At 54.9% G+C, this 113,378-nt stretch carries 113 protein-coding genes, 1 tRNA gene and 4 pseudogenes (2 of these 118 only partly in view); 53 read left to right on the top strand and 65 right to left on the bottom strand.

What is annotated here, in order from left to right; genetic code table 11:
* The 3 genes in view from ACZ1GS_RS04135 to ACZ1GS_RS04125 are tightly spaced (each overlapping or abutting the next) and all read left to right on the top strand, a layout consistent with a single transcriptional unit that may run on beyond the window.
* Nucleotides 1-318, top strand: partial view of a cupin domain-containing protein gene (locus ACZ1GS_RS04135; protein ID WP_472697222.1) — the 3' portion only. It extends 186 nt beyond the left edge of the window; the window shows 318 of its 504 coding nt (coding positions 187-504); the start codon falls outside the window, past its left edge; its stop codon occupies nt 316-318.
* Nucleotides 318-1,301: an ornithine cyclodeaminase family protein gene (locus ACZ1GS_RS04130; protein ID WP_472697221.1), complete on the top strand. Its 984-nt coding sequence runs from the start codon at nt 318-320 to the stop codon at nt 1,299-1,301. The genes ACZ1GS_RS04135 and ACZ1GS_RS04130 overlap by 1 nt, the downstream gene beginning before the upstream one ends.
* Nucleotides 1,285-2,547, top strand: a complete 1,263-nt coding sequence (locus tag ACZ1GS_RS04125) for a serine hydrolase domain-containing protein (RefSeq protein ID WP_472697220.1) — start codon at nt 1,285-1,287, stop codon at nt 2,545-2,547. The genes ACZ1GS_RS04130 and ACZ1GS_RS04125 overlap by 17 nt, the downstream gene beginning before the upstream one ends.
* Here the strand turns inward: ACZ1GS_RS04125 and ACZ1GS_RS04120 are convergent.
* Nucleotides 2,544-2,735 carry a hypothetical protein gene (locus ACZ1GS_RS04120; RefSeq protein ID WP_472698181.1) on the bottom strand — a complete coding sequence of 64 codons (192 nt, stop codon included), beginning with the start codon at nt 2,733-2,735 and terminating at the stop codon, nt 2,544-2,546. The two genes, ACZ1GS_RS04125 and ACZ1GS_RS04120, sit on opposite strands and share 4 nt — an antisense overlap.
* Here ACZ1GS_RS04120 and ACZ1GS_RS04115 point away from each other — a divergent pair.
* The 6 genes from ACZ1GS_RS04115 to ACZ1GS_RS04090 are packed head-to-tail and all read left to right on the top strand — an operon-like array spanning nt 2,656 to nt 7,414.
* Nucleotides 2,656-2,967 carry an MFS transporter gene (locus tag ACZ1GS_RS04115; protein WP_472698062.1) on the top strand — a complete coding sequence of 104 codons (312 nt, stop codon included), beginning with the start codon at nt 2,656-2,658 and terminating at the stop codon, nt 2,965-2,967. The genes ACZ1GS_RS04120 and ACZ1GS_RS04115 overlap by 80 nt on opposite strands.
* Nucleotides 2,858-3,952 carry an MFS transporter gene (locus ACZ1GS_RS04110; protein ID WP_472698061.1) on the top strand — a complete coding sequence of 365 codons (1,095 nt, stop codon included), beginning with the start codon at nt 2,858-2,860 and terminating at the stop codon, nt 3,950-3,952. Before ACZ1GS_RS04115 ends, ACZ1GS_RS04110 begins: the two co-directional genes overlap by 110 nt.
* A 2-nt stretch (nt 3,953-3,954) precedes the next feature.
* On the top strand, nt 3,955-4,992 hold the full coding sequence (locus ACZ1GS_RS04105; protein ID WP_472697219.1) for a class I SAM-dependent methyltransferase: 1,038 nt from the start codon (nt 3,955-3,957) through the stop codon (nt 4,990-4,992).
* Nucleotides 4,989-5,279 (top strand): hypothetical protein, encoded by a 291-nt coding sequence (locus tag ACZ1GS_RS04100; RefSeq protein ID WP_472697218.1) that lies wholly within the window; start codon nt 4,989-4,991, stop codon nt 5,277-5,279. Before ACZ1GS_RS04105 ends, ACZ1GS_RS04100 begins: the two co-directional genes overlap by 4 nt.
* A complete protein-coding gene (locus ACZ1GS_RS04095; RefSeq protein ID WP_472697217.1) occupies nt 5,276-6,220 on the top strand; it encodes an alpha/beta hydrolase family protein in 945 nt (314 codons plus the stop codon). The genes ACZ1GS_RS04100 and ACZ1GS_RS04095 overlap by 4 nt, the downstream gene beginning before the upstream one ends.
* 3 nt (nt 6,221-6,223) lie before the next feature.
* Nucleotides 6,224-7,414 carry a serine hydrolase domain-containing protein gene (locus ACZ1GS_RS04090; protein WP_472697216.1) on the top strand — a complete coding sequence of 397 codons (1,191 nt, stop codon included), beginning with the start codon at nt 6,224-6,226 and terminating at the stop codon, nt 7,412-7,414.
* Between the two features lie 6 nt (nt 7,415-7,420).
* Here the strand turns inward: ACZ1GS_RS04090 and ACZ1GS_RS04085 are convergent, their stop codons facing one another.
* From ACZ1GS_RS04085 to ACZ1GS_RS04070, 4 genes are read right to left on the bottom strand one after another with little or no spacing between them, the layout of a single operon-like run.
* Entirely contained in the window at nt 7,421-8,107 is a 687-nt protein-coding gene (locus tag ACZ1GS_RS04085) for a glutathione S-transferase family protein (RefSeq protein ID WP_472697215.1), read from the bottom strand.
* Entirely contained in the window at nt 8,104-8,838 is a 735-nt protein-coding gene (locus ACZ1GS_RS04080) for a glutathione S-transferase family protein (RefSeq protein WP_472697214.1), read from the bottom strand. The genes ACZ1GS_RS04085 and ACZ1GS_RS04080 overlap by 4 nt, the downstream gene beginning before the upstream one ends.
* Complete coding sequence (locus ACZ1GS_RS04075; RefSeq protein ID WP_472697213.1) at nt 8,835-9,674, bottom strand: isocitrate lyase/PEP mutase family protein; 840 nt, start codon at nt 9,672-9,674, stop codon at nt 8,835-8,837. The genes ACZ1GS_RS04080 and ACZ1GS_RS04075 overlap by 4 nt, the downstream gene beginning before the upstream one ends.
* A 15-nt stretch (nt 9,675-9,689) precedes the next feature.
* The gene (locus tag ACZ1GS_RS04070; protein WP_472697212.1) at nt 9,690-10,652 is read right to left on the bottom strand and encodes a phytanoyl-CoA dioxygenase family protein; all 963 of its coding nucleotides are present in this window, start codon (nt 10,650-10,652) and stop codon (nt 9,690-9,692) included.
* 193 nt (nt 10,653-10,845) lie between these two features.
* On the opposite strand from ACZ1GS_RS04070, the gene ACZ1GS_RS04065 reads away from it, so the two are divergent.
* The 4 genes from ACZ1GS_RS04065 (at nt 10,846) to ACZ1GS_RS04050 (ending at nt 16,256) form a co-directional block, all read left to right on the top strand.
* Nucleotides 10,846-12,150 carry an FAD-dependent oxidoreductase gene (locus ACZ1GS_RS04065; protein ID WP_472697211.1) on the top strand — a complete coding sequence of 435 codons (1,305 nt, stop codon included), beginning with the start codon at nt 10,846-10,848 and terminating at the stop codon, nt 12,148-12,150.
* A gap of 44 nt (nt 12,151-12,194) precedes the next feature.
* Nucleotides 12,195-12,818, top strand: a complete 624-nt coding sequence (locus ACZ1GS_RS04060; protein ID WP_472697210.1) for a maleate cis-trans isomerase family protein — start codon at nt 12,195-12,197, stop codon at nt 12,816-12,818.
* Between the two features lie 56 nt (nt 12,819-12,874).
* Nucleotides 12,875-13,717 carry a polysaccharide deacetylase family protein gene (locus ACZ1GS_RS04055; protein WP_472697209.1) on the top strand — a complete coding sequence of 281 codons (843 nt, stop codon included), beginning with the start codon at nt 12,875-12,877 and terminating at the stop codon, nt 13,715-13,717.
* A gap of 187 nt (nt 13,718-13,904) precedes the next feature.
* Nucleotides 13,905-16,256 (top strand): TonB-dependent receptor, encoded by a 2,352-nt coding sequence (locus tag ACZ1GS_RS04050; protein ID WP_472697208.1) that lies wholly within the window; start codon nt 13,905-13,907, stop codon nt 16,254-16,256.
* 131 nt (nt 16,257-16,387) lie between these two features.
* On the opposite strand, the gene ACZ1GS_RS04045 is transcribed toward ACZ1GS_RS04050, so the two are convergent.
* Nucleotides 16,388-17,902, bottom strand: coding sequence for an aldehyde dehydrogenase family protein (locus ACZ1GS_RS04045; protein WP_472697207.1), 1,515 nt, complete (start codon nt 17,900-17,902; stop codon nt 16,388-16,390).
* Between the two features lie 249 nt (nt 17,903-18,151).
* On the opposite strand from ACZ1GS_RS04045, the gene ACZ1GS_RS04040 reads away from it, so the two are divergent.
* The 3 genes and pseudogenes from ACZ1GS_RS04040 to ACZ1GS_RS04030 all read left to right on the top strand — a co-directional run bounded on the left by ACZ1GS_RS04040 (nt 18,152) and on the right by ACZ1GS_RS04030 (nt 20,858).
* A complete protein-coding gene (locus ACZ1GS_RS04040) occupies nt 18,152-19,393 on the top strand; it encodes a putative DNA modification/repair radical SAM protein (protein WP_472697206.1) in 1,242 nt (413 codons plus the stop codon).
* Nucleotides 19,390-20,075 (top strand): annotated as a pseudogene (locus tag ACZ1GS_RS04035) (TIGR03915 family putative DNA repair protein); the annotation flags it as partial. The gene ACZ1GS_RS04040 and the pseudogene ACZ1GS_RS04035, both read left to right, overlap by 4 nt.
* A 15-nt stretch (nt 20,076-20,090) precedes the next feature.
* Complete coding sequence (locus ACZ1GS_RS04030; protein ID WP_472698060.1) at nt 20,091-20,858, top strand: UdgX family uracil-DNA binding protein; 768 nt, start codon at nt 20,091-20,093, stop codon at nt 20,856-20,858.
* A 147-nt stretch (nt 20,859-21,005) separates the two neighbouring features.
* On the opposite strand, the gene ACZ1GS_RS04025 is transcribed toward ACZ1GS_RS04030, so the two are convergent.
* The 6 genes from ACZ1GS_RS04025 to ACZ1GS_RS04000 all read right to left on the bottom strand — a co-directional run bounded on the left by ACZ1GS_RS04025 (nt 21,006) and on the right by ACZ1GS_RS04000 (nt 26,106).
* Nucleotides 21,006-22,112: an alkene reductase gene (locus ACZ1GS_RS04025; protein ID WP_472697205.1), complete on the bottom strand. Its 1,107-nt coding sequence runs from the start codon at nt 22,110-22,112 to the stop codon at nt 21,006-21,008.
* A 103-nt stretch (nt 22,113-22,215) separates the two neighbouring features.
* Entirely contained in the window at nt 22,216-23,301 is a 1,086-nt protein-coding gene (locus ACZ1GS_RS04020) for a zinc-dependent alcohol dehydrogenase (protein ID WP_472697204.1), read from the bottom strand.
* A 437-nt stretch (nt 23,302-23,738) separates the two neighbouring features.
* Nucleotides 23,739-24,224, bottom strand: a complete 486-nt coding sequence (locus ACZ1GS_RS04015; RefSeq protein WP_472697203.1) for a GNAT family N-acetyltransferase — start codon at nt 24,222-24,224, stop codon at nt 23,739-23,741.
* Between the two features lie 183 nt (nt 24,225-24,407).
* The gene (locus ACZ1GS_RS04010) at nt 24,408-24,974 is read right to left on the bottom strand and encodes a carboxymuconolactone decarboxylase family protein (RefSeq protein ID WP_472697202.1); all 567 of its coding nucleotides are present in this window, start codon (nt 24,972-24,974) and stop codon (nt 24,408-24,410) included.
* 35 nt (nt 24,975-25,009) lie between these two features.
* Nucleotides 25,010-25,516, bottom strand: coding sequence for a nuclear transport factor 2 family protein (locus ACZ1GS_RS04005; protein WP_472697201.1), 507 nt, complete (start codon nt 25,514-25,516; stop codon nt 25,010-25,012).
* Between the two features lie 56 nt (nt 25,517-25,572).
* Entirely contained in the window at nt 25,573-26,106 is a 534-nt protein-coding gene (locus ACZ1GS_RS04000; RefSeq protein WP_472697200.1) for a TetR/AcrR family transcriptional regulator, read from the bottom strand.
* Nucleotides 26,107-26,300: 194 nt separating this feature from the next.
* Between ACZ1GS_RS04000 and ACZ1GS_RS03995 the strand changes: the two genes are divergently transcribed.
* The 3 genes from ACZ1GS_RS03995 to ACZ1GS_RS03985 all read left to right on the top strand — a co-directional run bounded on the left by ACZ1GS_RS03995 (nt 26,301) and on the right by ACZ1GS_RS03985 (nt 28,480).
* Entirely contained in the window at nt 26,301-27,224 is a 924-nt protein-coding gene (locus ACZ1GS_RS03995; protein WP_472697199.1) for an AraC family transcriptional regulator, read from the top strand.
* Nucleotides 27,225-27,425: 201 nt separating this feature from the next.
* Complete coding sequence (locus tag ACZ1GS_RS03990) at nt 27,426-28,010, top strand: YHS domain-containing (seleno)protein (RefSeq protein WP_472697198.1); 585 nt, start codon at nt 27,426-27,428, stop codon at nt 28,008-28,010.
* A 59-nt stretch (nt 28,011-28,069) separates the two neighbouring features.
* A complete protein-coding gene (locus ACZ1GS_RS03985) occupies nt 28,070-28,480 on the top strand; it encodes an MAPEG family protein (RefSeq protein WP_472697197.1) in 411 nt (136 codons plus the stop codon).
* A gap of 118 nt (nt 28,481-28,598) precedes the next feature.
* On the opposite strand, the gene ACZ1GS_RS03980 is transcribed toward ACZ1GS_RS03985, so the two are convergent.
* The 8 genes from ACZ1GS_RS03980 to ACZ1GS_RS03945 all read right to left on the bottom strand — a co-directional run bounded on the left by ACZ1GS_RS03980 (nt 28,599) and on the right by ACZ1GS_RS03945 (nt 38,768).
* On the bottom strand, nt 28,599-30,110 hold the full coding sequence (locus tag ACZ1GS_RS03980) for an alpha/beta fold hydrolase (protein ID WP_472697196.1): 1,512 nt from the start codon (nt 30,108-30,110) through the stop codon (nt 28,599-28,601).
* Between the two features lie 40 nt (nt 30,111-30,150).
* Nucleotides 30,151-31,623 carry an amidohydrolase family protein gene (locus ACZ1GS_RS03975; RefSeq protein ID WP_472697195.1) on the bottom strand — a complete coding sequence of 491 codons (1,473 nt, stop codon included), beginning with the start codon at nt 31,621-31,623 and terminating at the stop codon, nt 30,151-30,153.
* A gap of 124 nt (nt 31,624-31,747) precedes the next feature.
* Nucleotides 31,748-33,097 (bottom strand): MFS transporter, encoded by a 1,350-nt coding sequence (locus ACZ1GS_RS03970; RefSeq protein ID WP_472697194.1) that lies wholly within the window; start codon nt 33,095-33,097, stop codon nt 31,748-31,750.
* An 8-nt stretch (nt 33,098-33,105) separates the two neighbouring features.
* Nucleotides 33,106-34,107, bottom strand: coding sequence for a VOC family protein (locus ACZ1GS_RS03965; protein ID WP_472697193.1), 1,002 nt, complete (start codon nt 34,105-34,107; stop codon nt 33,106-33,108).
* Between the two features lie 35 nt (nt 34,108-34,142).
* Nucleotides 34,143-34,436, bottom strand: a complete 294-nt coding sequence (locus tag ACZ1GS_RS03960) for a DUF1330 domain-containing protein (protein ID WP_472697192.1) — start codon at nt 34,434-34,436, stop codon at nt 34,143-34,145.
* A 40-nt stretch (nt 34,437-34,476) separates the two neighbouring features.
* Entirely contained in the window at nt 34,477-35,211 is a 735-nt protein-coding gene (locus tag ACZ1GS_RS03955; RefSeq protein ID WP_472697191.1) for an alpha/beta fold hydrolase, read from the bottom strand.
* Nucleotides 35,212-35,504: 293 nt separating this feature from the next.
* Nucleotides 35,505-37,844, bottom strand: a complete 2,340-nt coding sequence (locus ACZ1GS_RS03950; protein WP_472697190.1) for a TonB-dependent receptor — start codon at nt 37,842-37,844, stop codon at nt 35,505-35,507.
* Between the two features lie 159 nt (nt 37,845-38,003).
* Complete coding sequence (locus ACZ1GS_RS03945) at nt 38,004-38,768, bottom strand: IclR family transcriptional regulator (RefSeq protein ID WP_472697189.1); 765 nt, start codon at nt 38,766-38,768, stop codon at nt 38,004-38,006.
* A gap of 218 nt (nt 38,769-38,986) precedes the next feature.
* Between ACZ1GS_RS03945 and ACZ1GS_RS03940 the strand changes: the two genes are divergently transcribed.
* Genes ACZ1GS_RS03940 through ACZ1GS_RS03910 form a run of 7 tightly spaced genes read left to right on the top strand, consistent with a single transcriptional unit; the run spans nt 38,987 to nt 44,854 of the window.
* On the top strand, nt 38,987-40,525 hold the full coding sequence (locus tag ACZ1GS_RS03940; RefSeq protein WP_472697188.1) for a flavin monoamine oxidase family protein: 1,539 nt from the start codon (nt 38,987-38,989) through the stop codon (nt 40,523-40,525).
* Between the two features lie 25 nt (nt 40,526-40,550).
* Nucleotides 40,551-41,567, top strand: a complete 1,017-nt coding sequence (locus ACZ1GS_RS03935; RefSeq protein WP_472697187.1) for a chromophore lyase CpcT/CpeT — start codon at nt 40,551-40,553, stop codon at nt 41,565-41,567.
* Nucleotides 41,568-41,606: 39 nt separating this feature from the next.
* Nucleotides 41,607-42,068, top strand: a complete 462-nt coding sequence (locus ACZ1GS_RS03930; protein WP_472697186.1) for a c-type cytochrome — start codon at nt 41,607-41,609, stop codon at nt 42,066-42,068.
* Complete coding sequence (locus tag ACZ1GS_RS03925; RefSeq protein ID WP_472697185.1) at nt 42,065-42,997, top strand: formylglycine-generating enzyme family protein; 933 nt, start codon at nt 42,065-42,067, stop codon at nt 42,995-42,997. Before ACZ1GS_RS03930 ends, ACZ1GS_RS03925 begins: the two co-directional genes overlap by 4 nt.
* Before the next feature lies 1 nt (nt 42,998).
* On the top strand, nt 42,999-43,514 hold the full coding sequence (locus ACZ1GS_RS03920; protein ID WP_472697184.1) for a hypothetical protein: 516 nt from the start codon (nt 42,999-43,001) through the stop codon (nt 43,512-43,514).
* Between the two features lie 25 nt (nt 43,515-43,539).
* Nucleotides 43,540-44,226, top strand: a complete 687-nt coding sequence (locus tag ACZ1GS_RS03915) for a hypothetical protein (protein WP_472697183.1) — start codon at nt 43,540-43,542, stop codon at nt 44,224-44,226.
* A 34-nt stretch (nt 44,227-44,260) separates the two neighbouring features.
* Entirely contained in the window at nt 44,261-44,854 is a 594-nt protein-coding gene (locus ACZ1GS_RS03910; protein ID WP_472697182.1) for a VOC family protein, read from the top strand.
* A 3-nt stretch (nt 44,855-44,857) separates the two neighbouring features.
* Here ACZ1GS_RS03910 and ACZ1GS_RS03905 read toward each other — a convergent pair whose 3' ends face one another.
* The 5 genes from ACZ1GS_RS03905 to ACZ1GS_RS03885 all read right to left on the bottom strand — a co-directional run bounded on the left by ACZ1GS_RS03905 (nt 44,858) and on the right by ACZ1GS_RS03885 (nt 50,232).
* The gene (locus ACZ1GS_RS03905) at nt 44,858-46,054 is read right to left on the bottom strand and encodes a hypothetical protein (protein WP_472697181.1); all 1,197 of its coding nucleotides are present in this window, start codon (nt 46,052-46,054) and stop codon (nt 44,858-44,860) included.
* Between the two features lie 113 nt (nt 46,055-46,167).
* Nucleotides 46,168-46,890, bottom strand: coding sequence for a chromophore lyase CpcT/CpeT (locus ACZ1GS_RS03900; RefSeq protein WP_472697180.1), 723 nt, complete (start codon nt 46,888-46,890; stop codon nt 46,168-46,170).
* A 20-nt stretch (nt 46,891-46,910) separates the two neighbouring features.
* Nucleotides 46,911-48,404, bottom strand: coding sequence for a flavin monoamine oxidase family protein (locus ACZ1GS_RS03895; protein WP_472697179.1), 1,494 nt, complete (start codon nt 48,402-48,404; stop codon nt 46,911-46,913).
* A 166-nt stretch (nt 48,405-48,570) separates the two neighbouring features.
* Nucleotides 48,571-49,347 carry an alpha/beta fold hydrolase gene (locus tag ACZ1GS_RS03890; protein WP_472697178.1) on the bottom strand — a complete coding sequence of 259 codons (777 nt, stop codon included), beginning with the start codon at nt 49,345-49,347 and terminating at the stop codon, nt 48,571-48,573.
* A 141-nt stretch (nt 49,348-49,488) separates the two neighbouring features.
* Nucleotides 49,489-50,232, bottom strand: coding sequence for a thioesterase family protein (locus ACZ1GS_RS03885; RefSeq protein WP_472697177.1), 744 nt, complete (start codon nt 50,230-50,232; stop codon nt 49,489-49,491).
* Between the two features lie 29 nt (nt 50,233-50,261).
* Between ACZ1GS_RS03885 and ACZ1GS_RS03880 the strand changes: the two genes are divergently transcribed.
* Complete coding sequence (locus ACZ1GS_RS03880) at nt 50,262-51,230, top strand: LysR substrate-binding domain-containing protein (protein WP_472697176.1); 969 nt, start codon at nt 50,262-50,264, stop codon at nt 51,228-51,230.
* A gap of 363 nt (nt 51,231-51,593) precedes the next feature.
* Here the strand turns inward: ACZ1GS_RS03880 and ACZ1GS_RS03875 are convergent, their stop codons facing one another.
* The 11 genes and pseudogenes from ACZ1GS_RS03875 to ACZ1GS_RS03825 all read right to left on the bottom strand — a co-directional run.
* Nucleotides 51,594-52,670: a hypothetical protein gene (locus ACZ1GS_RS03875; RefSeq protein ID WP_472697175.1), complete on the bottom strand. Its 1,077-nt coding sequence runs from the start codon at nt 52,668-52,670 to the stop codon at nt 51,594-51,596.
* The gene (locus tag ACZ1GS_RS03870) at nt 52,654-53,421 is read right to left on the bottom strand and encodes a hypothetical protein (RefSeq protein WP_472697174.1); all 768 of its coding nucleotides are present in this window, start codon (nt 53,419-53,421) and stop codon (nt 52,654-52,656) included. Before ACZ1GS_RS03870 ends, ACZ1GS_RS03875 begins: the two co-directional genes overlap by 17 nt.
* A 58-nt stretch (nt 53,422-53,479) precedes the next feature.
* Nucleotides 53,480-54,316, bottom strand: coding sequence for a hypothetical protein (locus tag ACZ1GS_RS03865; RefSeq protein WP_472697173.1), 837 nt, complete (start codon nt 54,314-54,316; stop codon nt 53,480-53,482).
* Between the two features lie 91 nt (nt 54,317-54,407).
* The gene (locus ACZ1GS_RS03860) at nt 54,408-56,801 is read right to left on the bottom strand and encodes an MAC/perforin domain-containing protein (RefSeq protein WP_472697172.1); all 2,394 of its coding nucleotides are present in this window, start codon (nt 56,799-56,801) and stop codon (nt 54,408-54,410) included.
* Nucleotides 56,802-56,843: 42 nt separating this feature from the next.
* On the bottom strand, nt 56,844-57,293 hold the full coding sequence (locus ACZ1GS_RS03855) for a hypothetical protein (RefSeq protein ID WP_472697171.1): 450 nt from the start codon (nt 57,291-57,293) through the stop codon (nt 56,844-56,846).
* 79 nt (nt 57,294-57,372) lie between these two features.
* Nucleotides 57,373-58,077, bottom strand: a complete 705-nt coding sequence (locus ACZ1GS_RS03850) for a LamG domain-containing protein (protein WP_472697170.1) — start codon at nt 58,075-58,077, stop codon at nt 57,373-57,375.
* 81 nt (nt 58,078-58,158) lie between these two features.
* A complete protein-coding gene (locus tag ACZ1GS_RS03845; protein ID WP_472697169.1) occupies nt 58,159-60,159 on the bottom strand; it encodes a sensor histidine kinase in 2,001 nt (666 codons plus the stop codon).
* Between the two features lie 101 nt (nt 60,160-60,260).
* On the bottom strand, nt 60,261-60,875 hold the full coding sequence (locus ACZ1GS_RS03840) for a response regulator (protein ID WP_472697168.1): 615 nt from the start codon (nt 60,873-60,875) through the stop codon (nt 60,261-60,263).
* A gap of 217 nt (nt 60,876-61,092) precedes the next feature.
* Nucleotides 61,093-61,478, bottom strand: a pseudogene (locus tag ACZ1GS_RS03835) (beta/alpha barrel domain-containing protein).
* A gap of 53 nt (nt 61,479-61,531) precedes the next feature.
* A complete protein-coding gene (glk, locus tag ACZ1GS_RS03830; RefSeq protein ID WP_472697167.1) occupies nt 61,532-62,515 on the bottom strand; it encodes a glucokinase in 984 nt (327 codons plus the stop codon).
* Nucleotides 62,503-62,814: pseudogene (locus tag ACZ1GS_RS03825) on the bottom strand (phosphogluconate dehydratase); the annotation flags it as partial. The gene glk and the pseudogene ACZ1GS_RS03825, both read right to left, overlap by 13 nt.
* A 281-nt stretch (nt 62,815-63,095) precedes the next feature.
* Between ACZ1GS_RS03825 and ACZ1GS_RS03820 the strand changes: the two are divergent.
* Nucleotides 63,096-63,302 (top strand): helix-turn-helix domain-containing protein, encoded by a 207-nt coding sequence (locus tag ACZ1GS_RS03820; protein WP_472697166.1) that lies wholly within the window; start codon nt 63,096-63,098, stop codon nt 63,300-63,302.
* Between the two features lie 33 nt (nt 63,303-63,335).
* On the opposite strand, the gene ACZ1GS_RS03815 is transcribed toward ACZ1GS_RS03820, so the two are convergent.
* From ACZ1GS_RS03815 to ACZ1GS_RS03805, 3 genes are all read right to left on the bottom strand, one after another.
* Nucleotides 63,336-63,707 (bottom strand): hypothetical protein, encoded by a 372-nt coding sequence (locus tag ACZ1GS_RS03815; RefSeq protein WP_472697165.1) that lies wholly within the window; start codon nt 63,705-63,707, stop codon nt 63,336-63,338.
* A 98-nt stretch (nt 63,708-63,805) separates the two neighbouring features.
* Entirely contained in the window at nt 63,806-64,234 is a 429-nt protein-coding gene (locus ACZ1GS_RS03810; protein ID WP_472697164.1) for a hypothetical protein, read from the bottom strand.
* A gap of 114 nt (nt 64,235-64,348) precedes the next feature.
* The gene (locus ACZ1GS_RS03805) at nt 64,349-64,975 is read right to left on the bottom strand and encodes a tyrosine-type recombinase/integrase (protein ID WP_472697163.1); all 627 of its coding nucleotides are present in this window, start codon (nt 64,973-64,975) and stop codon (nt 64,349-64,351) included.
* 153 nt (nt 64,976-65,128) lie between these two features.
* Here ACZ1GS_RS03805 and ACZ1GS_RS03800 point away from each other — a divergent pair, with 153 nt between their 5' ends.
* Complete coding sequence (locus tag ACZ1GS_RS03800) at nt 65,129-65,569, top strand: hypothetical protein (protein WP_472695288.1); 441 nt, start codon at nt 65,129-65,131, stop codon at nt 65,567-65,569.
* Between the two features lie 206 nt (nt 65,570-65,775).
* A complete protein-coding gene (locus tag ACZ1GS_RS03795; RefSeq protein WP_472697162.1) occupies nt 65,776-66,597 on the top strand; it encodes a PEPxxWA-CTERM sorting domain-containing protein in 822 nt (273 codons plus the stop codon).
* 207 nt (nt 66,598-66,804) lie between these two features.
* On the opposite strand, the gene ACZ1GS_RS03790 is transcribed toward ACZ1GS_RS03795, so the two are convergent.
* Nucleotides 66,805-68,736 (bottom strand): sensor histidine kinase, encoded by a 1,932-nt coding sequence (locus ACZ1GS_RS03790; RefSeq protein ID WP_472697161.1) that lies wholly within the window; start codon nt 68,734-68,736, stop codon nt 66,805-66,807.
* Between the two features lie 52 nt (nt 68,737-68,788).
* Between ACZ1GS_RS03790 and ACZ1GS_RS03785 the strand changes: the two genes are divergently transcribed.
* The 3 genes from ACZ1GS_RS03785 (at nt 68,789) to ACZ1GS_RS03775 (ending at nt 72,106) form a co-directional block, all read left to right on the top strand.
* Entirely contained in the window at nt 68,789-69,433 is a 645-nt protein-coding gene (locus ACZ1GS_RS03785) for a LuxR C-terminal-related transcriptional regulator (RefSeq protein ID WP_472697160.1), read from the top strand.
* A gap of 294 nt (nt 69,434-69,727) precedes the next feature.
* On the top strand, nt 69,728-70,402 hold the full coding sequence (locus tag ACZ1GS_RS03780; protein ID WP_472697159.1) for a hypothetical protein: 675 nt from the start codon (nt 69,728-69,730) through the stop codon (nt 70,400-70,402).
* A 69-nt stretch (nt 70,403-70,471) separates the two neighbouring features.
* Nucleotides 70,472-72,106 (top strand): hypothetical protein, encoded by a 1,635-nt coding sequence (locus ACZ1GS_RS03775; RefSeq protein WP_472697158.1) that lies wholly within the window; start codon nt 70,472-70,474, stop codon nt 72,104-72,106.
* A gap of 110 nt (nt 72,107-72,216) precedes the next feature.
* Here ACZ1GS_RS03775 and ACZ1GS_RS03770 read toward each other — a convergent pair whose 3' ends face one another.
* Nucleotides 72,217-72,570 (bottom strand): hypothetical protein, encoded by a 354-nt coding sequence (locus ACZ1GS_RS03770; protein WP_472697156.1) that lies wholly within the window; start codon nt 72,568-72,570, stop codon nt 72,217-72,219.
* 149 nt (nt 72,571-72,719) lie between these two features.
* On the opposite strand from ACZ1GS_RS03770, the gene ACZ1GS_RS03765 reads away from it, so the two are divergent.
* From ACZ1GS_RS03765 to ACZ1GS_RS03750, 4 genes are read left to right on the top strand one after another with little or no spacing between them, the layout of a single operon-like run.
* A complete protein-coding gene (locus tag ACZ1GS_RS03765) occupies nt 72,720-72,881 on the top strand; it encodes a DUF3489 domain-containing protein (protein ID WP_472698059.1) in 162 nt (53 codons plus the stop codon).
* Nucleotides 72,878-73,336: a DUF2924 domain-containing protein gene (locus ACZ1GS_RS03760; protein WP_472697155.1), complete on the top strand. Its 459-nt coding sequence runs from the start codon at nt 72,878-72,880 to the stop codon at nt 73,334-73,336. Before ACZ1GS_RS03765 ends, ACZ1GS_RS03760 begins: the two co-directional genes overlap by 4 nt.
* Entirely contained in the window at nt 73,329-73,898 is a 570-nt protein-coding gene (locus ACZ1GS_RS03755; protein ID WP_472697154.1) for a recombinase family protein, read from the top strand. The genes ACZ1GS_RS03760 and ACZ1GS_RS03755 overlap by 8 nt, the downstream gene beginning before the upstream one ends.
* 39 nt (nt 73,899-73,937) lie before the next feature.
* On the top strand, nt 73,938-74,951 hold the full coding sequence (locus tag ACZ1GS_RS03750) for a recombinase family protein (protein WP_472697153.1): 1,014 nt from the start codon (nt 73,938-73,940) through the stop codon (nt 74,949-74,951).
* A 202-nt stretch (nt 74,952-75,153) separates the two neighbouring features.
* Here the strand turns inward: ACZ1GS_RS03750 and ACZ1GS_RS03745 are convergent.
* The 6 genes from ACZ1GS_RS03745 to ACZ1GS_RS03720 all read right to left on the bottom strand — a co-directional run bounded on the left by ACZ1GS_RS03745 (nt 75,154) and on the right by ACZ1GS_RS03720 (nt 78,234).
* Nucleotides 75,154-75,229, bottom strand: a tRNA-Phe gene (locus tag ACZ1GS_RS03745).
* Nucleotides 75,230-75,329: 100 nt separating this feature from the next.
* Nucleotides 75,330-75,533 (bottom strand): DNA gyrase inhibitor YacG, encoded by a 204-nt coding sequence (locus ACZ1GS_RS03740; protein WP_472697152.1) that lies wholly within the window; start codon nt 75,531-75,533, stop codon nt 75,330-75,332.
* Nucleotides 75,534-75,542: 9 nt separating this feature from the next.
* The gene (locus tag ACZ1GS_RS03735; RefSeq protein WP_472697151.1) at nt 75,543-76,967 is read right to left on the bottom strand and encodes a sodium-dependent transporter; all 1,425 of its coding nucleotides are present in this window, start codon (nt 76,965-76,967) and stop codon (nt 75,543-75,545) included.
* Nucleotides 76,968-77,022: 55 nt separating this feature from the next.
* Complete coding sequence (locus ACZ1GS_RS03730) at nt 77,023-77,403, bottom strand: histidine triad nucleotide-binding protein (RefSeq protein ID WP_472697150.1); 381 nt, start codon at nt 77,401-77,403, stop codon at nt 77,023-77,025.
* Between the two features lie 3 nt (nt 77,404-77,406).
* Nucleotides 77,407-77,724 (bottom strand): phosphoribosyl-ATP diphosphatase, encoded by a 318-nt coding sequence (locus ACZ1GS_RS03725; RefSeq protein ID WP_472697149.1) that lies wholly within the window; start codon nt 77,722-77,724, stop codon nt 77,407-77,409.
* Between the two features lie 165 nt (nt 77,725-77,889).
* Nucleotides 77,890-78,234: a hypothetical protein gene (locus tag ACZ1GS_RS03720; protein ID WP_472697148.1), complete on the bottom strand. Its 345-nt coding sequence runs from the start codon at nt 78,232-78,234 to the stop codon at nt 77,890-77,892.
* A gap of 183 nt (nt 78,235-78,417) precedes the next feature.
* Here ACZ1GS_RS03720 and ACZ1GS_RS03715 point away from each other — a divergent pair, with 183 nt between their 5' ends.
* Nucleotides 78,418-78,879 (top strand): hypothetical protein, encoded by a 462-nt coding sequence (locus tag ACZ1GS_RS03715; protein ID WP_472697147.1) that lies wholly within the window; start codon nt 78,418-78,420, stop codon nt 78,877-78,879.
* Between the two features lie 332 nt (nt 78,880-79,211).
* On the opposite strand, the gene hisF is transcribed toward ACZ1GS_RS03715, so the two are convergent.
* From hisF to hisB, 4 genes are read right to left on the bottom strand one after another with little or no spacing between them, the layout of a single operon-like run.
* A complete protein-coding gene (gene hisF, locus ACZ1GS_RS03710) occupies nt 79,212-79,994 on the bottom strand; it encodes an imidazole glycerol phosphate synthase subunit HisF (RefSeq protein ID WP_472697146.1) in 783 nt (260 codons plus the stop codon).
* A gap of 43 nt (nt 79,995-80,037) precedes the next feature.
* Entirely contained in the window at nt 80,038-80,763 is a 726-nt protein-coding gene (hisA, locus tag ACZ1GS_RS03705) for a 1-(5-phosphoribosyl)-5-[(5-phosphoribosylamino)methylideneamino]imidazole-4-carboxamide isomerase (RefSeq protein ID WP_472697145.1), read from the bottom strand.
* Nucleotides 80,760-81,410 (bottom strand): imidazole glycerol phosphate synthase subunit HisH, encoded by a 651-nt coding sequence (gene hisH / locus ACZ1GS_RS03700; protein ID WP_472697144.1) that lies wholly within the window; start codon nt 81,408-81,410, stop codon nt 80,760-80,762. The genes hisA and hisH overlap by 4 nt, the downstream gene beginning before the upstream one ends.
* Nucleotides 81,373-81,966, bottom strand: coding sequence for an imidazoleglycerol-phosphate dehydratase HisB (gene hisB / locus ACZ1GS_RS03695; protein WP_472697143.1), 594 nt, complete (start codon nt 81,964-81,966; stop codon nt 81,373-81,375). Before hisB ends, hisH begins: the two co-directional genes overlap by 38 nt.
* 113 nt (nt 81,967-82,079) lie before the next feature.
* Between hisB and ACZ1GS_RS03690 the strand changes: the two genes are divergently transcribed.
* From ACZ1GS_RS03690 to ACZ1GS_RS03670, 5 genes are all read left to right on the top strand, one after another.
* Nucleotides 82,080-82,565, top strand: coding sequence for an SspB family protein (locus tag ACZ1GS_RS03690; protein WP_472697142.1), 486 nt, complete (start codon nt 82,080-82,082; stop codon nt 82,563-82,565).
* A gap of 64 nt (nt 82,566-82,629) precedes the next feature.
* Nucleotides 82,630-84,012 carry a class II fumarate hydratase gene (fumC, locus tag ACZ1GS_RS03685; RefSeq protein ID WP_472697141.1) on the top strand — a complete coding sequence of 461 codons (1,383 nt, stop codon included), beginning with the start codon at nt 82,630-82,632 and terminating at the stop codon, nt 84,010-84,012.
* Between the two features lie 52 nt (nt 84,013-84,064).
* Entirely contained in the window at nt 84,065-84,946 is an 882-nt protein-coding gene (locus ACZ1GS_RS03680; RefSeq protein WP_472697140.1) for a mechanosensitive ion channel family protein, read from the top strand.
* A 6-nt stretch (nt 84,947-84,952) separates the two neighbouring features.
* Complete coding sequence (locus tag ACZ1GS_RS03675) at nt 84,953-85,297, top strand: hypothetical protein (RefSeq protein ID WP_472697139.1); 345 nt, start codon at nt 84,953-84,955, stop codon at nt 85,295-85,297.
* A gap of 87 nt (nt 85,298-85,384) precedes the next feature.
* Nucleotides 85,385-86,701, top strand: coding sequence for an MFS transporter (locus ACZ1GS_RS03670; protein WP_472697138.1), 1,317 nt, complete (start codon nt 85,385-85,387; stop codon nt 86,699-86,701).
* Here ACZ1GS_RS03670 and ACZ1GS_RS03665 read toward each other — a convergent pair.
* Nucleotides 86,698-87,834: an AI-2E family transporter gene (locus ACZ1GS_RS03665; protein WP_472697137.1), complete on the bottom strand. Its 1,137-nt coding sequence runs from the start codon at nt 87,832-87,834 to the stop codon at nt 86,698-86,700. The genes ACZ1GS_RS03670 and ACZ1GS_RS03665 overlap by 4 nt on opposite strands.
* A gap of 128 nt (nt 87,835-87,962) precedes the next feature.
* Between ACZ1GS_RS03665 and gmk the strand changes: the two genes are divergently transcribed.
* A complete protein-coding gene (gmk, locus tag ACZ1GS_RS03660) occupies nt 87,963-88,640 on the top strand; it encodes a guanylate kinase (RefSeq protein WP_472697136.1) in 678 nt (225 codons plus the stop codon).
* A gap of 8 nt (nt 88,641-88,648) precedes the next feature.
* On the opposite strand, the gene ACZ1GS_RS03655 is transcribed toward gmk, so the two are convergent.
* Nucleotides 88,649-89,221 carry a hypothetical protein gene (locus tag ACZ1GS_RS03655; protein WP_472697135.1) on the bottom strand — a complete coding sequence of 191 codons (573 nt, stop codon included), beginning with the start codon at nt 89,219-89,221 and terminating at the stop codon, nt 88,649-88,651.
* A 405-nt stretch (nt 89,222-89,626) separates the two neighbouring features.
* On the opposite strand from ACZ1GS_RS03655, the gene uvrA reads away from it, so the two are divergent.
* Nucleotides 89,627-92,521, top strand: coding sequence for an excinuclease ABC subunit UvrA (gene uvrA / locus ACZ1GS_RS03650; protein ID WP_472697134.1), 2,895 nt, complete (start codon nt 89,627-89,629; stop codon nt 92,519-92,521).
* A gap of 654 nt (nt 92,522-93,175) precedes the next feature.
* Nucleotides 93,176-93,649: a D-Ala-D-Ala carboxypeptidase family metallohydrolase gene (locus tag ACZ1GS_RS03645; RefSeq protein WP_472697133.1), complete on the top strand. Its 474-nt coding sequence runs from the start codon at nt 93,176-93,178 to the stop codon at nt 93,647-93,649.
* A 9-nt stretch (nt 93,650-93,658) separates the two neighbouring features.
* Here the strand turns inward: ACZ1GS_RS03645 and ACZ1GS_RS03640 are convergent, their stop codons facing one another.
* Both ACZ1GS_RS03640 and ACZ1GS_RS03635 read right to left on the bottom strand, forming a co-directional pair.
* Nucleotides 93,659-94,036, bottom strand: coding sequence for a DUF4345 domain-containing protein (locus ACZ1GS_RS03640; RefSeq protein WP_472697132.1), 378 nt, complete (start codon nt 94,034-94,036; stop codon nt 93,659-93,661).
* Nucleotides 94,037-94,147: 111 nt separating this feature from the next.
* On the bottom strand, nt 94,148-96,217 hold the full coding sequence (locus tag ACZ1GS_RS03635; protein WP_472697131.1) for a S9 family peptidase: 2,070 nt from the start codon (nt 96,215-96,217) through the stop codon (nt 94,148-94,150).
* A 593-nt stretch (nt 96,218-96,810) separates the two neighbouring features.
* Here ACZ1GS_RS03635 and ACZ1GS_RS03630 point away from each other — a divergent pair.
* A complete protein-coding gene (locus ACZ1GS_RS03630) occupies nt 96,811-97,404 on the top strand; it encodes a DUF1353 domain-containing protein (RefSeq protein WP_472697130.1) in 594 nt (197 codons plus the stop codon).
* A 26-nt stretch (nt 97,405-97,430) separates the two neighbouring features.
* Here ACZ1GS_RS03630 and ACZ1GS_RS03625 read toward each other — a convergent pair whose 3' ends face one another.
* The 7 genes and pseudogenes from ACZ1GS_RS03625 to ACZ1GS_RS03595 form a co-directional block, all read right to left on the bottom strand.
* Nucleotides 97,431-98,327: an SDR family oxidoreductase gene (locus ACZ1GS_RS03625; RefSeq protein WP_472697129.1), complete on the bottom strand. Its 897-nt coding sequence runs from the start codon at nt 98,325-98,327 to the stop codon at nt 97,431-97,433.
* A 329-nt stretch (nt 98,328-98,656) separates the two neighbouring features.
* The gene (locus ACZ1GS_RS03620; RefSeq protein ID WP_472697128.1) at nt 98,657-98,965 is read right to left on the bottom strand and encodes a hypothetical protein; all 309 of its coding nucleotides are present in this window, start codon (nt 98,963-98,965) and stop codon (nt 98,657-98,659) included.
* Between the two features lie 419 nt (nt 98,966-99,384).
* Nucleotides 99,385-100,083, bottom strand: a complete 699-nt coding sequence (locus ACZ1GS_RS03615) for a DUF4197 domain-containing protein (protein WP_472697127.1) — start codon at nt 100,081-100,083, stop codon at nt 99,385-99,387.
* Nucleotides 100,084-100,194: 111 nt separating this feature from the next.
* A complete protein-coding gene (locus ACZ1GS_RS03610) occupies nt 100,195-100,719 on the bottom strand; it encodes a hypothetical protein (protein ID WP_472697126.1) in 525 nt (174 codons plus the stop codon).
* A gap of 71 nt (nt 100,720-100,790) precedes the next feature.
* Nucleotides 100,791-101,582 carry an SDR family oxidoreductase gene (locus ACZ1GS_RS03605; RefSeq protein ID WP_472697125.1) on the bottom strand — a complete coding sequence of 264 codons (792 nt, stop codon included), beginning with the start codon at nt 101,580-101,582 and terminating at the stop codon, nt 100,791-100,793.
* Between the two features lie 11 nt (nt 101,583-101,593).
* The gene (locus ACZ1GS_RS03600; RefSeq protein WP_472697124.1) at nt 101,594-102,730 is read right to left on the bottom strand and encodes an acyl-CoA dehydrogenase family protein; all 1,137 of its coding nucleotides are present in this window, start codon (nt 102,728-102,730) and stop codon (nt 101,594-101,596) included.
* 60 nt (nt 102,731-102,790) lie between these two features.
* A pseudogene (locus tag ACZ1GS_RS03595) lies at nt 102,791-103,985 on the bottom strand (acyl-CoA dehydrogenase family protein).
* Nucleotides 103,986-104,193: 208 nt separating this feature from the next.
* On the opposite strand from ACZ1GS_RS03595, the gene ACZ1GS_RS03590 reads away from it, so the two are divergent.
* From ACZ1GS_RS03590 to ACZ1GS_RS03565, 6 genes are all read left to right on the top strand, one after another.
* The gene (locus tag ACZ1GS_RS03590; protein ID WP_472697123.1) at nt 104,194-105,027 is read left to right on the top strand and encodes an SDR family NAD(P)-dependent oxidoreductase; all 834 of its coding nucleotides are present in this window, start codon (nt 104,194-104,196) and stop codon (nt 105,025-105,027) included.
* Nucleotides 105,027-106,457 carry an MFS transporter gene (locus ACZ1GS_RS03585; RefSeq protein ID WP_472697122.1) on the top strand — a complete coding sequence of 477 codons (1,431 nt, stop codon included), beginning with the start codon at nt 105,027-105,029 and terminating at the stop codon, nt 106,455-106,457. Before ACZ1GS_RS03590 ends, ACZ1GS_RS03585 begins: the two co-directional genes overlap by 1 nt.
* Nucleotides 106,458-106,556: 99 nt before the next feature.
* The gene (locus ACZ1GS_RS03580) at nt 106,557-107,858 is read left to right on the top strand and encodes an acyl-CoA dehydrogenase family protein (RefSeq protein WP_472697121.1); all 1,302 of its coding nucleotides are present in this window, start codon (nt 106,557-106,559) and stop codon (nt 107,856-107,858) included.
* A gap of 15 nt (nt 107,859-107,873) precedes the next feature.
* Nucleotides 107,874-108,962: a Zn-dependent alcohol dehydrogenase gene (locus tag ACZ1GS_RS03575; protein WP_472697120.1), complete on the top strand. Its 1,089-nt coding sequence runs from the start codon at nt 107,874-107,876 to the stop codon at nt 108,960-108,962.
* A 28-nt stretch (nt 108,963-108,990) separates the two neighbouring features.
* Complete coding sequence (locus ACZ1GS_RS03570; protein WP_472697119.1) at nt 108,991-110,091, top strand: phosphotransferase family protein; 1,101 nt, start codon at nt 108,991-108,993, stop codon at nt 110,089-110,091.
* On the top strand, nt 110,072-110,866 hold the full coding sequence (locus tag ACZ1GS_RS03565) for an SDR family NAD(P)-dependent oxidoreductase (RefSeq protein WP_472697118.1): 795 nt from the start codon (nt 110,072-110,074) through the stop codon (nt 110,864-110,866). The genes ACZ1GS_RS03570 and ACZ1GS_RS03565 overlap by 20 nt, the downstream gene beginning before the upstream one ends.
* Before the next feature lie 6 nt (nt 110,867-110,872).
* Here ACZ1GS_RS03565 and ACZ1GS_RS03560 read toward each other — a convergent pair whose 3' ends face one another.
* From ACZ1GS_RS03560 to ACZ1GS_RS03550, 3 genes are all read right to left on the bottom strand, one after another.
* A complete protein-coding gene (locus ACZ1GS_RS03560) occupies nt 110,873-111,544 on the bottom strand; it encodes a hypothetical protein (protein ID WP_472697117.1) in 672 nt (223 codons plus the stop codon).
* 125 nt (nt 111,545-111,669) lie between these two features.
* Nucleotides 111,670-112,188: a hypothetical protein gene (locus ACZ1GS_RS03555; protein ID WP_472697116.1), complete on the bottom strand. Its 519-nt coding sequence runs from the start codon at nt 112,186-112,188 to the stop codon at nt 111,670-111,672.
* Nucleotides 112,189-112,401: 213 nt separating this feature from the next.
* Nucleotides 112,402-113,378 carry the 3' end of a prolyl oligopeptidase family serine peptidase gene (locus ACZ1GS_RS03550; RefSeq protein WP_472697115.1) on the bottom strand. Its footprint extends 1,186 nt past the window's final position, so the window shows 977 of its 2,163 coding nt (coding positions 1,187-2,163); its start codon lies beyond the right edge, outside the window; it ends in the stop codon at nt 112,402-112,404.

The following is a 113,378-nucleotide window of genomic DNA, read 5'->3' as shown; positions in this document are numbered from 1 at the left end:
GGCCACAAGCAAAATCACGAGCTGGTCTTTGTCTACGAGGGCACAGGCGAAGTCGATATCGACGGCGTGGTCACATCGTTTGTGCCTGGCACGACAATTTTGTTCGCGCGAAACTGCACCCACTGGATCAAGAATACCGGTGATTGTGATCTCAAAATGTTCTGGGTCTTCTTCCCTCCCGGTCTCGAAGACTGGTTCTATGCGATCGGCAGGGACCGGCAGCCCGGCGATCCCATGCCGGAACCGTTTGACCGCCCTGACAATGTGCAGGACGTGATGGACAAAATGCGGTTTCTGCCGCCCCGGGACGCTGGTTGATGCGGATCATCTCCCAATCCATGGTCGAGCGGCTGTTGCCGGTCCATGATTGTGTGGCGGTCATGCGAGACGCCATGGTCGCGACATCGCGGCGCGACGTGACCCTGCCAATCCGGCAATTCATGCCGGTGCCCAATGCGCCTGGGAAACTCGCGATCATGCCGGGCACCCTGGGTGATCCGGCTTGCTTTGGGATCAAGCTGGTGTGCAAATATGACCGCCCGCAGGACGACCCGCTTGGCACGCATGTCGGCATGGTGATGCTGTTTGACAGCGCCAAGGGCATCCCGCTCGCGATGATCGAAGGCAGTTCCTTGACCGCCATTCGTACGTCCGCCGCCAGCGCACTAGCCACCGATCTGCTGGCCCGCAAAGATGCCCGGCGACTGGCGATTATCGGAACGGGAGAACAAGCGATGCGCCATGTCCACGCCATGCTGGCCGTACGCACGATCGATCATGTCACAGTCTGGGGGCGAGACGGCGCGCGCACCGATCGGTTCGTCAAAAAAATCGCCGTCGACACGGGTGTTACAGCGATCGCCGCGCCAACCACCGCAGACGCCCTCGCCCATGCCGATGTGATCTGCACGACGACGGCCGCGAAGGAACCGGTTGTTTTTGGCAAGGATCTGCAACCCGGCCAGCACCTGAATCTGGTTGGCTCGGCAATCCCCACCGCTGCGGAAGTGGATGATGCGACAGTTGCACGATCGAAATATTATGTCGACTATCGCGAAGCAGCGCTGGCCGCTGCGGGTGAATTGCTTGGAGCCATCGACCGGAAAATAGTGTCCGAAGACCATATCGCCGGAGAAATTGGCGCCGTAGCCGACGGCAACACACCCGGCCGCGACGATGCCGAGCAAATCACGCTCTACAAGTCACTGGGTGTCGCGTCGCAGGATCTGGCGGCCGCCCATGCGGTGTGGCAAATGGCTGAACAGGAAAACAAGGGGATGACAATTGACCTTATGGACTAAACCGGCCCTTTTTCTTTTGCCGCTTGCTTTGACGATTGCCGGTTGTGTCAGCGCCCAGCCCCCCGCGATGGATAAGGCCGGTGAAGAGGCGCTCTACATGCAACGCTACCAAGCGCAGCAAAATGCGGCGATCGCCGGCGGCGGACTGCCGGCCTATGATCCTCTGGAAACCGTGCGCGGCGCACCTGGCGATGTGCCGCTGCCGACCGCTGCACCGCGGATCACCGCGAACGCTCTGAATCAGGCCGAAAAATTTGCCGGAGAGCGCAACAGTTCCTCCTTTCTGGTGTGGCATGACGGTGCGTTGGTAAAAGAGCGATATTTCGGCGGCGCGGACGGTGACACGCTGATCAATGCCAAGTCATTGGCCAAACCGCTCACCGCGATCATCATCGGCCGTGCGATCGAGCAAGGCCATATCCGATCGCTCGACCAGCCGGCGGCTGATTTCATCACCGAATGGAAAGACGATCCCGGCAAATCGCAGATTCTCGTGCGCCATTTGCTCGACATGCGTTCGGGTTTATTGCCGCAGGCGCGCGGCACGGGGCCTGAAGATGTGCTCAACCGCGCCTATCTGCATCCCCGTCATGATGAGGTCATTATCAATGACTATCCGTTGGTCAACGCGCCCGGGTCCCGGTACGAATATGCCAATGCCAACTCAGAATTGGTCGCCCCGCTGATCGAGCGCGCCACTGGCCAGCGCTATCATGATTATGTCAGTGACGCGCTGCTCATCCCGATCGGAGCGCAAGGCGGAACCGTATGGGTGAACCGCCCCGCCGGCACCGCGCACGCCGGATGCTGTATTCAACTGCCCGGTCAGACTTGGGCGCGACTGGGCATCCTGCTGCTCAACGATGGCATCTGGGACGGTGAGCGATTGCTGCCCGAAGGCTATGTCCGTCAGATGCGGACAGCGACCGCAGAAAACCCGCATGCCGGACTCGGAGTCTGGATTGCTGGCCCCTATGTCAAGGGACGCGGCCCGCTCAATCCCTCTATTGACGCTGGCAAGACCCTGCACAGCGCGCCCTATGCCGACCAGGATCTGTTCCTGTTCGACGGCAATGGCAGTCAGGTCGTATATATCGTCCCCTCCCAAAAACTGGTCATCGTGCGAACAGGCGATCGCCCACCCACAGACAAGCCCTGGGACAACAGCTACATCCCCAATCTCATCATAAACGCAATTCAGCGGGACGCCGATGATCCGCAACCTGTACCGCAACAAGGGAACTAAGAGCGCATGGCTACAATAGCACCAGCTTCGGCAGCTCCGACGCCGACCACGCTGCCCGTTTCGTTGAAACTGGGCTGGGGGTCTGGCGCCTTCGGTGTCGCCTTGCTGATGAACGGGGTCTCCGGTCTGATCCTGTTGTTCACCGCCAGTATCCTGCAAATCGAACCATGGCTGGCGGGTCTCGTCATCTTCCTCGCCAAACTGGTCGATGTCGTGACGGATCCGGTGGTTGGGGTTTGGAGCGACCGCTTCAGAATCGCCAAAAGGCCGGCGCAGACCTTTTCTGTTGTGGGGCGCCATTGCCGGCGCGATCAGCTTTGCGCTGATTTTTACCGCACCGTCCTTCGAGAACCAGTATCTCACGGCCTTCTATATTTTCATTGTCCTGAGTTTTTACGCCCTCGCCTACACAATCTATAACATTCCCTACATGTCGATGCCTGCAGAGATGACCGACAGCTACCATGAGCGATCCTCGATCCACGCCTATCGTATGGTGTTCATCTCGCTCGGCTCTTTCATCGCCACAGCGGGCGTGAAAGTCGTGCTCGAACATCTCGGTAAAACCGAGCCGTCAAGCTATGCGATTGTCGGCGTCGGTTGTGCCATATTGATCCTGATCAGCACCCTTGTCGCCTATTTCACGACCGCGTCTGCGCGCTTTACAAACGGGGCCGAAAAGAGCAGCAAAAGCAACACAGCCCAGGTGATTCACGAGTTTAATGCGGTGCGCAGCAATCGCCATTTCCTGCGCTTGATCGGTGTCAAATTTGCGCAACTGCTTGGCGTTCAGACCTCTGGTGCAGCCTTTGCCTATTTTTTCGTTCAGAGCCTTGAGCGCGATTTCAACATCTTGGCGATTTTTGGCACGACTGTTACAATCTCGACGATTATCTTCGCACCGCTGCTCGTCAAATTTTCAAAACGCTTCGGCAAGAAGAACACCTATTATGTCGCGGCGAGCGTCAATATCTTCTATGCCCTGAGCTGGTCTCTGGCGAGCGAAGGCGAGCCGCTCTGGTCCATCGTCCTGCGGGGGGCATTTGTCGGGATCGCGTTTACAGGTAATGTTGTGATGGCAATGTCGATGCTGACCGACATTATCAATGCAGACGCAAAACGCACCGGCGTGCGGCGCGAGGGTGCGTTCACGGCGCTATACAGCTTTGTCGAAAAGCTTACTGGAGCAGTCGGGCCGTTGATCGTCGGTTTTGCGCTTTCGATCGCTGGCTTTAACAACAAATTGCCGTTTGATGTTCCGCAAGGTGGCAATGTCGACATGGCGCTGTTGATGTCGGTCAGCTGGCTGCCGGCAATTTTTGGCCTGATCGCAATTTTTATATTGTCGGGTTACAAGCTCACCGAAGAAGAAACCAAAGCCGCACAAGACGTCGAAGGAAACTAGTGATGGAACTGCAAAATCCGAAACTCAAGCAACGCGGCCGAGCGTCCGTCGATTTTCTGGCCCAGATGGGCATAGCCGCCGGCCCGGTCTTGCAAAAGGTCGGCGCGGAAATCGAACAGAAGATCGATATTGCGGCTTTGCCAGACGATCTCGATGACCGGGACGACGCGATCAACGCGGCGCTGTCCACGTCATCGGCTTACGCCACGCAACGGCTGATGGGTGACTGGCATGGCCGCAGCCACGGCGCGATTGCCATTGAGGCTTTTGAGGAAATTCAGCCCGATCTGCAGCCCGTGCTTGATGCCTGTACCGAAGGCCCAGCCACGCTCACGCTCGATCCGGCATTTGATCTACCGGACTATTGGGACGGTGTGCATTTCCACCGCACCAGCGGAGGATGGGATGGCCATGACCATATGGGTTATGTGCATGGCGAGATTATTCACAAAAAAATGGTCGCCCGCTTTTTCCCCGGTGGCATATTTGCCCAGCGCCAGACGGTGGCGGAAATGGCACCCCGCGAGAGCTACAAACGCATTTTGGACATGGGATGTTCAAGCGGTCATTTCACCACAGCACTAGCCAACACTTATCCGGACGCCGAGATTACTGGAATTGACTTGTCTGCCCGCATGCTCGAGCACGCCCATCGCACGGCCAATGCCAATGACTGGAGCTGGAAACTCTACCAGCGGGCCGCCGAAGACACCGGTTTTGATGATGAGAGCTTTGATCTGGTTGCCTCTTATATTCTGATCCACGAAATCCCGGCGGATGTCATCAAAAGGGTCTTCTCGGAGGCCTATCGGCTACTCGAACCCGGCGGGGATATGATCATGTCCGATGCTACCCGTTATGCGGATCTCGACAAGCTCGGCGTTTGGAAAGCGGATCGCGGCGCGAAATATGGCGGAGAGCCGTTCTGGCGGGAAGCAGCGCGCCTTGATCTTGCCGACATTGCCCGCAAGGCTGGATTTGTCGATGTTTCGGCAGAAGGCATTTATCCGCATGTCGTACAGGGAAGAAAGCCGCGATGAGTGGGCCCAATCGTGATGACCCGCGGAGTTATAACGTCCCGGAAGGCCCGCTGTTACAGCCGGAACAAACCGACAATCTCGGCCGGGCGTTGATCAGCCTGATGCGGGAAGTCTGCGTGCTGACCGACCGCCAGATGGTGCTGGAAAAGATTCTGGCGGACAAGGGGATTGATGTCACCGACGCGGTTGACAATTATCAGCCAGACGAGGCCATGCAAAAGCGCCTGGACCAGCAAACCGGAGCCATTATCCAGACGATTATTGGCGACCTGACCGGCAAGGCGTGATCGACCACCGAGGCCTCATACGCGTTGCTCTTGCGCTCTGGATTGCGTTGCTCGCGATTGGACCTGTCCCCGCTCTTGCGCAGCAGCCGGGCGATTGCCCCGACCCGCCAGCGGTAATAGAAATTCAAACCGAACTGGACCGTCCCGACGGCCGGACATTTCCGGTGACACTCATCGTGCCAGAAAGCAAAGGCGCCTATCCTGTGGTTTTGTTTTCCCATGGCAATTTCGCCAGTCCCGACCGCTACCGCAAGATGCTGCACCCTGTTGCGGCCGCCGGCTATGTGATCATCGCCCCCACCCATCGCGATGCCGAAATCCTCAAACTGGACCCCAAGCCAAGACCGCAAGTCATTTGGCAAACCCGCAACGAGGAAATGGCATTTCTGGCAACAATCCCCGAGACCCTATTAAAGCTGCTGCACAAACGCGGAATCAGGATCGATGCCGATAAAAAGGCGGTTATGGGGCATAGCTATGGGGCTCTCATCGCCCAACTGACGGCTGGCGCGATTGCAACCGAGCCCGATGGCCAGCGCCGAAACCGGACGATTATGGGCGTTGATGCGCTGGTGGCCTGGTCTCCGCCCGGTCCAATCGCAAAAATGATCGATGCCAAGGGGTGGTCCACCATAGCGACACCCAGTCTGACCATCACCGGCACAGCGGATATCCTGCCGGGATTTATTGATGACTGGAAACAGCACAAGGCGGCGTATCATGCGACTCCAAAAGGCAGTCGGTGGTTGTGGGTCGGCGACCAGGTTGATCATTATTTCGATGGCATGTTTGGACGCCCCGGGCCGGGGCGGCGCCTCATTGCCGAACGATTTGACCACGCTCTGGCAACCACCATCCACTTTCTCGATTCGCATCTGAAACCGCAAAGCGACAGCCGCAGCCCGGAATCGATGGCCGGCGTTTCGGTTGCAAAGGACTAGAATATGATACGCGCGATCCTCTTGATAACCATGTTCTCGTTCCTCTCTGCTTGCGCCGCCAACGCGACGAAAACCATGCCACAACGCGATATCAAAGCGGCGGCTGAAGCCCTGAAGGGCGCTAGCGTGTTGAATGTTGACTTGTACCAGCCGGTCACCACGATCGGCGAAAAATGCACGGTTCGTCCGCTGGAGAAAAACGAAAAGGATTTAAGCCGATCTCTCAGCGTGGCGCTTTCTGCAGCACAGAAATATTCCGAAGCCCAGAAAGGCGTAGGCCTGATTGTCATGAAAAATGGCAAGATGATCCACGAAAGCTACACCGGCGACAGTTCCGCGCAGACCCGCACCGACAGCTATTCGATGCATAAGTCGCTGCTGGCGTTGGTGGTGGGAATCGCGATAGACGACGGAATTTTCGCGTCGATTGACGATCCTGTCGGATCCTATATCGCCGAATGGAAAGACGATGCGCGCGGAAAAATAACGTTGCGCCAGTTACTGCAGATGGAAAGCGGTATAAAGCTCTACAGCTTTCAAGATCCCGGTTTGAAGTCTCTCGAACTGCTGCTGGCTGCCGATATCAACGCGGTCGCGCTGGATCACCCGTTGATCGATGCACCCGGGCAGGAATTTCGCTACAATAATGCGAACAGCCAGATTGTCGGCCTGGCCCTGCAACGGGCCTTGCAGAAAAATGGCGGCATGAAATATGCCGACTATCTGGAAGCCAAAATTTGGTGTCCACTTGGCAATGGTCCTGCTCAACTGTGGATGGATCGCGAAGACGGATCACCGCACTATTTTTCAGCCCTGTTTACCACTCCCCATAATTGGGTACGCGTGGGCGAATTGATCCGCAATCGCGGCACCGTTCAGGGCCAGCGGATTCTGGCTAAGACATGGCTCGACGAGATGATCAGACCGGCACCGACAAACCCCAATTACGGCCTGCATATCTGGCTCGGCTCCCCGCATGTCAACAAGCGGCGCTACAGCACGCAAAACCCCTTGAGTGTGACGCATAGCGCAGCCTATCTCGCAGACGATGTCGCCTTTTTCGACGGCTTTGGCGGACAGCGGGTTTACATCATCCCATCGCAAGGACTGACCATTGTCCGCACCGGTCAGGTCAATATGGCCTATGATGATTCCATCATCGTCAACCTGATTCTCAAAGGCCTGGGCGCGTGATATTGATCATTTCTGATTAAACATCACTTCGAACGTTTCATCCGTCGGATTGCCGACTTTCATGTCCTCGGCCATGACCGCAAGCCCGCGCTGAACCGCCGGGCGATCGCCCACGGTCGAAAGCCAGCGCTGGACATCCGGAAATTGCTCAATATCGATGCCATGCAGATTTTGCTGCTTTGGGGTCATCCACGGAAAGGTCGACATGTCAGCGATCGAATAGCCGCTGCCCGCGAGATAGTTCTGGTGCTTCAACCGCTTATTGATGACGCCATAAAGCCGTTTCGTCTCGCCGCAATAACGCTCTATGCCATGCTCGACTCGCTCTTTTGCATAGCCATTAAAATATCCGCACTGACCAAACATCGGTCCGATACTGGCATTTTGGAAAAACAGCCATTGTGTCACCACCGATTGCTCGGCCGGGTCTTCGGGCCAGAATTTTCCGGTTTTCCCGGCCAGATACAGAAAGATCGCACCCGATTCAAAGACGGCATGCGGTTGGCCATTGGGGCCATCATGGTCCACTATCGCCGGAACGCGATTATTGGGGCTGATCGCGAGAAATTCCGCCGTGTGCTGTTCGCCTTTCAGGATGTTGATCGGCTTGACCCGATAGGGGAGACCAAATTCCTCCAGCGCAATGGCTGTCTTGTGCCCATTTGGGGTCGGCCAGTAATAGAAATCAATCATGTCCCGTGCTCCTGTTGCAACGCCAGGACATCCCGGACGGCTTGCTGGCACCGATCGGCGCTCGTATCGCCTTCGAAATCGCGATTATAATGGGACTGGACCGATGGCCGTTCTATCGCTTCGTCAAACCAGTCTGACAAGGCAGGACGACCTTCGCGCCATCGGAAATCCGGGTGGATCGGGTCCTTGGCTTCATAGAATTCCGCCCGGAAACCGAGATAGCTTATCGCGTGCAGCAAAGCAGCGTGGCCGATATCAAAACTGTCCCATCGGGCAGCCTGTTGTTCCAGTCGGTCCAAGGACCGGATATATTTTGGCCACAGCGATTCAAAAACCCGCATGTTCCATTGTTCGGGCACCTGCCATTGTTCGGCGACCATCTGTACCGTCGTCTCGAATATCGTATCACCAAGCGCCAGCCGTGTGATGGCGTCCCAGCGGGCCGGACCAGCGACGGGGTACATTTTGTTCGCTTTGCTATGGCTATCGAGATATTCGCATACCGCCTGACTGCCATAGATCACTTGCCCGGTCTCGGTGACCAGCGTCGGCACTTTGTCGAGAGGATTCAGCGCCGCGATACTATAGGCATCGCCCTGATCTTCGCCGTCGAGATTTTTGAACGGGAATGTCGGTATGAAATCGATGGCATCCCAGTGGCCGCATTCATGCGCCGTCACCAAAACCTTGTGAATGAAACTGTGAAACGGGGAATAGAATAACTTCATCATCGGCGGTTCCTCTGGTTGAGATAGGCGTCGCTCCCAAGGCGATCTATGACCGGGCCAGTGCGGTCCAGTCGGGACTCTGATTGGAGTTTTGCAAAGCTTTCATCCAGCGCCTGCCCCACCGATGCCAAACCAACGGCCGGAAAAAGCGCCACGCTATAGCCCAGTTCTTCTGCGGTTTTCGTAGCCTGCACATCATCATCGGGTCGCAAAAAATTGTGTAACAATGGAACCGTGTCGCCCAGTTGCGCCGTCAGATCCATCATCTGCTTCTGCGTCGTCAACGATTCAACGAACAGCATATCGGCGCCGGCTTCGGCATAGGCGTGAGCGCGCTCCATGGCTTTGTCGAAACCTTCTGACATCATCGCATCGGAGCGTGCGCTGATGATAGTATCGGGGTCGTGAAGCGCATCGCGCGCCGCCTTTATCTTATCGATCATCACCTGTTTGGAAATCAGCGGCCGTGCCATTGGCGCATCTGGAGACTTGACTTCCAGCTGATCCTCGATCTGGATTGCCGCCGCTCCGGCCCGCTCCAAAGCCCTGACGGTGCGGCCAACGGCGAAGAGATTGCCAAAGCCCTGATCCGCATCAACAAACATCGGGATGGAAATACGGTCCGCAATGCGCGCAACAATATCGGCCGTTTCGCTGGCGGTCAGCAGGCCAATGTCCGGACGCCCGAGATGCGCAGCGGCCAAGGCCGATCCGGACACAAACACGGCTTCAAATCCGGCAATTTCGGCGCGATAGGCGCTGAACGCATCATAGACGCCGGGAGCGACCACAATCTCGTGCTTGTCCAAGCGCGCCCGCATGAGAGAAGCCAAAGCCATGTCGGTGCCCAATCTTCAATTTGCCGGAGCGGTATCTTTTTTCGACAATTGCCCGGCATCCTCTTTCACTTTCAGCTGCTGGAATGCTTTATATTCGTTCACGCCCTGCATCTCACGTTTTGGCCAGCGGGTCGCAAAGCCGCGCGGGAAGTGGCTGTCGTCATCCGCTGTTCCCTCTTCGCTCCAAAGCAACGGAAAGTGACTGCCTTCGGGTTTTTCGCCATCGAGCATCTCGTCAAAACTCACGCCCGCCAGATTGACGCAATCGGGACGCGGGGCCCAGCGGATATCATCGCCAAAAACCCGCTCCGAAATTGCCACACGCCAATCATCGGTCGGATTGCCGGAGGAATAGTGCAGCACCCAGGGATGGACGATCAACAAGTCACCGGGATCCATATCCCAAGACAGAAAGCGCAAATTTGGATCGCCGCGTTTGCTCTCGATTTCGGGATGTGGAACGCGGTCATCGGGCTTGATCATTTTCCGCGCGTTCGGCGAGAACAGCCAATAGGGCACATCATCATGCTGTGTCCCGGCAAGAACCTCCAGACAATTGGCTTTGACGATCGGCGTTAGCGGTATCCAGATTGAGGGCACCATGGTTCCGGTCACCGGCCATCCCATGCGATCGCAATGCCACAGGGTCTTGGCATCTGATTGCGGCGGCTTGGCGAAAAACTCATCAAAGAAAAACCGGATATCCTTGGACTGCATGACCTTTCCGGCCACTTCCGCAATCGGCGATTCAAAAATGAATTTCCGGTATTCTTCAATACACCGCGCCATGTAGCGCCCAGGAATCGTCGGCAGAAGGCCGACATCCTTCTTGTCGATAATCACTTCCCGGGCGATCGGCTCGAGCAGATCAATCCAGTCCCGGTCGAGGACGCTGCGCAAGCAAACCACGCCGTCGCGTTCGTAGTCGTCAATGTCCTGCTGGGTCACTTCGCGAAGGGGGCGTTTGTTCAAAGCCATGATTCTCAATCCTCTTAAGTTCGCCCTCCTGTTACGCGGGCTGACCAACAAACAGGAGATCGGCGGCTTTAATATCCACTCGACGGATAGTTTTGGCAACATCATTACCGCAGGGCGGAGACTGGGCCAATAACCCCTCTCGCGCGCTGGATCATTTCCTATGCCCGTGACCGGAGCAAAGATGGAGTAGCACATGCAGCATCTGAAAACACAGATCGTCATAGCGGGCGCAGGCCCGGTGGGAAGCGTTGCTGCTTATTATCTGGCCAGCAAGGGCATTGATGTCATTCTGCTGGAATCCGGTGGTGATTGTGCGCTCGATCTCAGAGCATCGACCTTTCATCCTCCGACATTGGAAATGCTCGACCAGTTTGGCATTACAGACAAGCTGATCGCGAAAGGATTAAAGGCGCCAATCTACCATTTCCGGGAACGCAAGACCGGTGAAGTGATCGATTTCGACATGACCGAAATCGCGGATCAGACCCGCTTTCCCTATCGCATCCAGTGCGAACAATATCATTTGTCGCGCATGCTGTCCGACGGTGTGCAAAACCTGCCAGGCGCCGATGTGCGGTTTGATCACCGGGTGGTCGGCTTTCACCAGGACCAGATGGGCATCGACGTCTATGCCGAAACCCCGCATGAAATCGTGCAAATCCGCGCAGATTATTTGATCGGCGCAGACGGTTCGAACAGCATTATCCGCAAATGGCTGGATACCGACTTTGACGGGTTCACCTATCCGGAAAAATTTCTATGCTTCACCACGAAAGAGCCGCTCGAAGAAAAATTGCCCAATCTCTGTCATGTGAATTACGTGTCCGACCCCCAGGAATGGATGGTCTTGCTGAAAGTGCCATCGCTGTGGCGTGTTCTGGTTCCGGCCAAGCAAGAGCAGCCGGATTCGGAACTCTTGTCAGATGGCAAGAAAAATGATGTATTTGGCCGGTTGGTCGGCAACGGAGAAGCCGTCGAAACCGCGCATCGCACGATCTATCGCGTCCACCAGAGAGTGGCCAAGAAGTTCATGCATGACCGGGTGGCCATCATTGGCGATGCCGCGCATCTCAACAACCCAATTGGCGGATTTGGCATGAATAGCGGAATACATGATGCGTTTAACTTGTGCGACAAATTTGACCGCATCTACAATAGCGATGCCGATGCCGACGATTGCCTCGGGATTTTTGAGCGCCAAAGACATACCACGACCCATGACTTCATCCAGGCCCAGACGATCAGAAACATGGCCTATCTTTCGGAAGGCGAAAATGGCGAACATGGACGGCGCAAAGCCGAGATGGAACGGGTGCACAGCGATCCGGACGCGCGCCGCGAATTCCTGCTGCGCCAATCCATGATTGAAAGCCTGGAGCAGGAAAAAAGGTCGCCTGATGCCGCTCAAGCCGCGCCCCGATCCGGATGTGTTGGGTTCCCGAAAATTATTTGGCGTCCTCGGCCCGTCAACCAATACGGTGGTGCAACCCGATTTTGATGATCTGCGCGTGCGCGGCGTAACCAATCATTATAGCCAGAATCGTGGTCGAAGATGCCCAGGCCATTTCCGATGAAACCTTCATGGCCGGCACCCTCGAAATTTCCCGCAATACGCTCGACGCGGTCCGCGGGGTACTGACCTGCAATCCCGACTATCTGGTGATGGGAATGTCAGCAGTCACCTTTTATGGCGGTGCCGAGGGTGCACAAAAATGGCGCGAGAATATCGAACGCGAAGCGGGGCTCAAATTATGCACTGGATCCCAGTCGCTGATCGAAGCCTTCAATGCTTATGGTGGCGTAAAGAAAATTGCCGTGCTTTCCCCCTATTATCCCAGCGCCAACGCCCATGTGGCGCAGTTTATGGCAGATCACGGGATTGATGTTGTTCGGGACACCTGCCTGCGCTGTCCGAGCTGGACCGCGATCGCCCAGGTCCCAACCGCAACCTTGCGCGCAGAACTCCGGAAACTTGACGGCGACGACATTGATGCACTGGTCCAAGTGGGCACCAATCTCTCAATGATGCGCCTCGCTGCAGCAGCCGAAATGTATCTTGGCAAACCGGTCATTGCGATCAATACCGCAACCTACTGGAACGCGCTTCGGCAAAATGGAATCACCGATCAAATTTCTGGCTTCGGCCGACTCATGGAAGACTTTTAGGAACCACATATGCTTGAATATGACTATGTCCCACTCCCGAAGCGCAATCCCATCCAATGGCCGGGGGAGAAGGCCTCGCGATCATATTCACCTTCAATCTCGAAACCTGGGATCTGACCAAAGATACCGACAAGCCTTATTATGCCGGGGGGCCAGCCATTCTGCCGGACATTTTGCCAGGCAATACGCCGGATTATCCCAATTTCACCTGGCGCGAATATGGCCAGCGGGTTGGCATTTGGCGCCTGTTTGATCTTTTTGATGAGATGGGAATCGCGGCCAGTTGCACGACCAACGCGGTTACCTTCGAACGCCGCAGCGAGATGACCTCCGCAGCGCTTGATCGCGGCTGGGAACTGCTGGCGCACAATTTTGAGCAGGGCGAGCTGCTGACCAATTTCGCGCATGACGAGGCAGCGGAGCGCGACGTGATTTTGCGGTCAATCGAAATGTACGAGAAACATGTCGGAAAGCGTCCCGTCGGCTGGCTGTCCTCCTCCCTTCGCGGCACGCTCAATACGCCGGGTATTCTCGCCGACCAAGGCTTCAAATTCTACTGCGACATCATGAACGATGATCAGCCATTCATGATCCGCACCCAACATGGCCCAATTGTCGGCGTGCCTTATTCCAATGTCATCAACGACTTTACCATGGTCACGCGCCAGAGCCTGACCACGGACCAGTTCCGGGATCAGCTTATCGAAGAATTTGATGCGCTATATGCGGATGGCCAGAAAACCGCTCGAGATCATGAATATCGGGCTTCATCCCCATGTGTCTGGCCGGGCGCACCGCGTCCGGGCCCTGCGGGAATTTATCGCCCATGCACAATCCAAAACAGGCGTTTGGTGGCCGAAACGGGAAGAGATCGCGGACTGGTATGGCAACAATCATGAACGGCATTTCCCCAATCAACTGGGATAACTATCCGACAGTCGGGCATTTTACATAAGCGTCAGTTCATCAACACAACTCTGTTTCATAAAAGGTCCGAGGCAACAAAGTTTCACAATAATGCCTCATCCTTACAGACAGGATGCGAGGGAGTGTATGATGAAGACATTTGTTAATAAGACCAGTTTGATGGCTTTGGCTGTTGTGCTGACCGCGGGACTACCCGCACAGGCGCAAGCACAGGAAGCGGACAGCGCTTCGGACGCAGACAGTGGCGTCATCGTCGTCACCGCGCGGAACCGCGAGGAAAATATTCAGTCCGTTCCATTGGCGATCACCGCCTTCAGCGAAGATGACATTGCTCGCCAATCGATCCAGGAACTGGATGATGTAGCGCGCTTCACGCCAGGCTTCAGCTTCGAGGATTTTTCGGGCGGATTTGCGCAACCGGTCATCCGTGGCCAGGCAACCGCTCGGGTCACCGCTCTCGAGTCCAACGTCTCTGCGTTTTTCGACGGCATCTATATTCCGCGGTCTTGGGCGGTCGATCTCGGCACCGCTAACCTGCAGCGGATTGAGGTGGTCAAAGGGCCGCAAAGCGCCCGCTACGGCCGCAATGCGTTTTCAGGTGCAATCAACTATCTGCCCAAAAAAGCCACGATTGATGGCGATATCTCGGGAGAGATTGAAGGCACGGTCGGCATCGACAAACGGCGCGACATAGGGGCCTTTGTCAATTTCTCGGTCAACGACTATTTCGCACTGGCGGCGTCCTATGACTATTCCACTTATGATGGCAGCTGGGAAAACCGTCATCCTTTTGCCAATGTCGATATTCCCGGTCCCAGCACGCGCGGCAATGTTGGCGGTTGGGAAAATCAGGCCATTTCCGTCTCAGCCATTGCAGAATTTTCAGAAGGGTTCACGGTTGAAGCCTCCTATAATTTCTTTGACGTGAAAAATGAGGCGCGGGCATCCAATTATCTCGCGGAACAGACCGGCGACGGCAATTGTGGCAACGCGCGCAGCATTTTCTTTGCGCCCGCAACGCTGCCGCTGATCTGCGGCGAGTTACCGGCACCGGCGGACACGACGCTGAACGATCCGCGTGGCTATGGTGCACAAGCGGAAACCGGAATTTTCCGCTTCAATGCCAATCTGGAGATCACCGATAGTCTGACGATCGACTATACCTTTGGCAATGTGAATGGTGATGTCGACATCGCAACCAGCGGCGAGCCGGACCCGATCAATTGCGGTACATTGGTTGGGCCGCCCGCCTTTGATGCGCTGTGTAACTTCCAGAATGCGCCGCTTGGCGATATCGATTATGATACCCACGAATTGCGGCTAACCTTTGACAATGGCGGCGCGTTCCGCGGTGCAATTGGCGGGTTCCTGTCTGACGGTGTTGACAATTTCCGGTTCAACAGTCTCAGTCTGCCGGTCATCACCGATGCTAATAATATTGTGACCGTTCCCGGAACACCCGTTCCGGTTGGTGGCGCCTTTCAACCCGGCCCGTTCGGTATAACATTGCAAGACGCCACGACCACGACCGAAGTCATTTCGGTGTTCGGGGAACTCCAATGGACGTCACCGGATGGCGCGACCCGCATCGGTGCGGAAGGCCGCTATTCGGAAACCGAGATCACCACCGATGATAATCGGCGGACGCTAACGCTGAATGATACGTTCAAGGTGTTCACGCCGCGGGTCACGGTGGAACATGATCTCACCGATGAATCGCTGGTCTATGCCACGGTTGCCCGGGGCGCCAAAGCGGGCGGGTTCAATGCAACCGCGATTGATCCCAATAACCGGGTCTTTGGTCCGGAGTTCAACTGGACTTACGAGCTGGGTTCGAAAAACACGCTGGCAGACGGCCGGATAACCTTGAATGCTTCGATCTTCTACACCGACTGGAGCGACATTCAAATCAACTCCCCGGATCCCGACGCCGCCAACCCCAATGCGGTCAACATCACCCTGAACCTTGGTGATGCGACGGTTTACGGGGTTGAATTGGCCGCTCGTTTCCAGGCCACAGACAATCTCAGCTTTGATGCGACATTCTCGCATACGGAAGCGGAATATGGCAGCGGGACCGTCGACGCGCGTTATGCTCGGGATCCCGGTGTGACATCCGACCCGCCATGCGATGACATTGTCTGTAATTCAAACGGCAATATCGGCGGCAATGAAATCGAGCGCCAAGCCCCAACACAAGCGTCCTTTGGCGCCCAATGGGATGGTCCGCTCGGCGATGATGGAAGCTATTTCATCCGGTCCGACCTCAGCTGGCAGAGCGATTTCTTTGCGGATAGCGGCAATACCGGTGTGATCCCGAGCCGCTTCCTGGTGAACGGCCGCGCAGGTGTCTCGATTGACAATATCGATGTCAGCATCTGGGCGCGGAACCTTTTCGACAAGAAATATTTGTCCAACGCCTTTGTTGTGCTGCTTCCCTTCGGCAACACATATGGGGAGTTTTTTGGGGAGCGGCGGTCCTTCGGGGTCACGACCAAGGTCCGCTTCTGATCCGATAGCCGGCACATATTTCGTCACGCAAAAAGGGCGCTTCCTGAACCGGAAGCGCCCTTTTTCATTTTTCGGACTTGCACCGCCCCAGCCGGGCGCCGATCAAACCGGCCGCCGGTTCAGATACGGGTTCAGATAATGGCGCAGACCGTTTTCAGATCGAGATAATTTTCGAGTGCGGCCTGGCCGCTATCTCGCCCCCAGCCCGATTGTTTCATCCCGCCAATGGGCAATGACGCGTCGTACATGGCATGGCCGTTAATCCAAATCGTGCCCGCTTTCAGACGGTTTGCAAAACGCAGCCCGTTGCTCAACCCTTCGGTCCAGACGCCGGCCGCGAGCGCATAGTCGCTGTCATTCGCCGCCGCGATGACCTCATCGGGCTCATCAAAAGCGGTGACCACAAGCACAGGACCAAAAATCTCTTCCCGCACGATCCGCATATCGGGAGAAACATCGGTCAAAACCGTCGGCGTCACGAAGCTGCCATTCGGCCCGGTCGTCTCTCCGCCGCACACCAGACTGGCACCGGCCTTGGTGCCGTCAGCGATATAATCCGCGACCTTGGCGCTATGGTCCCGGGACACCAGCGGTCCCATCTGGGTGTCGGGATTCAGCCCATGTCCGAGCTTGATCTGCGCTCCGATCGCTGCAATGCCTTCGACAACCTTGTCGAGGTTCGAGCGGTGACAATAGAGCCGGGATCCGGCAATACAGACCTGCCCGCCATTGAAGAAAATGGCATTGGCAGAACCGGCAATTGCCGCCTCGATATCGGCATCGGGCATGATGATCACGGGCGATTTTCCACCCAGTTCCAGCGTAACCCGTTTGAGATTGCCTTGCGCGGCATTCAAAATGGCGCGCCCGGTTTGCGTCGAGCCGGTAAAGGCAATCTTGTCGACACCGGGATGCTCGGCCAGCGCCGCTCCGGCTTCGTGGCCATATCCGGTCACCAGATTGATGACGCCGTCCGGCAAGCCGGCTTCCTGCATCAGTTCAACCAAACGCACAGCCGTCAGGGATGTATTCTCAGCCGGCTTCAGGATGATGGTGCAGCCGGCCGCCAAAGCGGGTGCCAGCTTCATGGCCGTCAAAACCAGAGGCGAGTTCCACGGCACGATCGCACCCACAACGCCCACCGGTTCCTTCTGCGTATAGGCAAAGACCTCTTTGCCTTCCGGCTGATAGTTGATCGAGGTTGGAATGGTGGCACCTTCGATCTTGGTTGCCAGTCCCGAGAAATACCGAAACTGATTCACCGCCCCGGGAATCTCTGCCCAGCGGCCGACATAGAGCGCCTTGCCCTGATCAAGCGTCTCCAGCTCAGCCAGTTCGTCAATATGGCTTTCCAGCAGATCTGCGATTTTCCAGAGAACCTGGCTGCGCTCCATCGGCGTCATGCGGGGCCACGGCCCCTCTTCAAAAGCCTGTCGCGCAGCGGTCACCGCCTTGTCGACATCGGCTTCTCCGCCGCGCTGCAACTGCCCGATAACCGCACCGGTTGCCGGGTCGAGCGTGTCGAAAACCGCTCCCGAAGATGCATCCATCCACTGCCCGCCGCAGAAAATTTGATGCGCCGTCCTGTCCAGAAATTTTTGTGCGGCTGTGCCTGGGGCGGGATGAGAGATATTCAAGTCGGTCATAGCTGTGATTCCCATTGTGCCCATCGAGAGTAGAGCATGTTCGGTCAGGAGAACAGCAAATGGTATAACTTCAAACGGCCATCACCAATCTTCTTGGTAGTTTATTCGTCTGTTGGTCAGGCCGGTCGCTTTTCGCGTCGCCCGGACCATATGCCAGCCGGATAGTCCGGTCCGATGTCTGCTCCAAAAAAACTGTTCCCGACACAAACAAGTGTAGAACATATATAGAACATTGTGTATGGACGGCCCATGCCAAAAATGAATCGCGCCGAAAAACTGGCAATCCTTGCTGATGCTGCAAAATATGATGCGTCCTGTGCCTCGAGCGGGTCAGTGAAGCGCAACAGCCTGCAATCGGGCAGGATTGGATCGACCACCGGCATGGGCATCTGCCATAGCTACGCACCGGACGGGCGTTGTATCTCGTTGCTCAAAATTCTGATGACCAACTATTGCATGTTCGATTGCCTCTATTGCATCAACCGGACATCGAGCAACGTCCAGCGCGCGGCCTTTACCATTCAGGAAGTGGTCGATCTGACGCTCGATTTCTATAAGCGCAACTATATCGAAGGGCTGTTTTTATCGTCGGGTATTTTGCGCAGCCCGGATCACACGATGGAACAGCTCGTCGAAGTTGCCCGCCGGTTGCGGGTTGAGCACCGGTTCGGCGGATATATTCATCTCAAGACCATCCCCGAGGCCGATCCGGAATTGCTGCGGCAGGCAGGATTGTACAGCGATCGATTGTCGATCAACATCGAACTGCCGAGCGACAAGGCGATCGCGAAACTGGCGCCGGAGAAAAATGGCGCAAAAATTCGCAATACCATGGCCAATTTGAACAGCCGGATCAGCGATGCAAAGGCCGAGCGCAAAGAGTCGCGCAAAGCGCCGTTATTCGCGCCCGGTGGCCACAGCACCCAGATGATCATCGGCGCTGATGATTCGGATGATGGCCGGATATTGAAAACCAGCCATGGCCTGTACGGCCAATATGGATTGAAGCGGGTCTATTATTCCGCCTTCAGCCCGATCCCCGATGGCGCATCCGGCTTGCCGCTGAAAGCGCCACCCCTGATGCGGGAACACCGCCTGTATCAGGCCGACTGGCTGCTGCGCTTTTACGGTTTCTCGGTGAATGAAATATTGCAAGGCGGGACCGACGGACATCTCGATCTTGCGATTGATCCGAAACTGGCCTGGGCCATTCAGAACCGCGATCAATTTCCGGTCGATGTGAACCGGGCGGACAAGGAAATGCTGCTGCGCGTGCCGGGTCTCGGCGTTACTGGTGCCAAGAAAATCCTCCGGGCGCGACGGTTTTCGCAATTGCGTCTGGCAGACCTCGAACAGATTTGTCAGTCGGTGAAAAAACTGCTGCCATTCGTCACCGCGCGCGACTGGACGCCCGGCAAGCAACTGGATTCGCTCAGTCTCTATGAACGGATGAAGCCGCCGCCGAAACAACTCGATCTGTTTGCGGGATGAACCATGGGCGCGCCTTGGCAACCCCGTCAGATTATCAGGCATCGCTGTCCAGCGAGACTGATTTTAACGGTTGGCGAGAGGCCGCGCGCCGGGCCTGCTCTGCACGCATTCCCCCCATCCAATTGCAATGGAAGATTGCGGGTCGCCCGGAGGGTCTGGACCTGACGCCCCATGCCGAGCTGCCAATCGCTCCGCAGTCACTGGACATGCGCATTGCCAAACCCCTGCTACGCGACATCAAGACGGCGTTGTTACACAGCGAACCCACGCGATTTGATTTGGCTTACCGGCTGGTCTGGCGGGCCCAGTCAGAGCCGAAAATCCATCTCAACCCGGCCGACTCCGATGTCAAAACGCTCTATGGTCTGGCCAAGTCCGTGCGCCGCGATATCCACAAAATGCATGCCTTTGTCCGCTTCCGGAAAGTTGGCGAACAGGCTGGACGCGAACAGTTTGTCGCCTGGTTTGAACCCGACCATCACATCACCGCCGCCGTCGCCCCTTTTTTCGCAACCGCTTTGCCGGCATGGACTGGCTGATCGTGACGCCGGAATGCAGCATCGGCTGGGACGGTCAGGCGCTGGCCTATGGACCGGGCGGCAACAGGAATGATGGCCCGCAGCAGGATAGCGTCGAGGACGAATGGCGGTCCTATTATGCCAGCATTTTCAATCCCGCGCGCGTCAAGGTGCAGGCGATGAAGTCTGAAATGCCGATGAAATATTGGCGCAACCTGCCCGAAGCGCAGCTGATAGCCGGGCTGATTGAACAGGCCGAGAACCGAACATCAGACATGATCGACAAACCGGTCGACCCTGTCCTGTCTGACAGCCGAACGGACTGGACGCGATCGAAGGAACCCGCAAACCCAACATCGCTCCCTGCGCTTTATGACCTGCTCGAACAGCGGGATGATGCGCCCATGGATCATTTCTCCAGCACCGTTGTTCGCGGCGAAGGACCGCAACCGGCGGATCTGATGGTCGTCGGCGAGCAGCCCGGTGATGAGGAAGACCGGCAAGCCGGCATGTTCGTCGGTCCCGCCGGACGGATGCTCGATCGCGCCCTGTCCGCCGCCAATATCGACCGGGAGAAAATCTTCCTGACCAATGCGGTCAAACGGTTCAAATTTATCCAGCGGGGCAAGCGCCGCATCCATCAGACACCCTCCGCCGCCGAGGTCGAATATTACAGCTGGTGGGTCGATAGGGAACGGCAACTGGTTCGACCGAAAATTGTCATCGCGCTGGGCAGTACCGCGGCGCTGTCTTTGACCGGACAGAAAATCACCGTGGCCCGCTATCGCGGCAAGCTGTTTGATCTCGGCCAGAACCAGCGCCTTTTGATCACCGTTCATCCCGCCTTCCTGCTGCGTATTCCCGATCAGGCCGGGCGAGAGATTGAATATCAGAAATTCGTCCGCGACTTGGCCAGCGCGCGAAATGCCAGTCAAACCGTCCGATAATACGGACCTAGTGGCCTGCGTGGACGGGATGCGACATGCTAGTTTGTCTGTTGAACCAACAGGATCCCGGACGGTGCACACATAGCGCAAAACCGGATTATCGATCCGGTCTGGAGGCTAGCGATAGCCCGCTAGCCTCCAGGTGTTTCAGACCATTTCCATAACCGTGCGTTGATAGGCTTCTTCGCGTGTCGGGTAGTCGGAATAGCCTTTCTCGTCACCACCATATAGGGTGGTTTCATCAACTTCGGCCAGGCTCGTGTCCTGTTTGAGTCTTTCGACCAGATCAGGATTGGAAATAAACGGCCGTCCAAACGAGACCGCGAAGACTCCATCTTGCAGAGCGGCTTCAGCAGCACTTTTTTCAAAATTGCCGTTGGCAATATAGTTGCCCTCAAAATTGCCGCGCAAACCGCCGAGCAGTTGTTCTTCACTGTCCGAAACCGGATAACCGGGAAAACGCTCAACCACGTGCAGATAGGAGAGATTGCGCTTGCCCAGCTCCGCATAGATATAGCTGTAATTATCTGCCGCCTGGTCATCCTTGATGTCATTGAACGTTCCGGTCGGCGACAAACGCACACCAACACGGCCATGTCCGATTTCGGCTGCAACAGCATCAACAACTTCCAGAAGGAGACGCGCTCTGTTTTCCGGACTGCCACCATATTCATCGTCTCGGACGTTGGTATGGGATGATATGAACTGGTTTAGCAAATAGCCGTTTGCGCCATGCACTTCGACGCCGTCAAATCCCGCTTCCATCGCCAACTGGGCTGCACGAACATAGTCTGCGACAACAGCTTTGATGCCTGCGAGATCGAGCGCCCGTGGAACGGAAGCATTCTCAACACCCTTGTCGGTGAAGGTATCTGCAGTCGCCTGAATAGCCGACGGTGCGACCGGTTGAGAGCCTGCAGGAAGCAGCGAGTCATGACTGATCCGGCCGACATGCCAGAGCTGCAAAACCATCTTTCCGCCTGCGGCGTGGACAGAGTGCGTGATTTTTGCCCAGGCGTCCTTCTGCTTTTCATTGTAGATACCTGGCGTGTTCAGATATCCTTGGCCTTCGGGGCTAATCTGCGCGCCTTCGGTAATGATCAGGCCGGCACTGGCACGCTGCGTATAATATTTTACGGCCATTTCATGCGGCGTGCCGTCGCCATGGGCTCGATTTCTTGTGAGCGGCGCCATCAAGACGCGATTGCTGACGGGGATATCGCCAAGGGTTCCGTTTTCGAATAATTTGGTCATGGGGGATACTTTCGGTTTGGGGGAAGGATTGGTCGTGGTGGCTGTGAGGACCCAGGCACCGCGAACGCTGCCTGGGTCAATGGTGCCGGCTTGAGCAGAAGCGTCAGTTCTTGAGGGCAACCTTGATGGTGCCATCGGAACGCTTCAGCATGCGGTCATAGCCTTGCTCTGCATCTGCAAGCGGCAGGATGTCGGTAAAGATGATGCTCGGATCGATCTTGCCCGCCTCCACAAGCGGCAGCAAAGTGCGCATATAGGCCGGTACATTGACCACGCCTGTGTGAATGGTGAGATTCCGGAAAAGCGCCTCTGAATAGGGTGCGTCCACCGGGGCAAACAGATGACCGAAGCCCAGAACACTAATCTTACCGCCCGCTTGCGACATATCGAGCGTTTGCTTCAACGATGCCTGATTGCCTACCGTATCGATGACTGACAATGCACCATATCCGCCGGTCAGTTCTTTGACGAACGCAACGGGATCACCCGTCTTGCCGTTGACCGTGTGCGTCGCGCCGGCTTTGGTACGGCTAAATTCCAGACGACCGTCATGGCGGCCGACATGAACAACCTGTTCGGCGTCGAACAGCTTGCTGCTGGCCAGTACCGCACTTTGACCTACGGCGCCGTCACCAATCACGACAACGGTGCCGCCTTTTTGAATATTGGCGTTCAAGGCCCCGTGATAGCCCGTCGCGAAATTGTCTGCGAGTGGCAGAGCGCGAGCGTCTTCCGCACCGGTCGCGAGACCTTCCGGCAATGTAAACAAGGTCGAATTCGCATAAGGAACGCGGACATATTCAGACTGTCCGCCCTGGATGTCATTGCCGCCATGCTCTGCAAACATCGGCGACCCGAACAGACCGCCATGTTCACAGGCGGAGTTGAAGTCACGCTTGCAAAAGTGGCATTCGCCATCGACAAACATTGCCGATGCGACCACGCGGTCACCAACCTTCACATTAGTGACGTCCTTGCCGATCGCTTCAACAACACCAACAAACTCGTGCCCAAGACGCATGCCCTGCATAACGCCAGCTTCCGGACCGTTATTCACGAAATCAAGGTCAGCGCCGCAAATGCCAGCGAGCGTTACGCGAACGATCGCGTCATTGTCTTGAATCAGTTGTGGTTCGGGGACGTTGCCGACTTTGACGTGTCCGCGATCATGATAATAAGTTCCCAACATTGGTCTTCATTCCTTTTTCTTAATCGGTTCATTCATTTGCCTGAAGGTCTCCGCGCGTCGGCGACGAGCTCTCAAGATCGACATTACTCACTGTGTCAAAACCCATGTATGTCGAACCTATCTATATATCAATAGATTTATCAATTTTCTCTCTAACTCGCTGATCTTGTGAGGGTTATAATATGTATCGAAGGGGTGTTTATACCGAATCAACCGCTGGGGCGGTAACCGCTTTGCCGAAAAAACAGCAATCCGCCGTACTCACAAGCCCTCTGCCGGTGCCGATGATGCGGTGATTGGATTCCTGATACTGCGAGGTTCAGCGGACCGATTGGATCAGTCGTCTTACCGGTCATTTTCTGAATTGAGCGGCGCACCCAGGCATGGTTCTCCGGTGACGCCCGCGCCCAGGAGCACCGGCTATGAAGAGGTTATCGTCAAACCGCTTTGGCAAAATACTGAACGGTTTTTTCCTTCATGACTCTTGTGCCTAGACGAGCGAAACCCATTGCGTCATGAAAGTCCAGCGACGCTTTATTGGGCGGCACCAGATCGACTTCGGCGCAAAGATAGGCACGCCCGGCCGTGCGGGTTTCTCGTTCAAGGTCTTGATAAAGAGCGATCGCCACACCGCGTCGCTGGAGGCTTTCATCAATCGCAACACGGTCAATATAGACAAAATTCTCATAGCGTTTCTTGAACCACCGGAAATTCTCGCCATCATATTCGGACCGGTCATCCATTGCGAGCAGGAAGGCCTTGCCTCTCTCGACACAGCGATGATAGAAACAATGACTCAAGATTGTCTGCAGCTCTGGCATGTTTAGCGGCGATAGCAGATGTTGATATTTCTGATTGAGCGCGAGAATTTCAGTCAGATGACTGTCATTTATGGGTGCAAGATTCCAATATTCTGTTCGCATCGCCTGCCTCGCGCCTCTCCGGTGCTGATGCCGGAGCCAGCTATCAGCTTTGCTCGCCTGCGTGCAACCCCATACTTTCAATCGCACTGTTTGTTGGACAGTTCCATTCTGTTCCCAGAACAACCTGTCTGTTGATCACAGAAAATGGGCCGCTTCCAAACGAAGGAAGCGGCCCAATTATTGCTATGCGTTTTCCAGTTCCCTAGCCGTCCAGGCATTGGCTTGGAAATTGTCGTCCACTGGCGTGTCAGCAACATGGTTGGTGTAGTTGGACATGACTTTCATCGCGGTCCCAACAATCACTTCCAGAACATTGGCCTTGGTATAGCCAGCAGCAAGAAACGCATCGATGTCGTGTGGATCCAGCACGCCGCGCTGTTCGTTCACCTGTGCAGCAAAGGTCAGCAATGCTTCAAGCTTGGGATCCTCAACCGAGGAACCGTCACGCAAAGCTTTGATCACATCTGCGGGCACGCCCTGCATCTGAGCAATCGTGGTGTGCGCTGCCATGCAATAGGTGCAACCATTCAGACGGTTATTGGTCATCAATATGATCTGCTTTTCGGTAGCGGTAAAATCGCTCTTTTCGAAAATGCCGGAAATGGCGGCATAGGCCTCTAGCGCAGCTGGCGATTCAGCAAATGTCGCCATCAGGTTGGGAAGAAAACCATAGGCTTTCTCAACATTCGCGAGAGTCTCTTTGCTGCCTTGAGGCGCAGTTTCTTGAGTGTGTACTGAAAAATTGGTCATGATAATCTCTTTCTTTTCTTTGGGTTGGGGGAGGGTTAGTTATTCGAGTGGGAGTCGTAGACTTTTCCGCTGATCTTCCACTGGCCATCGGTTTTGTAGAGGACAAAAAAGTCGGTGAAGCGCAGTCCAGCCCAGTTGATGAATTCAACCTTGGCTGCAGCAGCGGGACCAGAGATATCGATCCATGCAATGCGGCTCTTGATATCCGGTGACGCGCCGGTTTTGGTTACGTCTTCAGCAAAGGCATCAGCGTCCGGATAAGAAACTTCGCCGCCGATCGAGCCCACGATATGCGCATGGTCATAAAAGGCGGTCCGACTGAGTTCGCCGTCACCGGTCTTGGCAGCCTCGATATAAGGCAGCAAAGCCTTGGCAATCTCTTCATAGTCAGCAAAGCTCTGGGCTTCATCGGCCTGTGTTTCTTGGGTAATTTCAGTATTTGACATGTTATTCGTCCTTTGGTTGGGGGTTTGGGAATAAGCGCCCGTGACCGGCAGCATCAGCAGCACGGCGACAGGCAGTAGGGGGAAAAGTTTCTTCATAGTCTCCTTCTAATCTATCGATATATATATAGGTATTGGTGGTAAAAAAAGGGGCGTTACGGCGTGACATAGTCCTGCAAGGCATCGGGGATGACCGAGGGATCACCATTAAGTCGCCCCAACAGGAGTGACCCTTCCAATGCACTTAAAAATCCAATGGCGAGGCGATCAGGATCCTTTTTACCTGCCTGCTCGAACTGGCGCTGCAACCAGGTTTGAAAATCTTTGAAATAGGATTGGACCAGCTTTGCCACGCGCGGACTGACCGATTGCAGCTCGGCAGCCATCATCCCGCAAAGACAGAATTTTTTATCAGTGATATAGTTCTGAAAATAGGCAATCAGCGCCTTTAGCCGGGCGTCCGGTGTGTCATGCCCTGCCTCCATCGCTTGAAAACCTTCGGAATGTTTTTCGTGGATGCGTTCAACCAGCGCCGCCGCCAAATCGTCCTTGGCCTTGAAATAATAGTGTATGCTGGCGGTCTTTATGCCAATTGCGTTCGCCAGATCAATATAGCTGAATCCATTGAATCCTTTGGTCTGGGTCAACGTCTCTGCAAGATCGAGAATCTTTGTTTTCGTATCAGTCATATCGATGCCTTGTTAATCTATATGTATGTAGATAGATGTAATTTGCGGCAAGTCAATCCCTCGTTTCACTTTTTTCCAAAATAGCGCGCGACAAGGTTCAAATCCCCTCTGCCGGACGATCTGCATCATCTCTGAGAGAAATAGGGCATTCATTGGCTATTGTGAGACGAAGAGTGAGATCCTAATATCCGACTATGGATATTCTCAACGACATTTTGGATACGCTCGATCTCAAGGGCGCGCTTTATTTTCGGACTGATTTTTCTGGGAAATGGTCGGTTACTGTGCCCATTCTCGAACAGGCCGCACGCTTTCATTTGGTTGTGCAGGGACAATGCCATGTGAAGCTTCCCGGCGAAGCAGCCATTATATTGAGACCCGGCGATCTGATCCTGATTCCCAATGGACAGACCCATATATTATCGGACAGTCCTGTCGAGGATGCGCCGCCGCTCGAACATGTCCTGGAAGCGGTTCAATATGACGGTGATGGTGTGCTTGTCGTCGGAGAAGGTAATGACGCGGCCTCGACTCAACTGATTTGCGGCCACTTCACTTTTCGGAAAAATGCAGATCATCCCATCTTGCGATCGCTTCCCGATCACTTGCTCACCACCGCATCAATGCGTGCACAAAATCCTTGGCTTGACGAGATATTGCGTTTGATAAACCGCCAGATGTTCTCGGACAATGTCGGGTCCGGTGCCTCGGTCCGCCGGTTATCGGAAATCATGTTCATCGAACTGCTACGGGCAGGAATAGAAACGCAGGAAGAGTTTGGCGCATCGCTAAGAGGGTTTCAGGACCCCCAAATCGGGCATGCGCTGGAACTCATGCACCGGGAACCGACCGCATCATGGACCGTGGAGTCACTCGCGCGGCAAGTCGGCATGTCCCGAAGCCGTTTTGCAGAACGATTTGGCGATTTGGTTGGGCAAGGCCCAATGTCTTACCTGTCGGACTGGCGCCTTCAAAAAGCGCTTTCGATCCTCGACCATAGCAACTGCTCCGTCCAGCAAGTGGCCGTGCAAACCGGCTATCAATCACCAGCAGCGTTCACTCGCGCCTTTTCCGGAAAATTTGGTGTAGCACCCACTTTATACCGTCAAATGCTGTAAAAGTTTGCATATCGTCCCATTGGCTTGATCAATAGTCGCTAACTAATCCGGTCATATTGTCTTATCGTCTCAATTGAGAGAAAGCCGCTCCAACGACATTGAAGGAGCGAATCATCGAACGAAAGACGTGACAACCATTTCCGAAGATTTTCAGCACCCCCTGCTGGACATGTCTTCTCCCCCACAGTCACATCATTTCGCTTGAAGCAATTTTTCTGTCGTCAACGCACGCGACCATTTTGGTTGCAAAAATCATCGGGGAGATTTTCCCCAAAAATAGAATTGAATGAAAAGGAACGAACCATGTTTAAGAACGTAACTCTCGCCGCCGCAATCGCACTGGCAACCTTCGTCGTAACACCAGCCATGGCAGCTGATGAATATAATGTGTCATCCGGCTTGACCGCGGCAGCTGCACCGCTTGCGCTGCACGGTGTCGACACAGTGGCATTTATCAACACCGGCAACCGGATTGAAGGATCGGCAAAATTCGCCGCTGTCCATGACGGCGTTGCTTATTATTTCGCCAGTCAGGCCAATCTGGATATGTTCAAAGCAAATCCTGCTGGCTTCCTGCCTCAAAATGGTGGCTTCTGTACCTTTGGTGTTTCTGTCGGCAAGAAATTTGACGGCGACCCACGCTGGGCTGATGTTCGCAATGGCAAGCTCTATGTTTTCCTGAGCGAAGACATTTTCAAAGCTTACCAGAAGGATCCAGAAGGCGCGATCGCCAAGGCTGAGACCAACTGGAAGACAATCCGTCACACGGCAGCGACCGACCTTTAAACCTTGCGGCGGAGTGAGCCTGTCATTGGCTCACTCCGCCCCATCATAGGAAACGCATCATGGAAACCGCATATTATTATCTTGCCCTCAGCGGCATTCTCACCCTCCTTTTGTGGACCCCTTATATTGTTGGTCGCATGTTTGTTTGGGGCATTCCCACATTCTTGACCAACTATCCGGACAATTTTCCAAGGGAAGAACCTGAAACACCCTTGTGGATGGACCGCGCGAAACGGGCGCATTTGAATATGGTTGAAACCATGCCGGCCTTTGTGGCCGTCATCGTGGCAGCGGGCCTGCTCGGTGATGCGTCCATTGCTGAAACCGTTGGCACCTGGGCGAAAATCTTCTTCTTCGCCCGCATTGCCCACGCCGTTGTTTATACGTTCGGCATTCCAGGTCTCAGGACCCCGGTATACCTGATCTCATGGGCGTCGATTTTGATGATTGGCGCACAAGTGGTGCTCTAACCCACCCACACACCAAATTTCTCGGGACCTGCAAATGCGACAACGGATTTGCAGGTCCCGACTTTGTCCCGGAACGAAGGAGATGAGCGCGCGCCGGCAGGATGGTAAGATGACAAGATCAGCTGTGTTGCAATTCGAGTATTTTCAACCTGTGCCAGCTTGCGCCCGTTCTCAGGATATCGACGACCTGCTCATGCAATTTCTCGGGCGACAAATCTGCATCTTGTTGCCTCAAGGCGGAAGCGGAATGATCGAACCATGGATCATATCTGATATTGTCGCGAACCCAGGACCACGCCCTCACCAGATGGGTTCCGTCAATTTGTGGCGTTAGGTCTGGAAATCCGAACGACAATATGCGGCTTTTGTCTGCAGCCTGATAAAGGCTGGTATCCACCAGCTGCATATTCTCGGTTGGGGAGTGCTTGCTGATCAACGTCGCAACCGCTCCGCCCAAGCCCGCACCCAATATGTCGCTTGAGGCCAGTCCCAGTTTTTCCAGGACCGCAATGATGGGATCGGCGAATTGCGATAAAAGCAGATCGTCTTGATCCGGCAATTTGAAAGATGCGCCATGCCCTGGCAGGTCGAAAACCAGAATAGGGCGGTGATTGGTATCAGCTATCGCATGGTCCAGCATCTGCTTCGCGGATGCGCCTGCGCTATGCAATAGGACCAAAGGTGTGCCGGTTTTTGCCTGATTCCGGTAGGCGTGTATTTGCCCAAATTCGGTATCGAAATATGTGCGGTGCCAGGCATCTTTACCGGATGCGACCTGCTGTGCTGGATCGATATCTTGCCGCGGAAGGGTTTCGATCACCGACCGCAGCTTGTCTTTCTGAACCGAATAACGTTCTTCAACAGGGAGCCCTGCCCGAAGCAATTCGACGCAGTCGGGTAATCCTTGCGCGACGAGATTATCGGCAATCGAAACCACCGGACTGCCTGCCCAGCGCATCATCGTCGTGGGCACGTCCAATCCATCCATATGATCGCGATGCTCGGTATAAAAGGCCAATTCATAAGCCTTTGCATAGCCTTCTCCTGCCTGCAGATACCGATTCATTACATCTTGAATGAGGCCCGCCGGCGGGACATCTATTTTAAGTTGGTCGGCCAATTTGCCAGAATTCCAGGGGAAAGCAGCAAAGAGATCCCGGCACATGTCCCAATAGGTCAGAAGGTGGCTGCCATCTCTTTTGGGTGTGACATCAGGGAAATAACCTTCCAGCATGACCGCCCGATCATCGTCAGAGATATGGCCATTCGCATCCAGCATCAGGAGGTTGATGCGCTTGGGATATTGTTTGCCAACGGCAATGGCGATTTGCGATCCGGTTGCTGCGCCGTACAAACAGAATCGATCGATTCCGATAGCATCGATCGCCGCAATCAGATTGTCTGCATAGTTGGCAATTGTTCGCGGTTCACGGCTGAAGTCATCGGAAAGCCCATAGCCGGCGGTATCGATTGCGATGCAAGTACAGATATCGGAAAAGGCATTGACGGCCGGCATCATCGCTTCCGAACTTTGTGGAGATGGGTGTAATATGATCAGCGGAGGACCTTCACCGGCCTGCCGATAGTGAATCTGCTGACCATTCGGTAAAGTGACATAGTTACACAACATCAAGCCAATCCTTCTTTCACCCGTGCTCGAAAATCAACATTCACGATTTGGGCGTCCCATATTTCAACTGCTGTAGCTTCTCATCGTCCAAATATCGCCCATTTCTAATAACCGCTTCAATGGCCGTTGTATTCCGGATATTTTCCAATGGATTGGCCGTCAACAGAACTAGGTCCGCTGCCATTGATCGGGCAATGGTTCCCTGCCGATTTTGCAATCCGAAAAAGGCGGCCGGCGTGATCGTCGCGGCGCGGATTGCTTCCAGCGGTGTCAGGCCGGCTTCGACCAACATGGCGAGTTCTTCATGCAAACTGGGGCCTGGCGTCAGATAGCCTATCGGTGCATCCGTGCCAGCCAAAATCGATATGCCAGATGCGTTCAGCCGGTTCACCATCGACAACAGCCATTTATCATAGGCGATATCCCTGGGGGTTGGTTCGCGCCCGGCAAACCGGGCGATGCCTGCCATCCATCTTTCGCTTACCGATTTCGGCATCAACGCAAATGTCTCCTGCCACCGCTTTTCAGCATAGAGTTTGCGAGAGAGGAACCGGCTGACCACGAGGGTGGGAGTCTGCGAAATATTTCTGGTTTTCATCAGTGCAATCAAATCGTTGCACACCTTTTCGTCCTGATCCAGCAGTGCCGGCCCGCGTTGCATGCGGTGCAGAATCGACCGGAGCTTGTTGCCATATTCGGAATCATCAGCTGCGATTTGCGCCCGCCTTTCCGCGAGCATTTCGGTGGGATTACCGGTGCAGGCTATTTCCAGATTGCGGAGATGTTGGATGTCTTTCAACCCGGCCTCCATCGCTTGCCTGACCGTCACGGCCAGGGGCGGGTGGCCAGCAACAGGCAGCTTGTGGAATGATGCGCGCTCGGTCACAGCCTGCAATGTTTCCGGGGACAGCATTTCATAGGCCTTGATGAAATCCACGCCTTGCGCTGCCAGTTGATCAACCTGCTGAATCGCTTGCTGCGGGCTGCCGACGCCGACGGAGAGGTCGGGCGTGCCCGCCGACTGCCCCGCATAGACGCGCTTTTTTCCGTCGACCAGCGGCCCGGAAATATACAGATCCGGCGTTATCGCATCTTCCGCCGCCAAAGCGCGGGCGTCTTGCAGCTTGTCCAGATGCCCCCCTGTATCGCGCAAATAGGTTATTCCATGCGCAATCGACAACGGGAAAAATATCTTGTGATCAATATCCGGATGATAAGCAAGATGGACATGCGCATCCCACAGACCGGGTATGACAAATTTACCGGTTCCATCAATGCGCGTTGCATTCTTTCTGGCGGATCTGGCGACATCTTTGCCGACCGCAGCGATGGTTTCGCCATCGATCAGAATGTCGACATCATTCCGCGCACCATTAATCGCATCGATCGCAGTAATATTGGTGATAATGATCTGACGACTAACCGGCATGGCAGAGTCAACCGGAATAGTGGCACACGCCGTCAGCACGAAAGCAAGAAACAAAGCGAGCATTCGCGAGTGAAGGTTTGGCATGGTTGACGTCCTAAAAAATTTGCGTCGAAAATTGGCACAGTCATGCTCCGGCGTCGCTTGGCTGCTGGTATAAGAGATGCCGATTATTGCGATCATTGCAACATTCCAAGTACCTGTGCCGAGATCATCCCGTATGCTGGGCAGCGATATGATCCAACTGTTTTCGATACAAGCGGATAGCCAATGGGATAAGCAGTAGCGGGATAAAGCCATAGACAATCGGAAGCGCAGCAACCGCGTATCTGATATTTTCCTCACCGAATATCCGTGTTGACAGAACGCCGACTGATGAAGGGCCAAGGAACAGCCCGGCCATGCTGATGGCCATATAGTAGAGCGCCACGACTTGCCCGCGGATCTGGCCCGGTGTGATCGCGAGCAAGGCGGTGATCGCCATCCCCGATATCATCGCGATACCAACGGTGTTGATCGCCAACATCACAAAGGCCAGTTCAGGCGTGGGCATGAACATGGCCAGCGCGCCGGTCGGAATCATGATCACATAACCGATGATCAGCAACCGCAGCGACGCGTCTTCTATTCCAGATTGGGTCCAGCGGTCAGAAAGATAACCGGTGACGAATACGGTTGCAGGACCGAAGGTCAGCAGAATCACGCCGTTGATCAATGCATATTTTTCGGCAGGCCAACCCCAGGTCCGTTCGAACGTCGCGGGCAGAAAACCCTGACTATAGGCAATAATGGCCATAACCGCAGCCATGGAAACAAACGTTCCATAGGTTCCGGCACGCCGCTTTACATAGGTCAGCGCATCCTTGATGCTGTTCCCGTCAAGATCATCGTCCAGTTCCGCCGCCTGTCGGGGCGGTTCCTTGATGAACATGAAGACTACCGCCAATAATATTCCCGGCAATCCGACCGCAAAAAAGGTGATCTGCCACGGGGCCAAATCGCCGAAAACCGGCACCGTGACAAACGTGGTGGTTTTCGCCCAGATGAGCACCGCACCGCCGATCAGCGATGCGATTCCGCTGCCTAAGGACAGGGCCGCCACATAGACCGAAATCGGCTTGCCGCGTTTTTCCGGCGGGAAACTGTCGGCGATCATCGACATGGCCGAGGGGCTTAATGTGGCTTCGCCGACACCCACCATCATTCGGGCGAGAAACAAATGCCAAAAATTCTTGGCGAGACCGGATATGGCGGTTGCAAAGGACCAGACAAATATGCCGGCGGCGACAATCCAGGTGCGCTTGCTCCGATCCACCAGCCATCCCAGCGGCAGACCCATAGTGGCATAGAAAATTGCGAAGGCGGGACCGATAACCCAACCAATTTGTTCATCGGTCAGCCCCAGATCAGCTTTGATCGGTTCGATCAACAGCCCCAGAATATAGCGGTCAATGAAACTGAAAATATAGGCGATGGTCAGCATGATGACCAAAAACCAGCCGGCTTTTGCCGTCGGATAGACAGCTGAATCCGCTTCCTGGCTTTCTGCTTGACCGGCCATCTGCGGACTCATCCTTCGAAAATCTCGATTAAAAAGCCATCCGGGTCTTTAAGGATCATGCTACGCCTTCCAGCAAGATGGGGACTACCGTGGTTGGCCGGCGGTTGCACCACTTCAATTTTTGCTTCGACTGCACGCATCAGCACGCCATCGAGATTTTTCGTCGCGAAAGACCACATGGCTATCCCGCGATTGGGCGGACCATAACCCGGTGCCGGGCTTGGCTTGGTTGCCTGTTGATGATCCATCAGCACCAGATAACCTGAGGCACTGCCAGGTGCGAAGGCCTGGATGAAACGTTCGGTTGTTCCTTCGGGCATCAACAGTGCGGATTTTTCGCCCACAGTAAATTCAACATCGCGTCGGATTTCGAAGCCCAGTACATCGCGGAAGAAGGCCACGGTTTCATCCGCTGCCGTGATGCAGCGCGCCGAATAGGCTGACCCGCCCATGCCAGTCGCGGGGTCAATCGGTCCTACGGGTACAAAAATGTCCGGACGCACGACGCCCATAACAAAAATATTGTCCGGCGCCTTGTAGACTATCTCTGCCGAAACATAGGTCTCGCCGGTTGGGCTGGTAAATTCCATCTCCTTGACCCCGATGGTCGACTCCACCCCAATGGAATTCATATGCTTTTCATGCGCATATAGATCATCAATCGGAAAGCTCATCGTCGCACCGCCCGCAAATAGTCCATCATAGGCCGGGCGAACGGATGGCGTTTCCCGGTTTGGGGCAATCACCCTGATCTGAACATTGGCGCCTTCTCCGGATTTGAAGAATACACAGCTTTCCCAGCTGTCATCTGCTTCGAAACCAAAATATCGGTTGAGCGCCGCACGCTGTTCTTCTGCCGGTTCGGTCCAGCCAGAATTATCCAAATGATAGCCTTGGGTAAAAATCTCTTCGACTTTGGCTTTGTCACCAGTCACATAGGTGACAGTGTGCAGAGGCCCAACAATGGCATCTTCCGGACTGGATTCGGGAACAAAAATATCAGCGGTCATTGATTTTCCTCGTGGGGCTTTGAGAGATTATCGATTCAGGGCGCTTCAACGATCATCACTTCGGCGTCGGCCAGACCTTCACGCAGTTTTTTGACTTCCGCATATTCAGGGGAATTCCAGAACTTGCGGGCAGCGTCCTTGCTGTCCCATTTGGAGATCGCGATGGAGGTATAGCCTTCCAGATTGCCTTCGAGCAGTTCTGCACCCGGAGCAACGATAAGATACTCACCACCATATTGCTTCACCACATCGGGTACGACCGATCCATATCCGGATACGAATTTTTCACGATCGTGAATTTTGCAAGCGATGACCATGTAAGCCGCCATTAGTGTCTCCTGTTGATTCTATTGCGCATGCCGCAGGGCTCTATTCCGCAGCAGCAAGATTCTCATTCTCACCATCCAGAAAGTTTCTGATAATGTTTGCGAGTTCTTCCGCGCGGGTTTCAAGAAATCCATGATTCCAGCCCGGCAAATCGATCATCTTGCCATCCCGCATATATTCGAGCGTGCGGGGTGTCATTTGATACAAATCATCTTCGGGGTTGAGCAGCGCAATGGGATGGGCCAGCGTCGACAATCGTTGGGGGAAAGCCGCATTATATTCGAAGACTGCGCGATGCCCCCAGCTATAGCTCTCCCCGCCCCGCACCATTTCAGCAAAGTTTTTGGCTGTCAGTTCCAAAGTGGCATCAGGCGCTTGATTTCTGAGCAGCATGTCCCAAAACTGCCGAAATCGGGAACCTTGCTCATCAAGCTTGATATGCGACAGGGACTGTTTCATCCGTTCAATTTCGGAGGGAAGCAGTATCGCGGCGGACATCAGGATCAGTTTCCGGACATTTGACGGGTGCTGACAGGTGAACTCTGTCGCGAGTTTGGATCCCGCATGGATGCCGAACAGATCGATCTGATTGCCATTTTTGATCAAGGCCGTCTGTTTCACCACATCCCAAATCGATTCTGCGTAATCCACGGCCGCAATCGGTTCTGCCGGCGCATCGGATTCTCCATATCCCGGAAAGTCGGGCGCTATCACAATTCGATCTGTCCCCAATGCTTCAACCAGTTTTTCAAAATTGCGCCCGGATTGAGGGAACATGTGCAAACAAACCACGGGGTTGAAAGTCTCAATCTTCGGCTCGGAGATTCGCAGGTGCATCTGACCATAGCGACCATCTACAAATTTTCGACGAAAGAGAGGCATATACAGGTTCCTAAAGTCTCAACAATCGGAGGTGTAGGTAATTCTGAGCGACAGCGTTGGTCATTAAATGGCGGAGGCGCCCCGAGCAGCCGCCATTGGGTTTCCCGTCGCCCAGCCAGAACCAAAGATATTTTCGGTTCCAATTCCGCCCAAGGGAGGGAAGAATGTCCGCCGGGCGACGGGATCGGTTAGAAATTGCCGCTTACACGCAGGCCAAATTGACGCTTGTCCCGAAGACCAACCATCCAGCCAAAAGTTCCAAAATCAAACAAAGGTGTATTGGCCGACAAATCACGGAAGCGATTAATCCCGGTCGGCGTATCGTCATTTGTCAAATTGGTGACAAAGGCTTCGATGCGCAACTTCTCTGATTGCACCCCTGCACGAAGGTTGGCCTGAAAACCATCGGGAGCCGTTGTCAGGTTTATTTCACTGGCAAACCGCTCTCCGGTATAGAAGCCGTCAGCCCGCAGGAAGAAACCCCAGTCGTCGTTTAGTTCTCCCTCATATTGCGCCGATAACGAACCGGTAAACTTGGGGAATCGTTCGCTTCGTGTGCCAGAGGCATCTGTCGATCCGAACACTTCACCATAGATCCCAGAGTTATCAAACGAGGTCAGTTCGCCGTCAATATAAGCTGCGGTGGCACCAATTGTGAAACCATCAACCAGTTCATAATTGGCTTCAACTTCAAATCCCTTGATTTCAGATTCGCCGATATTGATAAAATAGTTGATCTGGTCCTGAGAGGAATCATCCAGGGTAATCAGGTCGGATCGGCGGACCGTCTGGCCGGATCTTTCCATGTAGAAAGCGGCGTAAGATATGAAGCCACGGCCGCCGAGATTATGCTTGAACCCCAGTTCATAGTTTCGGAGCGTTTCTTCGCCAAAATTCTCGGAAGCCCCGGGTTGAATATCTTGCAAACGACCAAGCTCGGTAGCGCTGAGTTCCTGCACATCGCCGTTGAAGCCGCCCGGCAAGTTCCCTTCCGAGAAACTTGCATAGACAAGAGTATCACCGGTAATCTGATAGTTCAGAATCAGCCGAGGAAGAAACGATCTGAACGTGCCCTTGAGCGCACCGACATTGTCGGTGATATCGCCATCTTCGGTGATCGTGTCGATCTGGTAACGCCCCTCTGCACTCAACGTAAGATTTTCGGTCAGGTTGAAATCAAGGCTGGTAAAGAAGCCGAGCGTTTCAATTTGCTCTTCTGCAGGCTCGCCGCCACCGAAAGCAAAACGGCCGAATGCTGGCACGATGAATTCGCCATTATTGGTAAACCGCTGATCAAAATAGTTTGCGCCGACTTTCCAATTCAAAAATCCGTCAAACGACTCTCCGGCCAAGCGGATTTCCTGGCTGAAATCACGAAACTGCCGTCCCGAATAGCTAACAAATTGATCGTCAGGGCTATAGTCGCCGTCCTGCAGCAGGTTGACTTCATCATAGTTCAATCCAGTGAGCCAACTGAAGACCAGGTCGGTATCAGGGAAACGCACATTAAATTGAAGACTGCCACGGAAACTCTGTCGGTCCAATCCGAACGTATCCCGCGGGCTATCGTTCAGTTGGATCAGATCATTCGTGTAGAAGTCGAGAACAGTCGCGGTTGGCACCGTATTCAAACCTGGGTCCAGAATCGGCACATCGCCGCAAAGCGTACTATCGGTCCCGGTCACACCGCCGCGCGTGAACGGCCCACAATTGTGAAAGGTTGAATTGACAAAACCAATCGCAGGGGCGGTGTCTTCATTTTCGAAATAATTCAGGCGGATCTTGGCATCGAAATTCTCGGAAGGTTCGAAAAATGCCGTTCCACCGATTGACCAAGTCTCTTCTTTGCCCACCTCGTCACCATTGAGCGTGTTGGTATAATGTCCGCCCTTGTTCCGATAGGCACCGGTCAGTCGCAATTTGAAGGAATCACTCACCGGCAAGTCCACACCGGCAGAAATATCATATAGGTCTCGCGTAGCTACCGTGGCCGAATAATCGATCTTGAAATCATCTCCCGGCGTTTTCGTGATGTAGTTAACGGCACCGCCAAAGGTGTTTCGACCGAAAAATGCGGACTGTGGCCCCTTGATTATCTCGACCTGCTGCACATCGTTAAGAGCAATTGCCTGCGCACCATTTGCTACGAAAATCCCGTCTACAAAAACCGATGCCGTTTGCCTGGTGGGTGAACCGCTATTGACGCCAACTCCGCGAAACCGGGGTGAATTGTCAAAGCGTCCCGGTATGGTCGCCAGCGACTCATACACAAAGCCAGGCGTGAAAGCGGGCAAGTCGCTGATGCTCTCCAAGCCCCTTGCCTGGATTTCCTTTTCATCAAATGCGGTGATCGCAATGGGAACTTCCAACAGGCTTTCATCCCGCTTACGCGCGTTGACCACGATGACATTGCCATCAGAAGCCCCTTCCGCTTCGTCGGTATTCTGAGCCAAAGCCGGACCGGAAATCAATGCACCCGCTAATGTTGCAAGTCCCACCGAGGCCTTCAAAACATTGATATTCTTCATTTTCACTCCCCAAATTTACCTTCACAGTCCATCGAGCAGATCGGCTCAGATGGCTGGAATTCTCTCCGTAGAACCAAAGAAATAAAAACTGGGGATGATTTTAGTCAATGGACGTAGATAAAAATGACGCATATATAAATGTACATATACAAAGAGTCGTCACTTCAGCTTGAAAACGGGTTTGATACCATGGACCTTTGCCAACCTGGCGATCGCATGCCGATGTTGTTCCGCGCTTTCGGCAATCCGTTTACTGGGTCCAACAACACCGATTACCAGGGTCTCCTGATTGGCGAGTGTCTTGACCGGCAAACAGACTGCACCGACACCATCAATCAGCACGTCGCCTTTGGCCGCCGAACCGTATAGCGCCAATTCTTCGCGCACCTCGTCCAGCTTTTTCTTGTCAAACAACTCTCTGCGATCCGCCTCGGCCGAGTTAGTATAGTTCAAATATTTTGAAAATTCGTGATCATCCAGCGAAGCCAGAGCCACAAGACCGGTCAACGAATTGCCGACCGGCATGGTCACGCCAACCTTCACGCTGACACCAACAAGATGGACGGACTCCAGCCCGTGAATGATACGCACCTGGGTTCCAATTCTTTTGCTGATGTTGACCGTTTCTCGTGATTCCCGGTTCAAAGCGTTGACGAAATCCAATATGCCGGTTTCGCGCTCGATGATATCCGGCACCCAATCCAGAACAGACGTAAAGCTTTTGGACGGCATGTAGGTCCAATTCGGAGCGTCAAAGTCGACATAGCCCAGCTGATACATGCTCTTGAGCAATTGATGAGCGCTCATCAGAGGATAACCCAGTTCTTTGGAAATCTCTTTCGCAGCCAGGGGACGGCGCTCGCGATCGAAAAATTCCAATATCTCAAAAATGCGCCGGACAGATTTTATGATAGTATCAGCCATTACCTAGTCCCTTCCCTTTTCGACCCTCGGAGTGATCGAGCACCCCCTGCTCTGCATAATCCCTTGCGGCCATGATTCGAACGACAGCATATGCTGATGTATAGAAATTCATCCTATCAATATATGTATATTTATCGATTGCAGAATCTCGCAATTTGCTCTGGGCGGATATGCTGTGCTTTGGTTTATTACCAACTTCTCAAAAGCGCGGTTAGAAAATGAAAAACGACATTCCAGGTATCCCAGGCCAGCTATCACGGAAACAGAATCGCAAGCCGGTTACGCGGCGCGAGATTTTGGCGAGTGGTGCCGCCGTAGGCGCAATCGGACTGATGGCCTCCTGTTCGGATGGTTCCAAATTGGAAAGTTCGGAATCGGCGATGAAATCGGACGACACAATTTATGACGCCATTATTGTTGGCGCTGGTCTGTCGGGACTGCACGCCGCCCGCCTGCTTGAAGAACAGGGTATGAATGTTCTGACATTGGAAGGTCGCGACAGGGTCGGCGGCCGTGTTTATACCTTGATGGACATTCCCGGAAAACCGGAAGCCGCGGGAGAGCTGATTGGCGGCAATTATGCCAGAATGCTGGATACCGCGCGGCGACTGGGCCTGGAATTGTTCGAACCCGAAAACCCACTCGGGAGCAGCGAACGCTATTATCACATACGCGGCACCACGATAATGAAAGAGGAATGGGAAGACCACGAACTGAACCCGATGACCGGCGAAGATCGAAAAATTCTTCCCGACCGTATGTTGTGGACACTGTCTCATAAAAACAATCCATTGTCAGGCAAGCCACTGGATGACTGGATTAAGCCGGAATACGCCCAGTATGATATCCCTCACAGCCAGTATCTGCGAGAGACACTTGGGTTTAATGAAGAGACGATCCGGCTGATGAATATCATCATCCATTCCGATCACATCGACAACACCTCGGCACTGAATGAGCTACGCCGCTATGCGGTTAATGAATTCAACAGCAATATGGCCAAGGCGCGCCCGGACCTTCCGGCAGTGCAACAGGTGAAGGGCGGAAACTCGCTGATGGTACAGGCAATGGGTCAGAGCCTGAAAAACGGGGTGCTGCTCAACAAGACCGTATTGTCGTTTGATGATGCCGGCGATGTCGTGACGGTAAGCTGTGGGGACAATAGCAGCTACAAAGCGCGTCATATCATCAACACGATGCCCTATTCGGTCATGCAAAGTGTCAAATTCTCTCCCCGCCTGCCTGAACGAACGGCGCAGGCCATTGCCGACATCAGCTATGGCATCTCGATTCAGGTGCACTTCCTGCTCGAGAAAGAATATTGGGAAGAAGACGGCTTACCAGGGTCCATGTGGACCGACTCAACATTCGAAAGGTTTGCATTGCTGACAGACGATGAAACCGGAGAGCCAACCTCGGCGATTGCGTTCATCAATGGCAATGAAGCTTATAAATATAACTTCATGACTGATGAACAGGCCGGCGAATATACCATGCGAGAACTGGAGAAAATTCGCCCTTCACTGAAAGGCGCGCTGAAGCCAGTGGTCGTTCAATCCTGTCACCGCGATGTTCACGGGGCCGGCGACTGGGTTTTCTGGCGTCCCGGCCATGTCATGAAATATGCACCTTACATGCGTGAGCCCCATGGCAACATCCATTTTGCCGGCGAGCACACCGCCTTGCTCGAACGCGGCATGGAGGCCGCATTTGAATCAGGCGAACGCGCGGCGCTGGATGTGTTGCAACGCGTGTAATCCGACCGATGCGGGAGCTCTGGTGATGAAGATAATATTCAATCTGGTCGTGTTGATAGCGTTCGGCTTTGTGGCCAGCATCCCGGTCCAAGCGGCAGACCGGGATCCAATGACACGCGACCTTATTATGCTAACAAATTGGTTTGAAGGCCAATTTGATAATGAAGAGCAGATCTGGTTTCAAAACCTCCAAGGGGATGCGCTGTCTCAAGAAGATCGCCATCAACGCATTCACACGATCCACCGACGGGTGGACTTGCCGCAATTCGGCAAAGACGTATTCTATATCGAGGAATATCTCGACAATGATCCGGAAAACATCTTCCGCCAGCGGATTGTGATTTTCACCACTGACGGCAAAACACGCCAGAATCGCATGGCCTCTCCGGCGATCAAGGATGGCAAAAAATATCACGGCGCCTATCGCGATCCTTCAATCTTGGCCAATCTGAAACGGGATGATCTGATCTTCTTCGAAGGCTGCGATGTCTTTTGGAAAAGACAGGCAAGTCAGTTTGAAGGGCAGATCATTCCCAAAAGCTGTGTCTATGGCGAAGGAGAAAAACGCCGCTATTCACTGCACAAACTGTGGCTTTCCTCTGATAAGTTCTGGCGCGTTGATGCGTCGATATTGCTATCAGATAATAGTCTTCATATCGGCCATCCTGAGGACAAGCCCCACAAAATGCGACGCGCCTTGCCTTTTGTCTGTTCCATTCATTTCTTCGCCGACAACCAGTTTAGCGGTCAGGTTGTGGAAAATCTTCCACTGCACAGCCAAGGCGGAATCGCCACGGCAAAGCGGGACAGTGACGGACGGGAGTTTGAAGTCCTGATGCGGGAAAAAGAATATCCCTATTATGACACCCGGCCAGACTTCATTTATTTCTCTCTTCGGGAAAAAGGCGAAACGCGTTCGATTGCGTTTAGCGTCAATGATTCCAATTCACGACAAGTGGGTCTGCGCGCAGAATCGATCGGGGCGTTTTGCCATCGGGACGGATATCAATTCAGGGAACCGTTGGAGTTACTACCCAGGTAATGCTCCAATCGAACCAGCCATTCCATATAGAGGGTAAAAATGAAGATAAAGAATCAAGTCGCGCTAACATCGGCGATACTATTATTGGCAGGTTGCTCGGGCGGCGATAGTCAGCCAGCCGATCAACCGGAACGCTTAGTCACAGAAACGCAGACCGAAGCAGCACCGCAAGCGCCGGAAATCGCTCTCAGTGCGCTGGCCAAGAAAGGCAAGATTGCTTTTCTAAAATGCCGATCCTGCCACACGGTCAATCAGGGTGAGCCCCATTTAACCGGACCCAATCTTCACGGATTTTACGACGTCAAGGCTGGCACGCGAGAAGGCTATGTCTACTCCGAGGCGCTGCTGGCTTCGGGCTTAACGTGGAACGATGCTGCGCTGGATGCCTGGATCGAAAGCCCGACCACCGCGATAGCGGGGACGAAGATGGTGTTTGCCGGAATTGCCAAACCGGAAGAGCGGGAAGCGCTGATTGCCTATATGAAAGAGGTCACGCGATGATACCAGCGCGTGTTTTCACCGCCGTCGCAGGCGTGTCGGGCCTCATCGGACTGTCGGTTTCGGCTGCTGCGGCTGAGACCGCACCCACAAGTTTCGCTGATTGCGAAAACTGTCCAGAAATGGTTGTTGTGCCATCGGGCGAAGCGATGATTGGCGCAGAACCCTATGAAGCCAATCGCAAACGTGGCGATGTCGATCTGCGCAAGGTCAACATTGCCTATAAGCTGGCCGTCGGAAAAACGGAAATAACCCGCGGCCAATATCGGCTTTTCATGACAGAATCCGATCACAAAATGGCGCAGGATGGTTGCAACACGTGGTCCCGCGGGCGGATCATGGGCTATGTCCCCAACCACAATTGGGACAATCCCGGCTTTCCCCAGAATGACAGCCACCCGGTCGTGTGCGTCAGCCATGTCGATGCCACCGCCTATGCAAAGTGGCTGGCTGAAAAAACGGGTAAACCCTATCGGTTGCTGTCTGCGACCGAGTTTGAATATGCCGCTCGAGCCGGAACCCGAGGCCCGTGGTATTGGGGCACATCGCAGCGCGACGCCTGCAAACATGCCAATGTTGCCGATGATGTTTTCCGGCGGAATTTTGATCATGCACCGTTGTTCAAATGTGACGATGGCTATGAACATACAGCACCGGTCGCAACCTATCAGCCAAACGCATGGGGTCTCTACGACGTGCTGGGCAATGTGTACGAATGGACCGAGGACTGCCTGCATCGGGACCCTTCCAACATTCCCACTGACGGTCGCCCATGGCTGGCGGAAGATGGCGGTGAATGCGATCGCAGAGTACCCAAGGGCGGCAGCTGGGTATCCGGGACGGACTGGGTCCGTGCCGCCGCACAAGCGGGCGACAAGGCGGTATATCACAGCCAGTTGCTTGGCTTTCGTATCGGGATGACAATGCCCTGACATGACAGCGAGCTTCCGGATATCGGCGCGCATACGCGAATTGGACACACCCACCGTCTCTGTCGGCACGCTGGCATCGGACATGCCCACCCTGCTGGCTCATGCCGGCCAGTGGGAAGGAAGCTTCCAACATTTCTGCAATGCCGGCCGCTTGCTGGAAACCCATCAGGCCTTTGTGAAACATCAATTTCCTGACAAGGGGCCATATGCCCATATTCAGGACAGTCACTTTATCTGGGACGATGGACAGGAACATCATCTTACGCAGAACAGCGTGTTTGTGGATGGCAAATTGTGGTGGGACAGCCACCCATTTGAAGGATGCATCTGGGAAACGGACTTCGGGAATATCCTGGTCAACATAACGCAAACTTCGGACCCGCGGCTAACGCTGAACGAGATGATCTGTCTTGAACCAGGTGGCAATCGGCGATCCCGAGTGAGACAATGGTTCAAGAACGGACGGCTTTTCAAGCGCACATTGTGCCACGAACGGCGCATCAGCAACGCCAATTAAGCGCGTATTTCAAAAGGCATAGGCCATGTTCGAATCTCTATCGATTTCCTTTTATCAACTGTTCGTATTCATCCATCTGTTGCTGTTCGTTCTCTGGCTGGGCGCGGATGTCGGCGTCAATATGTTGGGTCAGCATTTTCGCAAGCGGGAGAAATATGACCTGCAGCAACGGATGATGTTGCTAAAACTGCTGGTCAATCTGGACATGGTCCCGCGGACGGCATGGGCGCTTATGGTGCCGGTGTCGATCACGATGTTGTCACTCGGCGGCTATTGGCAGGTTCCCGCATCGATATTGATCTTCGTATGGGCAATAGGCGGATTTTGGACGTGGCTGGTATGGGATGCGCACCTGCATGACCAGACCCCGCGCGCGGCCCGTGATCGCAAAATTGAATCCATTCTGAAATATGCGTTGACCGCTTTTTATCTCGGCCTGGGAACATATTCGCTGATTTCTGGAGAACCGCTTGCCTCTGCATGGCTTGCAATGAAAGCTGTCTTGTTCGGTCTCATCTTTTTCGCAGCGATCATGATTGATGTGTTTTTCAAGCCGGTCGGGCCTTTGCTGATGGACCTGATCAACAAAGGTTCATCAGACGAGACCGAAATACCGTTACTCAAAACGATGAATGTTTCTCGGCTCTGGGTTTGGGTGGTTTATCTGTTGCTTCTCCTCACCGCATTTCTGGGAAATGTGAAGCCCATCTAGGTGAACGGCCACAATTATCGCCAAGGAGGGACAGTTGAAGAAAACCAGTATCATGATGATCGCGGCGGCATTCGTGGCTTGCTCTGCTGCAATCGCGCAGATCAAACCCGCACCTTGGCCGGAAACCGCGCCCGAATTTGAATCGGCCATATTCGCACGCGCCGGAATCACGGTTCGCGATATCGACGAAAGCCTGAAATTCTATCGTGATATTCTGGGCATGACAGTCATTCTCGATCGCAAGAAACTGTCAGATCCCCGACTGCCCGATTTTGCGGGATTGGAGAAAGATCAGGCGATCCGGATGGTCATCCTGCGGCCCACCTTGAACAGCGGAGCAAAATTTCATGCTGGCTATATTGCGCTGTCCGAAGTCACCGATAAAAACGGAGTGAAGCTGCCACCGAAAGACAAGCTTAGCGGCGACGGGTCACAGCCTGGTTCCATCATGCTGCAATTCATGGTCGAAGATGCCAGGGTGGTGCACGATCAGGTTGATAAGCTGGGATATGAGATTATCGCTGCGCCGGACCCGGACAAAAGATTTGGCGAGTTGCTTGTCCGAGATCCCAACGGGATCCGCTTGTGGATCACCGACCGGTATAGCCGCGCTATCCTGATCCAGTAACATTCACAAATAGCGTGGAAACGCCTGCATTTTTGGGTTTTTGAGCAACCGCACCAAGCGACTGAAACTCATGATCCGTTCGCGTGCAGGAGCAATCCCGTTGATCAAAGCGCGCGCTTCAGATGGGCGCCCGTGTTTCGCCAACCCCCAGGCAATGTCGCGCTGCGTTGCCGCCTTCAGTGAACGGGTGGAACCGAATTTCGTCTCGGGCAGTGTTGCGACCAGCCGGTTGGCTGTTTCGAAATCGCCCGCAAAGGCGGCCGACCCGGCAATCTCGTAGAAAGAGAAATCGCGAAACAGCTCCGACCTTGCATTTTTGGCAAATCCCTCCGCTTCGGCAAATATGGGTTTTGCTTCGGCATAGAAGCCGCAATCGGCAAGGCCAGTACCAATCCGGCTCAATGCGCGCGCTTTTTCCTGATTGCTATTGGCCTTGCGGGCCCCCGCCCTGGCTTCGGCAAAGAGAGCCATTGCTTTTTCAATCATGTCATTCTGCGCATAGACAACGCCGATATCGCGCAGCGCTCCGGCGACGAAATATCCGTTGTCCTGAGCCCGGGCGATGGTTTCAGCTTGTTGCAACAGTTGCATGGCTCGCTTACTCTCTCTTGCTTCAAAAGCGAGTGACGCCACGTCGGAACGCACTGTTGATTGATAGTAAGTCAGCCCAAAACTTATCGCGGTGATGGTTTTTTCGGCTGCATCAAAATCGCCGGCGCTGGCCTGCGCCACGGCAATTTCACGCAATGTACGGGCCTTGAAAGCAGCGTGATTTTCGGAGCTTTGGGGAAAAGACAATATTTTCCGGATCGCCGGCTCCGGCTGTCCTGCGGAGGCCTGGACCGCCACCAGCTTGCCGATCAGATCATATTTTTTCGCATTTTCCTCGAGGCAATCAACCTCTTCATTTCCGATCCGCAACAAGGCCAGCGCGACATCCGGCAGTTTGGCGGTCGCTGCCGCCCTGCCAAGTTCTGCGGCTGCTGTAATTTTTGCGACAGGATTATCCAGTTGCTGCGCACGGACGCCCGCCTCGGTCAGAAAATATCGCGCTTTGTTTTCCTGCCCGTTTTCGGCAAGTGCGACGGCCAGCTCGCTTGCTACCGAAATCCAGTCGGCATCGCTTTCGATCTCCGAAAAAGCTTGTTCTGCCGATTGCAACAGGCAGGAAATCGTGATGCTGTTATCATCACAGCGCACAATTTGGGCCTTTGACGTTGTAACCGCTGGAACCGGATGACAGGCTGGCAAAAACAGTCCGATGGCAGGTAAAACGGCCTTCAGGAACCGATCCGTCCAATGGAACCGCACGATCAGTTGATCTTGTCCAGTTCATGATAGCTATAGTCGCCGGCCATTGAGACAACGCTATCATCAGCAACCGCGTTGATCTTGTCGCGAAACCAGAAGCTGTCTTTGCCGAGCAGCACTTGATAGCTGAAATAGTTTTTGCCGAAAATACAGGCTTTGTCCGCCATCGGCATATGATATTTGTCGCCCTGCTTCTTGACCAGCAGATCACAGTCATCCTGCAATGGGAACATATCTTCCTTGGTGAGACCGTTCAGTTTGGAAAGGTCTTTCCAGGCGCCGACATATTTCTGCTTGTCGTTGAAATACCAGAGTTTCACGCGCAGCTGATCCGCATCGTCAATGGACAGCGTATAGAGACGTTGCCGGAAAATATTCCCAGGATCACCATGTTTCGTTTCTTCGACATAGATCACATGCTCCCCAAATGCGGGCAAATTGATCGGCCGGTAATGCGAACGGACCGCGATATGGCCGCCCTTGCCACTGCCATCTGCGCGCCAGACCGGCTTGCCTGCCGCGGTAAGCGCGGCGACTTGGCGATCATTATCATAGTCCCCATTCCACCATTGCATGATATTCTGGAGATCCTGTTGAGTCGAAGAGACAGCGCTGCTGCCGGCGCTCCGGGTTTCGTTTTCCGGCATACAGGCTGTGGTCATCGCCAAGCAGGCCAAGCCAGCCAGACCTGCTCGGATCCGGTTTGTCATATTGCGGTTTGCCATCCTCACACCTCTCCAATGCATCATATCGATTCCGCCACTTCAAATGCCGCGCGCTCACCCGATTCCATTGCCCCTTCCATGCCGCGTGCCGCAACCGCGGTATGCTCTCCGGCAAAATGGAGTCGGCCGGCAGGCTTGGCCATATCCTTTCCGAATGTGGACAATTGTCCGGGCTGCCATGCGGCATAGGCCCCGCCGCTAAACGGATCGAGTTGCCAGGACCAGAATTTCACAAATTCCAACGCATCCTTGGTGCTCGGCCGGATCTGTTCCAGATAGGACAAGATATGCTGGTTGGCCGCCGCAGGCCCTAACCGATCGAGCAGGTTGGCCTGCCGATCATTGGCAAAAGCAATAAAGCTGGTAATTTCGTCCGGGCTTTCGGGATTGTTGCGCAAAGCCATGAACCGGGCCGTAGGGCCATCTGTCCACATCGATGCTTCCATCCCGTCATCGTCCCAGAATTTGCGCTTTGGCACATAGTGGAGATGGGTGACATTCGTATAGCCGAGAGCGCGGATCGCATGGGCCTGCAAAGGCGCCAGGGGCGCATCGATAGTGACCAGCCTCAGGGCCGAAAACGGTGCGGTGACGATGACGCGCTTGGCCGTGCAGACAGTACCATCATCCAGCATCACTGCGGCTTGATCCTTTTCGCTGCGAATGCCGACCACTTTGGCATTCATATGGATTTCAGCCTTCAGTCCCTTTGCCATGCCTTCAGGAATGCGTTGATTGCCCCCTTTGGCGGCAAAGGGAGAGCCAGGCAGCGTCGCACCGCTATTGGCCCGGCCAAAGGCGATGATGTTAAACCACATCAGGACCGACAGGCCATAAGGCCCGCGGGCATCGCCATAGCTCATATTGGTTCCGGCGCCGAGTTCGATCGCTTCGCGCGAAAAACCTTTGCTGGTCAGGAAGTCAAATACCGAGATATCATATTTGGCAAATTTGGGATCGAGAAACTGGTCCGGTCCCGATAGCGGATTATTGTCTCCATAAATGCCATATTTGAATGACCAGGGCATCTTGTCGCGCATCCCTTCAGGGAAGGGATTGAGATCATGGCTCGCCCATTCGTCCGGTGTGATATTTTGCCGGGCAACATTGATGATGGTATTTTCGATTTGTGCAACCGTTCTCGGCCGTTCCGGAGCACGGTCAATCTTGTACCGGTCCATTGCGCCGAGGATCCGGCCGTAGCTGGATCCTATTCCACTGCCGCCAGCCTCGGGCATGCCGGGCACATCGTCCATGGTGTAAAGGCGGCCACCGACCCGCTTCTGGCCTTCAAGAACGGTGACATTATGCCCCAATTCTTCCAGCAAAAGGGCGGCGTTCAAACCCGCAAGCCCGGCGCCAATGACGATCACGTCGGACTTTTCGATTTTCCGGTTCAATGCAGGGCGAGATTCCGGCTGCGAGGAAAACATACCCGAATAATAAGCCGCACCACCCGCTGCGGTTGCCACAGCAGCACCGCCCAGCACCGTTCTTCTGCTGATGTCACTCATTGCAATGCCACCATTTCCGTCAACAATCGCTTCATCTCAAGCCGCAAAACCGCATCTTTGGACAGGCTTGGGATTGAATGAATAGTCGATCAGGTCAAGGTTCATTCACAATTATAGGAAATATATCATCATATGTTTACTTCGATAGAATCAGCCTGACATAATTTCAGGTTCTGGAAAATTGAGAAGCAAGTGCGGCAAAGCCGTTCGTGTCTTCCAACTCCGGGAAATGTCCGACATGTTTGAGCAATAGCAGCTTCACGTTTTTCGCTAGAGTCCTTGAAGACGACTTGTCCGTTGCCGCATGGGACTCATCCTGCTCTCCCCAAATAGCCAAGGTGGGTTGTTCAGCCTGATCAAAGGGCGCTTCTTCGCCGGTAAGATATTTTTGGAATAGGGTTGGCAGCGCAAAATTGGCGCCATGATCAAAAGCCTCTTGGGTACAGTGGCAGAAATGCCGAACCAGCGGCGTATCGGCCATGCTCATGCTGTACCACAGAGGTGCCCGCGGCTTCATCATGCGCGGGAACATCAATTGGCCGATAATGGGCATGGAAACGATGCCTTTGGGATCACGGCGTTTCTTCCACAGCATTTCCTGATCCCAAGAGGGTGCCTGGATTGTGATGAGCTTTTTGCACAATTGGGGATAGCGTGCCGCGATATCGACAGCGGCATAGACGCCGCCACAGGAAAACGCCAAAATCGCGCCCTCACCAGCCACGACCTGCAAGAACCGCGCGACGCCATCGTTGGTTGGTACAAATTCAAAATTATAGGATGGTTTGGGGATGGAAAAGCCGTTCGCCGGTGTTTCGAACACGATCACAGTGAACGCGCTGCGCAGCTTGTCGATCAAATCGTCATACACCTCGAGCGTGGCAGGGCCGTCGCAGAGAAAGACGATGGCTGGCCCCTTACCGGCTTTGCGATAGCGGATCATGCAATCGTCATCTTCATAAAACCGAATGTCTGGGCGACTGGAGGCAGGCCAATTTTTTCGCGTCCATGCGATCCGTTTGCGCCAATGACGGGACTCCAGTCTGACGGCCAAGTCTGCGAGCATCACTAAACTCCTTTTGGTCTATTCAAAGGGGGTCAACGCAACCGACATCATCACGCGCCCGATTGCGCCATGTGCATCGAACAGCTCACCTTCTCCCATTCCGATTCCGTTGGGCATCCATCTGGTCTGCGCTGATATTCCGATAAACGCGCCCTCCGGATGGCGCGACAAGCTCATCTGGATATTAACATTCGGATCAGCCATTTTGGGCGATGCCGGCCGGTTCAGCCCATGCGTCCAGTCGGCGGGGACCAAGGTTCTGGCGAAGGGGGTGATGGCATGCACAATCTCCCCCGTGAATCGAAACCAGACAATGCCATCGGGCGACAACCGGACTTCAAAATTGTCCATCATCCAGGGACCGCCATGCGGTGCTTCGCGGGGCGGCAATACGGGCAGAGCGGCCGGATTATGGGTATCGGCTGGCGGGGCTTTGACATCCTGCAGTTCTGATCGGGTGACAAAGCAAACGGTCGACCGCGCGGTCTGAATATCATTTTCAAATATCTCGTTCGTCAAAATGCTGACCCGACGACCAATGCGAAGCCTGTGCGGACGGGTCCGTAGCGGGCCGGTTCCAGTTGGCCGCAAAAATTCGACGGAAGCAGAAGTCGCTATCCCGAGATTTTCATCAGTAGCCATTTCTTCCAGCTCTGTGACCATAAGGGCTGCAAGGCCTCCTCCCTGCAGACCACGAAACGGACCACTGGCTTCGGGATAGGATATCCATGAATTATCTTCATCTTTTTGAAATGCTGTCATCGATTGATATTCTCCATCAGGCTATGTAGATGAAGTTTTTTGAGAAAAGGGCCAAGCGAGTTCGATTCATGAAAGATGAATTAATTTCAACTAAAGACGGTGAACTTCACCTGCCGTCGATGGCAGCGCTGCGGGCATTTGAAAAAGCAGCGACGCTGGGCACATTTGCCGCTGCTGCAGCCGAACTGGACCGCACGCCATCGGCTGTCTCCCATGCCGTCAAGGACCTGGAGGATCAGTTGGGCCTGCCCTTGTTCAATCGCAAAGGTCGCTCCATTCAACTCACCGCGGCCGGCACCCAATATCGCGATGCCGTCAGGAAGACGCTCAGCGAGCTGCGGATTGCCACCCGCGCGTTAAAACGGCGGCGCGACACTAATATGGTCCGCATCAGCGCGCTTCCCTTTTTCACCAGCACCATATTGCTGCCTAATCTCAATCGCTTCGAAACGAACTTTCCAGATCTTGAGCTGAAAATCGAAACCTCAAATAGTTATGCCGATGTTGCAAACGGAGAAACAGATATCGCCATCCGTTTCGGCGATGCGCATAGTCAGGGATTGGCGGCCGTGCCACTTATCGAGGTCAGTGGCCAACCGGTGGCTTCACCGGACTATTTGCGCGATGCACCGACCCTTGAAAGTCCGGAAGACCTTCATCACCACACCCTTATTCACGTTCGGCAATATCCATCGGCATGGTCAAATTGGTACAATGCCAAGGCGAGCGGGGAATTGCAGCCCAAGCGTGATTTGATTTTCGACTCCATCTTGGGTGCGCTCGACGCTGTTCAGCGCGGCGCAGGCATCGCCCTGGCGATGCATCCGTTGATCCAGAATTATCCCGGCTACGGGCGCTCAATCATACCCATTTTGAAGCGGACAACTGAGCGATCAGCCCAATATAATTTTATCTGTCAAAAACCTGTCCTGGGCGATCGCAAAATCAATCAAACGCTGAAATGGCTCAAAGAGTCGGTTGATTTCCACTCTACGTGACAGGTGCCAGACACCAGATAATTAGGAAAAAAGTGGTGTGTCGGCATATCATCTTGAAAGGAATCTCCAGTCCGCTTCAACGAGGCGCTGATGGCCGCTTGGGTCCGTTAAGGCGCTTGGCCGCACGGGTGGCATTACCCGCTCCATTTCCAACATAAGATGAATTATCAGCAAACCTCCGATATCTGCTTAGCACCCCAATTTCGGATCTTCTGATGGTTTCCGCTTTATCGCGAAAGCGAACGCCGGCTCAAGCGAAGCTGGAGCTTGTGGTGAATCTGGATGAGTCATATCGGCCATATTATCGCGATAGGCCCTGGGCTCAATCCCAAGGCTCACTGGAAACCGGCCCTCATTTCTGGTTTAGCCGCATGGGGAACTGGTCCAGCGATTTTCTTCAGGGCCGCGTCTGCATTTTTGCGATCGATACAAACGCTCAAGATACCATTTGCCGTCTTGCAACCTCACAAGCCCGCTCCAGCGCTCCGCCGCGATTGAATCATCCAGAATGCCGAAAGTTGTAATGGTGGCCAAAACCATATGCTGATCCTTCAGGCCCTCTGGCACATCGTCGGTGCGGTAAGCCTGAAACGTAATGGCGGGCCGTCCTTCCTCCACAGATAAATGGCCGTCGGCATAGATGGACATCAATTCGAAAACGGAAGAGGCTTGCACTGTTTTCCACGCCTCATGATTGATATTGCGCCAGATCGCGGGGTTTGCCGTGGTCACTGCGTGTTTCAGGGCAGGGATTGAAATCTCAAGCGTGAGGTCTGCGGCAAAAGGTTGGGCATGGCTGAAATAGGCAAAGTCGGGTAGGGTCGGATAGGGCAAGCCAGAGGTGACCCTGCGATCTTGGCAGGCAACCGCGCTAAATTCGGTGTCAATTTTCAATACCATCGCGCCGTCTTCGAATTTGGTGACGCGGATGTCGCGGGTAAGGTGCGATCGCAGTAATTTGGCATCGCATTTCCAATCTTCGCTCGAAAGCGCGCCAATCGGGAAGCCGTCTGTGCCGATATAATTGATCAGGCCCTCTACTTCGGCGGCTGACATATCCGCATCGATCTTTTGGTCAAAGCCGATTGTGAGCGATACATTGCCGCCAAAGACACGCAGATATTGCGGCAAGGGAGCAAATGGGTTGGCATCAAATTCGCCGGTTAAGCCTGCAAAACCTGATTGCCATTTGTTGGCCCCAATTTGTGCGCGCCATGCAGCAGCCTTTGCGCTCGTTTCGCGCATATATTCAGCGCTAGGCTCGCGGCCATCATGAGGGTGTATGGCGTAGCTGCGGGTTAGCGGATTTCGCTCAGACGGTTCGGCCACGTCATAAGGGATGTTCGGGTCGGTCTGCGCGGCGTGCGCTGGAATGGGAAAGCCCAAAGTCACACAGTGAAGTGCAGCGGCTATACTGACCCCATCAATCGGAAAACGCATGTCGCACATTCCCGGCAGAAGCCTGAATATGGGTCGTCGGCACCATTATATACCCTCGCTGCTTGCAGGTACTGCGTTGGTCGGCTGACGGCCGTTCAAAATCGCCGATCCTCCAGACACACATGGGTCGGCCCTGACCGGGCATGATCGCACCACGATGTGCGCCAAACACATAAAGGTCGCCGCGATACCCGCTGTCATCATGGCTTGCTGGCAGGTCTATCGTTTCACAACTGCCGCGCCCTAAAACATAATGGCCTTTAGATCGCCAATTCGGCGCATATGTGCCTCGCCGGTCCAGGAAAGCATAACCGACCGACAACCGCGCCGCGCTGGTATTGTTACAGATGGTGAGCGAGGCGGGCCGCATATCGGCCATCGATGGCGCAAGGCCAACATATTCGCCGCAATGCATGTTGGCCTCAACGGCATAGTTTAATCCCTTGTGCGTGTGGATGCGCGATGTGCGATGCATGCGCAGACAAGCTTTCGCTGGATCTACCCGCTTTTTTGCACCGCCCCTGATCTGCCACCCCATAATGGTCGCCTCCTCGCACCACCATTGCCCGGGCCCGGGATAATATTTTGCACTCCAAGACGGCCCGCGACCATCAGCATTGTGGACGGCTTTGCAATAGGCTGTGATGTTCATTGGCTTGCCGTGCGCCTTGGCTGGCGTCACGGCTGCAGGCGTGAAGTGTGACAACACCAAACCGGCCGTCATAGTCAACGAAGCAAACGCATATTTCATGCTATTCCCCTGTCACTCTGCGATATCAACGGACATTGTGAACGAGATCCCATGTGCCTCATTCAACGCGCTCAAACTCGATCCGCAAATAAAGATTGGGATCACCCTTTTTGCGCGGAACACTGTATTTCCGAACAATTTTATACGGACGAGTAAAACCGAAGCGTTTAGGCATGCCTCTCCATCCTGAGAAACCTTGATAGATTTTGTCAGGCCACTGCGCTTGGGCCAATCCGCCTTGCGTGTACGTTCTGAGAGCCCGAATTGGTGAACCGAAATCCACCTCATCAAAATTGGTTCGGACCCGGAATCGCGCGGTGAGTAATTCTTCGCCTTTTCCTGCGAGCACATATTTGGTGGGATCAGTGGCGGTATGATTGCGCCCGTCGCAGCTTATCTTGCGATACCCTTTCTTGCTTGTCACGTTGAAGACAATCCTGCTGCGTTCGCCTCGATATTTCAGGTCGAGACGCATCTGCCCTTTCAACTGGATGTCAGGACGATTGCCTTCATTTCTACCCGATGCAGAGCAATTGATACTGAGTGCGCGTATTGTCCATTTCTGTGTCGGGTTAATCGCCAAGGGCGGTATTTCCTTGCAGGGGCCACTCGTTGGACTGCCGAAAAAATGAATAGTCATGGATCGGGCGACACGGTCAATTTCAAACTGGCTGCCAGTCATGCTCCAAGTCACTTTGTCAGCCGTAAAGGTTGCGGGTCGAGGCTCTCGATTTTGCAGTGTTGCAGTACCTGCAGCCTCATCCAACTGCACTACGCTGGCCCTTTCATTTACCGTGCAACTCAAATAGGTTGGTTCGGCGGCAAGAGCCGGTGATGCGCCCATTGCGACGCCTGCGATACAAAGTACGCGTTGCATTTTGAGCAATTTCAACATTCCTATTTCCTTGTATTTTTTTGAGGATTGGTGGCTTTGGATCACGCTGGAAGGAAATCGCTGAAGCGTGTTGGGGCAGGTGCTTACGTCATCACTCAACACGTACAAATTCGATCCGCAGGCGGAGGTCTGGTTGCTTGCCCGCCGCGCCGCCAGGCACGCCATAAGTTCGTACCAGCCTTCCTGAAGCGTCGAGTGCACTTTCATCGGGCAAAGTGAACCACGGTGAATTTCCCTGGAAGATCTTATCGGGCCAAACCGCTTGCGCTAATCCGCCCTGTACCCGCACCCTCAACGCTTTGATGGGAGAGCCAAAATCGGCTTCATCAAAATTGGTGCGGATACGGTACCGCGCGCGCGCGAGCTCAGCGGGCGTGCCCTCCAGGACGAAACGCGTTGCATCGCTAGCGGTATAATTCCGCCCATTACAAAACATCCCGCGATATTTTTTGCCCGTGCCAGGTGAAAAGACCACCCGGCTCTTGGTAGATGGATAGTTCACGTCCAGCCGCATTTGACCTTGTAATTGAATGCGGTCGCTGTTGCCTTCGAGCGATCCTGCGCGATGACAGTTGACGCTCAGTGCACGGATGGTCCAACGCTGGGTCGGAATGATCTCGGGCAACAACGACCGATCGCTCACCTGCCGCCCCGCACGGCGCAAATAGTTATCGATCGTTGCCGCAAGCTGGCGCCGTCCTTGATTGTAAATCATTGGCTGACCGGGGAAGTTCATCGGATTAAGCAGCTCAGCAAGCGGGCGCATATCCATTAGAATAGGATAGGGAGTGTCTCCGGCGGAAAAGCCGTTTTGATCCCAACTGCCATTGCCGCCAACCGCATCGAAAAATGCCGTTCCGTATTGTGTTTCGCGTTTAAAACCCTTGCTGTTTTGCGAAGAGCTGCTGGAGTTGGCTTCGGCTTGCACAATCAAAAGATTGGCACCGCCATTTTTGCTCTCACTTGACGTTTCAGCCATAACTTCTCGGTAACCTTCTTCAGTGGTCGTATGGCGCATTTGCCCGGATGAACCAAAGGTCGTGGCATAGGGGTAATGGGTGCCGTAGCTATCAATAATCCGACTAAAATCGCCGCTTTCGGTAGCGGAGATTACGGCATCGCGGAAAAAGCCATCCAGTTTCGATTGCGCGTGATCACGGATCAGAGCGAATTTTCTGAAGCGCGAAAACCCGACCGCTTGCGAGACAGAATTGCTCTCCTCAATCGACGAGAACTCACTGTTCGCAAAATTTGCGCCAAATCCGACCGAAGCTTCAAGATTGACACTAAGTGTCTGCGTCGGATCCGAGGCTGTTCCGCTAACACCGGCTTTAACGGATATGCCAAAACTGGACGCATAGGCGCTCTGGATCTCGGATGCGCTGCTGACGATTGAGGAAAAATAGATTGCCTCTTGATCGCCGTGCAAATCAAGCGCCATGTCAATCGGCACAATCTTGCGATCTTTAGCGTAATAATCGGTGGATGTCTTTTTTTCGAAGACGAACCGCTTGTTGTTCTCTCCAAAACGATTGGGGTTCTGCTTGGTCACATCAAACCCTTGAGCGACCACATCCAAGTCTTGGATGTTGTCGCCGCGATTGAACGCGTCCTGCATTGGCGGCTGCGCCGCGCGCTCAGCTGCTGACAGCGCCGGCCTGGGCCGAATAAACTGCGTATTGCCAATCGTGAGTACGGCCGCGCCATTGCTTGCGAGCCGCACGGATAGATCACGCCCCAGACCTCGCATGGCTTGAAACGCCGTGTATCGTTTAACCGGCCCGCGCTGGTTCAAAGATTGTTTCAAGCTTATACCATCTTTGGAAGAGAAGGTGATTTTGCCGTCACTCCCAAAAGGTTGGGTAGCGATTAATTGGCGCTGCAGATTGGTCGTTTTTTCGATCACCAAATAGCGAGGCTTGGTGTAAACACTGTGAGCCATCGGGCTCTGGTCTGAGTTACCAGTGATGTCGCCCCAGCCAGCGGCGCGAAACTCTGTATCAAAAGTAGGCCGCGCGCCCAGCTCAACCCAAAGACCGTCGATCCGAGACCAGCATTCATCAACGGGATCGCTTGTCGGCGCGCCCGTTTGTTCTTCTGCCCCAACCTGCGCAAAGACGCGGCCAGTCCCGCCTGAATTTGCTCCCCGGGCGTTCTCGATCCGGTTGCGCGGATTGGCCCGGGCATTACCAAATGCTGGCGGCTGCTCGTCATTTTCACACCCTTTGAACAGATCACCGCGTTCCCCAATCGTGGGCTGCAAAAGCAGGCCTCCACCCCTGACCGGGTTCGTCATGAGATCAGCGAACGAGCCGGGTTCGGGCGGGTTTTGTCCGCTCGCGCCGCTGGGCAATGCCAGTGACCCCAGTGCCAGCGCGCCTGCGGCGCCCCCTTTAAGAATGCGTGTTTTCAAAATAACCTCCCTGCCGCGGAAGAAACCATTCCCCCGCATGTCGTGTGCGCTGCGGCCATTGCCAACGGTCAAACGATATTCTTTTGGAATATGTCGGACCGTTCGCTTTTCCCGTTAGTTTTTACGAAACAAAAATCCGAATATGCGACTGATCAAACCAGGCTTTTTTTGAGCGGCAGCCGCAATCTGTTCTCGGTTCGGGATCGTCCGCACATTATTATATCGCGCAAAACCAATGACCGGTTTGCCACGCGTCTTTTGGCGCGCGTCCATATTCGCCTTCTTCAAAGCAGATTTGAGCGGCGGGCGTTTGACGGCAACACGCGGTATACCGCGCGGGTAAAGTTCCTTGTTGAGCGCCCGCGCTTTATTGTTTGCCCGCTTTTGCGAATCTGCAGCCTTGGCCGCCCGATTCTGAGCTCTCACGCGTGCCTGGACGCTCAGCCGCGTGCTGGATTGCTTGTTGATATATTTCCCATTTTTGCCCGGTTTAATGTTCTTTGTGGCCGGTCGGTTTTGAGTTTTCGCGGCGGTTATTGCGGGTGCAGTTAGGGAAATGGTCAAAGCTAGCCCTATCAATTTGAGTGTTTTCCTTTTTAACATCCTGATTTCCCTTTTTGTTAGATTCCTGAGAGTTTCGGCACTAGTTGTCGGCATATGACTGCAATAGAAATCCTTGGTTCTGGAAGTCACTTGTGCCGACAAGCCATTTCAGATCGGGATGATCTTGCCCCTCTTGCGGTGCAATGGGTGCCATCATAAAATCCAGAACATGGTCAGCATCTACGGGGATATCCCATATGCGAAGGCCAGCAATCGCACCGACAAACACATCATTCTCACCATCTGCTGATCCGATCCAAAACCCTTTTGAAGGGCGCTTTTTGAAAGTCAGCGGAAGCTCGCTGATCAGCACGCCGTCGACGAACACCAGCGTGGTATCGCCGTAATCCGTAATGTTGACATGATGGAGTTTGCCGTCGGTGAAATCGAACGGAACCATTTCAAACTGATCGCCAGACATGACGCCCAAGCCGTCTTTTTCCCGCGCAATGGCGACCAAATACAGCGCACCTTCTTCGCCAGCATTAGAAAGGATCACCGGATCATAGCCCGGATCGCCTTTCCAGTCGGGCTGCACCCAAAACTCGATCGTCGCGCCGCCTTCCAGGGCCATGCGATCATCGGCCGGGAATTGCAGCGTTACGGTGCCGTCAAGTTCCAACAGGTCGGGCACATAGCTTTGTGCTGCCAGGGGAGCCGACAAAGCAAACATGACGACACCAATGGCTCGTATTACGGCGCTTCTAAACATTCGCAATTCTCCCTGAATGATCGGAACTCTCAAGCTCCACTCTTCAATAATTTCAGGAAGATAGTGTCACAGCACCGGTGCAGTGAATATGGGGTCTACACCCCATTTATCGGGCTATTTGCTTGCCGGCACATGAATAAATGCGACAGAACCGGAGCCTTTGCGGGAATGAAACGCGAATTTCAGACGATGTGTTTCACAGATTTCCTTCACGATCGTAAAGCCCAATCCGGTTCCGGACGAAGCCTCGCCCTTATTATGTTTGGTCATCCGTTGTTTGATTTCTTGTTCGTCCAATCCAGCACCGGTATCCCAAATTTCTATGCGGACATAATCACCGCGCAGTCGAGCGCTCAGCAAAAGCGCACCATCATCGGTATGTTTTACTGCATTGGAAACAAGATTGCTGACCGCCCGCATCAGCGCCACCGGATCGGTTTGGACATTGGCATTGATAGGCCGATATCGAAATTCGACATTCTTGCTTTGCGCTTCATCAGCAAATATCTCACGCACGTTATCCAGCACCACCCGTATCGGAAACAGCTCGGACGCTTGTGGAGTTGAAAGCTCTTTTTTCCCTGATTCATCTTCTGCCAGTTGTCCGACAGCCAGGGTTTCCAGATAATCAAACGCCGCATTCATCTGCTCCGTGACCTGTTCATTCTTGCCGCGGATACGTCCCAGAGCATATCGCAGGGAAACCAGCGGTTGCCTGATATCATGACTGACCGAAGAAAGCTGGTCACGGCGCTTTTCTGAAAGGTCCCGTGCATCATGATATTCTTTTTGTGTTTTTATCAGGGTTTCGCTCAACGCGAGCTTTTCTTCAGATACACGAAGTTCTGCCTGAAGGGCCAAATCGCGATCCTTGCGGAGTGCGAGCATCCTAAGCATCATCGCAATGGCAAAGGCCAGACAGTCGGAGAACAGGATGAAATGACCAAAATCGAGGGTGCTGTCCAAATCGAATTTTCCGGGCAGAAGATGGGCTGTTGTGGCATAGGCGATCGAACTGACGATCAGTATCGCCCCGACAAGATAGGGTATGGCGCCCACCCGCTTCCCTCTTAGCGCGATAATCCCCGCAGAAACCTGCACCAATTTTGCCATTGGTATCATCGAATAGGCCGGCACCACATACCATTGATACCCAATAAGGGGGATCGGCAGTATCGCGAGAATGATGAAGAGGATTATGATCGCCAACAGCAACTTGTCGAATGCCGGTTTCAGTGTTTTGAAATCAAACAGCTGCCGTGCGAACAACAGGCCAGTCGCGGGCATCAGCAGCATGGCAGTCAGGTTCATCGGATCGTTCAACCAAGGATGATCGGGCCACAGATATTGGAAGTTGTAACCATCAGCATTGGCGATGTAGAACAGTCCTGCGGACACATATAGGCTGAATGATGTACTGAGTTTCCAGCCCGTCACCGGTGTCAACAATAGGGCAAATAATATCATGGCGATCAAAGCGCCATTCAAAATCCAGTCTATCCGTTCCTCACGTGAATGGACAAGGAACACTCCATCTGCTTTGGCGACCGCAATTGGCAGATAAGTCGTCGACGTCGAACGATAGCTGACCAGAAACTCGACGGTTTCGTCAGGCTGAATTTCGAAGTCAAACTCAAGAAAACGGTTCGGAATTTTGCGTTCTGTAAAAGCAATTTTTTCGTCATGCCGAAGCACTGATTGAGCAGGCTGACCATTTCGGACGAGATATAATTCGAGCTCCTTGAAATATTGCCGCTTCAAGTCGAGCCGCCATGTGCCGCGCTTATCGTAAGGGTTTTGGACTGAAAACCGCATCCAGACACGGCCATTGGTCAAACCGAAGTCGGCATAGTTCGATGTTACCGGTACAAACCGGGCCGGACTATTTTGAAGCTCTGCAACATCCAGTTCTATATCTTGATCAATGAAATATTCTAGATGACCGATGACCCGCTGATAATAATCGGGTTGCTCCTGTAATTGGATCGGTCCCGACTGCGCTTGCACAGCAGCGCTCAGATTGAAGATGCATAAAAACGCCAGCCAGCTGAATAGCTTCCACATGCGGAAATTTTGATCAGTGAGCTGATCCGGTGGCCAGTTTTTATATTTCACGAAAATATGATGTTTCACCAAGAGATAATGCGGTTTGGCAGAAAAATGTCTATGGGGTCTACTACCCATTTTCGCTAATTGGGAGCTTGGCAAGCCAGGCTCTATAGCTGTTTGTGACCCTCGAGAAAGCCTTCCCGCAAAGCAAATGCCAAAAGTTCGGCAACCGAATTTACGCCCAGCTTCGCCATCAAACTTCCGCGATGTTTCTCGACCGTCTTGATGCTGATGCTCAGGCGATCAGCAATCGCCGCATTGGCGTGACCGGTACCAACCAGAGACAGGACTTCGCGCTCGCGCGCGGTCAGCGAGACAGGCTCGACCGCGTCTTTCAAAATTGCCATTACCGATTTTGCGACAAACTTGTGCCCTGCCAGTACAGCTTCAAACCCGCGCCGGATGTCATCTGGGTCGCAACTTTTCAGGAACAATCCATCCACGCCAACATCCAGCCATTCGGCCAATAGATTGGAAGATGTAAAGCCCGTCAACACAGCGACCCGGGTCTTGGGAGTCCATCGGCGCGTTTCAGCGAAAACCTCTATACCTTTTGCAAAAGGCATGGCCGCATCCAGAACCAGCATATCCGGCCGGTACTTTCTGACCGCCGCAATCGCTTCCAGCCCGTTTTCGGCCTCTGCGGTAATTTCGATGTTGGAAATCTCCGACAAGATTTGCCGCGTGGCTTGTCGTACAATCGCATGATCATCAGCAATCACGACAGTCCGCTTTTGATCAGAGCTTTGTGATGTCCCCATGTTGCTACTCAATCCCCCGAAACGCGGCATAACATTTTTGCGTTGCCAATCAAACGGCATATGATGGCGTTCCATGGTCCGGTCTGGGTTTCGGTCGATCCATGAGACTGTCCGCGTTTGCCGATATCCGCTTTATCCCGAATGCGCAGACGAAACGCGCCAAAATTTTGACCGTTGTCTAGCCCGCAACCCAGGAGCCCCCGACGCACGCTACAGATTTCAGTGCCAGCCAGTCTGGAGCGGTCGCTTCTGTAATCCCGCCGGTTGGACAAAATAAACATTGCCCGAATGGACCGCCGAGCGATTTCAATGCCGGAATTCCGCCACTCGCCATTGCGGGAAAAACTTGAAATGCGTCAGACCCAGATCAAGACCGCGCATGATGTCGCTAGCGTTAGCTATACCGGGCAGAAAGGGAATATTCCGTTCAATCGCGGCCCGGGCCAATGACTCTGTGCAACCAGGCGATACAATAAATTCGGCGCCTTCTGAAATCGCTGCGCCGAGCATTGTTGTGTTGAGAACCGTGCCAGCACCGACAATCGCACCATCAACTTGTTTCATCGCGCGAATGGCGTCCAGCGCGCAATCCGTGCGCATGATCCTTTCGATCGGCTTCATATGGTCGATCCTATTCCATATTCCTTGATGAAGGCCGCAGCCGCTCCATATAAACCTGGCTCTTCGTGGATCAGTTGTTTCACAGATATTTGTTCCATCATTGACTGAAACCGCCCCTTCGCGATGAAACGTTCGCGAAATCCGGAAGTCAGGAGAGCAGAACCAATCCGCTGCCCCAGTCCACCCGCCATGATGACTTGCTTTGATCCTTGGGCGAGCGCAAGGTTACCGGCTACGGAACCAAGGCACAGACAGAAACGGTCAAAAGCGGCGGCGGCTAAACTGTCTTCACCCGAGACCGCCAGCGTCCACAATGCATGGTCTTCCAAATCTTTGGCGGACTGCCCCTCGACTTCTGCAAGCAGATTGTAGATCACCCTTATCCCGGGGCCAGATGTCACGCGTTCGGCAGACACGCGGCGATGCTGTTCACGTAGTATTTTTAGCAGCGCATCTTCAAATTCATCATGCGGCGCAAAATCAATATGGCCGCCCTCGGTCTCTGTAACAAAATACTCGCCGCCTTTACGCAACACATTGACCACGCCAAGACCTGTGCCGGGGCCCAATACGGTGATCGAGCCATCTTCGGTCAATTCGGTTTCTGGTCCGCAAATATGGTCAAATTGGTCATTTTCCATATGCACGACAGCATGACCCACTGCGCCAAAATCATTGACCAGACTGAACCGGTCCAACCCCAATTTTTCAGATACCAGCGCGGGTCGGAACATCCAGCTGCTGTTCGTAAAATAGAGCACATCGCCGCCTACCGGCCCAGCGACAGCCAAAGAGGCTTCGCGCGGCAATTCCCGGCCAATTTGATTGGCATAGGCTTCCCATGCGATTTGCAGACTGGCATGGTCAGCGCTGCGCATTTTCACTTGGTGGTCGAGACGGACAATATGTCCGCTATCAATCGCCGCTATCGCAAATCGCGCATGGGTTCCGCCGATATCGGCTACAACTATCTCTTGCATGGTGAGAGCCCTGCCTCGGCAAGCATTGCTGATCCGCCTTTTTCAGCTGGGTCGGAATGATGGCGCAGCATCGCAAAAAGTTCGCGACCAGTGCCAAAAGTGCGCGGCGGCGCGGCGGCCTGTTCTCGGGCGCTCCAAATGGCTTCATCGACCAATGCCGTCAGTTCGCCAGTTTCAGTGCAGACACAGACCATGTCTCCATCCTGAAGCTTGCCCAATGGCCCCCCGTGATAGGCTTCGGGTGATATGTGAATGGCAGATGGTATCTTTCCGCTGGCGCCTGACATCCGGCCATCTGTTCCGCTCCTCGGTCTTATCATTGGCACCATAACCGAAATTTTTTGGATATGTAACATCTATCAAAACATAAGGGTCCTCACCTCTTCTTCGGAAAAGTCGTGTTTGCAATTTGGGCATCGCCGCGCCGCCATGTTCATTGGCTCCAAACATTTAGGACATGGAATCTGCATTCCCTCATTGAGGGCTTTTGTCATTTTACTTTCGGCCATCTGTTATCTCCAACTAAATACATACTATAGTTGATAAACAACTGTGCCGAGACAAGCCAATGGTTTCTGCCATGGATATGCGGAAACTTGTTGGCGACAATGTCTGCCGGATCCGAAAGGAAAAGGGGCTAACTCAGGAAAAGCTCAGTGAGCTTTCAGGTTTGTCTCAGCAATATATCAGTGATCTTGAACGCGGTAAGCGTAATCCAACCATTGTTACGATTTATGAACTTGCAATGGCTCTAAAAGTTGAACACCTGGAATTGGTGTCGCCTTGAGAGGTGATGTCCGCATTATCCCGAAAGCGGACACTAAGATTTAGTTATCTCAATCATTGGAGGGTCATCCGTAATAACGCTCACCACATCGTTCATCGAGACCAACAGATAGTGCTTTGCCGGAAACGGAAGCTCATCGAAGGGACTCTGAGCGTTAGCCCATTCCAATAACTCACTGTTCGACGATTCATATAAACCGCATGTTAGATGTCCGACATCAAGCCAAGTTTTGTGCAAATCTGCTTCATCAAAGCAAGTAAAACCGAACCTGTCTTTGAAGAACATACTGAGTTCACTTTTGGTCTGCTCATCGCTTATGAGCACGGTTAGCCCGTCATAGTCATCGATAATCTTGATAATATCAAAATCGTTCACGGGTTTCTCAAAAGAGATTTGTTCAAACACGTCAGCGCACTCCACTAATGTGCGATGCTTATCAAATAGCAGCCCATCGAACGCAATACGTTAGTGTCCGCTTTTGCGCCCAAAGCAGACATTAGAGATCAAAATATTTGTGGTCCTGTAGCAATCAGCGGTTTCCATATTTTGTCATAGCCTGCAGCTTGTGAAGCATTGGGAAAACTTGCCACTTCCAAGCTGGACTCAAATGCTTCAACAATTTCTTTGCCGATGTCTTTTGATAATGTTCGACCTTCCAAGGACCAGATAGTCGAATTGGCTGAAGCCGAACTTGGCGAGAAACTTACCCAAACCCACCTCTCATCCCAAAAGTGCAGTTGAACCCTGACTTGCTCGCTGACATTGGGAACGAGAATCTCAACTTTTTCGTGCTGAATTTCACCATCCCTCTCCATAACTCGATCACAAGAGATATCTCGGCATTTATATTTCAATGCTTTGGACCGCTTTTTAAAGCTCGATACAACGTCGATTAAGAAATCGGACTGTGTATTGGGCCAAATCAAAACCATATGGTTTCTAATCAAAGATTTGCTTCCGTATCAACAGAATACATTGTTACCGTACGCCCCAATCATTCACCTGCCTCCAATATCGAACGTCCGCTTTTGCGCCCAAAGCGGACACTAGAGTTCAACGCTTTCTGCAAGGGCTAGCGCATCTTCAACTTCAACTCCGAGATATTTGACGGTGCTATCGATCTTTGAATGACCAAGAAGTAGTTGAACGGCCCTCAGGTTCCCAGTCTTTCGATAGATTAAGGTTGCTTTTGTTCGCCTTAATGAATGAGTGGCGTAAGCTGATCGCGAAAGATTTATTGATCCAAACCAGCTCGCTGCAATTCTAGAATATTGTCGTGTCGAAAGATGGTGTGATCTATCCATGCGAGATGGAAACAACCAATCATATGGAGACAAATTGGATTGAGCACACCAAGCTTTGAGGGCGTTCCGTGTTTGTTTGGTAATTTCAAACTGAACAGCGTTTCGGGTTTTGCGTTGAATGATCTTGGCTCGGCTTTGGAACTCATCTCCAGTGCGGACATCGCTCACTTTCAAACTGACAAGATCACATCCTCGAAGTTTGCTATCAATCGCTAGGTTGAACAGAGCCAGATCGCGTTTTCGATCTGCCAGTTCCAACCGAACCCTGATGGCCCAGACCTCTTGTTGTTTCAGCGGGGCTTTTTGTCCGATCAGTTTTCCCTTGTTCCATGGATATAGCTTTAGAATGTCGCATGTTTGATTTTGCATTGTGATCTCCTCATTGAGAAGGTCAAAGCCTGCAGAACGCTAATAATTGGTTTTTTGGACTGGTTTTCTAGCGTCCGCTATGGGCGCAGAAGCGGACATTAGCTTGTTTTCGGCGGGTTACAGAACGATAGATATTTTGGTACACCAATATGCATGTTCCAAAAGATAAAGCGCGCTCTGGCCCATTCATCCGCAGTTGTTGCATTTCGCGATTCCATGCGGGAGAGCGACCTTGTTTCTGCACGAATGCATTACTTAAAATTTCAAGAGAGCGAAATCCCGCGTCATATCGCAATGGGCGCTAGGCTTCACCTGGAGGAACGCGATTTCGACAAGGCCAAGATATTATTGAAACAGGCACTTGAAGCCGCTGCACAGAAAAAGGCGAAACATAACAGATACATATGTGAGTATTGCGAATACTATCTTAGTCGGATGAACGGAGATGAGAATGCCGCAGACTATAGACTTAATGCTCTCGCTATGAAGCCTTCCTCTTCACTCTTTGACGCGTTGCCTTTGTTCAGACGCGAAAAATTTGAAGATCGAAACATGGTGGAAGCGAAGCGCCTAGCCGAAAAGATTAAGCCGTAAATCCAATGTCCGCTTTCGGGATGAAGCAGTCATGTCCGCTTTGGGCGCAAAGACTGACGCTGGGATTGTACCAAAACGGCACATAGGTTGCTGTAATGGAAGTCCAATTGCGCGGGATACCGATATCTGTTAACGCTTCGTTAGGGTTTGCACAATTTTTTCCGATTGATTGTCTACTGGCTGGCAATCGGAAACGGGGGAAAATCATGAAAAAACTTCTAATTGCTTCAACGGCGCTGTCATTGGCGTTTGTTGCTACACCAGCGTCTGCAGCTACCTTGTTCGCATTGGATAATGGTAGCGATACTCTAGTCTCGATTGATACGACAACGAATGTGTTTACTGACATCGGCGCATTAGGCACCAATGCGAATTTCGGCGACTTGGCTTATGGTAATGATACTCTCTTTATGCTTGGCGGAAGAGGCAATGAAAATCTTTATACCGTCAACACGTCCACCGGAGCGGCGACGCTAGTTGGGAATCATGGAATCAGTGACCTGTTTGGGCTCGCATTCGATGCATCAACAGGGAAATTGCACGCCTCCCAGTTCATGAATGGAGGTGGTTTTTATGAGATCGATAGTAGCACGGGAGCCGCAACTCTGCTTGGGAACCTCGACCAACGGATCGGCGGAATGACTTATCGAGGAGATACTAATCAGTTAGTTGGAACCAACGATGGAGGTGGAAACTTTTTTGGACTTGATCCAACGAACGGTAACCAAACTCCGTTAGGCGGAGACGGTGGCTTTAACAACAGTGACTTGGCATTTGATGGAGATCTAGGCGTTTACTGGCTGTTAGATGTTAGTGGCAATTTTTATCAATATAATGCGGACACTCTATCCCGAACGTTGATATCGAACACGGGCCGCCAGTTTGATGGATTGGCTTATACCGGATCAATTGGATCTATGGGCGCAGTCCCTGAGCCAGCAACATGGTCAATGATGATTTTTGGCTTTGGTTTGGTCGGCGGCGCAATGCGCCGGCGTAAGGTCAATTTAAAAGTGAGCTACGTTTAACCGCGACAGACATTGTCCGATAAAGACCCCCTCAGGAGATAATTCGGAGGGGGTTTTTGGCTGTCAGCGAACGTCCGCTTTCGGGATATTGCGGACCCAGCGCCCGACCCTTCAACATAAGATAAATTATCAACCGTTCGTCACAGTCGGCTTTGCGCCTCAGTATCGGACATTTCGGAGGAGTTGGTCAAATCGCGAAAGCAGACATTACGAGCAGACACCAAAACCAACCAAACGAAACTCGGTTCCTTTGCCGGGGTTGCTGTTTGCCTCAAAAGTTAAATCAGCTTGCTCCGCCATGGTCTTGACAATGTGCAGGCCCAGACCTTCTCCGTTGCCTTCGGTCTGATTGCGCTCATATGGATTCATAACACGTGCCAATTCCTTTTTGGTCAGACCGTTGCCATTATCGCGAACTTCGATTGACACAATACCGTCGCGCTCGGCACAAATGACTTCAACCTCGCCCTGATGGGCATATTTTATAGCATTGGATATCAGGTTGGATAACATACGGATTAGTCCGACCGCGTTGGCTTTTACGGTGACATTTGTGGGGATGAAGATCAGAGCAAGTCCGTTTCGCTTGGCTTCAGCTCCAAACATCCGTTCGAGATTGTCGAACACTACCTGTACCGGCACTACATCGCCTGGCGCTGCATGTTCATCGCTACCATCTTCGTCAGGGCGTGCGCTCTTCAATGTATCGCCAAGCACGGCATTGAGATAATCCAGCCCCGATGCCAGTTTTTGCTTGAGATCCGGGCTTGATGTCTCCGCCTGTTCGAGCGCGAGTTGCAGGCTGGTAAGCGGCTGACGAAGATCATGACTGGCCATCGCCAATCGCTCTCGATGCTTTTCGGCCAAGACTTTTGCGCGGTCTCGGTCCTTCTCCGCCTCTAACTGCGCACGCGCGGCAGTCAGGCTTTCTTGCGCAGCGGCAAGCTCGCTTTTCAAGGCGTCATCGCGTTGATCACGCAGCGCAAATGTCTGACGAAGCATCGCCGCTGCAAACACCGAGGCATCGAGCAATTGCAACGCCTTTACGTTGCGTACCACTTCAAAGTCATAGCTGATCTCTGACAGAAATTTGTTCGCTATACTGTATGACAGATAGCTAATGAAAATCGCGACACCCAGGATGAAAAAACCGGAACCTTCAATCCTAGACTTAAAGGCAAAAATTGCTGCACCCACACTAATGGCGACAAAGGTCCATGCGACAATATTAAAAAGAAGTTGGTAAATTTCCGTTCCATTCAAAAATGGGTAAACCGCAGCGGTGGCAACTACTAACCCAATGAAAGTTCTTGGGAGGATAAGAAAGCGGGGATGGCGTCGTTTGATATCCAAAAAAGAAACTATGAAGAGTTGGTAGGATATCACCATCAACACTTGCCAAAGTAACCGCGTCAATGCGTGAAAATTGGGATCACCGGCATAGAAGAATTGGTTGAAGTAGCCGTCTTGCTGGAAATTCAAAGAGATTGAAGCAAATAGGAACACAAGGTAAAACCTTGCAGGTTTAGAATCCAGCAGAAGAGCCAGAAGCAATAGGAACACCAAAAGGGTAAGGCCAACCCCATAAAAGGCTATGTTGACAATGGTATTCTTGACACGATGCGCGGTTAGGTCAGCTTCTTCCCGCAGGTAAATTGGCGTGGTTCCAGCATTCTTCCCATCCTGAAATTGCACCCAAAGCCTGATCTCTTCTTTCGGGGCGAGCGGCACTGGAATCGAAGCCAAAATAAGCTCAGGCCGGATGCGGTCTTCGATCTGTTGAGCAGGCAATTGGGCGTCCAAGATCAGTTCGATTTCGTCGCTTTGCTCAAGATAGATGACATAACCTTTGTTAGTGAAATGCTCGGTGTCCAAGACACGGCTTATCGGCTTGTTGGTGGTATTATCGATCCTCAAATAGCCCCAATCACCGTCAGCCGTTGTCTCTGGCATGATCTGATTGGGGATCGAAATGTTGATCGCCTTTTGTTCTGCCTGTCTTCTTACAGCGACGTCATTAAAGTTAAAATTTCTGTCCGCTACAATCACCATATGCTCCACAATGTTCACATCATTATTGGTGGCAGTTAGTTCGAGTGTTTGAGCCGTCGCTGGCGTCACCCCAAGCAGAAAAGACAAGACAAGGCAGATCAATCTGCATATAGTTTTGAGGCTATTGGGGGAAGTGTATTTGACATTACCAATGGGCCAGCGCCGTGCGGTTATCGCAGACGACCATGCGGTCGTTCGGAATGGTCTGCGCGCTATCCTTGAAGAAATTGACGATGTCGAAATCGTCGGCGAAGCTGAAAATGGCCTGGAAGCCATTTCGCTTTCCAAGGAACTGCAACCCACTTTGCTCACCCTTGATGCCGGTATGCCGCTTGCCAAGGGAATGGAAGTTTTTGTTGAAGTGCGCCGATGGAGCCCTGAAACGCACATCATTGTCATTACCGGCTTCAATGCAAAAGGGCATCTTGCCGATTGGATTGCAGCGGAGGTGGACGGTCTGCTTTTGAAATCGACCACGCCGGGTGAAATGCGTAAGGGTTTTCAGGTGGTGCTGGGTGGCGGCTCTTATGTTGCACAGGAGGTGTTGGCCATTTTGGGAGAACACTCCGAAATGCCGCCACTGACCGCAAGGGAACGTCAAGTTTTGCATTTGATTGCCGATGGATGCAACAACGCCGAAATAGCGGAACGATTGAGTGTAAGCGCCAAAACGGTTGATAATCATCGCACACGTTTGATGGCAAAGCTGGATGTCCACTCGGTTGCGCAGCTTATTGCCTATGCGCTGAAAGAAGGACTGCTGGATCAAACGCGCCAATTGTGATCCTTGTGCAAAAGTGGTCATCACCGCCTCAGCACATACATCGAAAAATGCTACATCCCGGATGTTAGATTGCTTTGTGTCGCTGCCCCTCATTCCTCGAGGTCTATCAGAATTTTCTCTTTTTCTGAATGAGGAAAATCCCTCATTCTCTAGTGCCTGGTTCCGTCCCAGCGGACAGAAAATGATTCTCCAAATTGCAATATAGGGGATCGACCTCATGACAGCATGGAACGACGTCCTTTACTTCCAGTGACAAGGCAAGACGCAATCTGCCTAAATTTGGAGAAAGGAAATATGATGGCCCAATCAGTAAATACATCCCGTCGCGGAGCGATGAAACTCGCCGCTGCCCTTGCGATAGCACTTCCCATGACCGGTGCTTCTTTCATTACATTGGCCCCTGAAGCCCATGCACAGGTTACCAAAAAACGTATCGATGGCATCTATCAAGCAACGAACAACGGATCTCTCATCAATGAATTTAAGATGGACATATTTGGTGGGCTCGAGGTTTTCCCGATTCGCCGCGGCAAAAAAGGTAAAGTTGTTATCTACGAAAAAGTAAAAGACGGCGTGTGGCGAGAAGCAGGTCTTTTCAAGAAGAACCGTGCAACCTACACGTTTACGAATTCCGGTGCGATGGTCTGGAAAAGAGGCGCGACCAAAATAACTCTAGTGCGAACGGGTCAAATCGCTGGCGATACAGACAAATATAATCTTGAAGGCGAATTTCGGTTCGCAAACAATCGCAGAAACATCAACAAGTTTCGAATGACCGATGGCAACACAGCTACGGTCACACCCATCCGGAAGGGAAAGACTGGGAAAGCCGTCACTTATGAACGGATTAGCGATAGTGAGTTCAAAGATACTCGAGGCAGCGGTGTCTATACTGTTTTACCCAATGGCAATTTGCTTTGGGAAAGCCGGGACAACCGTAACATCCGGATCAACCTCACTAAAAAATGACACAAACATCGCTGGTGCACCCTCAAGAAATCTAGCGGTGCACCAGCATTTTGCGCGATCATCATCGTTTTGACCCAATTTTCGAAAGATAAACCTATGCAAAGCTCTGTTTCATCAATCTTCCACACTCGCAGAGTTCATATTACAAATTGGGCGGTTTCATTCTTGTTCATTTTCGTAGCAATAGGTGCATTGACGGTTCCGGTTTCCGTCGGTCCACTGTCTTCGGGGGCCTATGCACAAAGCTGCGGTGGTGAAGGTCAGAAGGCTTGTTTCCCGACAAAATGTAATGGCCGTTTGGTATTGGATTTCATCAAAGGTGTTTGCATCCGCAAGGACAACGACATCGTCAATACGATCAAAGATGGGGCGTCAGAAACCGGACAGGCGATCAAGCAGGCTTTGAAGAGACCGAATACATGCGGTGGACTTGGTCAAAAGCCTTGCCCTCCTCCTCACATACCTTCCTGCAATGGCCGACTGGTTCAACATTTCATCAAAAATCAATGTATTCAAAATGACGCTGATATTGTGAATCTGGCAAAAAATACCGTAAAAGAGAGTGGAAATTTGCTGGGTATAGTCATTCGATCCATGACAAAATGCAGTCTGGATATAATGATGCGGAACCGGCAACGGGTTGATCAATCAGTACTTGCGCAGCGGATGATGTCCAGCAGCTGTATGCGGACCATCTTAAACGAAGCAAAACGGGCCGGATATCAAACCGTGACTTTTGGTGCCAGTGTCGGCGGTGCATTTGGTGTCGGATTTGAAGGCGAAAATGGTTTCGCATTCGATGTGAATGGCAAACAGTCTGTCGCTACATATCACACTCTTGGGGTCAAGTTTATTGCTCTGGGCGCAGGGTCTGCCGTTACCGTTGGAATGTACAAGAAAAACAACCATGCATTTGGCGGAGATGCCCATGGCGCGACGGTTGCATTTGCTGCGATAGGAGGCAGCGGCGCATCGGCCTATTTCAATTATGATAGCGGTGAGGTTGAAGGTGTTTCTGCTTTTTTGACTGGTGGTGCGCGTGCGGAGCTATCCTATGTTCGAAATACTACAAAGGTGCTGCCTACCCGCATTGCGGCGTCATCGCCACCTGCTTACGTTCGGCCGGTTGTCGAAGAAGAGACATATCCTGATTACTATCCTGAACCAGATTACTATCCCGAACCGGGCTATGTAGCCCCGAAGCCCACAACTGCAGAATTGGCACAAGGGGCTGCGAACAATATTGCAGCGGCTATTACCGAAGCAATTATTGCAAGACGGGAGATCAAGAGAGCCCAAAAAGCGCGAGATGCTCAACGCACTACGTTAAAATTGTGCAATCGAACGGGTTCCAAAAAAATTGCGATCGGATTTGCCTATTGGAAAGAAGCCGCCATAGGCGGAGAGGCCGGTTGGTTTTCACAGGGGCGTTATTTTGCCAAGCGGAAAAAATGTGCGAACCTGTTTTTGCCAGATGGACCGGATGGAAAAGGCTTGGAATATTCTGTCCGTGTTTGGGCATTTGATCCGAAAACCGGCAAAAACTGGACCGGTAACAGCACACCAATGTGTACAGATAAAGAGAGGGCTTATGCGTTCCGCAATGCCGATACACTACCTTGCATGGGCGGCACGTTGCGCGTGTTCCATTCAATATCAATGGAAGCTGGCCGTGGCGAGAATGTCTACAATTTCACAGATTGACCAACGATTGGTCGCGAAAAAAATGACGGCTTTCAATCACTAGCGGGACGTCGGCTTCTCCTGCCAATCAACGCAAAGCTGACCTTCCGTTAACGGCCCAATAGCCGACGCTAACGACTGTTCATCAATTCAATTGCATCTAGTTGAACATTGATCTCGTCAACCAGCGAACTCAGTTCAATGACCAAGCCGCTGACATCGGGGTTACCGAGGTTAGCGGCTTGCCCCTTAACTGCGATTTCATTGGCATCTTCAAGTCTTGCCGTGATCAAGGCAAATAGACCGGTTCGCACTTTGATCGGGTTAATTTCGTCGTCATCAGCCATGCCCTTACCCATGCTCGACTTAGCATGGAAGTCCACATGCAGCTTTTGCAAATATGAAGATAAACCACTGGACTTGGGTGTGTGTTCGAGCATTGCTGTTGGCATCGCAAACATCATTTGCGCCAAGCCGCCCGCCATTTAGGCGATCTGCGGCTCGGGTCAGTGGAAGCGCTGGAAGGTTCAGCGCCAAGCTGGAGAAAAACATGTCCACCAAAACAAAACCTCAAACAAAGTCCGCAAAAGTCATCACGCTGCTGTCGTGAGCGAAAGGCGCTACTCTCGATGAGATATGCAAAGCAACAAACTGGCAGCAACATAGCGTTCGCGCATTTCTAACCGGCCTGCGCAAGAAGAGCTATGTGCTGACACGTGAACAGCGCGGTGAAAATGGGACGGCCTATCGCATCACACAAAACCCAAGCGATCATGACGCCAAAGCCTCAGCATGACCACGCTAGACAACCGATTGGCTGAACTAACCGCCATGCCCCCTGTCCAGTTGCGGTCTGCCTGGCGTGATACGTTCAAGTCGCCTGCGCCCGATATCGGACCAGACCTGCTTCGGCGCGGGATCGCCAACCGGTGGCAGGAACGCGTCCATGGCAGCCTGACAGGTGCTACCAAACGAGAGATCGAGCGGCTTCGCAAACGCGTCGAACAAACCGGCAAAGCTGGACACATGCATGCAATCTCTCTCAAGACTGGAACAAGACTTGTCAGGTCATGGAAGGGTAAAAGCTATCATGTGCTAGTCTGTGATGATGGCTTTGAATTTGAAGGCAAGCATTTTGCCAGCCTCAGCCACATTGCTCGCGAAATAACAGGTGCGCATTGGTCTGGCCCTCGGTTCTTCGGACTAAAGAAGCAGAGCGGTTATAAGCCAAAGGCTCTTACCAATGGCTGAGCGCATCAAACGCAAGCGCTGCGCGATCTACACCCGCAAATCGACAGAAGAGGGTTTGGAACAGGATTTTAACAGTCTGGATGCACAGCGCGAAGCTTGTGCCGCCTATATCCTCAGCCAGGCCAGCGAGGGCTGGGAAGCAGTTTCTGAACTGTATGACGATGGGGGATGGTCTGGCGGGAATATGGAACGCCCTGCTCTCAAACAGCTGCTGAACGATGTCACAGCCGGCAAGGTCGATATCATTGTCGTCTACAAGGTTGATCGCTTGACCCGAGCCCTCGCTGATTTTGCAAAGATCGTTGAGATACTGGATGAGAATGAAGCTTCATTCGTCAGTGTCACCCAATCGTTCAACACCACCACGAGCATGGGACGTCTCACCCTGAATGTCCTGCTTTCCTTTGCCCAGTTTGAGCGAGAGGTCACCGGAGAGCGTATCCGGGACAAGGTTGCGGCATCCAAGAAGAAAGGTATGTGGATGGGCGGCGGTGTTCCTTACGGCTATGACATCGAAGATCGCCAGCTTGCGATCAACAGGACTGAATCTGAAACGGTGTGACTTGTTTTTGAAAGATATGCTTTACTCAAATCGGTACCAATGTTGGTTGACGAACTCGCTGCGAAAGATATCCGGACCAGAACCCGCGTATATAAATCCGGAAGGATCGCTGGTGGCATCCACTTCAAAACAGGGACTTTAACCCATCTGCTCCAAAATCCAGTCTATGTTGGAAAAGTCCGGCATAAGGAAAAAGTCTATGATGGAGCGCATCAGTCGATCATCTCGGATGAGCTGTTTGAGCACGTTCAATCGACTTTCCGTGAGAACCGGCGCGACAATGCACTTGGCAAGAAGAGCCGCAACCCCAGTCTGCTGACCGGCATCATAACCGATCCGGATGGCAAGCCGATGACGCCGACGCATGCGATGAAGGGCTCGAAACGCTATCGATATTATGTCACGCGAACATCGCCTGGAGATCAATCGGACAAGTGGCGAATGCCTGCCGGTGAGATAGAACGACTGGTGATTGATAAAGTTGCCAGACAACTGGTGACGTGCGGCGGCTTGGGAACCGATGATGCTCGAGAAATGGAAGTTCGGATAGATCTGGGTCGCCAAACCTCAATCGATCTGCCTGCAATGTCTATCAGTGAACAAAGGAGGTTGTTGCTCGACTATAAAACTCGTGTGGCAGTAAACAGCGGAACAATCGAAATCGAATTTGCGCCTCCTAGCCAGAATCAACCACTCCAGCTTTCAATCGAAGCTAAACTGGTTAGCCGAGGATCAGAGGTGAGGTTAGCAGTTCCGCCGGACGATGGGTCCATCAAGCGTGATCCCGATCCTGTGTTGCTCAGACTGATCGCTCATGCTTTTGCAGCGCAGGATCTTCTGGTTCGAGGAATAAACTCTCCGATGGTCAATCACTACAAGCAGCGGCATTTGCAGCAGCTAGTTAGACTAAGCTTCATGGCTCCCGATATTATCTCTGCAATAGTTGATGGAACTCAGCCACCTGATCTCACCGGACGCAAGATCATGCGTATCAACAAAATCCCACTAGACTGGGCCGGACAGCGTAAGATGTTCGGGTTCGCTCCAGCTTAAAAACTCCCCAATTCCACAAGTGCATCTGGACTCCAATATTTGGGCCATCGAGACAGTTGGCCATTTTGCCCTCATATCGCGGCTGACAAATGGTCTCTGGCGACAATGTCTGTCGATCATTGTCCATTAACTAACTGAATAATAGGGATAAAATACGCACAATATCTGCTGTGCGCGAGACTTTGAAAAATAAGGAAAAAAGTGGTGCCCGAGGGCGGATTCGAACCACCGACACAGCGATTTTCAGTCGCTTGCTCTACCAACTGAGCTACTCGGGCAACCGGGTCCGCGCATCGTGCGGCACCCAAATTGAAGCGCCGCTATAGGCGGGGCTTGCGGGGCTTGTCCAGCCTAAAATGGCGGAAAAATCCTGCGCGTTCAGGACTCTCCGTCGCGGCCCGAATCTCCGGCAAAATGATCGGCCAGTTGATCCGGTGAAACCGGCGGTCCCGGGACCTTATAGCCCTCTCCCAGCCATTGCAGCAGATCCCGGTCCTTGCAGCCGGCGCTGCAAAATGGCGCGTGGTCGGCCGACTTGGGCTTGCGGCATACCGGGCAATGAGAGGCTTTGCTGCGGGCCAAGGCTTATCCCTATCCGAGTACGTTCGGGAAAATGGCCGACACGAAAATCAGCGTCACACCAACTGGAGCGAGCCACGCGATGAGGAAGCGCCAGAGGCCGAATAACGGGCCTTCCAGGCCGGTCTCTGCCGCCACCAGTTTCTTGTCGGCCCGCCAGCCGATGAACACCGCGGTCAGGAATGCTGCAACCGGCAGCAATATTTTGGAAACGACATCATCAATCGTATCGAAAATATTCTTTTCCTCGAAAAGCGGCCAGAAACCCAAGGGTCGGACGTCGCTCCAGACATTGAGCGACAGCGCACAGGCCACGCCGATCAGGAAGATCAGCCCGCCAATGAACCAGGCCGTGGCCGCGCGGCCCCAGTCAAACCGGCGCATGGCCCAGGCGACGACCCCTTCGAGCAGGGAGATCGAGCTGGTCAGCGCGGCGAAAAATATTAGAACGAAAAAGAGCAAGCCAACCAGGGAACCCGCCGGCATCGTGTGAAAGGCAATCGGCAGGGACTGGAACACCAGGGTCGGCCCGGCAGCGGCATCCAGACCAACCGAAAAGACGATCGGGAAAATCATCAGGCCGGCGAGAATCGCGACGCCGGTATCGGCAAAGGCGATCGTGCCCGCGGTTGGTGCAAGCTTGGTTTCCCGCGACACATAGCCGCCATAGGTGATCAGGGCGGCCGATCCGACACTCATCGAAAACAGGGCCTGTCCGAGCGCATCATTCATGACCGCCGGAGTCAGTTTGCTGAAATCAGGGGTGAACAGAAACGCCACCGCTTTGGCAAATTCACCGGTAAAGGCGCCATAAATGGTAATCAGGACCAGCAAGGCGAAGAAGGTTGGCATCAAATAGGTCGCCGCTTTCTCGATGCCGTCGGTCACCCCGCGAGCGACGATCCAGATTGTCATGATCATGAACAAGGTGTGCATGCCGAGCAGCATCGGGATATTGGCGAATAATGCGGTCATGCGGCCCGGAATAGTGTCCGGGCTTTCGGTGGCGAGTGCACCGGCAAAGGGATTGCCGGAAAACAGGGCGCCGGAAAAATCACCGATCATGACACCGACATAATAAAGCACCCAGCCCGCCACGACGCTGTAGAAGGTCAGGATCAGAAAGGCGTTGAGTATGCCAATACCTCCGAAAATGCCCCAATTTTTGCTGACATCGGAATCTTCGGCGACTTTGACGACGCTGTGATAGGCATCGCTGCGGCCATGCCGGCCAATCAGAATTTCGGAGAGCACCATCGGCAAGCCGATCAGCAGGATACAGCCAATATAGACCAGCACAAACGCACCGCCGCCATTTTCGCCCGCCAAAGTTGGAAAACGCCAGATATTGCCGAGACCGACCGCAGCGCCAACCGCGGCGAGTATGAACGCGGTTCGCGAGGACCAGCCTTCTCCATTCGGTGCTGCACCTGCCATAGACTCTACTCCCCAATTTCAATGCGCCGGCTGTCCGGCATCGTTACCGCTGTTACTAGCCGCGCATGAGCATCGGGCCAAGCGGTTTTCCGGCAAAAATATGCACATGCAGATGCGGCACTTCCTGATGGCCGTCCTTGCCGATATTGGCGAGCAGGCGATAGCCGGGCTCAACCATCCCGGCGGCGCGGGCAACATGGCCGACCGCGCGCACGAATCCGGCAATTTCGGCATCGCTGGCGGAAGCGGAAAAATCGTCCCAGCTGACATATCGGCCTCTCGGAATCACCAAAATATGATGCGGCGCCTGGGGATTAATATCGTGAAAGGCAAGCGCATGGTCGTCTTCGTAAACCGTCTTGCTTGGAATCTCACCGCGGAGGATCTTGGCGAAAATATTGTCGTCGTCATAAGCCTGGGTTGCATCAATCGCCATGGTTCAGTCCTTTCTCGCGGCCTTTTCAGCCAGTCCTGACAGCCCCTCGCGCCGGCCCAGTTCCGCCAGGACATCGTCGATCGACAAATCCATGTCGGCGAGCAGCACCATCAGGTGGAAGAGCAGATCGGCGGCCTCACCGGTCATGCCAGCAGCGTCATCGGAGACCGCGGCAATCACGGCCTCAATCGCCTCTTCGCCCAGCTTCTCGGCCATTTTGGCCCGGCCTTTGGACCGCAGGCTGGCGACATAGCTTTCGCTCGGGTCCGCCGCGCGCCGGTCATGGATCACGGTTTCCAGGTTGCGCAATAAATCTGTCATGGGCCGGGGTTTGCGCGAGCAAGGGGACAGGCGTCAAGCCTTAGTCGCGGGCGCGGCGCAAATAACCGCAACCGCTATCCGCAAATGAAAGGGTCGCCTATCCCCCGATGACGACCCTTTCACGCTGCATCATGATCTGCGATCAGAGCAGCTATTCTGTCTGGACTAGGCCTTTTTCCGGCGCCGCCTGGCGGCAATCCGACCGGTGATCAGGCCCGCTACCCCCAGCGCCAACATCAACAGATTGCTGGGTTCCGGGATGGATACGCTGTTCAGAGGGCGCTTGGCGTCGGCTGCTTTTTCCGCTGAAGCCGCTGCCCTTGCCCTGTCTGGTGCTGAGTCTTGTGGTGAGTCTTGTGGTGTTTTATTCTCTGCCGAGGCGGCGGTGGCCGCCATGTCCTTTGCTGCCAGCGCGCCAAGCTCTTGCGACGGCACAGCTTGCGCAGGCGTCGAAACCAGGGCGCACAGCAACGCGCATCCCCAAAGGTAAGACGATTTTTCTATTGTCATTTTGGTTTCAATGCCCCTGAAACAAAATCGCTAGGCTGACCCGATAATCAGTGCCGTCTGCCGACGACGGAATGGCTTCACTTGCGGTTGCGCCGCCGCCGGATCAAACGGCCAGCCGCCAGACCACCTGCTCCGAGACCGAACAGGACCAGGACACCCGGCCCCGGAACCGGGGTTCCGCCGGTGGATCCGCCGGAGCTCGACGAGCTGCTCGATGACGAGGAACTGGATGAACTGCTGGACGAGCTCGAACTGCTCGAAGACCCGCCAAAGCTGGACGATCCGCCGGTGGATGTTGAAACACCGCCGGTGGAGGTTGAGACGCCGCCAGTGGATGTGGAAACGCCGCCGGTGGAGGTCGAAACACCGCCGGTCGAGGTCGAGACCCCGCCGGTGGAGGTCGAAATCGCGCCTGAGGAAGTCGAGGTGGAACCGCCGGTTGAGGTGCTTGAGAATCCGCCGGTCGATGTCGAAGTGGAACCGCCCGTGGAACCTGAGGATGTGCCACCGGTCGAAGTAGAGGTTGAGCCCCCGCTGGTTGATGATCCGCCGGTTGAGGTCGAAGTCGAACCGCCGGTTGAGGTTGAACTGAACACCCCGCCGGAAGAGCTGCTGGAGCCTGATTTGCCGCCGCTGCTGGAATAGCCGCCAGAACCGGAAGAGCCGCCGCTCTTTCCACCCTGGCTGGTTTGCGTCGGATAGATCGCATGGGCCGGCACCGCAACAAAGGCGGAAGCGGCCGCTGCGGCAATCAGGGCTGTGCGTAAATTTGACATCATATTCTCCATCAGGCTCAGAGCCAATTTCGCGGTCGGCGGCGCAATGCAGGGCCACCCAAAAGCGGAGCAACGCGTACCGACTGCAAATATAGTTGCTAAAACGTTAATGGAGATTTGGAGTTAATTTTGTGTAAATATATATAGTTAACAAAACCTTTTCTCAAACTGTCTCGATTTGGTGCAGCTTGAGAAATTCTCTTAATTCACGCTCATCCGCGCGGGCAGCCCCGCACGGCGCAAGGCGGCATGGGCGTCGGCGATACTGTGATCGCCAAAGTGAAAAATAGACGCCGCGAGCACGGCATTGGCGCCGCCGGCAATGACGCCTTCCACCAGATGATCCAGCGTCCCGACCCCGCCACTCGCAATGACCGGTATCGCCACCGCGTCGGCAATGGCACGGGTCAGGGTCAGATCATAGCCGTCCCTTGTGCCGTCGCGGTCCATTGATGTGACCAGCAATTCCCCGGCCCCGAGATCGGCCATATGGCGCGCGTGATCCAGCGCATCAATGCCGGTGGGCGTGCGCCCGCCATGGGTGAAAATCTCCCACCGTGGCGCTTCGTCCGCGCCGCTGACCCGCCGCGCATCAATCGAGGCGACCATGCACTGGCTGCCAAAGCGGTTGGCGATGTCGCCGACCAGTTCCGGACGGGCCACGGCCGCGCTGTTCACTGCAACCTTGTCGGCCCCGGCCATCAGCAACGCCCGTGCATCATCGGCGGTGCGCACGCCGCCGCCCACGGTGACCGGCATGAAACAGACTTCCGCGGTGCGCCGGACGACGTCGATAATCGTATCGCGCCCTTCATGGCTGGCGCCAATATCAAGGAAACACAGCTCGTCCGCGCCCGCCGCGTCATAGGCGCGAGCCTGTTCGACCGGGTCCCCGGCATCCTTGAGGTCAACAAAATTGACGCCTTTGACCACCCGGCCACCGGCGACATCAAGACAGGGAATCACGCGAACCCGGACGGTCATGAAGAATCACGCATGGCATTAGGGGAAAAGGCCAGATCGACCATTAGCGGTTCGCCATTGCAATGGCGGTGGCCAGATCGAGCCGGCCGTCATAGAGCGCCCGCCCGGTGATCACGCCTTCGATGCCATCCTGGGTGAACTGGCTCAGCATATGGATATCATCCAGGCCCTTGACCCCGCCGCTCGCAATGACCGGAATATCGACCGAGCGCGCCAGATCGACCGTCGCTTCGATATTGCATCCGGTCAGCATCCCATCGCGGCCGACATCGGTGAACAGCAGTGACGCCACTCCCGCATCCTCGAACCGCCGCGCCATGTCTCGCACGCTGACCTCGGACACATCCGCCCAGCCTTCGGTTGCGACCATGCCGTCGCGGGCATCGACGGCGACGACAATGCCGCCTTCATATGCCTTGGCCATATCGCGAACAAATTCCGGATCTTTCAGTGCGGCCGTGCCGATCACCAGACGGGCGACGCCCAGTCCGAACCAGCGTTCTACAGTTTCACGATTGCGGATCCCGCCGCCAAGCTGCACATAGCCTGGAAAACTGGCAATAATCGCCTCCACCGCGTCCGCATTGCGCGGCGATCCGGCAAAGGCGCCGTCGAGATCGACAACATGGATGTGCCCGGCCCCGGCCTGCGCGAACAGGCCTGCCTGCTCTGCGGGATTGTCACCATAAACCGTGGCGCGGTCCATATCGCCTTCGGCCAGGCGCACAACCTCCCCGCCTTTCAGATCAATCGCAGGAAAAACAATCATGGTTTCCACTCCAGAAATCGCTGCAGAAAAGCCAGCCCATAGGCCTGGCTTTTCTCCGGATGAAATTGCACGCCGACAATATTGTCGTGCCCAACGGCAGAGACCAGCGGTCGGCCGTGATGGGTCGTGGCAAAAATATCGGCCGGGTTGGTGACGTCGAAATGATAGCCGTGCAGATAATAGGCCTCTCCCGCTTCGAGCAGGTCATGGCCGGCGGTCGGCGTCACATCATTCCATCCCATATGCGGAATCTTGATCTCTGGCGACGGCGCTTCCATCGCCTGCACGGTGCCGCCAATCCAGCCAAGACCGTCATGTTCGCCAAATTCGATTCCCTTGTCGGCGAGCAATTGCATGCCGACACAAATGCCGAGAAACGGCACGCCGTCCCGGCGCACGCGCTGTTCGAGCGCCGCGATCATCCCGTCAATGCCCGTCAGCGCATCGCGGCAAGCGCCAAAAGCGCCGACCCCGGGCAGCACAATCCGGTCGGCGGCGGCCACAACATCCGGATCGTCGGTCACCATGATCCCGGTCGCACCGGCCGCTTTGAGCGCGTTGTGCACGCTGTGCAGATTTCCGGCGCCATAGTCGATCAGCGCGAGGGATTCAGCCACCCAATTGCCCCTTGGTCGACGGAATCGCATCGCCTTTGCGCGGATCGCGTTCAACCGCCAGCCGCACCGACCGGGCAAAGCCCTTGAAGATGCTCTCGGCAATATGGTGGTTATTCTCGCCGTAGAGCAGTTCGATATGCAGGGTCAGGCCGGCGGCATCGGCAACGCTGTGGAACCAGTGCTTGAACAGCTCGGTATCCATCTCGCCGAGCCGTTCTTGGGTGAAGCCGGCTTTCCACACCATCCACGGCCGGCCGGAAATATCCAGCGCGACCCGGCTCAAGGTCTCGTCCATCGGCGAATAGGCGCTGCCATAGCGGACAATCCCGGCCTTGTCGCCCAGCGCCTCGGCCAGCGCCTGCCCCAGGGCAATAGCGCTGTCCTCGGTCGTATGGTGCTGATCGACGTGGAGATCGCCCTTCACCCGCAAGGTCAGGTCAATCAGCGAATGGCGCGAAAACTGCTCGATCATATGATCGAGAAATCCGATCCCCGTAGAGATGTCATAGACCCCGGTTCCGTCGAGATTCAGCTCGACAAAAATCTCGGTTTCCTTGGTGTTTCGCTCAATCGTCGCTGTTCTCATGGATGATGCCTATAAAGCCTTGCACATTTCAGGCAAGAAATTCGGGCGGTCAAAGGCACAGAAATTGATCAAATTCCCTTGACCCTGTCACGCGTTCGCGCCACCAAGAGGACATGACTGACAGTGCCCCCGACAGCCTGATTCCATATGACGAAATCGTCCAGGAGGCGTTGCGGGCGGTTGTGAGCCGTGTTTTGGGCGAAGTCGAGGCCAATGGCCTGCCTGGCGAGCATCACTTTTACATCACTTTCAAGACCCGCGCTCCGGGGGTCGATATTCCCGATCATCTGATCGCGAAATTCCCGGACGAGATGACCATCGTCCTGCAAAACCGCTATTGGGACCTGTCGGTGAGCGATGACCGGTTTGAAGTCGGGCTGAGCTTCAACCAGATCAGCTCGATGCTGCATATTCCGTTTGCCGCGATCACATCCTTTGTCGACCCGGCGGTCGATTTTGCGCTACAGTTCCAGGTCGATGAGGTCGAGGGCATATTGGAAGAGCATGAACCGGCCGAAAATGACGGGGAACAGCCCAAGCCTGAGCCGGTGGATGATGGATCCAATGTCGTGACCGTCGATTTTGGCAAGAAGAAATAGGCCGTAACGATCCGGACCGTGTTTCCGGATGACGCCCCTGCCGGGAGGTGATAAGCTCGCCGGCATGACGAAAACCCGCATTGAATCCGACAGTCTGGGCGACATCGCTGTTCCGGCTGACGCCTATTGGGGCGCCCAGACCCAGCGCAGCATCGACAATTTTCCGTTTCCGCGACATGAACGCATGCCGATCCGGCTGATCCATGCGCTGGCGACGATCAAGCAGGCCGCGGCCCGGGTCAACGGCATCCACGGACTGGACCCGGAAGTATCCGGGGCGATCGTCAATGCCGCGGAGCAAGTCCGCTCGGGCGCTTTTGACAGCCAGTTTCCCCTGACCATCTGGCAAACAGGCTCGGGCACCCAGTCCAATATGAATGTCAACGAGGTAATTGCCGGCATTGCCAATGAGCAATTGACCGGCACCCGCGGTGGCAAGGCCCCGGTTCATCCCAATGATCATGTCAATCGCGGCCAGTCGTCCAATGACAGTTTTCCGACGGCGATGCATGTCGCCGCGGCGCTGGCGCATGAAGTGGAGCTGTTTCCAGCGCTGGAGCAATTGCACGATGCGCTGGCGGAGAAAGCCCAGGCCTGGAAAGCGATTGTGAAAATCGGGCGCACTCATTTGCAGGATGCCACACCGCTGACGCTGGGTCAGGAATTTTCGGGCTATGCATCGCAAATGCTGGCCGCCCGCGACCGGATTGAAACCGTATTGCCGCGCCTCTATCTGCTCGCCCAAGGCGGGACCGCGGTCGGCACCGGACTCAACGCCCCGGAAAATTTCGGCAATCAGGTTGCGCGCGAAATTGCCAAGATCACCGGCCTGAAATTCCAGTCCGCGCCGAATAAATTTGCCGAACTCGCCGCGCATGACACGCTGGTCGAGCTGTCTGGCGCGCTCAATGCGCTGGCCGTCGCGCTGACCAAGATTGCCAATGATATCCGCTTGCTCGGATCCGGCCCCCGCTCGGGACTGGGCGAACTCATGCTCCCGGCCAACGAGCCCGGCAGCTCGATCATGCCGGGCAAGGTCAATCCGACCCAATGCGAAATGCTGACCATGGTTGCGGCCCAGATGATAGGCAATCATCAGGCGGTGACGGTTGGCGGGATGCAGGGACATCTGGAACTGAATGTCTTCAAGCCGCTGATCGGCGCCAATATCCTGCGGTCGATCGAAATTGCCTCAATCGGCATGTCGAGCTTTGCCAGCCGCTGTATCGAGGGATTGGAACCCGATCGAGAACGGATCGCAACGCTGGTCGACAATTCGCTAATGCTGGTCACCGCGCTCGCCCCGGTGATCGGCTATGACAAGGCCGCGAAGATCGCCAAATATGCCCATGAGACCGGCCAAAGCCTGCGCGCGGCCGCGCTGGAACTCGAACTGATTGATTCGACGACCTATGATCGCCATGTTAAACCCGAAAATATGGTATAGCTTTTAACAACATAGCCACTGAAATCCGAATGAGTAAGAGTATAGAAAATTTATGAACGACCCGATCGACCAATCTTTTGACGCCATCGAGATACTGACCCGGCAACTGCTCGGCATGTGGGAACAGGCAATTGCGAGCCTGCCTAGCGTGGTCATTGCCCTCGTCACCCTGTTGGTGACCTGGATTGTTGCGCGCTTTGCCGCGCGGATGGCGGACAAGATCACCAACAAGACCAATATGCGCGCGTCACTGCAGGAACTGGTCGAAACGATGATCCGTCTGGCGATCTGGATCATCGGCCTGATGACCACCCTGACGATCCTGCTCCCCGGCCTGACTCCGGCCAGTCTTATCGCCGGCCTCGGCTTTGGCGCCGTGGCGATTGGTTTTGCCTTTCAGGATATTTTCGAGAATTTCATGGCCGGCGTACTGATCATGGTGCGCGAGAAGATGCGTATTGGCGACTATATTGAATGCGAAGGCACCGAGGGCGTGGTCGAACAGATCGCGCTGCGCGAAACCCATGTCCGCCGCAACAATATGGAATTGACGATCATCCCCAACTCGATCCTGTTCAAAAACCCGGTCAAGATCCTGACCGATCAGGAAAAGCGACGCCACGAGGTCATCGCCGGCGTGTCTTATGATACCGATTTGGAAGTGGCGCGGGATGTCATTCTCAAAGCCGTGGAGTCGGTTGATCCGGTGCTCAAGGACGAGCGTATCGATGTCTTTGCCTGTGAATTCAATTCCAGTTCGGTCGACTTCAAGATACGCTGGTGGTCCGGATCCAAACCACGCGCCATGCACGAAAGCCGGGACCAGGTGATTCGCGCGATCAAGCGCGCGCTGGATGACGCCGGAATTGAAATTCCATTCCCTTATGTGACCCACACATTCAAGGAACCCGTGCCGTTGGCAGGAAAGGAATAGGCGCCGATGTCGATCATCCGCAATGTCGCCACCGCAATTGTCGGCAATGAAGCGCGCAAGCGCGGCAAAGGCAGCGGATTACTCGGCTTTGGCCTCGGCATCATCGCCACCCGCATTGCGACACGATCCTTGCCGGGCGCGCTCCTGGTCGGCGCGGGCCTGGTCGCCAAGACGCTGCTCGACCGGCAACGCGAACAGGCCGAAGCTGACGAGGCCGATCTCGAACAGGATCTGAACGACACAGTCCAAACCGATCCGCCAACCGATCCGCCAACCGTGATCGAAGGCGTGGCGCGTGAAAAGAAGACGCCCCCGCGGCGGTCTCGATCCGGCAAAGCGCAAAGCCGCTAGGCCGGCCGCTGGCCCCCCATTGATTGCCAGCACCTTTGCTGTAAGCTGCATCCTGACCGCTGGCCAATAGCGGCGCAGGAGATGATTGTGAAAGCCAGCGAGGCAACCGCCCAGTCCGGGACAGAAACACCCCTTTCCGCACGCCGCAAATTTTATGGCTGGAACAATGCCGCCTTGCTGTTCTTCATCCAGTTTGCCGCGTCCGGATTTGTCTATTTCGCCTATGCCGCGATATTCCCGGCCATGGTCGAAGCGATGGACTGGAACCGCGGTTCTGCTTCGATCGCGCATAGCCTCAGTTTTCTGACGCTTGGCCTGAGTTACCCCCTCACTGCCTGGATGATCGGCCGCTGGGGTGTCCGTTTGACCCTCAGCACGGGCTTGGTGTTGATGCTGATCAGCCTGCTGATGACGGTCTTCTTTGTCACCGAGATCTGGCACTGGACGCTGAGCTGGGGAATCATCATGGGCATGGCCATGGCGCTCGCCGGACCGTTATGCGGCCAGACCGTGATCATCAACTGGTTCGATCGCCAGCGGGCAACCGTGCTGGGTATCATCATGACCGGTAATGCCTTTGGCGGTTTTGTGGCCCAGCCAGTGCTGATCCGGGTGATGGAGCGCTATGATAGCTGGCAATCGGGCTGGCTGGTCAGCGTCGTTGCAGTCATTGCGGCGATGGTGCTGACGCTATTCATCGTCAACCGGCCGCGGGACATCAACCAGCATCCCGACAATATCAATCCCGACCAGGCCGCAACGGAAGCGGGCCATGCAACGGCGAAAGCGCGGACCTATCGCAGCGCGCATAACTGGACCCTGGCCGAGGTGTTCCGCACCAAAGCGGTCTATTTCATGATGATCATCAACATCACCTATCTCGGCATTGGCACCTTTCTGCTGACTCACGGCTCACTCTATCTGTCCGATGTCGGCATTTCCAAGCTCCAGACCGCATCGATTGTCAGCATCTTCATCATGGGCAGTGGCCTCGGCCGGATACCCGCGGGCTGGCTCGGCGACCGATGGGAATTGCGCTGGCTGATGGCGGCGATGATGGGCGCGATGCTGGCGGGATTCGTGCTGCTCTGGTCAGCCGCCAGCTATACCGGTCTGGGGATCGCCGCGATGACGCTGGGCTTGTGCTATGGCGGTTTTTTCGCGCTGGCCCCTGCTCTCACCAGCAATTTCTTCGGTCAGGAAAGCTTTGCCAAGATCAACTCGGTTTTCGCGCCGCTATTGCTGCCCTTTGTCGCAATGGCGCCGGCCGGTGCCGGCTATATATTCGATGCCAACGGCAATTATGATCTGGCCTTTCTGATCGGTTCGATCCTGCTGGGATTGTCGCTGATCGCCGCGATTTGCCTGTCACCACCCAAACACCAGCCGGCGGAACAGGCTTAGACGCGGCCGTCGCTCGACAGCAGCACGGCAATCGGCTTGGTGCCCTTGCGCCCGGCCAGAATGATCATCAAAATGGTCGTGAACGGCACCGCCAAAATCGCGCCCGGAATACCCCAGAGAGCGGTCCAGACCGACAGCGCGACGAGCACGACCATCGGGCTGAGATTGACCGATTTGCTCAGCATTCTCGGTTCGACAACATTGCCGATAATCACCTGTGCGGCGGTCATCAAACCGGTCGCGATCAACGGTATGGTCAGGGTTCCGAATTGCGCCACGGCGAACAGCGCCGGAAAGGCGACACCGACAATCGATCCAATATAGGGAATATAGTTGAGCAGCCCGATGATAATCGCCCAAAGCACCGCATATTCGACGCCCAGGACCGCCATGATGATCCAGCAGACCGTGCCGAGAATGATATTGATCAGCGTCTTGGTCGCCAGATAGCTGCCGATATCATGGTTGATCCGGGCGATCATGTTCAGCGTGTCGCGTGATTCCTGGTCGCTGCCAAAGGCGCGCCGCACCTTGGCCGGAAAGCCGGTAATCTCGCTCAGCATGAAGGACGCATAGAGGATGGTGATAAACACGAAGCCGCCAAAGGTGGTCAGCGATGACAGCACCGACTGCGCGATCGCGGCAATATCGATTTCCGTCAGCAGATTATTGGCAAATTCGCTGACCGCCTTGATCACCGCTTCGCTGCTCCGGTCCAGGATCAGCGACGGCGAGGCCATCATGTCAGCCATTTCCGGCTTTGGTGCGGCCACTTCTTCCGGCTGTTGCGGAAACCAGGCGGCAAAGAGATTTTCGAGATTATTCTGATAGCGCGGCAGCGATGGTACCAGGGTTTGCAAGCTGGCCACCAGCATCCGGGTCATCGCGAAAAACAGGAACAATACGCCGAGCAAGGCCAGGGTTGCGCGCACCCACATCGGCGTCCGCCCGAGACCGGGCAAGCGCGCCACCGCGGCGCTGGCGGCATAGAGGATCTGCAACAGGATCACCGCCGTGACGATCGGCAGGATGATGTCCTTGCCGACATAAAACAGCCAACCGATCATGATGGTGATACCGACCGAGAAGAATATTGTACTGACGCGGCCCTGCAACATGGTCTTGATCGGCATCCTCAAACGCGGCGAAAGCCGCAACAACTATTTGATAAAGAGAAAATTCCCGCCTGTCATCACATCATCTCGCCAGCCAGGCCGATAACGGTCTTGACGCCGCCGGTCGTTCTCGGCCAATAGCCGCTATGGCCGACGATATTTCATCCCATTCGCCCGAAGACAAGCATCTCGTATTGAGCCGCCGCGGACTTTTGTTCGTGCTGTCCTCGCCATCCGGCGCCGGAAAATCCACCCTCGCGCGGATGCTGCTGGAATCCGATGACCAGATCGAAATGTCGGTTTCCGTCACCACGCGGCAACAGCGGCCCGGCGAAGAACATGGCAAGGACTATTATTTCGTCAATGGCGACGAATTTGAAGAGATGGTCGCGGATCATGCCTTTCTCGAATATGCGACGGTTTTTGGCAATCGCTATGCGACACCCGCGGCGCCGGTTCAGAAAAGCCTTGAAGACGGCCAGGATGTGCTGTTTGACATTGACTGGCAAGGCACGCAGCAATTGTATCAGCGCGCGGGCGAGGATGTCGTCCGCATTTTCATTCTCCCGCCGTCACTGGTCGCCTTGCGCGCGCGGCTCGAAAGCCGGGCCACGGACAGCACCGAGATTATCGACAGCCGCATGCAGCGCGCAGCCAGCGAAATCAGCCATTGGGATGGCTATGACTATGTCCTGATCAATGATGATCTCGACGCCTGTTTCGCGCGGGTCCAGACGATCCTCGCCACCGAGCGCATGCGGCGGTCACGGCAGACTGGACTGATCGGATTTGTGCGCGATCTGATGGCCCAGGAACGCGGCTGAACCGGCGCCTATTCTGCCGGACGTTTCACATAAAGGCCGTCAAACACCGTCGACCAGGTCGCTCGGTTATCAGATGACGTCTGCCAGTGCTGGCGAACGCTGCCATCCGCATTGGGCGTCCAGGTGACGCGGTTGATCGGCGACCCCGCGACATAGCCGGGCCAGTTGGCATTGCTCAGCACCATCGCGCCATCGGCATTGAGCCCGCCGGCGACGAACAGCGCCGTGCCATCCGCGCCCATCCAGGTCTGGTGCCAGATTTTGCGGGCCCCGTAATAGAAACTCATGCTCATGCCCGTATAGCCGCCCGCGGTTGCATAATCTTCGCGGATGACACAGCCGCCATGCTGCGCGCTGATCCGGTTGACCGCCGTCGGTTTGTCCTGGCCGGCCGGTGTCACGTCCCAGGTACCAATCCAGAAATCAAACGCCCGATATGCGGATGCGGTGCACGGCGGCGCGGGCGTCTGCGGCGGCGGTGCCGGTGCCGGAGCGGCCTGATCGGTGGTTGCCGCAGGCGATGCGGATTGGATAGCGATAAACGCGGCCGGACTGGCCGCGTAAACAGGGGACGACACCAAAATAGTTGCGATCAGAGCGCTGATTAGGGGAACGACGCTCCGGACAATATTTCGGGAAAAGGAGCTTGCCCATGCGGTAGGCAAAAATTCCCGACATGCCAAATCACCAACCACTTTTATCATGCGGTGCCATCCCCCTTTTTGCAGCCAGTCCCCGTCCCGCCATCTGTGAAGGAGACGGAGCGGTTTGCGGCCTGTACCCGGTTTAGCCGACCACTGGCAGCAGCAGCACCCGATTTCGACAAACCGGGAACAGCCTTCGACCGCGGACAGGGGATTTTTATCGACTTAAAACAATATTTCAACCGCACGAACAATCCGCACTTGCCAAAAGAACATATATAGAACATTATACGACCCAATGACCCGCTGGACTCTCCTCTTTTTCTTCGGCAAGACGACCGCATGAGTCTTACCCACATCAAAGTCAAAGGCGCCCGCGAGCATAATCTCAAGGGCGTCGATATCGACCTTCCGCGCGACAAGCTGATCGTTATTACCGGGCTTTCCGGCAGCGGAAAGTCGTCGCTAGCGTTCGACACCATCTATGCCGAGGGCCAGCGGCGCTATGTCGAATCGCTGTCCGCCTATGCCCGGCAATTTCTCGAGATGATGCAGAAGCCGGATGTCGAGCATATCGAGGGGCTTTCCCCGGCGATTTCGATCGAACAGAAGACCACATCGCGCAATCCGCGTTCGACCGTCGCCACGGTCACCGAGATTTATGACTATATGCGCCTGCTCTGGGCGCGGGCCGGGGTGCCCTATTCGCCGGCGACCGGAGAGCCGATTACCGCCCAGACGGTCAGCCAGATGGTCGATCGGGTCATGGCGCTGCCCGAAAAAACCCGCTTCTACCTGCTCGCGCCGGTCGTCCGCGGGCGCAAGGGGGAATATCGCAAGGAATTGCTCGAATGGCAAAAAGCCGGCTTCACACGGGTGCGCGTCGACGGCGAATTTTACGATATCGAGGAAACCCCCAAGCTCGACAAGAAATTGAAACATGACATTGAGGTCGTGGTCGACCGCCTGGTCGTGCGGGATGGCATGGAAACCCGGCTTGCCGACAGCTTCGAAACCGCCTTGCGGCTGGCCGACGGGCTCGCTTTTGTCGACCTGGCGGAGGGGATTGTCCCCGGCCGCGCCGAAGCCGAAACCGGCACCAAGATGAAAGGCACCGGACTGCCCGACAACCGGATTGTCTTTTCCGAGCGCTTCGCCTGCCCGGTCAGCGGCTTCACAATCGAGGAAATCGCGCCGCGCCTGTTCTCGTTCAACGCCCCGCAAGGCGCCTGCCCGGCCTGTGATGGTCTTGGCGAGAAGCTCCATTTCGATACCCAGCTGGTCGTGCCCAATCCGGCTTTGTCGATCAAACAGGGGGCGGTCGTACCCTGGGCCAAGTCTAACCCGCCGAGCCCTTACTATATGCAGGTGCTCGGCAGCCTCGCGAAGCATTTCGAATTTTCGCTCGACACCCCGTGGCAGGATCTCAGCGAACATCATCGCGATATCATCCTCAACGGCACCCAGGGGCTGCCGGTCACATTGCGCTTTCAGGATGGCCGCAAGAGCTATGAAGTGAAAAAGCCGTTTGAAGGCGTGGTCGGCAATCTGACCCGCCGGATGCTGCAGACCGAAAGCGCCTGGATGCGCGAAGAGCTCGCGAAGTTTCAGGCCGCCGCCCCTTGCGAAACCTGTCACGGCGCCCGGCTCAAGCCCGAGGCACTCGCGGTCAAGATTGCCGGCGAAGATATCAGCATCCCGACCCGCCGCAGCGTTGGCGACGCCCTTGCGTTTTTCAATGGTCTTGCGGATCAGCTCGACCAGACGCAGCAGCAGATTGCCGAGCCGATCCTCAAGGAAATCATCGAACGGCTGGGCTTTTTGAACAATGTCGGACTGGACTATCTCAATCTCGACCGGACCAGCGGCACGCTGTCGGGCGGCGAAAGCCAGCGCATCCGGCTGGCCAGCCAGATCGGATCAGGGCTAAGCGGCGTGCTCTATGTGCTGGACGAGCCCAGCATTGGTCTGCACCAGCGCGACAATGACCGGTTGCTGACCACACTCAAACGCCTGCGCGATCTGGGCAATACGGTGATCGTTGTCGAACATGACGAGGATGCCATTCGCACCGCCGACTATGTCGTCGACATGGGCCCGGGTGCCGGCGTGCATGGCGGTGATGTCGTCGCCGCCGGGACGCTGAAGCAGATCCTGAAAGCCAAGAAATCCCTGACCGCAGCCTATCTGAACGGATCACGCGAAATTGCGGTGCCGGCGAAGCGCCGCAAGGGCAATGGCAAGAAACTGACCGTCCACGGCGCCTCTGCCAATAATCTGCAGAATGTGACCGCCTCTATCCCGCTTGGAACCTTCATCTGCATCACCGGCCTGTCGGGATCCGGCAAATCATCGTTGACCATCGACACCCTGTACGCGTCGGCCGCGCGCACGCTCAATGGCGCGCGGGTGATTGCCGGCAAGCATGACAAAATTACCGGCCTCGAACATTGCGACAAGGTGATCGATATTGATCAGTCGCCAATTGGCCGGACGCCGCGATCCAACCCGGCCACCTATACCGGGGCGTTCACCAATATTCGCGACTGGTTTGCGGGTCTGCCCGAAGCGCAGGCGCGGGGCTATAAACCCGGGCGATTCAGCTTCAATGTCAAGGGCGGCCGCTGCGAAGTGTGCCGGGGCGACGGGCTGATCAAGATCGAGATGCACTTCCTGCCCGATGTCTATGTCACCTGCGAGGAATGCGGTGGCAAACGCTATAATCGCGAGACACTGGAAGTGAAGTTCAAGGGCAAGTCGATCGCCGACATTCTCGACATGACGGTCGAGGATGCGGTGAGCTTCTTCAAGGCGGTCCCGCCGATCCGCGACAAGATGGCCATGCTCTATGAAGTCGGCCTCGGCTATATCAAGGTCGGTCAACAAGCGACGACCCTGTCAGGCGGCGAAGCCCAGCGGGTCAAGCTCGCCAAGGAGCTCAGCAAACGATCGACCGGGCAAACGCTCTATATTTTGGACGAACCAACCACCGGGCTCCATTTCGAAGATGTCCGCAAGCTGCTGCAGGTGCTGCATCAGCTGGTCGAGCAAGGCAATAGCGTGGTCGTCATCGAGCATAATCTCGACGTCATCAAGACCGCCGACCATATTCTCGACCTCGGCCCCGAAGGCGGCGTGCGCGGCGGAGAAATCGTCGCCGAAGGCACACCGGAACAGGTCGCCCAGGTCAAGGGCAGCTATACTGGCGGTTATCTGAAGGACATGCTGGCGAAATAGCGGCAGCCCCATATCAAAAAACAATACGGGTCTCGTCATCCTGAACTTGTTTCAGGACCTCAGGCGACCGGGCATTGCCGCAATGGATCCTGAAACAAGTTCAGGATGACGGCCTTGGTGTCAGGATGACGATATCTGTGTTCCCTTTTTGGGAGGATTGTTGACGGCGATGCCGATCGTCCTGCCCTCCTCCGTCCCCCGGACGGCTTTCCTACAGACCACCGGCTGTGATAACCAGCGATCGGTTCTTTCTCACCGTTGAATGACAATCCCGAACATGCCCCGTCCGATTATAGGCAGGGTGTGAACCGTGTGACCTTTCGGACAGCCGCGCCGGCCGGCCGGTTGACAATAGCGGCAATGCGCCGTGCCGATTGCTTGATAGAAAGGGAAGGATTTGGAAGGTCACACTAGGCCGTTACCTTATACCCATATTGTTTCGAAAGACATCATCATATCCCATTGTAATATATATTATAATCAAGCTCTTTCTCGATTGATCCAACGCTTCGTCGACCGTTCAAAGACATAGCTGTCATGTGAATTTTGCCCCCGACAAACCCGTTTTCACCCCGCGCCATGGAACGGAAGCCACGCCCGCCCTGCCCGACCTGCTCTTGACAGGCGCCCCAACCGACCGGCACGTTCCAACGCATGAAACTCAGTCCCCATTTCTATCTCAGCGAGTTTACCCAGTCGCAAACCGCGACCAGGCTGATGCTCGACAACAATCCCGGGCCAAAGGAAATTGCTGCCCTCAAGCTGCTCTGCGAAAAAGTGCTCGAGCCGGTGCGCGAAAATTATGGTTTGCCGGTGCGGATTTCGTCGGGCTATCGGTCGCCGGCGGTCAACCGGGCGTTGCGCGGGTCCCGCAATTCGCAGCACAGCAAGGGCGAAGCGGCGGATTTCGAGATTGCCGGCATTTCCAACCTGCGGATCTGCCGCTGGATGGAGCGGCGGCTCAACTATGACCAGCTGATCCTCGAATTTTACCAGCCGGGCGTTCCCGCCAGTGGTTGGGTGCATGTGTCCTATCGCGAACCGTATCGCAATCAGGAACTCACCGCCCGCCGGGTGGTCCGCAATGGGCGACGGCGCACGGAATATATTGCCGGTATTGTGGGCTAACCGTCGGCATCAGGCAGCGGATTTGAGCACCTTGTTCTGCCACAGCAGCAACAGGGGAGCGAGCAATTCGACAACCATTCCGGCGATCTGCGTTTCCGGGGGTGCGCCGACCGACAGATAGGAAATGACTCGTCCAATGCCGCCGATAAACACCGCCACGATCGCCAGGCGGAACAGCAAGGCCCGTCCGACCACATCGCCGGCAGAATAGAACAGCATCGCCGCAACCCCGATATAGACGCCCGACAGATAGCGGAACTGATTGTCCATCGCATTAGAGAATGGCGCGCCTTCCATCAGCTGCGCCGCGCCGAAAAGCATACCCGTCACGCCATAATAGAGCGGAATGAAGGCAATCAGGATGGTCATTATGCGAAACGGATTCATGGCTATAGTCTCCCCTATGCAACTATTCCGTTGCAATATGGGACCTATTTAACCGATCAGCGCGCAATGGCAAGCGCTTGTGCGCACTGGCTTCCAGCCCTGTGATGATCGCTATTTCTGATTGTCGCTTTTGGCCGGATCATATTTGGCGAACCACCCCATGATATTGTCGACCTTGGCGATCAACTGACTCGGTCGCCCCGCAATCAGATGCGATGCGCCCGGAACGCGGATCAGCACGGTGTCGACCTTCTGGACTTTGAGCGCCGTATAATATTGCTCGGCTTCCCAGGTTGGCGTTCGCCAGTCGGCTTCACCGACCATCACCATGGTCGGCGTTTTGACATTGCCGACAATCGACAAGGGAGACCGCCGCCAATATTCTTCGGGCTGCTCCCAGGGTTGCGCGCGGAACCAGTGGCGGCTGACAAAACGCGCAATATCGGCGGACAGCGCCATGCTGGCCCAGTTGATGACGGGTTTGATCGTCGCCGCTGCCGCAAAGCGATCGGTTTTCCCGACCGCCCAGGCGGTCAGCACCCCGCCGCCCGATCCCCCGGTGATGAACAGACGCTGCGCATCGACATAATTTTTGGCAACCAGCGCATCGACTACGCTCATCAGATCGTCATGATCCTTGCCGGGATAGTCGAGATCGATCAGCTGCGCGAAGGCTTCGCCATAACCGGTCGAGCCGCGCGGATTGACATAGACCGTGACATAGCCTTCCGCTGCAAAGCGCTGAATCTCGGCGGCAAAAAACGGGCCATACATGGTGTGCGGACCGCCATGGATTTCCAGGATCATCGGGTAAGATCCATCCGCGCGAAAGCCGGGTGGTAACGCGACCCAGGCCTGAATATCGCGTCCGTCATGGGTTGACGGGATGGTGATCTCTTCAATCCGGGCGAGATCGAGATGCCCGAGGGCATCATCATTGAGATTGGTCATGACCTTACCGGTCCGGCCGCCGCGCGACAGCGCGATTTCGGCCGGTCGATTGGTGCTCGCCTTGGTATAGGCAATCAGCGGGGATCCGCCGCCTGCCCTGCTTGCGACCGAGAAGCTGCCAGACGCATAGGGTCGACCGATCGATGTTCCGCCGACATCGCGGACAAGCGTGGAAATACGCCCCGACAGGTCGATCGACAAGAGCGTCAGCAAGCCATCGACTTCCGACTGGGCGACCAGCCCCTTGCCATCCGCGCGCCAGGCAATCGCGCCGATTGAGCGGTCATAATCGGCGGTCAAATTGCGGACATCAGAGCCATCAGGCGCCATCACATAGAGTTCGGTCTGCTGATAGGATTTGAGCTTGTCATCATAGCCCAGATAGGCAATCCGCCCGCCCCGCGGTGCAACGGTCGGGGCGAAATCCGGACCGTCTCGCTGGGTCAAGGCGACCCGCGACAGGTCGGTCAGATCGACCCGGTAGATCTCGCTCTCGATCGGATCAAGATCCGCATGATCGACATCATTGCCGGTCACCAGCAAGCTTTCATTGCCGAGCCATTCGGGTGCGGTGAAACTGTTCTCACCGCTGGTCACCTGCCGCGGCGTTCCGCCTTCTGCGCTCATCACGAACACATGCATCGTGCCTTTGGGCAGATAGCCGGCGCCATCCGCGCGGAAGGTGAGATCGTCAAACACCCGCACCGGCTTGGCCCATTCCGCGCCTTTCGGGCTTTTGGGTGGCTTGGCAAAGGCGGCTTTCTCGTCCGCCACAAGCATCGCGAAGGCAATCGACTTGCCATCCGGCGACCAAACCGGCGCACTGGGACCATATTCCAGCTGCGCCAGAGAGAAACTCTCGCCCGTGTCGTTATAATGAACCCGCAGATCCGGCTTGCCATCGGTGGTTGTCAGATAGACCAGCCGATCGCCATCGGGCGACCAGCGGACCGATGATTTGGAGGACTTGCCGGTCACCAGCGGACGGTGTTCGCCGGTCCGGCTATCGATGGCCCACAGATTGCTGACGACACGGTCGGCGAATCTGTCCATCGCTTTGCGGGCATATATGATGGTGCTGCCATCAGGCGAGATTTGGGGATCGTCGGCATATTCGAGATCAAACACACGGTCTGATGTGAATGTGCGGCTATCCGCCCCGGTTTCCGCCAGGCCGGCACTGCCAACGGACAAGAACAGGCTAGCGGCGATCAAAGAACAGGCTTTCATGGACTTCCCTCAATGTGGCACTGGCCGCACCTTATGAAGGTCCGGACCGATTTGCCAACGGGAATCTGCTGTCGCCCGGCCGGGCATCGCCAATCCCATCGCCAGCGAACCGTCTGATCTGCCAGCTTGGGGCGAAAGACTGAGCCATGTGGAAGGGCGGGAAAATCAGAAGAAGCCCGACGGACGGGTCGCAATGCCGCCGGACTCCCCCTGATTCACGGCATTTTGTACATTACGCCTAAAATACCGTTCACCATTGATACAACAGAAAGCTAAACAGAGTGTGACCGCCGTCATAGGCTGGCAATTTGGGGACATGGCATTTTCGATAGGGGCCGGATGAGGATCCTCCGAAGAAGCCCGATGGCTGGGTCGCAATAACCATCGGACTTCCGGAGGAATCCCCAAAGGGGACCACCAATATTCGGTGGTGCGATGCCGCTGCCCCCCGCAACAACTTGCGAATTAAGCGGCATCGCAAGATTGTGTTATCCTCTCCGGACACGCGCACCTGTGACCCGGATCACTGATCGGGGAATAAATCCACTATTCGCGCTTTTTAAGGAGGTAAAAGACCCAAAGGACAGACAGTTATGGCACATTATGCAGGACGACCGAGATTTGAATGGGACGAAGACGGGCGGATCATGACCTTGCTCAATCGCTTCGCCTTCATCGACGATGACAACCAGGTCTGGAGTGTTCCCGCCCTGGTCAAGATCGATGGCGCATCGATACCGAAATTCGCCTGGTCGTTGATCGGCAGCCCGTTCGTCGGCCGCTATCGCAAGGCGACTGTGGTGCATGACTGGTATTGCGTCATTCGCACCCGCCCCTGGAAAGCCACCCATCGCATGTTTTACGAGGCGATGCGGGCATCCAAGGTCAGCGCAGCCAAGGCGCGCATAATGTATGGCGCGGTCTATTATGCCGGACCGCGCTGGTCGGTTGCGGCGGATTTCAAACCGGAGCTGGCCGAACCAATGTCCACGCAGGCATATAGCGCGCTCCAGCAGGACCGCCTGCCACCGGCAGATCACGTCCCTTCGCCAGCCAAGACGCTGTGGCATCGCCGCGACCCCGATCCGGAGGCCTTTATCGCACTGTGCAACAATCTCGCGGAACAATGCGAGACGCCGGCCGAGATCGAAGCGATGATCGATGCGACAATGGGCGCGACAGAATAGTCAATCTCCGGCTCTGGCCGCGGTGATCACACCGTGCGCTTCGAGCGATCCTTCTTATTCTGGCCCTCAATCGCATCGCGTGCCGCCTGCCACTGGTCATCCCCCCAGGCGGTCAGGGCAGAGAAATTGCCGCCGCTGGAATTATAGCTGCCACCGTCAATCGCGATGGTCTGGCCGGTGATATATTCTGCGCCCGGCCCCATCAGGAACGCAGCGAGATTGACCAGTTCATGCATTTCACCCGGACGGCCCAGTGGCGCGCCGGATTCATTGCGCTGCTGCTCATCGCCGGTGGGGTTCAGGCGGCTGGACATGCCTTCTGTAGGGAAAAGACCGGGCGCGATGGCATTGGCGCGGATCTGGTACCGGCCCCATTCCGTGGCCAGCGACTGGGTCATCACATTGATACCGGCTTTCGACATCGCCGACGGCACGGTAAACGGACCGCCATTCCACACCCAGGTGGTCAGGATCGACAGGATATTGCCCTTCTGCCCGTCCGCAATCCAGCGTTTGCCAATGTCATGGGTCATGTAAAAGGTCCCGCGAAACACGATATTGGCGATCGCATCAAAGCCGCGGACGGAAATATCTTCGGTTCGCGAAATGAAATTGCCCGCCGCATTGTTGATCAACCCGGTGAGCGGGCCATGCTGGGACCAGATCAGGTCATTCATTTCGTGGATCATGTCGGCACTGCGGATATCACAAGGATGGGGCACGACCGTACCGCCATGCTTGTCGACCAGTTCCTTTGCAGTTGCCTGACAGACTTCGCCGCGGCGACCGCAAATATGGACTTCGGCGCCCAGCTTCAGGAAACCTTCCGCCATTTCCTTGCCCAATCCGGTGCCGCCGCCGGTGATCAAAACCCGTTCGTCTTTCAAAAGACCATCGCGGAACATCAGCTTTTCACTATCCATATCAACCCATCCTGTCGTTCAATTGTGAAAGACTCCCATGCCCTTCATACAGAATCCGATGGTAACAGCAACCCGGTCTGTAGGGAAAGAGGGCTGAAGGGACGTAGCGGTTAGGCTCACCGGCCCGGTGGCACCAACCCGCAGCGATGGGCGGCAATCCTGCTTGTCTCCTCGGAGGCCAGCTGGTCTGGATAGGCAGGATATGATCATCTGGAGGGCCGCTCTTCGGCCAAGAAAAATGGGAGTCGACACAGCCAATAAATTGGCGGTCGGCTCCCACTGCGCTTCATTCGGGATGCTGGCCTCTTGCGATTTCAGCGTCCGCACTTTCAGCGTCCGGATTCCGGGCCAATATCGTTATTGGTTATCGGTTTTCCACATTGTCGCTTGCGCGTCGCTGCTTTGGTTTCAAACCCGATATTGGTCCAGTTTCCTGACGATCGTCCGTCCTGTTCCTGTCCGCTTGCGCTTCCATTCATCAGGGCTTTCCCGATCATCAATCGAAAGATCATTTCACTTTTCTTGCGAAAAACAAATTGTTCGTTCCGATTATCTTCCGGCGTCTTGTCCTGTCTGCGGGTCATTGCTGACTGGTCGCTGACCGAACCGTCTTCCTTCCGATACAAAAGATATGACATCACCGTCCGAGTCGGACCAAATCTCAAATGCGAAGTTATCCACATATCGCGATATTAGTTGTGGAAAGACGGTGTCTAGCCTGTGGATAATCGGTTTTGGGCGGAATTTGGCCAGTTTTCGTTGGTCCGGCGCATTGCCTGGGGGATGTGGGCAAGCGCCGGACCTTCGAAACAGTCCCGGCATCGCTCGGGAGGAGGATGCCATAGCCGGGACTGGAATCAAGCCTGTACCGATGAGATCAGAATGATACTGCTTACGGTCAAGGCTGCGACAAAATTGAAAAGCGTTTTCATGAGATTTCTCCTTGATTAAAAACGCCGATCAAACATCTCTTTTCCTGTCTAACTGATAGCTATGTGCGCCCGCCCTAGATAAGTTTCAATTGAAAACGGAGGTCAATTAGTTGCACATTTTGCAACTAGAAAATGCCCTTGAAGATCTTCTTGCCCTTGCTCAGCGGATCCTTGCGGAAATTGCTTTCCTCTCGCCCGATATAAGCAAAAATGCCATCCATCGCTTGCTCGGTTACACTGTCGGTCAGGCCATCACGCGAAACGTCAACCCCGGCAAGGGAGGACAGCGAAGATATGCTGCCGAGCTTTTCAACCTGTTTATAGGCGCCGACTTCGATCAGCGCTTTTTCGACCAGTGGCCGTATCTTGACGCTCAGTTCTTCTCCTGCGGTTCGCCGGAGATAGTCGGTCCCTCCGGTACCACCACCGGTTACAATGCCGACGCCATCCGTCAGCGTCAGATTGTCGATCGCCGACCGAAAGATCGGCTTGGCTTCAAGCGCGGCCAGACCCGCCGCGTCATTGAGGCTCTTGGTAATATCTTTGGTCAGCCCCGCTTTGCTGGTGAACCGCAGGATCCGGGTCGCTTTCTTGAGCGGACCCGGCAACAGCACACGTACCGCCTTGTCGGCATAAAAAGCCCCTGGCTGGGAGAGCTTGTCGAGCGCGCCGTCAGACGCGTTGCCGAGCAGGCTCTTCACGCCCGTGCTCTGTGCGTGCGCCGGAGCGGTCAGCATGGGTGTGGCGGTGATCGGCACGGCCAGCGCCATGAAGGCCAGACGGTATCTGGATTGCTTGCTGATCATTGTCAAAAGTCTGTTCATCGTCCCACTCCTGCTTTTTTATCGCCGTGACCATATCACAGCGAGAGAGCGGGCCGATGAACAATCATGCAAACAGATGTAAACATCTGCTGGTCGCGATGCGCCGCTGGCCTATTTTGTCTCGGAAAACGATAGCTTTCCCGTCGTCTCATCAGCGGATTTCTCGGTCAGGGTCAAGACGAACGGGTCACCCTCATCCGTTTTTCCGGACAGGGCGTTGCCGTCTCTCGAGACTTCAAACTTCTCGTCCAGCATTTTCTGTTCAAACCAGGGAGCCAGATCTTCGACACTGGCTGGGGCGACAAATCTCACGGTGACCTTGCCGCCCTGCCCGTCCTCATCCTCGACGTTCAACGCCGTCACTTTGGTGCCAGGATAGAGCGACACGTTGTTGAGGTCGAAATCGTCGCTGTCGATCGAGAATTGCGGCAGATCGACGTCCATGGAAAAGCCATCGGCCTTGATCGAGAATTTGCTGTCGCCTTCTTCGCCACTGATTTTGATCTTGGTCGATTCCGCGCTTTCCCCGCCCTGGGAATCCGCAGTAGAATCGCCACTGGCACTGTCGTCTGAAGCCGAACAAGCGGAAAGCGTCAGGGCCAGGGCGGAAAGGGGAATGAAAAATATCTTGGTCATAGAAAAGCTCCATAGTGTATTGTTTGATTAATACACTATGGAGCTTTGAGGTCAAGCCATTGCTGGTGCGATCAAGGCTGGATCGATGCGCCCGGATTGGACGCATTGACCACGCCGCCATCGACAATCAGCGTCGTACCGACGACATAGTCACCGGCAGAGCTCGCCAGGTAGATGGCGGCGGCCGCCATGTCCTCGGGTCGACCGATCCGTTTGGCAGGAATACCCTTTTCAACCGCATCCTCATGATCACGAGCCGCCTTGTTCATGTTGGAAGCGAAGGCACCAGGCGCGATGCCCGACATGATGATATCGTCGGACACAAGTTTCGACGCCATTTTGCGCGTCAGATGGACCACCGCTGCTTTCGATGCCTGATAGCTGTAGGTTTCCCACGGATTGACCTTGAAGCCGTCAATCGATGCGATATTGACCACCTTGGCCGGCCGGTCAAAGCTGGCCGCCGCCTGGAGTTGCGGATGCAGGGCCTGGGTTAAAAAGAACAGGCCTTTGACATTGGTGTCCATCACCTTGTCCCAGCCCGCTTCGGGGAAGCTGAGATATTCTTCCCCCCAGGCCACACCGGCATTGTTGATCAGGATATCCAGCTTCGGTTCGTGTTCCGCAATTGCGGCCGCGAGCGCCTGACAGCCTTCCACCGTGCTGACATCGCCGGGAACGGAAAAGCAGTTTTCGCCCATTTCTTCTGCAGCGGCATCGCAGGCTTCGGCCTTGCGTCCTGAAATATAGACTTTGGCACCCTGCGCCAGAAAGCCTTCGGAAATCATCCGGCCAATGCCGCGATGGCCACCGGTGACAAGCGCAACGCGCCCTTCAAGCGAGAAGAGTTTTTGAAAATCCATGGGAATGTCCTTTAGTAACCGTGCATCTGGGCGACGAGATTGGTGTGATAATTGGCATCACCCATAAACTCCGCCAATCCGCGATCGCGTTTCATGTAGAGGCCGATATCATATTCGTCGGTCATGCCGACACCGCCATGCATCTGGACACCCTCTTTCACCGAAAGCGCTGTCGCGTTGGCCGCCTTGGCCTTGGCAACAGACACCATCATCTCGGCTTTGGAAGACCCTTCGTCGAGCATTTGCTGGGCTTTCAGAACCACGGCCCGGGCGATTTCCATTTCACTGTAAAGATGCGCGGTGCGGTGCTGCAGCGCCTGGAAGGTGCCGATAATCTGGTCAAACTGCTTGCGGCCTTTGATATATTCGACCGTGATGTCCATCGCGCCCGCGCCGACACCCACGGTTTCCGCAGCAGAGCCAACTCGGCCAGCATTCAGCATCCGCTTCAGCACGGCATCGCCGTCGTCGACCTCCCCGATCACGGCATCAGCATCAACCACGACATTGTCAAACTGGACATGCGCAGCAACCGCACTGTCGACCAGCCGGACGCTGTCCCGGGTCATGCCGTCAGTGCTGGTATCGACCGCAAATAGCGTGAGACCTTTTTCGTCCCCCGCGCTGCCGCTGGTCCGCGCGGCAACGATCAGCGTGTCGGCGGATCCGCCCTGGACGACAAATTGTTTTTTGCCGTCGAGCTTGAAGCCATTGCCTTCCCGGGTCGCGGCCATGCTGATCTGGTCAGGCCGATGCTTCGCGCCTTCATCAATAGCGAGAGCCAGCACGCTGTCTCCGGACAGGATCCCAGGGAAATATTTGTCGCGCAGCGCCTTGCCACCGGCATTCAGCGCTTCGACGCCGGCCACGGCGGTGGTCAGAAACGGCGATGGTGTAAGGTTGCGACCGATTTCTTCGAGCACAACGCCGGCTTCAACATGCCCCAGGCCAAGTCCGCCTTCTTCTTCGGAGACGAGTATCCCGGTAAAACCCATTTCGGCAAATTGCTTCCACAAGGCATGGGAAAACCCGTCCTTGCAATTCTTGTCTCGAAACTCGCGAAAATGCGCAACATCGCCCTCGCCTTTCATAAAGTCGGCGGCGCTGTCTTGCAGCATCTTCTGGTCGTCATTCAAATAAAGCGGCATCGCTAGTCATCCCTCAATGATATATGTTCTGGATGCGCCCCGATTGGGGAGCGTTGTCGGTCAGGCGTTTGGCAACTGCAATATCTGCTTCGATATCACGTTGAGCATCACCTCGCTGGTGCCGCCTTCAATGCTATTGGCCTTGGTCCGCAGCCAGTCGCGCGCGGTCAGGCCGCCATTGGAGGCTTCGCTTTCCCACTCAAGAACCTCGGTGCCACCAGCCGACATGATCAGCTCATGGCGACTCTTGTTGATCTCGGTCCCGGCATATTTCATCATATTGGGCTGCGCCGGATGGCACAGACCAGCCTTGAACGTGTCGCCGAACCGCTCGGCCATCGCCCGAAACGCCAGCACATCAATATCCATTTCAGCCATTTTGGCGCGCAGGATCGGATCGTCTAGTCGCCCCATTTCGTCGCGGCCATATTGGTCGGCAAATTTGGCACCGAGTGATGTCGCGCCCTGGGACCCGCCACCGGAAATCATGCTGCGTTCATGGCCCAGCAGATATTTCGCAACATCCCAACCGCGATTGACTTCGCCTACAACGGCGGAAACGCCTTCGCCATAGGATTTTGGTACTTTCACGTCATCGAAAAAAGTTTCGCAAAAAGCGGACTGACCCGAAATCAGGACGATTGGCTTGGTCGTTACGCCTTCGCTCGCCATGTCAAACAACATGAAGCTAATGCCTTTGTGCTTGCTAGTCTTGTCGGTCCGGGTCAGGCAGAAAATCCAGTCCGCCTTGTCGGCATAGCTGGTCCAGATTTTCTGGCCATTGATGACATAGTGGTCACCCTTGTCTTCTGCCGATGTCTGCAGGGATGCAAGATCGGAACCGGAACCCGGTTCGGAATAGCCTTGGCACCAGCGCACTTCGCCCCGCGCGATTGGCGGCAGGAAATGCAGTTTCTGTTCTTCCGTGCCGAAATGCAGCAATGCGGGCCCAAGCATCCAGATGCCAAAGCTCGACAAGGGCGAACGGATTCTGCAAACGGCCCATTTCCTGCAGCAGGATCTTGGTTTCTGCACGGGACAGACCGGCACCGCCATATTCTTTCGGCCAGTCGGGCACCGTCCAGCCTTTCGCCGCCATCAGGTCGAGCCATTCTTTCTGCCCGGGTTTGAAGGTCGGATTGCGCCCGCCCCAGCACACGTCGCTGTCATCGACAACGGGCTGGCGCATTTCAGGGGGGCAATTGGCTTCCAGCCAGGCGGCTGTTTCAGCGCGAAAGACTTCGAGATCAGACATGAAACGGATTCCTTTAATTGATCAGTTAACACCAACTATCATAGGATCGCCCCGCGATACAATGATCGCTTGGACCAAAAACCGAAAAAATTTGGCGCGGTAGGCCGGGACCGAGATTCCGTAAGGGAAAGTCGGCGAAATTCCTTAATCGATTGACGCCCAATTCTCGCAGGGCCTATGCAGAAAGGAAAAACAGGAGCGTGTGAGGATGCGATTTCAAGGCAAAACAGCCGTTATTACGGGCGGTTCATCGGGAATCGGACGCGGCACGGTAGACTTGTTTTTGCGCGAAGGCGCGCAAGTGGTCATGGGCGATATTGACGATGCTGAAGGCGCCGCGATGGTTGCTGCGCTCGGCGAGAACTTCCATTTTCAGCATTGCGACGTCACCCAGGAAGACCGCATCAAAGCCTTGATGGACTTCGCCGCCGAAAAAACCGGTGGCATCGATATTATCTTCAACAATGCCGGTGCCGGCGGTTCGCGCGATCCGATTGACGAAATCAGCGGCGATGACTGGGATTTTGCGATGGCGCTGCTGTTAAAATCGGTCGCGATGGGCATCCGCCACGCAGCGCCGCATCTCAAAAAGCGCGGCGGTGGAGCGATTATCAATACCAGTTCGGTTACCGCATTCCAGGCTGGTTTCGGACCCATTGCCTATGCAACCGCCAAGGCCGGGGTGCTCCATCTGACCAAACTGGCAGCCGCGGAACTCGCCCAGTTCAATATCCGGGTCAATTCCATTGCCCCCGGCTTTATCCAGACCAATATTTTCGCTGCCAGTCTGGCGACCAATGAAGAAGAGAAAAATCAGATCAACACCATGCTCGGTCAGGCCGCGGCCGGCGCACAACCGGTGGCAAGACCCGGCGTGCCGCAGGACATCGCCGAAGCTGTGGCCTATTTCGCATCCGATGCCGCCGGTTTTGTGACCGGCACCAACCTGATTGTCGATGGCGGGTTGCTGGTTGGATCACAGGCGAGTTGGGATCCCGATACCCCGGGCATGCTGGATGCACTAATGCCGGAGAACCAGTGATGAGTTCCGTCGCGGATCCGCTCCCAACCCGCACCAAGATCCTCTATGGCTTCGGATCGGTTGCCTATGGCGTCAAGGATAACGGCTTTGCAACCTTCCTGCTCTTCTACTATAATCAGGTCGTTGGCATGCGTGCTGATCTGGTCAGTCTGGCCATCGCGCTGGCGCTGATCATTGATGCGTTTATCGATCCTATTATCGGCCAGCTCACCGACAAGACCCGCACCCGGATCGGTCGGCGCCATCCCTGGCTTTACGGGTCGGCAATACCAATAGCGCTGATGTGGCTGCTGCTCTGGCATCCGCCCGAAGCGAGCGAAACAGTGCAGTTCTTCTATTTGCTGGGGCTGGCTGTTTTGGTCCGCATTTCGCTGTCGCTCAATGAGGTCCCGGGCCTCGCGCTGCTGCCCGAATTGTCCAAGGATTATCATGATCGTACCAGTATCATGCGCTATCGCTATCTTTTCGGATGGGGCAGCGGATTGCTGATCATGTTCCTCGCCTATTCCACACTGTTAGTGCCGAACGAAGAATATCCCGATGGCCTGCTCAACGCCGATGGCTATTCGACCTATGCGATCATTGGCGCCTTTGTGATGGCCTTTGCGGTTCTCGTCGCCGCCAGAGGAACCCATGGCCGCATCGTCAAAGCCTATCACGAAGCCGGAAAATTGCCGGATAATTCAGAATCGCTCGCCGATATCCTCAGGACATTTCGCTTTCGTCCGTTCATGTTGCTGATGCTCGCTGGGGTATTCGCCTTTGCCAACCAGGGCATTGTCTTTGCGCTAACGCCTTATTTGCTGACCCATGTCTGGGAATTTGGGCAGGCGGAATTTTCAATCTACGCGCTCACCCTGTTCATTGCTGCGGTTGTGGCGTTCCTTTCGGTCAACACAATCTCGCAGAAATATGGCAAGCCACAGGCTGCCAGTGTGCTGGCGGTCATCAGCATGATCCTCGGGACCGCGCCCTATTGGTTGCGGGCGGCGGGACTGTTTCCGGAGCCTGGGTCGGCGGCTCTGTTCCCGCTAGTTCTCGGCTTTATCATTTTGGCAACCGCTGCCGGCATCTGTGTGATGATCCTGACCATGTCGATGATGGCCGATGTCACCGACGCCTTTGAGCATGAAAAAGGCAAGCGCGCCGAGGGTGTGTTCTCATCTGGCATGTGGTTCATGCAGAAATCGGTGGGCGGGATCGGAATCTTGATTGCCGGCCTGATCATCGCGATCATTCAATTGCCCGAAGGCGCCGCGATTGGCACTGTTGAACCCGCTGTCGTGGACAATCTCGCGATTATTTTTGCCTCGCTGACAATCATCATTGGCGGCATCGGCGCCTGGGCCTATCGTCTGTTTCCGCTCTCGGAGCAGGATCATAATGACCGCGTTGCCAAACTGGCTGAACCGCAAACGGTGGAATCCTAAAAACCATCGCCAGACGCGGTTTCCCTGTGGCAAAGCGCAATGGCCTCTGATAAGTTAATCGCATAGTTAAACTCGACCCTCTTGGAAAAGGACATACGCATGGATTTCGATCTCACCGAAAAGCAGGAATATTGGCGCAATCAGGTCCGTGAGCATATCGAGAATCATGTTCGCCCACGGGTCGCCGACTATCAGGCAGAAGACGCATCGGGTGACCGCTGGAAAGTCCTGCAAGTGGTCGAGGAAGAAAAAGCCAAGGCCAAGGAAAAGGGCATTTGGAACCTTTTCATGCCGCCGGCAAACCCCAATCTCACGCATATTGACGACGTGTTCGAATTTGAAGGCCCCGGGCTTTCGAACCTCGAATATGCGCTCTGTGCCGAAGAGATGGGCCGGGTTGGTTTCTCGTCAGAAGTGTTCAACTGTTCCGCTCCCGATACCGGCAATATGGAAGTCTTCCACCGCTACGGCACGCTGGAGCAGAAGGAGCAATATCTCCGCCCGCTGATGAACGGCGAAATCCGGTCGGCCTTCCTGATGACCGAGCCGGCCGTGGCTTCGTCGGATGCGACCAATATCGAAACCGCGATTGTCCGTGATGGCGATGAATATGTCATCAACGGCCGCAAATGGTGGTCATCCGGCCTCGGTGATCCGCGCTGCAAGATCGCGATTGTGATGGGCAAAACCAGCTTTGAAGGCAGCCGCTACACGCAGCAGTCGCAGATCCTGATGCCGACCGACGCGCCCGGCGTGAAGATCATCCGCCATCTCCCGGTGTTCGGCTATGACGATGCACCCCATGGCCATATGGAAGTCGAGATGAAGGATGTCCGGGTGCCGGCTTCCAATATCATCCTCGGCGAAGGCCGCGGATTTGAAATCGCACAGGGCCGGCTCGGACCTGGCCGTATTCACCATTGCATGCGGACCATCGGTGTTGCCGAAGAAGCGCTCGAAAAAATGGTCAAACGGCTGCAATCGCGGATCGCTTTTGGCAAACGCATTTCCGAACATAGTGTCTGGGACGAACGGGTGGCCCGTGCACGGATCGACATCGACATGAGCCGCCTGCTCTGCCTCAAGGCCGCCGACATGATGGACAAGGTTGGCAATAAATATGCCAAGGCCGAGATCGCCATGATCAAGGTTCAAGCCCCGAACATGGCCCTGAAAATCATCGATGATGCCATTCAGGCGCATGGCGGCGGCGGTGTCAGCAGCGACTTCGGCCTGGCCCAGGCCTATGCGCATCAACGCACCTTGCGTCTCGCTGACGGCCCCGATGAAGTGCACAACCGCACGATCGCCAAAATGGAATATGGCAAATATGCCGAAACCGCCGATGGCAGCAAGATGAAGGAAGAACTGTCTTCCGGTGATCTCGCGGTCACGCGATAAGAGAGAGGCGTACCAATGAAAGCAGCTGTCCTGGTCGAAGCGGGAAAACCGCTCGAAATCGAAGAGGTTTCCGTTTCCAAGCCCGGACCGCATGAGGTGCTGATCCGGACGGCGGCCTGCGGGCTTTGCCATTCGGACCTGCATTTCATCGACGGCAGCTATCCCCATCCGCTTCCGGCAATCCCGGGCCACGAAGCCGCCGGCATTGTCGAGGCGATTGGCAGCGAAGTGCGCACGGTTGCTGTTGGTGATGCTGTGGTGTCCTGCCTGTCGGCCTTTTGCGGGCATTGCGAATTTTGCGTGTCGGGGCGAATGTCGCTCTGCCTGGGCGGCGACACACGCCGCGGCGAAGGCGCAGCGCCCCGGATCACCCGGCCAGACGGATCGCCGGTTGCGCAGATGCTCAACCTGTCCGCCTTTGCCGAACAGATGCTGATCCACGAACATGCCTGTGTGCGGATTGATCCGGACATGCCGCTAGATCGCGCAGCGGTGATTGGTTGCGCGGTGACCACGGGTGCGGGAACCATTTTTAATGCATGTGCCGTGACACCAGGAGAAACCGTGGCTGTTGTCGGTTGCGGGGGCGTGGGTTTGGCGACGATTAACGCCGCAAAAATTGCTGGCGCGGGCCGCATCATCGCGGCCGACCCGATTGCCGAGAAGCGCGAACTGGCGGTCAAGCTAGGCGCGACCGATGTGGTGGATGCGCTGGCCGACGACGCCGCCGCTCAAATTGTCGACCTCACCAAAGGCGGCGTTGATCACGCGATTGAAGCAGTCGGGCGACCGGCATCCGGCGATCTTGCTGTCAAATCACTGAAGCGCGGCGGCACCGCCACCATTTTGGGTATGATGCCGCTCGATCATTCGGTTGGCCTGAGCGCCATGGATCTGTTGTCGGGCAAGAAACTGCAAGGCGTGCTGATGGGCGAAAACCGCTTTCCGGTCGATATCCCCCGGCTGGTCGATTTCTATCTGCGCGGCAAGCTGGACCTCGATAGCATCGTCGCCGAGACAATTCCGCTCGAAGCCATTAACGATGGCTTTGAAAAAATGAAAAAAGGCGATGCCGCCCGTTCGGTCATCACCTTCGACCACTAGACAATTGCAAAAGGAAGAGGGAACTTCCATGAACCCACAAGAAGACATGACCGGCACCATGGCGGTGCCTGACAAAGACAAGCTCGACGAAGCCAGCCTTGCCACCTGGATGGAAGCCAATGTCGAGGGCTATAGCGGCCCGATGACGATCACCAAGTTCAAGGGCGGCCAGTCCAACCCGACCTACAAGATCGAGACGCCGGGCACGGATTATGTTCTCCGCAAAAAGCCGTTCGGAAAATTATTGCCTTCAGCCCATGCGGTTGATCGTGAATTTCGGGTTATCGCGGGACTGTTTCCGGCCGACTTCCCCGTCGCGAAGCCCTATGGCCTGTGCGAGGATGACGACGTCATCGGCACGATGTTCTATATCATGGGCATGGCGGATGGCCGGACCCTGTGGGACGGCACGTTGCCGGGCATGGAACCGGACGAGCGGCGGGCAATCTATTTCGAGATGATCGACACGCTGGCGTTGCTGCACAGCTATGATCCCGCAAAGCTCGGGCTCGAACGGCATGGCAAGCCCGGCAATTATTGCGAACGCCAGATTTCCCGGTGGACCCAGCAATATAAGCTGTCCGAGATCGACGAAATTCCGGAAATGGATAAGCTGATTGAATGGCTGACCAAGACCATTCCGGAACAGAAAAGCTTTGGCATCGTCCATGGCGATTTCCGCCTCGACAATATGATCTTTGCCCATGACGAACCCAAGGTCATTGCGGTGCTCGACTGGGAATTGTCGACACTGGGCGACCCGATTGCCGATTTCGCCTACTGGTTGATGGCCTATGAAATGGAACCGGAAGGCCGCAGCGGTCTCAAAGGCGTCGATCTCGAGGCACTGGGCATTCCGACACGGGAAGAAGCCATTGCGCGCTATTGCGAGAAAGCCGGCATGGACGAGCTTCCGCCAATGGATTGGTATCTCGCCTATAATCTGTTCCGGATTGCTGCTATTCTGCAGGGCATTCAGAAACGGGTCGTTGACGGAACCGCGAACAGCGCGGCTGCGGCGGAAATGTCAGACCGGGTCACCCCGCTGGCACAAGCGGGCTGGGAAGCGGCCAAAGGGCCGGCGCTTAAGCGCAATACAGGAGCAGAACATGGCGGATCTCAACGGTAAAGTCGCGATTGTTACGGGTGCGGGCAGCGGGATCGGGCGCGCCTCGGCTTTGCTGTTCGCCGACCATGGCGCAAAGGTGATCGCCAGCGATGTTTCCGACGCGGTGGAAGAAACCGCCGAGCTATCGAGCGGCAACGTGATCGCCATCAAGGCCGATGCCGGCAGTGAGTCCGACGTCGAGATGCTGGTTGACGCGGCCGAGCAGCGCTTTGGCGATCTCCATGTATTTTTTGCCAATGCCGGTATTTCCGGGGGCTTTGAAGGCATTTTCGATCAGAGCTTTGCCGACTGGCAGGAGATCCTGCGGGTCAATCTGATCGGCCCGTTTCTCGCCGCCAAATATGCCGGCAAGGTCATTGCCGACAGCGGCCATGGTGGGTCGATCATCTGTACCGCGAGTGTCGCCGGCATCCGGTCCGGCGCCGGTGGTCCCGCCTATTCGGCGTCCAAAGCCGGTGTGATCAATCTGGTCAAAGTCGTCGCTCAGCAGCTGGCAACATCCAATGTTCGCTGCAACGCCATTTGTCCCGGCCTGACCGAAACCGGGATGACCGAATTCATTTACGACAAGGCACGGGAGAAAGGTGTGGAAGAGCGGCTCGGTTATCTCAATCCGCTGCGCCGCGGCGCCAATCCGATCGAGATGGCTGAAGTCGCCCTGTTTCTCGCATCCGATCGCTCGTCCTATGTCAACGGACAGGCGATTGCGGTTGATGGCGGGCTCTCCGCCTCACACCCGGTAACCCGACAGGATTTCGGCCGGACGTCCGCCTAGCGCACGCTAGTTGGCAAATGCCAGGTCGCCATTGCCGAGCTGAACAAAATCAACCCGGCCATTGGTTGCACCGCAGAGGAAGTTCCGCTGATCGCTGCCGGACAAACTGCCTTCGACCCGCCACCCTTGACCGTCGCGCGCAACCGACTGGATTTCCGCAACCCGAGCGTTGTTCCCGGCCTGCCGTTCGGCCGCGTTGGAGCAAACATTAATCGCACTATCCATTGCGCCTGTCCCGCGGTCGGACCGCTGGTCATTGCGGCTGTCGTAGCGCCGGTCATCATCGCGGCTGTCATAACGACGATCGTCATTGCGATAATCGCGATCATTGGATCGCCGGTCGCGCTTGTCCTTCGACGCTGCGCTGGCGACCGCGGCAATTCCGCCGATGATCAGGATACCGGCCAGCACGTCGCCCGCATCAACCCGATTGCGATGCCGGCGATAACCTCGGCCGTAACCATAGCCCCGGTAACCCCGATAGCCACGGTAACCGCGATGACCACGCCAGCCTTCCGCCTTGTCCGCAGCGCTCGTCCAGCCGAGTTGCTCCATATCGATAATCGGAGCCGCCACCGCAGCGGCCGGTTGCACCGGCGCAGCCATGGCCGGTGCAAAACCGGTCACCATCATGGCCGTGGATGCCGTCAGCGCAGAAAATGTCTTGAGAAATGTCATGTTATGTCCCCTGTATATACCAGATTCTGTGCCCACGAACCTGCAACCCTACTAGCAATAGTTGGTCCAGCCTGTCACCAGGCTGAACCATATTCTTATATCATGTAACCGGATCGGTCACGGATCTAGCGATAATTGCCGAGATTTTTCAACCGGACCTGGGAAACCCGACGGCCATCAACATAGCAGGTAAACTTGCCACGGTCGGCATAGCGACGGTATCCGCGGCCATCCTGGACGACAATCCGGCCCTTGACCTTGTAACCGTAGCGCGTCCGTTCGACGTCGCGAATCTGGGTCACATCAGCGCGGCCATAGTAGCTCGCTTTACGCTCGGCAGCGCGCACACATTTGTTCACCGCACGCTTCGGTCTGATCCGCTTGGCGTAGCGCCGATCGCCATAACGCCGGTCGCCATAGTGGCGATCCCGATAGCGGTCATCGCGGTCATAGCCGACAGCGTAGCGATCTTTCTTGCCCGAACTCAATATTGCGGCCAGTCCTCCCAGTACCACAGCGCCTGCGATCACCTCGCCGGCACTGATACCGTCATCATGGCCGCCCTTGGCCATTGCGGGTGTTGCAGAAACAGCCATCGCAGCAGCGGCAGCGGTTCCAACAAAGGCTTTGTTTAGCTTGTTCATATCCACTTTCCTTTCATGACTGCTGGGGAAGTTTCCCGAGCCAGTAATCAAGGTATAGAGGACGGCCATTGAGCACAGACTGAACTCTCCTGTCAGTCGTTGTTCATGTTAGGGGCTAGTTATATGAACACTATTTTTGGCAGTTTTCTAGGGCGATCGGCTTTTCAGCATTCAAATCCCGCAAAAAATAGCCCAATCCGGACGGCGACTATATCACTCGGCTGCCACGTCGAGACCGGTGTGATGCGCCATGAAGCCGTAAATGTCGGAATATTCCTCGATCAGCTTGTCCGTCGGCTTGCCGCTGCCATGTCCAGCTCGGGTTTCGATCCGGATCAGATGCGGCTTGTCACCGGTATTGAGCGCTTGTAGCCGCGCGGTATATTTGAAGCTGTGCCCGGGAACCACACGATCATCGGTATCCGCGGTTGATACCATCAAGGCCGGATAATCGGTTCCATCCGCTATATTATGATAGGGCGAATAGCTGAGCAAAGTGCGGAAATCCTGCTCCTTGTTCGGATAGCCATAGTCATCGACCCAGTAGCGCCCCGCAGTGAAGCGGTCGAAGCGCAGCATGTCCATTACGCCTACGGCCGCATGGCCGGTGGTGAACAAGTCGGGACGCTGGTTCATCACCGCGCCCACCAGCAGACCGCCATTGGAACGCCCTTCAATCGCCAGCCCGTCTTTCGGGGTTATCCCTTCGGCAATCAGATATTCGCCCGCCGCTATGAAGTCATCGAAGACATTTTGTTTGTTCTGCAGCCGCCCGCCATCATGCCATTCTTTGCCATATTCGCCGCCACCACGCAGATTGGCGGACGCATAAACGCCGCCGGACTGGATCCACGCCATTTTCGGCGCGCTATAGGCCGGCAGGACCGAGATATTGAAACCGCCATAGCCGTAGAGCAGCGTTGGTGCTCCGCTTGTAAGATCGAGATCCTTCTTGTGGACCAGGAACATCGGAATCTTGGTGCCATCCTTGGATTCATAAAACCGCTGACTGACAGCGATCGAGTCCGGATCAAACGGCACATCGGGCTTGGCCCATATCGTCGGCGCGCCGCTTCCGGAAAAGCTGTAAATTGTCGCAGGGCGATTGAAACTGGTGAACGCGAAGTAACCCAGGTCGTTCTTCGCCGAACCATCAAGCCCGCTGACCTGACCCAGTCCGGGCAAATTCA

It is taken from the genome of Parasphingorhabdus sp. W113 (assembly GCF_055693205.1).
Note: the sequence above shows the minus strand (reverse complement) of the source record. Positions and strands in the feature narration are given on the sequence as shown.

Coding starts and splice junctions, on each gene's coding strand:
- ACZ1GS_RS04080 (WP_472697214.1), bottom strand. CDS start 8,838: ATGATGAAGTTATTCTATTCCCCGTTTCACAGTTTCATTCACAAGGTT.
- ACZ1GS_RS03980 (WP_472697196.1), bottom strand. CDS start 30,110: ATGTTGTGTAACTATGTCACTTTACCGAATGGTCAGCAGATTCACTAT.
- ACZ1GS_RS03800 (WP_472695288.1), top strand. CDS start 65,129: ATGTTCCAAAAGATAAAGCGCGCTCTGGCCCATTCATCCGCAGTTGTT.
- ACZ1GS_RS03580 (WP_472697121.1), top strand. CDS start 106,557: ATGGATTTCGATCTCACCGAAAAGCAGGAATATTGGCGCAATCAGGTC.
- ACZ1GS_RS04050 (WP_472697208.1), top strand. CDS start 13,905: ATGGCTTTGGCTGTTGTGCTGACCGCGGGACTACCCGCACAGGCGCAA.
- ACZ1GS_RS04040 (WP_472697206.1), top strand. CDS start 18,152: ATGCCAAAAATGAATCGCGCCGAAAAACTGGCAATCCTTGCTGATGCT.
- ACZ1GS_RS04105 (WP_472697219.1), top strand. CDS start 3,955: ATGGAACTGCAAAATCCGAAACTCAAGCAACGCGGCCGAGCGTCCGTC.
- ACZ1GS_RS03870 (WP_472697174.1), bottom strand. CDS start 53,421: ATGAAATATGCGTTTGCTTCGTTGACTATGACGGCCGGTTTGGTGTTG.
- ACZ1GS_RS04055 (WP_472697209.1), top strand. CDS start 12,875: ATGGCCGGGGGAGAAGGCCTCGCGATCATATTCACCTTCAATCTCGAA.
- ACZ1GS_RS03675 (WP_472697139.1), top strand. CDS start 84,953: ATGTCGATCATCCGCAATGTCGCCACCGCAATTGTCGGCAATGAAGCG.
- ACZ1GS_RS03665 (WP_472697137.1), bottom strand. CDS start 87,834: ATGCCGATCAAGACCATGTTGCAGGGCCGCGTCAGTACAATATTCTTC.
- hisA (WP_472697145.1), bottom strand. CDS start 80,763: ATGATTGTTTTTCCTGCGATTGATCTGAAAGGCGGGGAGGTTGTGCGC.
- ACZ1GS_RS04085 (WP_472697215.1), bottom strand. CDS start 8,107: ATGATTGATTTCTATTACTGGCCGACCCCAAATGGGCACAAGACAGCC.
- uvrA (WP_472697134.1), top strand. CDS start 89,627: ATGAGTCTTACCCACATCAAAGTCAAAGGCGCCCGCGAGCATAATCTC.
- hisF (WP_472697146.1), bottom strand. CDS start 79,994: ATGACCGTCCGGGTTCGCGTGATTCCCTGTCTTGATGTCGCCGGTGGC.
- ACZ1GS_RS03750 (WP_472697153.1), top strand. CDS start 73,938: ATGTTGGTTGACGAACTCGCTGCGAAAGATATCCGGACCAGAACCCGC.
- hisH (WP_472697144.1), bottom strand. CDS start 81,410: ATGCGATTCCGTCGACCAAGGGGCAATTGGGTGGCTGAATCCCTCGCG.
- ACZ1GS_RS04130 (WP_472697221.1), top strand. CDS start 318: ATGCGGATCATCTCCCAATCCATGGTCGAGCGGCTGTTGCCGGTCCAT.
- fumC (WP_472697141.1), top strand. CDS start 82,630: ATGACGAAAACCCGCATTGAATCCGACAGTCTGGGCGACATCGCTGTT.
- ACZ1GS_RS03570 (WP_472697119.1), top strand. CDS start 108,991: ATGAACCCACAAGAAGACATGACCGGCACCATGGCGGTGCCTGACAAA.
- ACZ1GS_RS03975 (WP_472697195.1), bottom strand. CDS start 31,623: ATGCCAAACCTTCACTCGCGAATGCTCGCTTTGTTTCTTGCTTTCGTG.
- ACZ1GS_RS04100 (WP_472697218.1), top strand. CDS start 4,989: ATGAGTGGGCCCAATCGTGATGACCCGCGGAGTTATAACGTCCCGGAA.
- ACZ1GS_RS03555 (WP_472697116.1), bottom strand. CDS start 112,188: ATGAACAAGCTAAACAAAGCCTTTGTTGGAACCGCTGCCGCTGCTGCG.
- ACZ1GS_RS04090 (WP_472697216.1), top strand. CDS start 6,224: ATGATACGCGCGATCCTCTTGATAACCATGTTCTCGTTCCTCTCTGCT.
- ACZ1GS_RS03925 (WP_472697185.1), top strand. CDS start 42,065: ATGATACCAGCGCGTGTTTTCACCGCCGTCGCAGGCGTGTCGGGCCTC.
- ACZ1GS_RS03590 (WP_472697123.1), top strand. CDS start 104,194: ATGCGATTTCAAGGCAAAACAGCCGTTATTACGGGCGGTTCATCGGGA.
- ACZ1GS_RS03880 (WP_472697176.1), top strand. CDS start 50,262: ATGAAGTTTTTTGAGAAAAGGGCCAAGCGAGTTCGATTCATGAAAGAT.
- ACZ1GS_RS03620 (WP_472697128.1), bottom strand. CDS start 98,965: ATGTCATATCTTTTGTATCGGAAGGAAGACGGTTCGGTCAGCGACCAG.
- ACZ1GS_RS03565 (WP_472697118.1), top strand. CDS start 110,072: ATGGCGGATCTCAACGGTAAAGTCGCGATTGTTACGGGTGCGGGCAGC.
- ACZ1GS_RS03610 (WP_472697126.1), bottom strand. CDS start 100,719: ATGACCAAGATATTTTTCATTCCCCTTTCCGCCCTGGCCCTGACGCTT.
- ACZ1GS_RS04020 (WP_472697204.1), bottom strand. CDS start 23,301: ATGTTGGGAACTTATTATCATGATCGCGGACACGTCAAAGTCGGCAAC.
- ACZ1GS_RS03630 (WP_472697130.1), top strand. CDS start 96,811: ATGGCACATTATGCAGGACGACCGAGATTTGAATGGGACGAAGACGGG.
- ACZ1GS_RS04065 (WP_472697211.1), top strand. CDS start 10,846: ATGCAGCATCTGAAAACACAGATCGTCATAGCGGGCGCAGGCCCGGTG.
- ACZ1GS_RS03585 (WP_472697122.1), top strand. CDS start 105,027: ATGAGTTCCGTCGCGGATCCGCTCCCAACCCGCACCAAGATCCTCTAT.
- ACZ1GS_RS03680 (WP_472697140.1), top strand. CDS start 84,065: ATGAACGACCCGATCGACCAATCTTTTGACGCCATCGAGATACTGACC.
- ACZ1GS_RS03960 (WP_472697192.1), bottom strand. CDS start 34,436: ATGGCGGCTTACATGGTCATCGCTTGCAAAATTCACGATCGTGAAAAA.
- ACZ1GS_RS03950 (WP_472697190.1), bottom strand. CDS start 37,844: ATGAAGAATATCAATGTTTTGAAGGCCTCGGTGGGACTTGCAACATTA.
- ACZ1GS_RS03890 (WP_472697178.1), bottom strand. CDS start 49,347: ATGATCCGCTATCGCAAAGCCGGTAAGGGGCCAGCCATCGTCTTTCTC.
- ACZ1GS_RS03730 (WP_472697150.1), bottom strand. CDS start 77,403: ATGGCGATTGATGCAACCCAGGCTTATGACGACGACAATATTTTCGCC.
- ACZ1GS_RS04070 (WP_472697212.1), bottom strand. CDS start 10,652: ATGGCTTTGAACAAACGCCCCCTTCGCGAAGTGACCCAGCAGGACATT.
- ACZ1GS_RS04115 (WP_472698062.1), top strand. CDS start 2,656: ATGAACGGGGTCTCCGGTCTGATCCTGTTGTTCACCGCCAGTATCCTG.
- glk (WP_472697167.1), bottom strand. CDS start 62,515: ATGCAAGAGATAGTTGTAGCCGATATCGGCGGAACCCATGCGCGATTT.
- ACZ1GS_RS03645 (WP_472697133.1), top strand. CDS start 93,176: ATGAAACTCAGTCCCCATTTCTATCTCAGCGAGTTTACCCAGTCGCAA.
- ACZ1GS_RS04045 (WP_472697207.1), bottom strand. CDS start 17,902: ATGACCGACTTGAATATCTCTCATCCCGCCCCAGGCACAGCCGCACAA.
- ACZ1GS_RS03820 (WP_472697166.1), top strand. CDS start 63,096: ATGGATATGCGGAAACTTGTTGGCGACAATGTCTGCCGGATCCGAAAG.
- ACZ1GS_RS03560 (WP_472697117.1), bottom strand. CDS start 111,544: ATGACATTTCTCAAGACATTTTCTGCGCTGACGGCATCCACGGCCATG.
- ACZ1GS_RS03795 (WP_472697162.1), top strand. CDS start 65,776: ATGAAAAAACTTCTAATTGCTTCAACGGCGCTGTCATTGGCGTTTGTT.
- ACZ1GS_RS03615 (WP_472697127.1), bottom strand. CDS start 100,083: ATGAACAGACTTTTGACAATGATCAGCAAGCAATCCAGATACCGTCTG.
- ACZ1GS_RS03575 (WP_472697120.1), top strand. CDS start 107,874: ATGAAAGCAGCTGTCCTGGTCGAAGCGGGAAAACCGCTCGAAATCGAA.
- ACZ1GS_RS03720 (WP_472697148.1), bottom strand. CDS start 78,234: ATGACAATAGAAAAATCGTCTTACCTTTGGGGATGCGCGTTGCTGTGC.
- ACZ1GS_RS03895 (WP_472697179.1), bottom strand. CDS start 48,404: ATGAGTGACATCAGCAGAAGAACGGTGCTGGGCGGTGCTGCTGTGGCA.
- ACZ1GS_RS03935 (WP_472697187.1), top strand. CDS start 40,551: ATGAAGATAATATTCAATCTGGTCGTGTTGATAGCGTTCGGCTTTGTG.
- hisB (WP_472697143.1), bottom strand. CDS start 81,966: ATGAGAACAGCGACGATTGAGCGAAACACCAAGGAAACCGAGATTTTT.
- ACZ1GS_RS03920 (WP_472697184.1), top strand. CDS start 42,999: ATGACAGCGAGCTTCCGGATATCGGCGCGCATACGCGAATTGGACACA.
- ACZ1GS_RS03885 (WP_472697177.1), bottom strand. CDS start 50,232: ATGACAGCATTTCAAAAAGATGAAGATAATTCATGGATATCCTATCCC.
- ACZ1GS_RS03810 (WP_472697164.1), bottom strand. CDS start 64,234: ATGGTTTTGATTTGGCCCAATACACAGTCCGATTTCTTAATCGACGTT.
- ACZ1GS_RS03985 (WP_472697197.1), top strand. CDS start 28,070: ATGGAAACCGCATATTATTATCTTGCCCTCAGCGGCATTCTCACCCTC.
- ACZ1GS_RS03760 (WP_472697155.1), top strand. CDS start 72,878: ATGACCACGCTAGACAACCGATTGGCTGAACTAACCGCCATGCCCCCT.
- ACZ1GS_RS03605 (WP_472697125.1), bottom strand. CDS start 101,582: ATGGATTTTCAAAAACTCTTCTCGCTTGAAGGGCGCGTTGCGCTTGTC.
- ACZ1GS_RS03735 (WP_472697151.1), bottom strand. CDS start 76,967: ATGGCAGGTGCAGCACCGAATGGAGAAGGCTGGTCCTCGCGAACCGCG.
- ACZ1GS_RS03805 (WP_472697163.1), bottom strand. CDS start 64,975: ATGCAAAATCAAACATGCGACATTCTAAAGCTATATCCATGGAACAAG.
- gmk (WP_472697136.1), top strand. CDS start 87,963: ATGGCCGACGATATTTCATCCCATTCGCCCGAAGACAAGCATCTCGTA.
- ACZ1GS_RS04005 (WP_472697201.1), bottom strand. CDS start 25,516: ATGAAGAAACTTTTCCCCCTACTGCCTGTCGCCGTGCTGCTGATGCTG.
- ACZ1GS_RS04030 (WP_472698060.1), top strand. CDS start 20,091: ATGAAGTCTGAAATGCCGATGAAATATTGGCGCAACCTGCCCGAAGCG.
- ACZ1GS_RS03755 (WP_472697154.1), top strand. CDS start 73,329: ATGGCTGAGCGCATCAAACGCAAGCGCTGCGCGATCTACACCCGCAAA.
- ACZ1GS_RS03900 (WP_472697180.1), bottom strand. CDS start 46,890: ATGGCAAACCGCAATATGACAAACCGGATCCGAGCAGGTCTGGCTGGC.
- ACZ1GS_RS04025 (WP_472697205.1), bottom strand. CDS start 22,112: ATGACCAAATTATTCGAAAACGGAACCCTTGGCGATATCCCCGTCAGC.
- ACZ1GS_RS03770 (WP_472697156.1), bottom strand. CDS start 72,570: ATGGCGGGCGGCTTGGCGCAAATGATGTTTGCGATGCCAACAGCAATG.
- ACZ1GS_RS03970 (WP_472697194.1), bottom strand. CDS start 33,097: ATGGCCGGTCAAGCAGAAAGCCAGGAAGCGGATTCAGCTGTCTATCCG.
- ACZ1GS_RS03930 (WP_472697186.1), top strand. CDS start 41,607: ATGAAGATAAAGAATCAAGTCGCGCTAACATCGGCGATACTATTATTG.
- ACZ1GS_RS03945 (WP_472697189.1), bottom strand. CDS start 38,768: ATGGCTGATACTATCATAAAATCTGTCCGGCGCATTTTTGAGATATTG.
- ACZ1GS_RS03865 (WP_472697173.1), bottom strand. CDS start 54,316: ATGTTGAAATTGCTCAAAATGCAACGCGTACTTTGTATCGCAGGCGTC.
- ACZ1GS_RS03915 (WP_472697183.1), top strand. CDS start 43,540: ATGTTCGAATCTCTATCGATTTCCTTTTATCAACTGTTCGTATTCATC.
- ACZ1GS_RS04120 (WP_472698181.1), bottom strand. CDS start 2,735: ATGACGAGACCCGCCAGCCATGGTTCGATTTGCAGGATACTGGCGGTG.
- ACZ1GS_RS04000 (WP_472697200.1), bottom strand. CDS start 26,106: ATGACTGATACGAAAACAAAGATTCTCGATCTTGCAGAGACGTTGACC.
- ACZ1GS_RS03625 (WP_472697129.1), bottom strand. CDS start 98,327: ATGGATAGTGAAAAGCTGATGTTCCGCGATGGTCTTTTGAAAGACGAA.
- ACZ1GS_RS03640 (WP_472697132.1), bottom strand. CDS start 94,036: ATGAATCCGTTTCGCATAATGACCATCCTGATTGCCTTCATTCCGCTC.
- ACZ1GS_RS03780 (WP_472697159.1), top strand. CDS start 69,728: ATGATGGCCCAATCAGTAAATACATCCCGTCGCGGAGCGATGAAACTC.
- ACZ1GS_RS03955 (WP_472697191.1), bottom strand. CDS start 35,211: ATGTTCCCTCAATCCGGGCGCAATTTTGAAAAACTGGTTGAAGCATTG.
- ACZ1GS_RS04015 (WP_472697203.1), bottom strand. CDS start 24,224: ATGCGAACAGAATATTGGAATCTTGCACCCATAAATGACAGTCATCTG.
- ACZ1GS_RS03875 (WP_472697175.1), bottom strand. CDS start 52,670: ATGCGTTTTCCGATTGATGGGGTCAGTATAGCCGCTGCACTTCACTGT.
- ACZ1GS_RS03690 (WP_472697142.1), top strand. CDS start 82,080: ATGACTGACAGTGCCCCCGACAGCCTGATTCCATATGACGAAATCGTC.
- ACZ1GS_RS03965 (WP_472697193.1), bottom strand. CDS start 34,107: ATGACCGCTGATATTTTTGTTCCCGAATCCAGTCCGGAAGATGCCATT.
- ACZ1GS_RS03940 (WP_472697188.1), top strand. CDS start 38,987: ATGAAAAACGACATTCCAGGTATCCCAGGCCAGCTATCACGGAAACAG.
- ACZ1GS_RS03725 (WP_472697149.1), bottom strand. CDS start 77,724: ATGACAGATTTATTGCGCAACCTGGAAACCGTGATCCATGACCGGCGC.
- ACZ1GS_RS04075 (WP_472697213.1), bottom strand. CDS start 9,674: ATGGCTTTGGCTTCTCTCATGCGGGCGCGCTTGGACAAGCACGAGATT.
- ACZ1GS_RS04010 (WP_472697202.1), bottom strand. CDS start 24,974: ATGACCAATTTTTCAGTACACACTCAAGAAACTGCGCCTCAAGGCAGC.
- ACZ1GS_RS03600 (WP_472697124.1), bottom strand. CDS start 102,730: ATGCCGCTTTATTTGAATGACGACCAGAAGATGCTGCAAGACAGCGCC.
- ACZ1GS_RS03995 (WP_472697199.1), top strand. CDS start 26,301: ATGGATATTCTCAACGACATTTTGGATACGCTCGATCTCAAGGGCGCG.
- ACZ1GS_RS03635 (WP_472697131.1), bottom strand. CDS start 96,217: ATGAAAGCCTGTTCTTTGATCGCCGCTAGCCTGTTCTTGTCCGTTGGC.